Below are 115,343 nucleotides of genomic sequence, written 5' to 3'. Positions count from 1 at the left end.
CGGAGTCATGCTGCTTGTCGCCTGACCTGCCGCGCCAACCCCCACCAGCACCGCGCAGGATGCTGCGAGGATCCCGGCTCGCGTGCCGAAGCTGGTTTTCTTGGCGGGCTTTGTAGCTGCCTGCTGCTCTGCCCGGTGTTTAGCCTTGGCATGCAGGCGTGATTCTGCCGTGTTTTTGGACATGATTGATCGCCTCTCACACCTGCGGAGTTAGCTGTCGGGTTCGGATGAGGGCATCCGGCCGCACGGAAAGATCACGTGCGTGCTTAACCCCAAGGGCGTTCATTGCCCGGGACGGTGGGTCCCCCGCCTCTGCCGTTGCTCAATCGGAATCCGGGGAAGCGGCAGAGCTTGGCGTCAACCCGGGATATGCGGCCCGAACGGGAGCCGCACCCAATCGACGGTACAGGAAAAGTACGTCAATGTCACATTTAGGTAACGGATGTCACGATCTCCAGCGCGCCGGTTTGCTGCGGGCGCCCCGTCCAATCGTTATTTTGCGTACGCCGGGGGCTGTTGTTACCTGGCGAGGGCGTAGACAGTAGTGCCGCCGATGCTCTGCGGAGTGAAGTTCTCCGACACCCACTGCGCGATCTGCCCGGCGGCATCCGAACCGGAGGTGGACCGCATGGTTCCGCCGCTGATGAAGTAGTGGATCTTTCCCTGCCTCACGAGGTCCTGGAACTGCGCCAGGGTGGGGGAGGGGTCGGTGCCGTTGAAGCCGCCCACCGCCATTACCGGCAGTTCCGTTGCCAGTTGGTACCCGGCGGCATTGTTGGAGCCCACTACCGCTGCTGCCCACGTGTAATTGGATGCGCCGTCCTTGAGCGCGGCCACAAGATCCGCCGACGGGGTGGGTGCGCCGAGAAGTCCGCCCATGCCGCCCCCGGGGCCGCCGGCAAATCCGGCTCCGCCTTGGGCTGTCCCGCCAGTCCCCCCAGTCCCACCGGGGTTGGCCTGCTGCTGGAAGCCCTGTCCTGTAGAGCCCTGTCCTGTAGAACCTTGTCCTGCAGAGCCTTGTCCCATGAATCCCTGCCCGGGGAAGCCTTGCCCCGTGCCCCGTCCGGACGTGTTTCGGCCGGCTGCACTGAAGCCTCCCGGCCCGCGTCCGCCGGCGCCGAAGCCGGAGGCTGGCCCTGCGCTGACGATTGCCCCGCTGTGCGCCGTCGCCGCGGTGGTGAAGGAGTAGGCCAGGGGGCCGGCGAGCGACGCAACAACGGCGAGGGCCGCCGTCGTCCGCTGCACGGAACGCAAGCCCAGGAACCTGTTGAGCCCGATACCTGCTGCGGCCGCCAAACCTCCGGTGAGCACCAGCCAGCGCACCCATGGGCCGTAGGCGGACGTGGTTCCCAGCAGGTAGAAGGCCATCACGGCTGCCATGGCCACCGCAGCAGCCAGGAAGATGCACGCAGCTGCTTCCCGGCGGTGCTGCCACAGCAGAACGCCGCCCAGGCCAGCCAGTCCGGCGATGCCCGGCGCCAGTGCCACCGCGTAGTAGGGATGGATGATGCCGGCCATGAAGCTGAACACCAGGCCCGTCACCAGGACCCACGAGCCCCAGATGATGACGGAAGCGCGGACGGCATCTGTCCGCGGGGCCCGTCGTCCCACCCATAGCAGCCCCGCCGCAAGGATGAGTGCGGACGGCAGGAGCCACGCAACCTGCCCGCCAAACTCGCTGTTGAACATCCGGAACAGGCCCGGAACACCCCAGCCGTTACCGCCGCCCACGCTGCCCGTTTCGTCGCCCGTCAACCGGCCCAGCCCGTTGTAACCCAGGGTTAGTTCCAGGATGGAGTTGTTTTGCGACCCGCCAATGTAGGGCCGCCTGTCCGCCGGAGTCAGCTCCACAGCCAGCAGCCACCATCCGGCGGAAACCAGCATGGCTGCCGCCGCGGCAACCAGCCGGAGCAGCCGCCGCCACATCCCGGAGGGGCCCGCCACCGCGTAGGCCACGGCAAATCCCGGAACCACCAGGAGGACCTGCAGCTGTTTGGCCAGGAAACCAAAGCCAAGGAACACCCCGGCCAGCAGGAGCCAGCGCAGCCGGTCCTCCTGGACTGCGCGCAGGACCCCGTACGCGGCGGCAGTCATGAGCAGCACCAACAGGGCGTCCGGGTTGTTGAACCGGAACATCAGCGTGGCCACCGGGGTGAGGGCAAGGACCGCCGCCGCCAGCAGGCCTGCCCGGTGCGCGAGCCGAACCTCACCGGCAGCCGGCGCTGCGGCCCGCCGCACCGCGAGATACAGCAGCCAGGCAGTGCCAACCCCCATCAGCGCCTGGGGAACCAGGATGCTCCAGGAGCTCAGGCCAAAAATGCGGACTGACAGCCCCATGATCCACAGGGCGGCCGGCGGCTTGTCCACCGTGATGGCATTCGCGGCGTCGGAGGAACCAAAGAACCACGCTGCCCAGTCCCGCGATCCGGCCTGGGCAGCGGCGGAATAGAACGCGTTGGCCCAGCCGGACGCCCCGAGGTTCCACACGTACAGTACGGCCGTACCAGCCAGCACAGCTGCAAGTTCCAGCCGCCGCCGGAAGGCCGCGCGGTCAGGGAGGGCGAACCCCGCCCGGCGCGCCAGCGGATTCCCTCCCGGGCGGACTGCGGTGTTTACAGCGATGGTGTGCTGGCTGGCCATGGTGTCCTACTTGGTGAGCTGGTAGACGGTTGAGCTGCCCACGGTCTGGGCCTGGAAATTGGCCTGGACCCAGGCCGCCACCTCGGAATTGCCGCCCCGGCCACCCATGCGCCCTCCGCCCATGCCGCCGGCGCCACCCTCGATGAAGTAGCCGATCTGGCCCTTGGCCACCATGTCCTGGAACTCGGCCAAAGTGGGATACGGGTCGCCGCCGTTCCAGCCGCCCAAGGCAATGACGTTGGTGTCCGTGGCCAATTCCAGGCTTGCCGCCTGGCTGGCACCGGAGACGATGGCCGACCACTTTGTGCTGGTGGCCTTCAACAGCGCAGTCACAGCGGCATCGGGGGTTCCTTCACCGGGACCGCCCGCACCACCGGGGCCACCGGCACCGTCCCCGCCGCCATCGGGTGCGCCGCCGAAGCCATTCATGGTGTCGAGTCCGTCGGTTCCGGTGGCAGAGTCCGTGGCGGAGTTCCTGCCGTCGGTCCGGTCGCCCCGGAAACCTGCTGCCCGGTCACCGAAAGCGCCCGCCGAACCCGCGGGCCCCGACGTCGGAATGGAGCCTGAGTGCGCGGAAGCAGCCGTGGCCACGGTCCAGGCACCCGCCCCAAGCCCGCCGGCCAGCAGGGATACGACGACGACGGCGGCAGCCCCGGCGCGCCGGAACCGTCCGGCAGTGCCCAGTGCGTCGAGGCGGAGCAGGATTGCCGCGGCGGCAAGGACACCGAGGATGATGACCGCCACGCGCAGCCAGGGGAGCCAGGATGCGTCGCGGCCCAGGAGGACGGAGGACCAGATCGAGGTGCCCAGGACGGTCGCCGCCAGGACAATCCGGGCAGGCCAGTATGCGCGGCCGCGCCAGAGTTCCACTGCACCTATGCCCACCAGGGCCGCGATGGCCGGCGCCAGTGCAACGGAGTAGTAGGGGTGGACGATGCCGCTCATGAAGCTGAAGACCCCCGCGGTGACCAGGAGCCAGCCACCCCACAGGATCAGGGATGCGCGGCTTGGGGACGTGCGGACTTCACGCCGGGTAAACCACAGGCCCGCCACAAGCAGGACCATGGCTGCAGGCAACAGCCATGACACTTCGCCGCCGAAGCTCGTCCCGAACATCCGCAGCAGGCCGGCAGCCCCGCCGAAGCCGGAGTTGCCGCCGCCGAAGCCGCCAGCTGGCCCACCTGCTGCACCTGCAGCTCCTCCGGCTCCGCCGCCGGGCATGACTTCTCCCGAACCGGTGATTCTGGCCAGGCCGTTGTAGCCGAAGGTCAGTTCCAGGAAGCTGTTGGTGGTGGAGCCGGCCATGTACGGGCGCTCTGAAGCCGGAGTGAGCTGGAAGAGCGCCACGTAGCTACCGGCCACCACAATGATTCCGCCCAGGGCGCCCAGCAGGTGGGCAATGCGGTGCCGGATCGAGGTGGGCGCCGCCCACAGGTAGGCCAGTCCAAGCGCCGGGACGATCAGGAAACCCTGGAGCATCTTGGTGAGGAACGCCAGCCCGATCACGGCTCCAGCCGCCACCAGCCACTTCCAGCCGGCCCGCTCGATGGCGCGGGTGGTGAAGTACGCCGCCAGGACCAGGCACAGGGTGAGCATGGCGTCCGGGTTGTTGAACTTGAACATGAGCGCCGCCACCGGCGTCAACGCCAGGGCGCCGCCTGCCAGCAGGCCGGCCGCCGGTCCGGAGACCCGTTTGACGGCCAGGTAGAGGAACCCGACGGCGGCCACACCCATGAGTGCCTCCGGCACCAGCATGCTCAGCGGCGAGAAGCCGAAGATCCTGCCGGCGAGGGCGGGGATCCACAGTGCGGCGGGCGGCTTGTCGACCGTGATGGCGTTTCCGGCGTCGAGCGAGCCGAAGAGGAAAGCGGTCCAGTCCTTGGTGCCGGCCTGGATGGCCGCGGCGTAGAAGGAGTTGCCGTATCCGGTTGCTGCGAGGTTCCACAGGTACAGGACAGCCGTGGCTGCGAGGAGCCCCGCCGCGGAGGGCCGCACCCAGCGTGCCTGGTTGCCGAAGGCGTGGCGGGTCCAGCGCGGCATTGGCTTGCGCGATACCGGGTTCGCTGTTCCGGTTCGGCCTGCCGCGGGGCCGGTGGGCGGGTGCAGGGAGTCGGGGTGCTGGGCGTCGGGGTGTTGGGCGTCGGGGTGTTGAGGGCTGCCGGGGGAGCCTGCGCCCGCCGGCGAGATGGTGGAGGTCATGATGCTGCCGTTTCTGTTGACGTTGTGGCCGAAGCGTTCTCGGCGGTGGGTTCGGCGGTAGTGCCGGTACGGGTTTCGGCGCTGGTTCCGGAATTGGCATCGCTGGCGCCGGGAGACAGCGTGCCCGGTGCCTTGTCCCGGAAGACCCACAACCGGAACAACAGGAACCGGACAGCCGTGGCCCCAAGGTTCGCCGCCACTACGGTGAGCACTTCCGCCCACCGGTCGGGCGTCGTCGTACTGTGCACCAGGGCGAGCGCTGCGGAGGTGAGCAGCAGGCCAATGCCGAAAACTATCAAGCCCTCGAAGTGGTGCCGGACCGGATTGCCGCCTTGGATGCCGAATGTGAAGCGCCTGTTCGCGCCGGTGTTGGCCACCGCAGTGATCAGCAGCGCCAGGAAGTTTGCCAGCTGCGGGTCCATGAAGCCGCGGCAGAACAGGAAGATCAGCAGGTAGGCCAGGGTCGAGGCGGCCCCGATCACGGCGAACCGGACCAGCTGGCCGAACAGGCTGCTGCCGCGGGTCTGTTCGCCTTCCCGCGACGACGCCGGCAGCGGGCCCCGCGCCAGGGCGGCGCGCAGCTCCGGTACCGGGATGCGGCCGTAGACCAGGTCCCGGGTAAGCCGGGCCATGCCGCGGACGTCCGCCAGCGCGGTCCGGACCACGTCCACACTTGAATCCGGGTCGTCAATCCAGTCGACGGGAACTTCATGGACCCGCAGTCCGCAGCGCTCGGCAAGGACCAGGAGCTCGGTGTCGAAGAACCAGGAATTGTCCACGGTGTAGGGCAGGATCTGCTGGGCGACGTCGGCGCGGATGGCCTTGAAGCCGCACTGGGCGTCGCTGAACCGGGCACCCATGAAGGAGTGGAGCATCAGGTTGTAGCTGCGCGAGATGAACTCCCGTTTGGGGCCGCGGACCACGCGGGAGTTGCGGGTGAGGCGGGTGCCGATGGCCAGGTCCGAGTGCCCCGAGATCAGGGGTGCCAGCAGAGGGGGCAGGGCGGCAAGGTCGGTGGACAGGTCCACGTCCATGTACGCCAGGACGGGCGACGGCGACGCCAGCCATACCTTGCGCAGGGCATTTCCGCGGCCCTTCTCGTCGAGGTGGACCACCGCGAGTTCGGGGAACTCACGTGCCAGCCGTTCGGCGATCTTCAGGGTTCCGTCGGTGCTGGCGTTGTCCGCCACCGTGATCCGGAAGCTGTGCGGGAAAGAATCGCGCAGGTGGTTGTGGAGCCTGCGGAGGCATTCCTCAAGGTCGCGTTCCTCGTTGAAGACGGGAATGGTGACATCAAGGACGGGAACTGCGGTTCTGGTGTCGACGGGCGCGCGGCGTACGGCGCGCCCGCGGGAAGGGAGGCCAGTGGATGGAAGTCCGGCAGATGGAGGGCCCGGCGGCGCCACCGCGGCGTCCTGCAGGGTTCCTGAAGTGGAGTCGGTGAGCGTCATGAATCAAGAGTGGCGCCGCCGGATTTGTGGGCTTTAGGCACAACCTGTGACGTGCCTGTGTAAGTGTTGCTGCCCTGGTTTTAGGCCTTGGCCGGCCCCGCGGCAGGGAGGCGTACGGCGAACTCGGTCCTGCCGGGCCGCGAGACCAGTTCCACGCTGCCGCCATGGGCCGCCACGATGGATTCGACAATGGACAGGCCCAGCCCGGATGACCCTTCCCAGCCGGAGCGGGCGGTGTCGGCCCGGGTGAAGCGGCTGAAAATGCTGCCCTGGAATTCGGCGGGGATACCCGGGCCGTCATCGGTGACCGTGACCACCACACTCCCGTCTGCGGAGCGCATTACGCCGGTGGTCACGGTGGTGCCCGCCGGCGTGTGCTTCCGGGCGTTGGAGAGCAGGTTGGCCAGCACCTGGTGCAGCTGGGTGGTGTCCCCGCGGACCGTGACGGGTTCGTCGGGCAACTTCAGCTGCCAGGTGTGGTCCGGGGCCATGACCTTCTCGTCGCTGACCGTTTCGATGACCAGCTGGGTCAGGTCCACATCCGTGGTCTCGGTTGCCTTGCCCTCGTCCAGGCGGGCCAGCAGCAGCAGGTCCTCCACCAGCGCGGTCATCCGCTCCGACTGGCTCTGGACGCGGCCCAGCGACTTTTGCCCGTCCTCCGTAAGGTGCTCGGTCATCCGCATCAGCTCGGTGTACCCGCGGATGGCGGTCAGCGGAGTTCGGAGTTCGTGGGAGGCGTCGGCAACGAACTGGCGCACCTTCATCTCGCTGCGTTGCCGGGCTTCCAACGCGCTGGAGACGTTGTCCAGCATCAGGTTCAGGGCATGGCCCACACTGCCCACCTCCGTGGTGGGATGCGCTGCGGAGGGCGGCACGCGCACGGCGAGCGCCACCTCACCGGCATCCAGCGGCAGCTTGGAAACCTTGGTGGCGACGTCTGACAGCTGCTCAAGCGGCCGCATGGTCCTGCGGATGAGGGCCGTACCGGCAAGCCCGATCAGGACCAGGCCACCCAACGAGACCAGCACCATGGTCAGTACCAGCGAGGCCTCGGTGCTTTGCTTCGTCGCGAGCGGCAGGCCGGTGATCACCACGTCACCGTAAGGGGTTTGGGTGGCCATCAGCCGGTAGTCGCCGTTGGACAATTCGCGGTCCACCGGTACGCCGTCGTGGGGGAGTGCCTGCAGGGTGGCAACGTCACGTGAGGTCAGGGAGATACGGGTGGCGTCGGAGGACAGGAACCCTGCCTCCCTGCTGACCTGCCCGTTCACCACCCGGGCATTCAGCGTTCCCACGCTTTGACCGCGTGCATCGAGGGGATCGGGGCGGCCCGAGGGGTTGCCTTCGGGCGGCCGGCCGCGGGACGCCAGCTTCAGCTGCGCATCCAGTTGGTTGGTAAGGACCACGTCCATCGAGGCATAGCTGACCACGCCGATCGCGCCGGAGATCGCCACCAGGAGCGCCATGGAGAGCAGGATCAGGCGGGTGCGGAGGTGCCAGGTGGAGGGGTTGAACCAGGACCGGCCGGCGGGCCGGGGGACACCGGAAAGCGATGACATGCTTTTCCTTGGCTAGTCTGCGGGCTTGATGACATAGCCCGCCCCGCGCACGGTGTGGATCATCGGCGGATGGTTGGCTTCGATCTTCTTGCGCAGGTAGGAAATGTACAGTTCCACAATGTTTGCCTGGCCGCCGAAGTCGTAGTCCCACACGTGGTCCAGGATCTGGGCCTTGCTGACCACGCGCTTGGGATTCTCCATCAGGTAGCGGAGCAGCTCGAACTGGGTTGCCGTCAGCTGGATCTCCTCCCCGGCGCGGGTGACTTCCCGGGTGTCCACGTTGAGCACCAGGTCGCCCACCACCAGTTCGGCGGTGTCCATGGCGGCCACCCCGGAGCGCTGCACCAGGCGGTGCAGGCGCAGCAGCACTTCCTCCATGCTGAAGGGCTTGGTGACGTAGTCGTCCCCGCCGGCGGCCAGCCCAACGATGCGGTCTTGTACTGCGTCCTTCGCCGTCAGGAAGAGCGCAGGCACCTCCGGCGCAAAGGCGCGGATCCTGCCCAGCAGCTCCACGCCGTCGAACCCGGGGAGCATGACATCAAGCACCAGGACGTCAGGATGGAAGTCCTTGGCCAGCTTGACGGCGGTGGGTCCGTCCCCGGCCACGGCTACCGACCAGCCGGCCATGCGCAGCCCCATGCTCATGAGCTCGGACAGGCTGGGCTCGTCATCCACCACCAGGGCGCGGATGGGGGAGCCATCGGGGTGGGTGAGCTGCGGAAGGTTGTTGGTCATGGGGTGCGGGGATGCCATGGGACAACCCTCCGATCTGCCGGTTTGCCGATGCTTTGCCGTTGCTGTGTTCCAGCTGTGAACTCCAGCCTAGCCAGCCGGGGCGCACAGGACATGCAGCCCCGGTAAGGTCCGCGCCTGCCCTTCCGCCAGGTCACAGGCAGGCTTGGCCTCCGGCACAGGCGCCGCACAGCAAACCGGCAGAACCTGATCGAACAACAAGACAGCACCTCACCAGCATCAATCACTTCTTGGAGAAAGCCATGGATCAACAGGACAACCGGTCCGTCGCGGGGGCATCAGCACAGAAGGGGCAGCCGGCACCCGTGTGGGGCGGCGCCCCGGCCGACCACGCCAACGACGCTCCGGACCACGCCGCGTACCAGCCGATTTCGCAGCAGCCGGCACAGGGCTGGGGCGCGCCCGTTCCCGGACCGCCATCCGCAGGATGGGGCACGACGCCGGCAGCCGGCCAGGAGCCCCGCCCCGGCACAGGGTGGGGCGCGCCGCAGCCATACGCGCCAAACGGTTCGCCGCGGAGCGGGAAAGGAAGCTGGACTGCAAAGAAGGGTTTGCTGGTGGGCGGAGTGGCGGTGGCAGTTGCCGCAGCGGCCGGTGCCGGCGCCTATGCTGCCGGAAACGGTTCCACTGCTGCTTCAGCCAACAACGGCCTGGGCGCAGGTGGCAGCGGCCAGTTCGGCCCCGGCGGGCAGAGCGGTATGAACGGGCAGAGCGGTATGAACGGGCAAGGCGGCATGGCGGGCCCGGGTAGCCAAACCGGCACGGACGGCGGCGGGACAGGGCGCGACATGGACGGTGGCGGGACAGGGCGCGACATGGACGGTGGCGTGGGGCTGGACGGCGGTCCCGGTGGTCTGGGGATGGGCGGAGCAGGCCTCAATGCAGCCGTCCACTCTGAATACGTCGTCCTGCGGGACTCAAGTTACGTGACCATGGCAGGCCAAACCGGCACGGTGACGGAGATTTCGGAAACCTCCCTGACCGTCAAGAGCGAGGACGGTTTTTCCCGGACCTACGCTGTGGGCAGCGATGTCCAGGTGTCACAGGGTATGCGGCAGCGCGGTGGCTCCGCCGGCAGCACGCTCAGCCTGTCCAGCGTGACCACCGGAGCGACTGTCCGCGTTACGGCGCTGAAGAATTCGGACACCTACACCGCGCAGACCATCCAGCTTGCAGCAGCCGGCACTGCAACAACTCCCAACCCGGGAACCAGCAGCAACTGAGGGTCGGGACAACGAGCACCGCCGTCACTCCGCCCATCCTGCCTCCGGCCAGAGGATTTTCAGCAGAAAATACGCCGGAGGCAGGACATCGGCTGGACACGCAGTAGCCAGCGCTGGGCGATTCCACGTCAAACGGTTGAATTTCGGTGCTGTTCGGCGATGGCGCCTGCTCGCGAATTATATTTTGGAAAGACCCTCAAAAGAGCTTTTTGGCCGGATAAGAGTCGAAATATAAGCCCGCTGCCGAACTAGTGACATCGACCACAATTCCGCGATTTGTCTCACGATGCGGACCCTTCGGTCCATTGTTACTTGCAAGTTGGCATTGTTACGCTGCACACTTCCAATGTGAACAAGAACTCAACAGCACCTGCAGCCGCAGAATATTGGCCCAGCACATCCGCTGCTGCCGACATGCGCTGTTGTCGAATGCACGCCTGACCTTCCCACCCACCGAAGTTCTTAGGCATTCGCCCCCAAGCCCAGCGTCGGGCGCCCCTCCCCGCTCTGTGCAAACGGGGAAGTCAGCATTCGAGCCGCGAAGGCGGCCATTTCACATTGAGGTAAAGCATTCCATGTCAGTAGCATCCGGATACGTCCACATCTCTGTCCGTAACGCAGCCAAGGCAGGGCAGCCCTCGGGCCTCCGTCCCGGTTTCGGCCCGCGACAGGCGCTCGCTCCCTCCACCTCCGGAAGCAGCTTTCCCGGCCAGGGCTTCGCCCCCCAGGGATACAACCCCAACTCCTACGGCCAGCTCCGCGCCGTGCACCCTGCTGAGTCCGCTCCCGTTACGGCCCCTACCCCGGTTATTGCCGGAGCAAACGCCGTACGTCCGGTACCTAATGAGAACGTGGCCCGCGGATTCGTCCTCTACATGGGCATTGACGAGGAAACCGCAGCCGCAGCCGGCACCTCCATCGCCAAGCTCGCCCAGGAAATCCGCGCTTACGCCCAATCGCTGGTCTCCGGCGCCGAGAGCTACGCCGCCGTGGCCGTGGCCCCCGCCGGCACCCCCGGTTCCGCGCTTGACGTCGTCCGCTCCACCTTCGGCGACCCCACCGTCAACTCCCGCCAGCGCACCGAGGCCCCCCGTCCTGCCCAGCAGCAGGAACCGCGCCCGTCCGGCGTCCTCATCGACCTCGCCCGCCGCGAAGTCCACCTCGACGGCGAATCCCTCAACCTCACCTTCAAGGAATTCGAGCTCCTCAACTACCTCGTGGAAAACGGAACCCGCACCGTGGGCCGCGACGAACTCCTCGAAGGACTGTGGCGCAACGCCGAAGAAGTGCCCAACGAGCGCACCATCGACGTCCACATCCGCCGCCTTCGCTCCAAGCTGGGCCGCCTTGCCAACACCGTCCGCACGGTCCGCGGCCAAGGCTACCGGTTCTACGAGCACCCGGAAGTTGTTGTCTGGGCCGCTCCGGAGTACTCGATCTAAGTCTCTTGCGCACGAAGGCGACCTGTTCCCGTGGAACTGGTCGCCTTCGCTCTCGCGAGGCATCCTTCGGCGCCTGCGCTCGTGCCTCCCCACCGCCTCCCTCGCCTCGCAAGCTCGGCCAGGGAACCCTGGCGGCGTGGGCCCAACGCAACAACGGCGCCTTCGGGATATGCTCCCTTTGGCATCCCAAGCCTTTGCGGCTGCTTGGTCCTTGCGTCACTGTGGGCACGCTTTGGGAACTTTGTCTGTGACTGCGCCCTGGTTTCGCGGGCCTTGTCTGGTTGCCCGCTGATGAAAGCGTGCTCTGTGTGACGCCCGTGGTGCGTCCTGTTCACTCCCGTCCTTGGCTGCGCTGGCTGGGGCTAGGCTTGGGCCATGAGTTCGCACCATGTTCGACGCCTTGTGATCATGCGCCACGCCAAGGCCGACTGGCCCGGCGGGGTGGCCGACCATGAGCGGCCCCTCGAGGAGCGCGGGCACCGGGAAGCTCCGCTGGCCGGCCGGTGGCTGCTCAAGCACAACGTCGTCCCGGACTTCATCCTGTGCTCCAGCGCCCTGCGGACCCGGCAAACCTGTACGTGGGTCTGCTCGGAACTCGGCGACAAGGCTCCCACGCCCAAGCTTGAAGACGGCCTTTATGCGGCGTCGGCGCTTCGGATGCTCAGCGTGGTCAACCACGTGCCGGAAACCGTGACCACGCTGATGCTGATCGCGCACCTGCCGGGCGTCCAGGACCTGGCCATGCACCTCGCCTCACGGGACTCCGACCACGACGCCTACATGGACGCCGCCACCCGGTTTCCCACCAACGCGCTGACGGTCCTTGAAACGGAGAAGCCGTGGGCGGAACTGGACGGGCAGGACGCGCGGATCACCCGCTTCACGGTTCCCCGCGCACACTAGGATCCGCCCACTGGGAGCCGCACGTTAGGATCCGTTACGAGGTCTGGCCTGCTGGCCTCGGGCCCATTAGGCGCCGGGCACGCTGGCGGCGATTTCGCGCAGGAGTCCGGCTATGTGCCTGATGCCCGGGCTGGCCGTCATGGTCCTGCGGTGGACCAGTCCCACCTGGCGGACTTGGACCGGGTTGACCACAGGGACGGCAGCCACCCCGGGCGGCAGCGCCGGACGCCCGAGTCGGGGAACGAGGGCAACCGCGACTCCCTGTTCCACCAAGGCGACGTGCGTCGCGAAGTCGGGATCGTAAACCCGGATGTCCGGCACGCGTCCCAGGTCGGCGAAGATGCGGAGCAGAGCCTCATTGCAGATTGCCCCGCCCGGCGTGCTGATCCATTTCTCATCAACCAGTTCGGCCGGTTCAACCTCCGGCCGCTGCGCCAATGGGTGGCTGCGGTGAACCAGGACATCAGCCACGTCCTCACACAGCCATTCCAGCGTCAGGTGTTCCGGGATTACCAGCGGCACTGAGTTCCAGTTGTGCACCAGGCCAAGGTCGGCTTCCCCGTTTGCAACACGGGCCACGGCCTCGCGCGGATCCTCCGCCAGGACGGCAACGCTCAGCGCCGCGCCTGATTGCTCCAGCCGCGCCAGCAATGGTCCCACCAGCCCGCGGCAGGCGGTGGAAAAGGACACAATCTTCAGGCTGCCGCTGGGCTTTGCGGGGTCCGCCAACAGCGTGGACTGAAGCTCTTCCAGTTCAGCCAGGATGCGGCGGCCGTATGCTGCCAGTGCCAGTCCGCGCTCCGTGAGCAGGACCCCGCGGCCACGGCGCTCCAGCACGGCGAAGCCCGCCTCCTTCTCCAGCTTCTTGACCTGCTGGGACACGGCCGAGGGGCTGAACCCCATGGCTTCGGCGGCAGCGATGACGGAACCGTGCTGCTTAATTCCTGCCAGTGCCCGCAGTGATGCGATGTCGATCATGAAGCAAAGGTACATGATCCAGTGCATAAATGAGCGCTGGTGCTTCATCCGCTGCTCTGCGACAGTGGAGGCGTGAACCTGCGAGACTCCCTCCTTGCCGTCCTCGTGGCCCTGCTGTGGGGCCTGAACTTCGTTGCCATTGACCTCGGGCTGCACGCTGGCGGGCAGGACTTCCCGCCGCTGCTGTTCGTTGCCATGCGCTTCGTCCTGGTGGTCGTCCCGTGGATCTTCTTCGTCAGGAAGCCGGACGTCAGCTGGAAGGCCATCATCGGCGTCGGACTCTTCATGAGCGCCGGCCAGTTTGGCCTTCTCTACCTGGCCATGGCGCTGGGCATGCCCGCAGGGCTCGCGTCCCTGGTCCTGCAGGCGCAGGTGCTGCTGACCGTCCTCCTAGCTGCCGCCTTCCTGGGCGAACGTCCCAGCCGGCGGCAGTTGGCTGGAGTGGTGCTCGGCGTCGCCGGCCTCGCGCTCGTGGCGGTGGGGCGCAGCGCCGTGGCCCCGCTCCTGCCGCTGGTCATCGTCCTGGCCGCAGCCCTGTCATGGGCGGCTGGAAATGTCATCGTCCGCAAGGCCAAAGCAGCCTCGGGCCTCGGGCTGGTGGTCTGGTCCGGCGCCGTGGTTCCACTCCCGCTGGGCGCTCTGTCCGTCCTGTTGGACGGGCCGGACACCGTGTGGCAGTCGCTGTCCACCCTCCAGGCACCGACCATGCTCAGCGCGCTCTACACCGCAGTTTTCGCATCACTGGTGGGCTACGGAATCTGGAACCGGCTCCTTGCCAGCCACCCGTCGTCGGCCGTTGTCCCCTTCACCCTGCTGGTCCCGGTGGTGGGCATGAGCGCTGCCTGGCTGGTCCTCGCAGAGGTGCCGTCGCCCACGGAAATGGCGGGCGGACTGCTCCTGCTGGGTGGCGTGGCGACGGCGGTGCTGGGCAGTGCGGGCGTCCGGCCTCAACGGCGGGAGGCGGAGCCGCTGCCGGACCTGGGTGCGGGCCTGGCGGCAGGGGATGCCGACGACGGACGCTTGGCAGCTGCCGCGGGCCCACCGGCCGGGGTACGTGAAGCGGAGGGCCGCTGAGGGGTGGCTGCCTGGGTACCGCTGCGCGGAGCCGCGCTGCGCGGGGCGGCCTGTGGGCGCGGACGCTGAGCCGCTGACCTGCCCTGGCCGTGGGCGGTTCCCCTGGCCACGGCGCGTGCTGCAGGAGAAGCCACTCGCCCTGCGGGTGAAGGCCTGCGCGCGGCGGTCGTTCGCGCCTTGCCCGGCCATAAGGCTCCCAGGAAGAGGACTCCGAAGGTGGCCACAAGGGCGCCGGCAGCGCCGATGAAGTAGTTGTCGGGGTCGCGGGTGGGGAGCGGGGTGCCCAGGAAGGAGGATTGGCCGTCGAACGCCAGCTCCCAGGTGCTGAGGAATGCCAGGGAGAAGCCGAGGGCGAGGGCAGTCCCGGCACCTGCGGCCAGTAGGGCAAAGCGGCGCCGTCGCAGCAGGATCTCGGCCAGCGCGGCAAGGTAGGCCAGCGCCAGGACACCCAGGAATGCGACGAACACCGGCTCAGCAAGGGTCATCGCGGTGAGCACCAGCAGCCCGGCAGCGACCACGCCGCAGATCACCGCAAACTTTCCGCTCTTTCCCGTATGGCGCATGTGCTCCATCATTCCCGAGGAGCAGGCCCCTTCAGCACGTAGCCGCGCATGATGGCCATGATTGCTGCAACACTTTGGTCACGGGTGCGCTCGGGGTTGTACGTCTGCCGGTCCAGGCCCACCACAAAGCAGGCGCCGAAGATGGCGGTCTCCAGGCTGCCCCGGGACACCGAATCATCCACAGGGTAAGCCTCGGCCACCTTCTCCACGGCCTGGCCGATGACGTCCAGGAGCTCCGCACGCAGGACGGAAAAGGTGCCTTGCCACTCGCTGGGGATCCGCCAGTTTTCACTTACCCAGAGGCGGGCGAAGGACGGGTACTCCGCCATGAAATCCATGGCCTGCCCGATCATCGCCTCCATGGCCAGCAGTGGGTCGCTGCCTGCTCCTTCGGCGTCGGCGGCCTCGAGGAGCCTCGCCTTGAGGATGTCCACGCCGTGCCGCAGGAGCTGCGCGATCAGCTCGGACTTGCTGCCGAAGTTGTAGTACACGGTGCCCTTGGAAACCCCCGCGGATGCCGCGATCTCATCGACCGTGACGCTGGCCGCCCCACGCTCGCCGATCAGTTCCATGGAGGCATCGAAGAGCTTCTGGCGGGTGGCGTTGGTCCTGGCCGGGCGGAGGCTCTTGCCACCGGTCGTGGGTTCAGTGGTCATACTGCGATCTCCGGTTTCAGCGTCTTAAGCGTCCAGTATTTGTTCTTGCGTACCGCGAGCGTGGACAGGGCCGCGCCCAGCAGGGTGTAGCCCACCAGTCCCGCCAGGGTGGGGAGGATCATGGACAGGTCGCCGCCGTAGATCAGGTGCCGCATGCCGGTCACCACGTATCCCATGGGCAGGACCTGGTGCACCACGTGCAGCGGCTGCGGGGTGGTCTGCCACGGGAATGTGCCGCCGGACGACACCAGCTGCAGGACCAGGAGGATGAGCACCACCAGCTTGCCGGGGGAGCCCAGCAGAGCCACGATGCCCTGGATAAGGGCGCTGAACGCCATGGCGGCGGCCAGCATCAGCAGCCACATCAGGACCGGATGGGCTGGATTGAGCCCCAGTGCCACGTCCGCCACCAGGGTCAGCAGGGAAGCCTGCACCACGGAGACCAGGAAGAAGGGCAGCCAGCCGCCCAGCGCGATCTTCCACGACGGCGCGTTGGAGGCGAGTGCCCGCTGCGTGATGGGACGCATGGCCTGGACCAGCATGAAGATTCCGATCCACATGGCCAGCGTGAGGAAAAACGGTGCCAGGCCGGCGCCGTAAGACCCGGCCTTGGCCTGGGAGACGTTGCTGACCGCTACGGGATCGGCCATCACCTGGGACAGGTTGTTCTTCTGGGCGTCATCGGGGTTGGGGACCTGTCCGGCGCCCTTTCCGATCTCGTCAGCCAGCGTCCGTGAGCCGGTGGCTGCCTGCGCCGCACCATCGGAAACCTGGGCGGCGCCGGCGTCCACTTTGTGTGCTCCATCGGCAAGGCCAGCGGCACCGTCGACGGCGGACTGCTCGCCGGCTGCCAGCGCTGCGGCGCCGTTGTGCAGCTGGTCAGCCCCTGCCGAGGCCTGCCCGATGGCGTCCGTGAGTGCCGGCATGCCCGCCGCCAGCTGGGCGGCGCCCGTGCTGACCGCCTGGGAACCGTCGGCAAGCTGCTGGACCTGGGCCGCGTCTGCCTGGATTTTGCTCTTGGCCGTTGCCACCGGGCTGGAAGCCGCTGCCGCGTCGAAGTCTGCCAGGACTTTGTTGGCCTGGTCCTGGGTCAGGACGCCGGCGGTCACCAGCCTGCTGTTGGACTCCACCACGCGTGCGCGGAGGCCTTGGTCCGCGGCGTCCAGCTGGGCGGCCACGTCCTGGACCTTGGCGTTGAGCTGGGCGTTTCCGGCAGCGACCTGGGCAGCTCCGGAGGCCAGCCTTTGCGTGTCTGCGGGCAGGGTGGCTGTCTTGTCCTTGAGGACTGCCAGGCCGCTGCTCAGTTGCCCCGCGCCGTCGGTCAGCTGGCTGGCGCCGTCCCGCAGCTTCAATTGGCCGGCGTACAACTGGTCCGCGCCACTGCTCAACGCCGATGTCCCTTCGTGGAGGGTGACCGTTCCATCCCTGAGGGTGGCCACGCCGTCGGCCAGCTGGGAGGCGCCGTCCGCGGCCTGGACCATCTTGGAGTGGATGGTGCCGAAACCTGTCAGCAACTGGTTGGCGGTCTCCTCACCCACCTCCTTGGCCACAGTGGAGTGCACGGCAGTGGTCAGCTTGTCCACGATGGTGCTGAGGAGGTAATTGTTTGCATCGTTGGTGGTGACGTTCAGCATCGCCTGGCTGGCGGAGTCGAAGCTGCCCGGGGACACCAGGTTGGCGGAAAAGTCCTTCGGGATCCGAAGTGCAAAGGCGTACTGACCGCTCCTGACGCCCGCATCGGCCTCCGCGGAGTTGTCCACCGGAATCCAGTGGAACACGTTGCCTTCCACCAGGCTGTCCGCCACCTTGGCGCCGGCCTCCAGCCGGGTGCCGTCCGCAGCTGTGGCGCCGGAATCCTCCACCACCAGGGCTGCGTCCAGGTTGTTGAGGTGCCCGTAGGGATCCCAGTTGGCGTAGAGGTAGACCGCGCCGTAAAGCAGCGGGACCATGGCCAGGGCCAGGATGGTCAGCTTGGGCAGCAGTCCGCCGGTCATGCGCTTCAGTTCGGAGCGGGCCAGCCGCAGGACAGTCACTTGGCAACCTCGGTTTCGAGTGTGGTTTGGGTTGGTTCCGGGTCCTGCCCGGCTTCGGCGGAATGCTTGCCGGCATGGGTGCCGGGGGAGGCCGTGGCGTCGTCAGCGTGGGCTTCGTCGAGCGGGCTGGAGCCGTCGGCAGGACTGGCAGGGGCAGGCTGGGGCACGTCATTGCCGATTACGGCAACCGGGCCGTCCCACCAGGCGGGGACGGCGCTGACGGCCGCCACGACGGCGAGCGGCCGCCCGGCGTCGTACGCCAACTCCTGGAGGCGCGGCAGCCAGGTGAGCCCGTCTGCACTGTGGCGGTCCGGGGAGTCCACCACCAGCAGGTCGGTGCGCGGGTTTGCAAGGGCCAGCGCCGTCAGCAGCTCAAGCCGCCGCCGAGGTTCCAACTGCTCGGTCCACAGGTCCGCGATGTCCTCGAACCGGTTGACCTTCAGCCACGGCCCGCTGAGCAACGCCCCCCGGTAGCGGCGGGGTATCAGGGCAAGGTCCTCGGTTACCAGGTCGCGGACGCTGAGGTGTTCCTCGGGCTCGTTCACGCCGGGGGAGTCCACCAGGGCCGCTGCCAGCCGCAGCTGCTTGGTCCGCGGGCTGTTGTCCCAGCTGACGTCTCCGCCCGTGGCCTTCATCCGGCCGCTGAGCAGGAGGGACAGTGCGGTCCGCTGGTCCTGGCGCTCGCCGGTGACAAGCAGGAGCTCACCGCGGGCGACCGCCAGCGAGGTGGGCGGAAGCAGCGGGTCCCGGCGTCCTTTGGCATGGAGCTGGCGTGCTGAGAGCAAGGCTTGCCTTTCGCAGAAGAAGTCTGTATCAAGGCTAACCGAACTGACCGGTCAGTTCAAATAGGAATCAGAGGCCATACTTTTCCAGCAGGCGGAGCCACACCTCGCTGATGGTGGGGTAGGAAGGGACCGCATGCCAGAGCCGGTCCAGCGGCACCTCGCCCACCACTGCGATGGTGGCCGCGTGGAGCAGTTCGGCCACGTCCGGGCCCGCAAAGGTGGCGCCCAGCAGGACCTTGCGGTCCTCGTCAACCACCAACTGAGCCCAGCCTTCGTAGTTCTCCGAGTGCAGCGAGGACCCTGCCACCTGGATGGGCAGTTCCACCGAGGATGCGTTGTAGCCTTCCTTGCGGGCCGCCGGCAGGGTGCGTCCGACGCTGGCCAGCTCCGGGTCGGTGAAGACCACGCTGGGCACGGCATGTTGGTTGGCTGTCTGGGCGTACCGGCTCCAGTCGCCGGGCGAGCCCTTAAGTTCGCCTTTGGCGCGGGCTGCGATGGCAGCGCCGGTGGCGCGTGCCTCGTACTTGCCCTGGTGGGTGAAGAGGTTCTTGCCGGCCGCGTCCCCAACGGCGTAGAGCCAGGGCTCGTCCCCGGGTGTTTGCTGGACCAGGCCGGACATGTCCGCCGTCAGGGACAAGTGCCCCTGTTCGTCCGGCTCAAAGCCGACGTTTTCCAGGCCAAGGCCCTCCAGCGCAGGGTGCCTGCCGGTGGAAACCAGGACCTTCTCCGACGTGACTGTGGATCCGTCGCCCAAGCTGACGGTAATGGTGCCGTCATCGTTCCCGCTGATCCGTTCCGTGGCAGTATGCAGTCGAAGTTCCACGCCGTCGGCCCGCAGCCCCGCCGCCACCAGCTCCGAGGCCTCTGTTGGAAAGCTGCCCAGCAATCCGCTGCGCGCCACCAGCGTGACGCTGGAGCCCAGCCGCGCGAAGGCCTGGGCCAGCTCGGTCCCGGCGACGCCGCCGCCCAGTACTGTCAGCCGGTCGGGCACCTCGCTTGCCGAGGTCGCCTCACGTGTTCCCCATACCTGCACATCCTGCAGGCCTTCGATCGGCGGGGTGTTGGGGGCTGAGCCGGTGGCCAGCACCACGGCATGCCGCGCCCGCAGCAGGTGTTGCGTCCCGTCCAGGCCGGCCACTTCCACCGTCTTCGGTCCCGTGAGCCACCCGTGGCCGCGCACCAACTCGATGCCGGTGTCCTTTACCCATGAAACCTGGCTGTCATCCTGCCAGTTGGAGGTGAAGTAGTTCCTGCGTTCCAGGACGGCAGCGGCATCCATGGTCCGGGTCACCGCTTCCTTGGCGCCAGGGGTAGTCTGCGCTCCATGCAGTGCGGTGCCGGGGCGAAGCAGGGCCTTTGATGGCATGCACGCCCAGTAGGAGCATTCGCCGCCCACCAGTTCCGCTTCCACGAGCACGGCCGTGAGCCCGTCCTCTACGACGCGGCCAGCCGCGTTTTCCCCCACGGCGCCTGCGCCGATAACAACAACATCAAATTCGCGCTCAGCGGCCTCGGGCATCATGTGCAAAGCCTAGCGGGGGATGGCCAGGCTGACAGCACAAAAAAGGTCCGCACCGGCGAGCCGGTGCGGACCTTGTTGGTGCGCCCAAAGGGATTCGAACCCCTGACCTTCTGTTCCGTAGACAGACGCTCTATCCAGCTGAGCTATGGGCGCATTCCGTGTCCCGGGAGAAGAACCGCTCTCCCTGAACCTCGAATTACTTTACGCGAGCAGGGCCCTGATGCCAAATCGAAGCGCATGTAATCTCGGTAACTAGACCGGTATAGGTGACCTTCGTCACTTAATCGGCGTTTTCCCGGCAACAATTCCTTGATTTTCCGCGGAATTCACTTTCGGTGACCGCAGATGTCAGTCAAGCTCCCCAAAAACTCCACTGGTCCGGACCATAGCATTTAGCTCACACCGATGAACCCGAGGAAGGGAACTGCAATGGGCGATCTGGCGCAGAAGCCGCTGCTTGAGAAAGCACCCACCACACATGCCGGCTTGCTGGCATGGGTCGAAGAGGTTGCTGAGCTTACGCAGCCGGACCGCATTTACTGGGTTGACGGGTCCGAAGAGGAAAACACCCGTCTCACCGACGAGCTTGTTGCTGCTGGAACGCTGACCCGGCTCAACCAGGACCTGTTCCCGAACTCCTTCGCCGCGTTCTCGGATCCCGCTGACGTTGCCCGCGTCGAGGAACAGACCTTTATCTGCTCCGAAAACAAGCGCGACGCCGGCTTCACCAATAACTGGATGGACCCCCGCGAGATGAAGGACAAGCTGCGCGGGCTGTTCGCCGGTTCCATGCGGGGCCGCACCATGTACGTCATCCCCTTCGTCATGGGCCACCTCGACGCCGAGGACCCCAAGTTCGGCGTGGAGATCACGGACAGCGCCTATGTTGTCGCCTCCATGCGAATCATGGCCCGCATCGGCACGGACGTGCTGAACCGCATCACGGAAACCAACGCTTTCTTCGTGCCGGCGCTGCACTCCGTGGGCGCTCCGCTGGAGCCGGGCCAGGACGACGTGCCGTGGCCGTGCAACCCGGACAAGTGGATTGTCCACTTCCCGGAAGAGCGCTCCATCTGGTCCTTCGGTTCGGGCTACGGCGGCAACGCGCTGCTGGGCAAGAAGTGCTACGCCCTGCGGATCGCTTCCGTCATGGCACGCGACGAGGGCTGGCTGGCCGAGCACATGCTCATCCTCAAGCTGACTTCCCCGGAGCAGAAGACCTACTACGTTGCGGCAGCCTTCCCCTCGGCCTGCGGCAAGACCAACCTCGCCCTGCTGGATCCCACCATCAAGGGCTGGAAGGTGGAGACCCTGGGTGACGACATCACGTGGATGCGGTTCGGCAAGGAAGGCGAGCTGCGGGCCGTCAACCCCGAGGCCGGCCTCTTCGGTGTTGCGCCGGGCACCGGCTGGGGCACCAACCCCAACGCCATGCGCGCCATCGCCAAGGGCAACAGCATCTTCACCAACGTGGCACTGACCGACGACGGCGGTGTCTGGTGGGAGGGCATGACGGACGAGGTGCCTTCGCACCTGACCGACTGGCAGGGCAACTCCTGGACCCCGGACTCTGACAAGCCGGCAGCGCACCCCAACTCCCGCTTCTGCACCCCGATCGACCAGATCGACATGGTGGCCGAGGAGTACCACAACCCCGACGGCGTGGAACTCTCCGCCATCCTGTTCGGCGGACGCCGCAAGACCACCATCCCGCTGGTCACCGAGGCCCGCAGCTGGTCCAACGGCATCTTCATGGGCTCCACCCTGTCCTCCGAGACCACCGCCGCCGCCGCCGGGGCTGTCGGTGTGGTCCGGCGCGACCCCATGGCCATGCTGCCCTTCATTGGCTACGACGCAGGCGACTACCTCAACCATTGGGTCAACCTGTCCGCCAAGGCCAACCCGGAGCGGCTGCCCAGGATCTTCCTGGTCAACTGGTTCCGCCGCAACTCCGAGGGCGGCTTCGCGTGGCCCGGCTTCGGCGACAACGCCCGCGTCCTCAAGTGGGCCATCGAGCGCCTCGAGGGCAAGGCGGAGGCCATCGAGACCCCCATTGGGTTCGTGCCCACGGGTGACGCCATCGACCTCGACGGCCTGGACATGACCCCCGCGCAGGTGGAGGAGGCCGTGCACGTGGATCCCGCAGAATGGGCAACTGAATTGGCCTCCATCGAGGAATGGTTTGCCAACTTCGGCGAGTCCCTGCCTCAGGCGCTGCAGTCCGAGCTGGCCGGCCTGAAGGCCCGCCTCTCCTAGTCCCCACCGCCTGAAGCACGACGACGGCCCCGCACCTTTTGTGAAAGGTGCGGGGCCGTCGTCGTTCCCCACGGATTCCCATCGATTGCTCCGGAACGGCCCTTTTGGGCCGTCAAAAGGGCCGGTACGGAGCAATGGATTTCAGCTGGCGAGCCAGATGTCCGGGCCGAAGACCTCGTAGTGGATGCGGGTGGCCGGGATGCCCGCGTTAATGGCCTCATTGCGGATGTTCTTCATGAACGGCAGTGGGCCGCACAGGTACAGGGACGCGTTGGCGGGAAGGTCCACTTCGCGCAGGGACATGAAGCCTTCCCTGGCCCCGTCCACCGGCTTTTCAAGCCAGAGCTGCAGTTCGGCGCCGTCGAGGCGTTCCACGTCGTCCGTCATCTGGCTGCGCAGGGCCCAGCTGTCCAGGGTGCTTTCGGCGTGCAGCACCAGGACCTGGCGGTCGGAGCCGGACTCGGCGAGGGAGCGGAGGATGGAGGCGGTGGGGGTGCAGCCGATGCCCGCGGACGCGAGGACCACCGGACCGTCGCCCTCCTTGAGCGTGATCTCACCGTAGGGGTTGGAGATTTCGACGACGTCGCCCACCTGGACGGTGTTGTGCAGCACGGGGGAGACCTCTCCGCCGTCGTCCAGCTTGGTGGTGAAGGTGCGGCTGGTGCCGGCGTCGCCGGAGAGGGAGTACTGCCGGACCTGGCGCAGGCCGTCCGCAACGGCAACCTTGACGCTGATGTACTGGCCGGGAAGGGCGGGGGTCACAGGGGTGTCGTCCGCAGGCTCCAGGGTGAACGTCATGGATCCGGTTCCCGCGGGAGTCTTGGCGGCCACGCGCCAGGGAGTCCACATCTTGTCATTGGCCTGGGCAGCGTAGAGGCCCTTCTCAAGCTTGATCAGTGCATCCGCCATCAGCCAGTACACCTCAGTCCAGGCTTCGGCGATTTCCGTGGTGATGACTTCAGCCAGGTCCTCTGCGATGGCCGCGAACAGGTGCTCGTAGACCACCTGGTACTGCGGCTCGGTGATGCCCAGGGAGGCGTGCCGGTGGGCGATGCGCGAAAGGACGGTTTCGGGCAGGGTACCCGGGTTGTTCACCAGGTGGGTGGCGAAGGCGGCGATGCTCCCGGCAAGGGCCTGCTGCTGGTTGCCGGAGCGCTGGTTTGAGCGGCTGAACAAGCCGTCCATCAGTTCGGGGTGCGCGGCGAAGAGGCGGGCGTAGAAGTTGGGGGTGATGGATCCGATCCGGGAGCCGACCAGCGGCAGGGTGGCCTCAATGACGGGGCGGGACTTGTCCGAGAGCATCTGTACTCCTGAGGTTATGGCCGGGGCCTTCGTCCGGCCGGAGGAAAACTCGTATTTGAAATACGAGTATTTCTGCCTCATTTCTACACCTCGTAGAAGTTTGAAATCAAACCGGGAGCGGACCCCCGGATTTTCGGGGCTAAAGCCCGGGGCGGAGGCCGATCATCTGGAAAACCGGCGCCATCTGCCGGGCCTGGGGAAGTTCCCCGATGACCACCGAATCAAGCTCGGCGTAGAATGCCTCGCGCGCGCGGGCCAGGGCGCCGCGCAGGCGGCACTCGTTGATGAGGGGGCAGTTTCCGGCGGGAGACACGCAGTCTGCGGGATCGGTGCGGCTATCGAGTTGCCGGAGGATTTGGCCTACGGTGGCGGTCCGCCCCGCATGGCTGAGCCGTGAACCTCCGGAGCGGCCGCGGACCACCTCGATCAGGCCCATGCTCCGCAGCTTGGCCATGGCCTTGCTGACGTGGTTGTACGGCGTACCCACCGAGTCTGCGATGCTCTGGGTGGTCAGCAGCGTGCCGTCGGGAACGGCTGCGAGCACCATGAGCGCGCGCAGGCTGACATCAGCAAAGGCATTGATCTTCATGGCTGCAGGTCCGGTCTAGTCCACCCAGATGGTGGGCTCGCTGGCGTCCGCGCCCAGCTCGCCAAATTCCCAGGACTGGGTGGTGGCGTTGGCCGAGTAGGGCAGCACGGCTGCGAAGAGGGAGCCGTCACGGTGTTCGGCGGCGACGTGGATGGCGTCTGAATCCTCCTCCACCAGGAGGATGTCGCAGACCACGGCCGCGGCACGGAAGTCGTCACGGTTCTGGCGCAGGAGTGCCTGCAGGTCGCGGATCATGGCGTCGGCGTCGAAGTCCCCGTCCGTGCCTTCCCCGGCATCCGCCGGGGAGACGGCAACCAGCCGCACCTCGCCGTCGTTCTGGACTGTCAGCGCGAAGGGCAGGAAGCCGCCATTGCGCTGGAGCTGCTCCTGGGCCGCGCTGACGCCCGTGCCCAGGAGATTCTCCAGGTCAGTTGCCGTGGCTTCGGAGACGGAATCGCGCCAGCTGTCCTGACCGCCGTTGCCGTCCGCTGCCTGCCCCGTGTAGTCGGTCATCCGGTCCTAGGCCCGCACCAGGGACAGGACGCGGTCGCGAACGCGTTCCATGGTGGCCCGGTCCGTGGCCTCGGCGTTGAGCCGCAGGAACGGTTCGGTGTTGGACGGGCGGAGGTTGAACCAGTAGCTGCCGTCATTGGCTGTGAACGTACTGCCGTCCAGGGTGTCGATGGTGAGGTCCTCGTCCGCGAAGGCCTGGCGGACCCGCTCCACGGCTGCGGGCTTGTCCTCCACCTCGGAGTTGATTTCGCCGGAGCTGACGTAGGGCTCATATTCGCGTGCCAGCTCGGAGAGCGGGCCGTCCTGCTCGCCCAGGGCAGCGAGGACGTGCATGGCGGCCAGCATGCCGGTGTCCGCGTTCCAGAAGTCGCGGAAGTAGAAGTGCGCGGAGTGCTCGCCGCCGAATACCGCGCCTTCTTTGGCCATGACTGCCTTGATGAAGGAGTGGCCCACGCGCGTGCGGACGGCGCGGCCGCCGTCGTGCTCCACCAACTCGGAGACGGCACGGGAGGTGAGCAGGTTGTGGATGATCGTGGGGGTTTCCTCGCCCTGGGCCTTGGCGCGGGCAATTTCGCGGCGGGCCACCATCCCGGTAATGGCCGACGGCGACACGGGCTCGCCCTTTTCATCGATGACAAAGCAGCGGTCGGCGTCGCCGTCGAACGCCAGGCCAATGTCCGCGCCGTGCTCGATGACGGCGGCCTGCAGGTCACGGAGGTTTTCCGGCTCCAGCGGGTTGGCCGGGTGGTTGGGGAAGGAACCGTCCAGTTCGAAGTAGAGCGGAACGATGTCGAACGGCAGCTTGGGCAGCAATGCGTCGCCCAGGACCGCCGGCGTGGTCAGCCCGGCCATGCCGTTGCCGGCGTCCACCACAACCTTCAGGGGACGGGATGCGGAGAGGTCCACGAGCTTGCGGAGGTACTCGGAGTAGTCCTTGAGTACGTCGCGGACGCTGATAAGGCCCTTGGTGCCGGCAGCCGGAATGGATCCGGAGTTCAGGTACTGCTCGGCGAGGGCCTGGATGTCCTTGAGGCCGGTTTCGGAGGAGATGGGCACGGCGCCTGCCTTGGCCATCTTGATGCCGTTGTACTCGGCAGGGTTGTGACTGGCGGTGAAGGTTGCCCCGGCGCGGTTGAGGAAACCGCAGGCGAAGTACAGTTCGTCCGTGGAGATCAGGTCCAGCAGCTCCACGTTGGCACCCCGCGTTGCCGCTCCATTGGCGAACGCCTTGGTGAACTCTGGGGATGAGGGGCGCATGTCGCCGCCCACCACGATGGTCTGGCCCTCAAGCTGCAGGACATCCACGAACGCGGCCCCCACGGCTTCGACGATTTCGGCGGTGATCGACTCGCCTACGATCCCGCGGACGTCGTAGGCCTTGAAGGAGGCCGAGAGATCAAATGTCGTTGTCTGTTCGCTAGTCACGGGCTTTATCTTACGTGTGCGGCGCATGTGGCCAAGGGGACTTTGGGAGAACTTGCGTAACAGCCTTGCTTTGCAGCGGGTGGCCGGCCCGTTTCCACATAGCAGTGCGACGCTGTGCGGGGTGTCGGAGGGTGCTGGGATACTGAGTCAATGGCCAATAACCAGTACGCTTCCCCAGTTTCCGCTACCGCAGTTGCAGAAAAGGCAGGTCCGGGCGCGCCGGCGACCGCCACGCATGCCGAGGCGCTTGAGGTCCTTCGCGGGCTGGTGGGCAACCCGGGCGCCGTCTTCCACGACGGCCAGTTTGAAGCCATCGAGGCATTGGTCGACGGCGGGCGGCGGGCTTTGGTGGTCCAGCGGACCGGCTGGGGCAAATCGGCCGTGTACTTCGTGGCCTCCCTCCTGCTGCGGCGCCGCGGAGCCGGACCTACCCTGATCGTCTCGCCGCTGCTTGCCCTGATGCGGGACCAGGTGGCCGCTGCCGCCCGTGCCGGGGTCCGCGCCGTCGCCATCAACTCCGCCAACCAGTTGGAGTGGGAAGCCGTCCGCGAGCAGTTGGCTGCAGATGAGGTTGATGTCCTCCTGGTCTCTCCGGAACGGCTTACCAACCCGGCATTCCGGGAGACCCAGCTGCCCGAACTCCTCCGCCGTACCGGGCTGCTGGTCATCGACGAAGCCCACTGCATTTCCGACTGGGGCCACGACTTCCGGCCCGATTACCGCCGCATCGCGGACCTCATCACCCGGTTGCCGGATTCGGTACCCGTCCTGGCCACCACCGCCACGGCCAACTCGCGGGTGGTGCACGATATTGAAGAACAGCTCGGCGCCGGGGTCCTGACCATCCGCGGCTCCCTGGGCCGGGACTCGCTGCGGCTGGGAGTCCTGTCGCTGCCTGACTCCAAGGCGCGCCTGGGCTGGCTGCTGACCCACCTGGCCGATCTTCCAGGCAGCGGCATCATTTACTCCCTGACCGTTTCCGCGGCGGAGGACACAGCCCGGCTGCTGTCCGAAGCGGGACATAACGTGCTTGCCTATACCGGGCGGACCGACCCTGCCGACCGGGAGCGGGCAGAGCAGCTGTTGAAGGACAACCAGGTCAAGGCGCTGGTGGCCACGTCCGCCCTGGGCATGGGCTTCGACAAGCCCGACCTTGGCTTCGTGGTCCACCTCGGGGCTCCCTCATCGCCGGTGGCCTACTACCAGCAGGTGGGACGTGCCGGCCGTGGTGCTGCCAACGCCGATGTCCTGTTGCTGCCGGGCTCCGAGGACCGTGAGATCTGGCAGTACTTCGCCACCGCCTCCATGCCCTCGGAGGAAAAGGCAGCAGCCGTGCTGACGGCATTGGCCGAAGCCGGCACAGCCCTGTCAACGGTGGCGCTGGAAGCCCGTGTTGACCTCCGCCGCACGCCGCTGGAGCTGCTGCTGAAAGTGCTGTCAGTGGACGGCGCGGTGGAACGGGTTGGCGGAGGCTGGCGGTCCACGGGCCAGCCGTGGGTTTACGACGCGGAGCGGTACGGCCGCATTGCCGAGGCCCGCGTGGACGAGCAGGACTCCATGGTGATCTACCAGGACACCGCAGGCTGCCGGATGGAGTACATCACCTCCGTCCTGGACGACGAGACAGCCCGTCCGTGCGGCCGCTGCGATAACTGCGCCGGCCGGTGGTTCCCGGCAGACGTTGCCGCGGACGCTACAGCAGCGGCAAGCCAGACCTTGAGCAGGGCAGGCGGCGTCCTGGAGCCGCGGCTTCAGTGGCCCAGCGGCATGGACCGTTTGGGAGTCCCGGTGAAAGGCAAACTCAAGCCGGGCGAAGGCTTGTCGGAGGGACGGGTCCTGGCCAGGCTTACGGATCTTGGGTGGGGCGGTGCCCTGCGGGAGCTGTTTGCCGCCGGGGCGGAGGACCGGCCGGTGGACCCCGGCATGCTCCAGGCCTGCGTGCAGGTCCTGCGCGAATGGGGGGCTGGCGACAGCCGGAACCCGGGCTGGAGCGGAGCAGGCCGGCCTGCCGCCATCGTTGCCGTCCCGTCCCGGAGCAAGCCGCAACTGGTGGGCTCACTGGCGCGGGGAATCTCCGATATCGGGCGCATTCCCTACCTTGGCGAGCTGCAGTTGGCGCACGGCGGCCCTACCGGCGGCCGCGGCGGCAACAGCGCCTACAGACTGGCCGGGGTTTGGGACCGGCTGGTGGTGGGCCCCGAACTTGGGGCGGCCCTGCAGTCGGTCCAGGGCCAGAGCGTGATGCTGATTGATGACCTCGCCGACAGCCGGTGGACCCTTACCGTCGCGGGGCGCGCCCTTCGGCAGGCCGGGGCGGGAGCGGTGCTTCCCCTGGTTCTGGCGCAGGCAGGCTGACCGCGGGCTGGGTGCTGCCGGCTTGGGCGGGTTTGACCATGGCGTCGGTTCCGGCGGCGGCTGGCTGCGCGGCCCCGTCTGCTGCGGCACCGTGTTTGGGAGACTGATCCCGCTGGCTCACTGCCGCCCCGGCGTGCCGGGGGAGCAGCAGGCTGTCCGCCGTGCTGGCGAGCATCAGGACCGCCATCGCCAGGAACGCGCCGCGGAAGGGCTCGGCTGGATCCTGGGGGACCAGGGCCGGGCCGCTGAAGGTCCGGATGAGCAGGGCTGCGAGGGCGATGCCCGATCCGGTGCCCAGTTGCACGATCGTGGCCGAAACCGTATTGGCGGACGTGAGTTGCGCCGGCGGGATGTCCGCGTACTGGACCGACGCGTAAGCGGAGAACCCGATGGAACGGAAGGCGCCGCTGCCCACCAGCAGTACGAACATCAGTACCTCAGGGGTCTCCGGCGTCAGGAAGGCGCAGAGGGCGAAGGTGATGGCTGATGCCACGGAGGCGAACACCAGCATTGCCTTAAACCCGAACTTCCGGATCAGCGGGGTGGTGGCCGGTTTGATCCCGATGTTGCCGATGAACACCGCTGCCACCATGGCACCGGCCTGCAGTGGTGACCAGCCGAACCCCGTCTGGAACATCAGCGGCAGCAGGAAGGGGACCGAGCTGATGGTCACCCGGTAAACGAACCCGCCGGTGGCCATGGCCCGGAACGTCCGGGCATGGAAGACCTGGAGATTGAACAGGGGGTGGGGGGCCCGGCGCATCCAGAGCACGGCGGCGGTGAGTGCTGCGGCTCCGGCCAGCGCGCTGATTCCGGCCCAGGGCAGCTCCGGATGGCTGCTGGCCAGCTCCAGGCCGGCCACCAGCGCGCCCACCCCGACGGTGGTCAGTGCCATGCCGGTCCAGTCCAGCCGTCGGCCAGGGTCCCCGGGTGTGACCGGAACCAGGCGCAGGGCAGCGGCAAACGCTGCTGCCCCGAGGGGGATGTTTACCAGGAAGATCCAGTGCCACGACAGGTAAGTGGTGAGCGCGCCGCCCACCAGTGGTGCAAGGACCGGTGCGAGGAGCCCCGGCCACACCAGGAACGCGGTGGCCCGCAGCAGCTCGGACTTCGGTGTGCCGCGCAGGACCACCAGGGTTCCCACCGGGACCATCATGGCCCCGCCGGCTCCCTGGGCGATGCGGCTCAGGGTCAACGTAACCAGGTCCTGGCTCAGGGCGCAGGCCAGCGAAGCGAGGGTGAAAACGGCGATGGCTGCACAGAAAATCCGCCTGGCGCCGAACCGTTCAGCCAGCCAGCCGCTGATGGGAATTCCAACGGCCACGGTCAGGAGGTAGGCCGTCATGGTGATGTTGACGTCGGCAGCGGGAATGGCGAAGTCGGTCGCGATGCTGGGAATGGCCGTGGTGAGGACCGTGCCGTCCAGGAATTCCATGAAGAAGGTCGCCGCCACCAGGAGTGCCAGGCGCGGGTTCCATCCTGAATGGGTGCCGTCCGGCTGGTGTGGATTGCTGCGTGCCGCCATGGGCTAATCCTGCCACCGCGGCACGAGCTGGCGCCCTGCACGTCCGTGTGTTGGACAGCGCGTTCCCGCAATTCGCCGGAAAACGCAAAAGGCCCCGGTCCGAGGACCGGGGCCAAACGCGGAGACGGGGGGATTTGAACCCCCGGTCGAGTTTAACCCCGACCCTTCATTAGCAGTGAAGTCCATTCGGCCGCTCTGGCACGTCTCCAATTGCTATTGCTAGCCCACCAAGGATACGCAGATCCAGCCATGCAGCGCAAAACGGTTCCCGTCAGTACCCAAACCAATCGCTAAAGCCCCGCCGGCCTAGGGCAAACGCTGCTCCGGGCGGACCATGCGGATCTCGGGCAGGTTCTCCCAGTCAGCCAGGACGTCCTCGGCGCCGTCGGGTTCAAAGCCGAAACGCCGGTAGAAGCCGATGGCCCGGCTGTTGCCGGCGGCCACCCACAGGCTCGCCGCGCGGGTGCCGATGGCCGCCTCCAGCAAACGGCCGCCCAGCCCAAGACCCTGGTGCGAGGCCAGCAGGTAGAGGCCCCACAGTTCCAGGTCTCCGGACGACGGCGGCGCGTGGCCTTCCGGCGAACCGGGAGCGGGCAACCGGCGGGAGCCGGAAAATCCAACCACCGTCCCGCCGTCGCACGCCACCCATGCCTCGGCAGGCTCGGGGCGGTCCAACAGGTGGCGCCACAGCCGCAGCCGGCCCGCCGGATCCACTGCAGCCAGGAAGGCCTCGGACAGTATGCCCCGGTACGTCTCCTGCCAGCAAAGGACATGCACCTGGGCAAGCCGCTCAACGTCACCGGCGCCGGCCCGCCGAACGGTCAGACCGGAATCCAAAGCGTTCAGCCTGCCAACGCCTTCCACAGGAAATGCTGGCTGCGGGCCTGCAGCGCGGCGGCCTGCCGGTTGTCGGATGCGCCGGCATGGCCGCCTTCCAGCGCCTCGTGGAACCACACATTCGGAATGCCCATGGCCAGCATCCGGGCTGCCATCTTGCGCGCCTGGACGGGACCCACGCGGTCGTCCGAGGTGGCCGTCCAGATAAAGGTTTCCGGGTACTCGACGGCATCCTTGAGCAGGTGGTAGGGCGAGAACGTCCTGATGTACTCCCACTGTTCGGGAACATCCGGATCCCCGTACTCGGCAATCCATGAATGCCCGGCAGAGAGCTTGGTGTAGCGGCGCATGTCCAGCAGGGGCACCCCGCAGGAGACGGCCCTGAACAGCTCCGGGTAGCGGGTGAGCATGTTTCCCACCAGGAGGCCGCCGTTGGAGCCGCCCACGCAGCCCAGCCGCCGCGGCGAGGTGACGCCGCGCGAGATGAGGTCGCGGGCCACGGCTGCGAAGTCCTCGTACGCCCGGTGCCGGTTTTCCTTCAACGCGGCCCGGTGCCATGCCGGCCCGTACTCGCCGCCGCCGCGGATGTTCGCCACCACATAGACGCCGCCGCGCGAATGCGGGGCCTTCCCGTCGCTTCCGTCCGAGAGGGTGGTCCGCCGCTCCAGCCACGCCCTGCCCACCGTGCCGCTGTAAGCGGGTGTCCGTGAAACCTCAAACCCGCCGTAGCCGGACAGCTGCGTGGGGTTCTGCCCGTCCAAAGGCAGCCCCCGCGGAGCCACCTGGAAGTACGGGACCCGGGTGCCGTCGTCGGACACGGCGAAGTGCTGCTCCACCTCATAGTCACCGTCGGCAAAGAACGACGGCGAGGTCTTGACTGTTGCGTGACGGCTCACCACGCCAGGCGTCCCCACCCCGGATTGATCAGCGCCATCTTCCGAAGCGCTTCGCTCCAGCGTGCCGCGCATCAGCGTGGTGGGGGTGGTGAAACCGGTGGCGATAAGCCAGAAATCGTCGCCGGCCCCGCCGTCGGCCGGCGCCTCGTCCTCGTCGTCCACGGCGTAAGCGTTGACGTCGTGCAGCGGCGGGCAGGCGTCCAGGGGAGTGGCGGCCCAGCCGTCGGTGCCGCCGGCCCGGGACGGGTCCAGTACCCGGATCTCGGAGGAAACGTCCTTGAGCAGGTTGAGCAGCAGGAAGTTCCGGGTCCAGCTCCAGGACTGCAGTGAGGTGTGCGGATCCGGGGTGAACAGGACGGTCAGCTTCCGCCTGCCGGCGAGGTAGTCCTCGAAGTTGGCGGCAACCAGCGACCCTGAGGGATAGGTGGCGCCTTCCAGTACCCAGTCCTGCTGAGGGCGGAAGAGCAGCCATTCCCGGTGCGCGCTGACGTTGACGTCGGTGGGCACGTCAACGGGAACCCAGGATTCGTCCCGCAGCACAAAGTTGGTGCGGTTGAAGAAGTCGATGTAGTCCACAGCGAAGGTCCGCTCAAAGCCGGGCGTGGAGTCATGCGCGGCTACGGCCATCATGTGGTCTTCGGGTACCTCAAAGAGGCGCGGCGCTGTGGCCAGGGATTCGCCGCGCTTGAGCGTCACTGCCGTGCGGGCGTAGGAGGAGGCGGTCTTGGGCAGCCCGTCCGCGGTGGAGGCTACCAGCAGCGTGTCCGCGTCCAGCCAGGACACGTTGCCCTTGGCTGTCGGCAGGTCGAACCCGCCCTGGCCCTGATCCACAAAGCCGCGTGCCTCGACGTCGAACTCGCGGTAGCGGTTGGCGTCGCCGCCGTCGGGGGAGAGGGCCAGCAGCGCCAGCCGGTATGGTTCGCCGGCCGCGGGGCGCAGGAAGGTTGCGCCGTGGAACACCCACTCCACGCCTTCGGTGCGGGACAGCTCATCCACGTCCAGGAGGACATCCCATTCCGGGGCATCGGTGCAGTAGCTGTCCCAGGTGGTGCGCCGCCAGAGGCCTTTGGGGTTCCGGCCGTCCTTCCAGAAGTTGTAGTACCAGTCGCCGCGCTTGCCCACCATGGCGATCCGGTCCGTCGAGTCCAGGATTTCCAGGATGCCGGCTTCCAACTCGGCATAGCCGCTGTCCTCCAACAGGTCCTCGGTGCGGGAGTTCTGTTCCCTGACCCAGGCCAGCTGCTCCTCGCCGTAGATGTCCTCCAGCCACACGTTTTCGTCGACGGGTTCCGGTGCGGTCTCCCGGGGTGCGGTGCCGGAAGTGTCCCCGCCGGGACCGGGAAAGGGCGCTTGATCAGCTGCTGTGGTGGTCATGCGCCCCATCCAAACAACATCGCCCATGGCTGGCAAGTCACACGGTGGGAGCAGGCCCCGTATTCAGCCCGTACGCTGGATCCGTGGAATTCTCGCAGAGCAACCGGGCCGTCATCATCGGCGGCGGCCCCCGTGGCACCAGCGTGCTGGAGCGGCTGCTCGCCCACGCAGCGGCGGCCGGCGGGCCGGTGCGGCTGCACGTCGACGTGGTGGACCCCTTCCCGGCCGGTCCCGGGCATGTCTGGCAGCCGGGCCAGTCCCGGCTGTTCCTCATGAACACCCAGTCCTTTTACCCCACCCTGATTCCGCAGGATCCGTCCCTGCCCGCGCCGGTTGCCGGCACCACCTTCGACCAGTGGCGGGCCAAGCAGCAGCGGGATCCGCTGCCGGACCTCACGGCCGATGAACTGGCGGAACTGGCGGTGCTGGAGTCCACTGACTTCCCCAGCCGCGCCCTCTACGGACGCTACCTGCGCAGCACCCTGACGGAATTGTTGGACAAGGCACCCCGCGGCGTCACGGTCGAATTCCACGAAACGTCCGCACAGTCGGTGCGTCCCGTGGGGGACGGAAGGTACGACGTCGGCCTGGCCGCCGGGGAGACCATCCGCGCCAACTCGGTGGTGCTGGCGCTGGGTCACATCCCGTCACGCCTCAATCCGGAACAGCGTGAACTGCAGGTATCAGCCGCGCAGCTGGGGCTTCAGTACTTCCCTCCTGCCGTGCCCGCCGACGTGGACTGGTCCCGGATCCCCGCCGGTGAACCCGTCCTGGTCCGCGGGATGGGGCTGAACTTCTTCGACACCATGGGGCAGCTCACCGAGGGCCGCGGCGGGAAGTTCGTCCCCACCGGCAGCGGCCTGGAGTACGAACCGTCCGGCCAGGAACCGCTGATCATCGCCGCGTCCCGGCGCGGGACGCCGTACCGGGCCAAGGCGGCCCTGCCCGGCTACTACGCCCCGTCCATCACACTGCGCTACCTCACGGAGGCAGCGATTGGGCGGCTGGCCAAGACCGGCATCCGTCCGTCCTTTGACCACGACCTCTGGCCGCTGCTGCACCGGGACGCCCTGTGGGCCTACTACTCAACACTGGTGCGCTCGCAGCCCGGGGCGGTGCCCGATGCGCCGGCGTTCCTGTCCGCGCTGGAGGAGGCGCTGCAACCGCACGCGCACAGCGCTGCCAACTGGGAGGACAGCGTTGAAAGCGTCCTGGCCATCCACGTCGGCCCCCGGCACCGCCTGGACCTGCCGGGACTTACGGCTCCGCTGGCAGGCCGCTCGTTCGCGTCCCACGGTGAGCACGACGCAGCAGTGGTGGAGTTCCTGCTCGACGACGCACGCCGCTCAGCCCTGGGTGAGGACGACCCCGTCAAGATGGCCATCGGTGCGCTGCACCACGGGCGGGCGGTCCTGAAGACAGCAGTGGCCGACGGCGGCATCACCGATGAGTCATGGGTCGCCGGGCTGCGTGGCTGGTTCGAGTCCTTTGTGGAGGGCCTGGCCAGCGGGCCCCCGGCGCTGCGGTCCGAACAGCTCGCCGCGCTGGCGCGGGCCGGGGTGGTCAGCTTTGTTGGGCCGGACCCCAAATTCGGCGTGGACCGGAAAGCGGCGGTCTTCACCGCGGCTTCGCCCTGGGTTGCCGGTCCGCCTGCCACCGCGCGGACCATGGTGGAGGCCCTGGCACCGGGTAACCGGGTCTCGGCCAACGACTCCCCGGTGCTGGAACAGCTGCTGTCCGACGGGCTGGTCCGGCCCAAGCTCATGATGACCGCAGAGGGCGCCCCCATCGAATCCACCGGTCTGGACGTGGAGCCCCACCCGTACCGCCCGGTGGCCGCCAACGGATCCGTAACGGAAAACTTGTATGTTCTGGGGCTGCAGTTGTCCTCCGCCCAGTGGGGCACGGCGATCGCCGCCGAGGCCGTCCAGGCGGGCACCCCCGCATACCTCAGCGGCCAGCGCACCCTCCGCGACGCCGACGAGATCGCGGCCGCCATCCTCAACCCGGCTTAAACGCCGATGCGCTATCACTTTTGGTCCCCAAACCACCGGAATAGGAACCAAAAGTGATAGCGCATCCGGGGGTTTAGCCGCGCAGGCAGGCCCGGTATTCGGCCATGGCCTGGCCGTAGTTCGCCTGGCCCCTGACGTCGGCCGGGCGGGTGGGCTTGACCGGCGGGACGCAGACCGGCTTTGCCGGGATGTCCGCGCCAACCAGTACGGCAACCTTCACCACGGTGCCGGATTCGACGGCGGTGAGCACCAGGGTTGCGGTGCCCTCCGCAGCGCCGGCGGGGACGGCCAGGTTCACGGAGGCCGCACCGGAAGCCACCGGAACCGTGCCGAGCGGGATGATCGTGCCGGCGGCGTCAGTGAAGGACGCCTGCAGGGCCGTGTTCACCGGGCTGCCCAGGGACGTCAGGTCCAGCTTGGACACTGCCAGGGTGATGGGCCCTCCGGGCTTGACCCCGGCGGCCGTGGTGTTGGTGACGGCCACGGAACGGCGGGCGAAGTCCGGGGACACCGGGCTGCTCTTCTGCAGGTAGCCAATCCAGGCATCCCGGTCCACCAGCCCGGAATCCCGGGTATTGGTGCCCTCGGTGAAGACCCGGAAGTTGTCGCCTCCGGTTGCCAGGAAGCTGAACGTGCCCACCCGGTAGGACTTGGCCGGGTCCAGCAGTTCGCCGTTCACCCGCACCGAGGTGATCCGGTCACCCGCTGCACGGGCGGCGTCGTAGGTGTAGTTCACGTTCTTTGACAGGCCCAGCTGCAGGTAGGCGCGGCTGGGAACCGTGCCGTCCGGGTTGGTCTGCCACTGCTGCTCCAGGAGCGTCTTGAACTGCGCACCGGTGAGGGACGTGGTCCACAGGTTGTTCACGAACGGGAGCACCGCGTTGGCCTCGGCGTAGGTGATGGTGCCGTCCGGTGCGTAGTACAGCTCGTTGCGCAGGCCGCCGGCATTCACGACGCCGATCTCCGCACCGCCGAGGTCGGAAGACTTCAGCGAATCAAGCAGCGAGTCGGCCACCAGGTTGCCCAGGGTGGATTCGCTGCCGCGGTCATCGCGCTTGGCGGTGCCGGTGGCATCGGTGGTGAAGGCGGTGGTGGTGTCCTTGGTGACCGAGCCGACGGGCTGGTTGCCCACCGCGGCCGCGTCTGCCAGGGCCTTCTTGACGATGGCGTCGACGGCGGCCACGCGCGGGAAGGCGGCAACCAGGTCAGCGGCCGCTTCAGTGCTGCGCTTGATGTTGGCGGCCTTGTAGCCGGTGACCTCCTTGGTGGCGGTGTCTACGGTCAGCTGGATCTGGCCAACGTTTTCGCCATAGTTGCCGGTCTGCACGATGGGCCGGGTCTTGCCCGCCACACCGGGAACAGGTGCGTCCCAGGCATACTCCTTGTGGGTATGCCCGGTGAAGATGGCGTCCACCTCGGGGGACGTTTCGGTGACCAGCTTGGCGAAAGGCCCGCCGGCTGCCACTTCCTGTTCCAAGGTGGCGCCTTCCACCACACCGGAGTCGGCGCCGTCGTGGTCCTCAACGATGATCACGTCCGCAAGCTTGTCCGCCGTGATCTTCGCGGCTACCCGGTTGATGGCCTCGACGGGGTCGCCGAAGTCGAGGTCGGCGATGCCGGCCGGCGTCACCAGGGACGGAACTTCCTGGGTAACGGTGCCGATCACGGCCACCTTGATCCCGTTCATGTCCAGCACGGTGTACTCCGGCAGGACCGATTCGGTGGTGCCCTTTCTGTAGACGTTGGCGCCCAGGTAGGGGAACTTGGCGTTGGTGCCGCCGGCAATGACGCGGTCGCGCAGGTCCGCCCAGCCGCCGTCGAACTCGTGGTTGCCCACGGCTGATGCCTTCAGCTCCAGCGCGTTCAGCACGTCGATGGTGGGCTGGTCCTTGGCTACGGCCGAGGCGAAAAGCGACGCACCGATGTTGTCGCCGGCGGACAGGAACGCCGTGGCGCCCGGGGCGGCCGCGGCGCGGAGCTTCTCGATGGTGCCGGCCACCTGCACGGTGTTGGTGTCGATCCGGCCGTGGAAATCGTTGATGTTCAGGAAGTTCAGGTCAACGCTGGCAGGTGTAGCCGGGAGGTTCAGGCCCACCACCACGGGGTCGTGGTCGCTGGCGCGGAACTGGTCCGGAGCGTAGTAGTTGGTGATGTTGTTGTTGTGGCGGCTGTACTCCAGGGCCACGGATTCAACGGAGTTGATGTTCCAGATGTCCGCGCCCGATACCACCGCATTGGCGGCGGGCGAGGCCAGGATGTGGTCCAGGGAGCCCACCAGGCCCCCGAAGAGGTAGGAGTGCTTGGCCGAGCCGTCGGCGTTCTTCGCCTTATCATCCTGGTTGACGTAGCCTGCCCCGGTCAGGACGTTGATGGGATCTTCCTTGCCGTACGAGTTGAAATCGCCGATCAGGAAGACCTTGTCCGTGCCCTTGGTGGCCTGCAGCGAGTTGGCAAAGTCCAGCAGGGACTTGGCCTGGGCTGTGCGGGCGAGGTTGGAGGCGCCCTGGCCCTTGTCCGTATCGTCCGGCGTTGCTGCCGAGCCATTGGACTTGAAGTGGTTGGCGATGGCGATGAACTCGCTGCTGCCGCCGCCGCCCACCGGCTTGAACACCTGGGCCAGGGGTTTGCGGGCGCTGGCGAAGGCAACGGTGTCGTTGTGGATGATCGATTCGCCGACAGGTTCCGCCGCGGCCTTCTTGTAGATAAAGGCGGTGCGGATCATGTCCTCGTCGGCCAGCGGCGGAGCGTTGGCGGGTGTACGGACGTAGTCCCAGATTCCGGGCGTGGGGATGTTCAGGGCCTCCACGAGCTTGGCCAGGGCGTCGTCCCGGTCCTTGCCAAACTTCGCGGAGTTCTCCACCTCCATGAGGGTGACCACGTCGGCGCCGGACTTGCTGATGGCGGCAACGATCTTGTCCTGCTGGCGCTTGAAGTTCTCGGCGTTGGCAGCGCCGCGGGCGTCGCAGCCGCCGCGGACGGTGATCGGGTTGCCGTCCCGGTCCTCGTAGAAGGTGCACCCGGACAGGGCGTCGCCCGTGGTGGGGAAGTAGTTCAGCACGTTGAAGGAGGCGAGCTTCAGGTTGCCGCCCACGGCTGCGGGAGCGTCGGTGCGGGTGGCGCCGAAGCTGGCCGGCTGGACGGTGGCCTTGTTGGCCTCGGTCAGGTGGGTGAGGGGCTGCAGTTTCCAGGAGTTGTTGGCGTAGCCGAGCACCACGTTGGTGGTGAAGGTGGCGGGCGAGCCCACCCGGACGGGATCCGTGGTGGTGAGGTAGGGCAGGACCTCGGCCTTGGTGGTGGCCTCCTTGAGGAAGTTGGTGCCGGCGCCGTCGTCGAGCTTGATGCCGCGTGCCGCGTTCTCCGCCACGAGGGCGTTGTACTCAGGCGAGCCGTACGGTGCCACTGCGGTGGGCTGCTCAAGCGGGGTGGTCCCGCCTGCCAGGCCGATCTCGCCGTACTGGTTCAGGCTGTAGTTATCGCTCACCGTCATGGGGCCCTGGGGCGCCAGCAGCATGCCTTCCAGCGACTCGCGGAAGGTTTCCGTGGCGGGAAGGGTGAAGATGGTGGCTTTGACCTCGGGTGCGGCGTCGGTGAGCTTGGTGAGGCCCGCGGCCGCCGTGACGTTGAGCTGGGTCATCCCGTAGTACTCGGCCACGGTGCCCGTCACCTGGACGTAGTCACCTGCCTGCACCGAACTGACGGTTGCGGGGGAGTAGACAAAGATGCCGTCCGATGCGGCATGGTTCGTGGCCGTGAGGTCGCCGCCGGTGCCCGGGGTCTGGATGTAGTAACCGTTAAGCCCGCCGGTGGGGAAAGCCGCAGTGACCTTGCCCTTGGTGGTGACGGTGGCGCCGGTCAAGGGGCTCTCCGTCCCGGTGCCCTGGATTTCGGCGATGGTCCTGGCGACCGGTTCGGGGGCCGGCGTCGGATCCGGAGCGGGAGCAGCGCCGCCGGTGGACGTCGGCGTGATGGCGGCGCTGAGGCTGAAGTCTGCGGCATTGCTGTTGCTGTCCACGCCGGCGGTCCTGTTAAGGCTCTTCACGTCGGTGTTTGACGCGGGCGCCGCAGCTGCCTGGGCCTCAAAGGTGTTAGACGTTCCGTAGCCCAGGAGATCGGCTACGCCTGCGGTTTCCACCACGGATCCGGTGGGAAGTCCGACGGCGGTGGGTTGTTTGGCGAGCACGATGGTGCCGGAGGTTCCGGCGAAGTTGAGGGCGCCGGCCACGAGGTCGGGCCTGGGCAGGTCGGCGCCGTTGGCGCCGTTGCTGCCGCCCTGAACGAGGTAGTAGCCCTTGGCCGGGATGGCTCCCGACAGGGCGGCCACCCCGTTTGGCGCCGCCGTACCGCTGCCGGAGCGGTATTGCACGGACCAGCCGTCAAGGGACACCGGAGCGTCGGAGGTGTTGTAAAGCTCCACAAATTTGTTCTTGTAGGCGGCGCCGCTGCTGCCGCCGCTGAGGTAGGCCTCGTTGATCACAACGGGGGAGGTGCCGGCCGCGGCTGAGACCTCCGCGGCCGTGTTATCCGCAATCGCGGGAGCAGCTGCCAGCGGGGCTGCGATAAGCCCTGCCGACAACGCTGTGCCCAGCGTCAACTTCCATGTTTTTTGATGCATCCGCTCTTACTTTCATTGAGGTGTCCCGGGTGGGTGGCCCGGGAGGGTGCGTCCGGCTGTACCGGTCGGACCAGGTGCGCAGTCCTGCTCCTGGTCTGAGTGGGTGTCCGGCTCATGACAACAGCAGTGAATGAACGCATGGTGGCTAAGGCGTGCATTCGGCGGGACGTTTCCCAGCGGAACGGACCTACTTCCGGAACGGGCTTCCCCAACCCGTACCGGAATTGCTGTTGGCGGAGTGACAAGGTCGGCAAGCACGCAGGTGTGCCGGCCATCACAAACGATACCGGCGGGTAGCTTTCCGGAGGGGCTTTGGCAGGGGGTTAGTCCAAAGAATTTACGTCCCGGCAACACCGGGGGCGGTCACCGCAGTCGCGCTCCGTGGCACCAAGCAATGGGATTAAAAGCAAAAACCCCTGGCCGCCGTTGCCGGCTGCCAGGGGTTTCCTTGCGGAAGGTAAGAGATTCGAACTCTTGGTACGGGGTTACCGCACACTGGTTTTCAAGACCAGCTCCTTCGGCCGCTCGGACAACCTTCCTCAGCTAGTAGTGTTTCATAGGCACTTGCCTGCAACAAAACAGGCCGGGAAAGGTGCCCGGTGCACACTGGTTGCACCAGGATTTTGAGTCAGGAACGGGAGAGGTCCATGAAAGCCGTCTACATTTCGGAGCCGGGCGGCCCGGAGGTGCTGGAAGTCCGGGACGTGGATGCCCCGGTGCCCGGCCAGGGTGAAGTGCTGATTGATGTGGTGGCGGCCGGCCTCAACCGGGCGGATGTGCAGCAGCGCCGGGGGTTCTACCCGCCGCCGCCCGGCGCCTCTGAAGTTCCCGGGCTGGAGGTTTCCGGCAGGATCGCAGGCTTCGGCCCCGGTGTCAGCAAGCCTTTCTCCTTGGGGGACAAGGTGGTGGCCCTGCTCGCCGGCGGTGGCTACGCACAGCAGGTGGCCGTTCCGGCCGAGCAGGTGCTGCGCGTGCCTGAGGGGGTGGACCTGGTCACCGCGGCAGCCCTCCCTGAGGTGGCCGCCACGGTCTACTCCAACCTGATCATGACGGCGCAGCTGCAGCCGGGCGAAACGGTCCTCATCCACGGCGCCACCGGCGGCATCGGGACCATGGCAATCCAGCTGGCCAAGGCGTTCGGTGCCAAGGTGGCCACGACGGCCGGCACCGAGGAAAAGGTCAGCACTGCCAAAGCGTTCCTCGGGGCGGACATTGCCATCAATTACAAAGAGGAAGATTTCCCGGAGAGCTTGAGGCGGCAAAACGACGGCAAGGGCGCGGACGTCATCCTGGATGTAGTGGGGGCCAAGTACCTCCAGCAGAATGTGGATGCCCTGGCGGACTACGGCCGCTTGGTGGTGATCGGCCTGCAGGGCGGGGCCAAGGGTGAACTGGACCTCGGACTGCTGCTGAAGAAGCGGGCTGCCGTAGTGGCTACCGCCCTGCGGCCCAGGCCGGTGGCGGAAAAGGGCGCCATCATGACCGCCGTCCGTGATGCGGTGTGGCCGCTGGTGGTGGACGGCAGGATCCGTCCGCTCGTTGCCAAAACCTTCCCCTTGGACCAGGTCGGTGCGGCCCACCGCTATTTCGACAGCGGTGACCATGTGGGCAAGGTACTGCTGGTCATGTAGCAAGCCCCATTGCATACCCGGTATTGCATCCGGCAGGTTTGGGCGTTACGCTGACCATACGCGGTATGCACGGGTCTTGGGGGCCTGTGCATACCGACAGTGACTAGCCCGGGGGAGCAAAATGTCCATTCGCCACAGCCTCCTCGCCCTGCTGCAGGACCAGCCGCGTTACGGCTACCAGCTGCGGGTCGAGTTCGAGAACCGTACCGGAGCCACGTGGCCCCTGAACATCGGGCAGGTGTACACCACGCTGGACCGGCTGGAACGCGACGCCCTGGTGGCCAAAGAAGGCGACGACGGTGAAGGGCACGTGGTGTACAGCATTACGCCCGCCGGACAAGCAGAGGTCCGCAACTGGTTCGCAGCCCCGGTGGAGCGCAACAACCCGCCGCGCAATGAGCTGGCCATCAAACTCGCGCTCGCCGTCACGCTGCCCGGTGTGGACGTGCAGGCCATCATCCAGGCGCAGCGGGTGGCGTCCATCCGGGCACTGCAGGACTACACCAAGGCACGCCGTGACACCGCGGCCAACCAGCGGGCCGCGGACACTGCCTGGCTCCTGGTCCTGGATTCGCTGATCTTCCAGACCGAGGCAGAGGTCCGCTGGCTGGACCTCTGCGAGGCCAGGATGGTCCAGCAGGCGCAGTCAGCCGCCACGGGTGCGGCGAGGAAAACTTCCAACGGGGCCGCGGAAGAAGCCCCGCTCAACGCGGACAGCCGCCGGTGAGCCTGCAGGGGGCGCAGCAGGTTCTGGAGCTCGCCAAGGTTGGCAGGACATTCGGGGAAGGCGCGACGGCGGTCGCTGCACTCCGCGACGTCGACCTCACCATCAGCGCGGGGGAGTTCGTCGCGGTCATGGGCCCGTCGGGCTCCGGCAAATCATCCCTGCTGGCCCTTGCCGGGGGCCTGGACCGGCCGTCCTCGGGCGCTGTCTTCGTCGAATCCACGCCCTTGGCCGGGCTGGGCCTGAACGACCTTGCCCGCCTGCGCCGCAGGGCCGTTGGATACGTTTTCCAGGACTTCAACCTGGTTCCCACGCTTACGGCCGCGGAAAACGTGGCACTGCCTCTCGAGCTGGATGGAACTTCCGCCAGGAAGGCCCACCGGCAGGCCGCGGATGCGCTCCGGCAGGTGGGAATTCCGGAACTCGCCGACCGCTTCATGGACCAGATGTCCGGTGGCCAGCAGCAGCGCGTGGCCATTGCCCGCGCCATCGTGGGCAAGCGCCGGCTGATCCTGGCCGACGAACCCACCGGCGCGCTCGATTCCACGACGGGCCAGGGCGTCATGGAAGTACTCCGTGCCCGGGCCGATGCCGGTGCCGCCGTCATGCTCGTCACGCACGAGGCCAGGCACGCGGCCTGGGCGGACCGGGTGGTCTTCCTCCGCGACGGTCGCATCATCGACCAGGCGGCCGCCATGCACGATCCCACCATGCTCCTGACGCAGGCCGGGCTCTGATGCCGTTGGACCTGACTCCGGTGCCGCACTGGCGCCGGAGCAGCCACCGGATTGCCCTCCGGCTGGCCCGCCGCGACATCGCCCGCCACAAGGGGCGCTCGCTCCTGATCGTCCTGCTGATCATGCTGCCGGTGGCCGGCATGACCGGCGCAGCCACCCTCTACCAGAGCTCCCAGCGCACGCCCGCGGAAATTGTCCGGTACGAATTGGGCAACACGCAGGCCAGGTTCAGCGCCTTGCCGGTCCCCAGCGCGGACTCGCTGCAGGACCCACTCAATGACGGTGTCATCGCCTCCAGCTCCGGCCGCTACGACCCGGACTTCCAGCGGACTGATCCCCTCGATGCCCTCCCCGCAGGCTATGAGGTCCTGCGGCAACGCCAGCTGCAGCTGACCACGGGGGTGGGCGAGGCCCTTGTTTCCCTGCAGGGCCGAGAGGTTGACGCGCTCAATCCGGCTTTTGAGGGCAAGTACAGCCTGCTGGCCGGCCGCGCACCGCACGACGGGACGGAGGTGCTGGTTTCGCCGGGGCTGATGGCGCGGTTCCACCTCGCCTTCGGCCAGGAATTCACGACGTCGGCAGGAACCTTTGTCCCGGTGGGTACCATCCGTGACGCTTCCGCCGCGGACAGCAACAGCATCCTGTACCTGCAGTCCAGCCAGGTGGCTGCCGGTATCCAGCAGGGGCCGCTGAACCGCCAATCCGTGTCCTACTACCTGGTGGGCCCCGAGCCGGTTACCTGGCAGCAGATCAGGGAGGCCAACAGCAAAGGGGTGGGGGTGCTGTCCCGGAGCGTGGTGCTGGACCCGCCGTCCGCCGGCCAGCGCACTGTTCCGGGTTCCCTGCTGCACGACAACACCCCTGTGCTGGTGACCGTCTACGCTACGTTCGGCCTGGTCGGGGCGCTCGCACTCCTAGAGGTGGGCCTGCTGGCCGGCGCCGCCTTCGCTGTTGGAGCAAAACGCCAGATGCGTGAACTGGCGCTGCTGGCGTCCGCGGGAGCGGAAAGTTCCACCATTGGGGCCGTCGTCACGGCGGGCGGACTGTGGCTCGGCAGCCTTGCCGTTTCCGCGGGAGCCGCACTGGGGCTGGGAGCCGCTGCCGCCGTCGTGCATCTTGTCCGTTCGACTGGTTCTGCCCGGCTGGCCGGCCTGCACCCGGACTTCCTGTTGACCGCCGGCGCCATGGCCATGGGCCTGGCCGCCTGCGTCCTGGCCGCAATGGTCCCCGCCCGCCAGGTGTCCCGGCACGCGGTGCTGGGCGCGCTCAAATCCGGGCGGACGACGGCACCTAAAGGTACGCGGCCCACCCTGGCGGGCGCCGTGGCCCTGGCCCTTGCCGCTGGGCTGCTGGCAGCCGGCTGGCTTATTGGGGCATCCACGAATGACCCCGACCGGCAGGCAGAGCAACTGCCGTTGGTGGTCTCGATGCTGAGTGCGGGTGCGGTCTTCGCCGTTACCGGCCTGGTGCTGGTGACCGGCTGGCTGATTCTCCGCCTTACATCCCGGACACAGTGGCTGTCCCTCTCCCTCCGGATGGCCGCGCGGGACTCGGCGAGGAACCGCGGCCGGAGCGTGCCCGCGGTAGCAGCGGTGCTGGCAGCAGCAACGCTCGCAAGCGCCGCCCTGGTGCTGTCAGCCAGCCAGCAGGCGGGACAGCGGGAGGCGCATTATTGGAGCGGGTTGGAAAACCAAGCGTATCTGCCGCTGGCAGTGGACCCACCCCCGGCGGCCGACGGAACCAGGCAGGCGCCCCGGCAGGTGGACGCATCCGTGCTTTCCTCCGCGCTGGCGGAGGCCCTGGGCACTGTCGAATCAACCCAGCTCGTCACGGCTCCTGAAGGCCTGCTCAACTGTCCGGAAGGTCCCGCCGACGCAGGGTTCCCGGCACGGACGGACACCTCCAATTGCCTGGTTTTTTCGCTGGCCAAACCGCAGGCCAACGAGTGTCCCACGACGCCGCAGGGAAGGCTCGTAGACCGGGCGGACTGGCGGTGCCGCGGATCCATGGTCGATGAACAGCCGTCCGACCGGGCCATCCTGGTGGGCGGCGGGGAGGAGATCCGGGCAGCGCTGGGCCGGGACGCGTCCCCGGAGGCGCTCGCGGTGCTTAAGGCCGGCGGGATGGTGGTGACCAACCAGGTCTTCGTCCATGACGGAAAGGCCGTGCTCCAGGCCAAGGATGTGCGGACCCAGGGGCCGGCGCCCTCTGGACCCGGCACTGTCCCTTCAGTGGTCAGCAGCACCACCCTGGCCGCAGCGGTGCTCGAACCGGCCGTCGACGTTCCTTACTACGGCGTTGTCTCACCCGAGACAGCCCGGCGCCTTGACCTGCGCCCGGCACCGACCGGACTGTTGGTGCAGTTGGCGAAGTACCCGTCGGAATCTGAGGCGGATGCAGCCTCCGCTGCAGCCGCTGCCGTCTATGGGCAGCCCGGCATGCCCTTCCAAGCGGAACCAGGTATCTCGCAGGGCGGACAGTGGATGACCTGGTCCATCGTGGCTGCCGCGGCGCTGATCACGTTCAGTGCGGCGGGTATCACCACCGGCCTGTCCCTGGCCGACGCCCGCACGGACCATGCCACCCTTGCCGGGGTTGGCGCGTCACCCCGGCTGCGCCGCGCGTTGGCCGGATCGCAGGCCTTGTTCACCAGCGGCGTGGGCGCTTTGCTGGGGGCGCTCGCCGGGGTGGTGCCCGCGCTCCTTCTGGTCATGTCCACGGATATGCGGACCGCAGTGGAGGTTCCCTGGCTTCACCTGCTGGCCCTGGTGGTTGCCGTGCCTTTGGTGGGCGCAACGCTTGCCTGGGCCTGCACCCGCTCCGGCCTGCCGCTGTCCCGGCGCGGCCTGGCCTAGCAGGACGGCTGCCGTCCCCCTCGTTCGTCGCCGGGGCGGTGCCGTTCGCCGCATGGCCGGGCGCCGCGCCGCCGTCGGCCGCTTTGTGGATGGCCCGCGTTGGTAGGGTGCCCATGGCAGAAGTGTGAGAACTCTCAAGGAGGAGACATGGCCGGAGTGCCTGACCAGCGGAAGAACGGATCACGGGCGGAGGGCGGCGGGCTGGCCACAGACCCGGATCTTCCCCCGCCCGCCGTGGACGAGGCCCGGCTCGAGGCCGAGGACCGGAAATGGACCCCGGCCAAGATCGCACTCTGGGCCGCCATTGCCCTGCTGGGCGGCGTTGCGTGGTTCATGCTGGCGATCGTCCGCGGTGAAACCGTCAATGCCATCTGGTTCGTCTTCGCCTCCGTGTGCACGTACCTCATCGGCTACCGCTTCTACTCCAAGGTGATCGAGCGGTACATCACCAAGCCGGACGACCGCCGCGCCACCCCGGCCGAGTACAAGGCTGACGGCAAGGACTACGTCCGCACGGACCGCAACGTGCTGTTCGGCCACCACTTTGCCGCCATCGCCGGCGCCGGCCCGCTGGTGGGCCCGGTCATCGCAGCCCAAATGGGTTACCTTCCCGGCACCATCTGGATCATCGTCGGCGTCGTCCTCGCCGGCGCCGTCCAGGACTACCTGGTGATGTTCTTCTCCATGCGCCGCGGCGGCCGCTCCCTGGGCCAGATGGCCCGCGAGGAGCTCGGCGTCATCGGCGGCACGGCCGCACTCATTGCCACCCTGCTCATCATGGTGATTATCGTGGCCATCCTGGCACTCGTCGTCGTCAATGCCCTGGGTGAAAGCCCGTGGGGCGTGTTCTCCGTGGGCATGACCATCCCCATCGCCCTGTTCATGGGTGTCTACCTCCGCTACCTGCGCCCCGGCAAGGTCATGGAGGTCTCGATCATCGGCTTCGTCCTGCTGATGGCCGCCATTATTGGCGGCGGCCTGGTGGCCCAGACCGAGTGGGGCGCCGCCGTGTTCCACCTGGACAAGGTGACCATCGCCTGGGGCCTGATCATCTACGGTTTCATCGCCGCGATCCTGCCGGTCTGGCTGCTGCTCGCCCCGCGCGACTACCTCTCCACCTTCATGAAGATCGGCGTGATCGTGATGCTGGCGCTGGCCATCATCGTGGTCCGGCCCGAAGTCACTGTCCCGGCCTTCAGCGAGTTTGCCGGCCGGGAAAACGGGCCCGTGTTCTCCGGCGCGTTGTTCCCCTTCCTGTTTGTCACCATCGCCTGCGGCGCCCTGTCCGGGTTCCATGCCCTGATCTCCTCCGGCACCACCCCCAAGCTGGTGGAAAAGGAACGGCAGACCCGGTACATCGGCTACGGCGGCATGCTGATGGAATCCTTCGTGGCCATCATGGCCCTGGTAGCCGCCATCTCGATCGACCGCGGCCTCTACTTCGCCATGAACGCCCCCACTGCCCTCACCGGCGGAACCGTTGAAACCGCGGCCACCTGGGTCAACAGCCTGGGCCTGGCCGGGGTCAACATCAGCCCGGACCTGTTGGCTGAGACGGCACGGAACGTGGGCGAGCAAAGCATCGTGTCCCGCACCGGCGGCGCCCCCACGCTGGCCGTGGGCCTGGCGCACATCATGCACCAGTTCGTCGGCGGCACGGCGCTGATGGGCTTCTGGTACCACTTCGCCATCATGTTCGAGGCACTCTTCATCCTCACCGCTGTGGACGCCGGCACCCGTGTTGCCCGGTTCATGCTGCAGGATTCCATCGGCAACTTCGTCCCCAAGTTCAAGGAAGCCTCCTGGCGTCCCGGGGCCTGGCTCTGCACCGCCATCATGGTCCTTGCCTGGGGCGCCGTGCTGCTGATGGGCGTTACCGACCCGCTGGGCGGCATCAACACCCTGTTCCCGCTGTTCGGCATCGCCAACCAGTTGCTGGCCGCCATCGCGCTGGCCGTGTGCCTGGCCATCGTCGCCAAGCGCGGTACCTTCAAGTACCTCTGGATCGTGGCCCTGCCGCTGGCCTTCGCCGCGGTGGTGACCATCACCGCCAGCTACCAGAAGATCTTCTCGCCCGTCCCGGCGGTGGGGTACTTCGCCAACAACGCAGCGTTCAGCAAGGCCTTGGCGGACGGCAAGACCGAGTTCGGCACCGCCAAGTCCGTGGCCGCGATGGAGGCCGTGGTCCGCAACACCGCCATCCAGGGCTGGTTGTCCGTGATCTTCGTGGTGCTCAGCATCATCGTGATTGCGACGGCGGTACTCGCCACGGTCAAGGCCTTCCGCGACAGGGCGGCCGGGATAGCCACCATGGACAACGAGGACCCGTTCGTTCCGTCGCGCGTCTTCGCCCCCGCGGGGCTGGTGCCCACCACCGCGGAACGTGAACTGGCCGCCGAGTGGGAGAAAGTGCCCGCCGACGCCCGGCTGGAACGGGCCGGGCACTGATGAGCAGCGGCATCGCCCTGGTGGCCAGCGGGTTCCGCGGCTTCGCCCGCTACCTGGGCGGCGTCATGGGCGCCGACGCCTACGCCAAGTACCTGGAGCACCACAGGGCGGCCGGGCACCAGGAGGCGCCCCTGACCGAACGGGAGTTCTGGCGGGACCGCGCGGACCGCCAGGACAGCAACCCCCAGGGCAGGTGCTGCTGATTGTGCCCGCAGCGGACAAGCCCGCCAGGAGGCTTCCTGGCGGGCCCCGGGCGGATAGGCCGTGAGAGTATGAACGCATGAGCGATCCCAAAGACACTCAGGCAGCTGAGGACCTCCCGGTAGAAGGCACCCCCGTTGACGACGCAGAGGAATCCATGCAGGATCCGTCCGCCGGGGACGGCAAACCCCGGGGCAGTAACCTGCAGGACCTGGTGGACGAGCCGGCCAAGGTGATGCGGATCGGCACCATGATCCGCCAGCTCCTCGAAGAGGTGAAGTCCGCTCCGCTGGATGACGCGGCACGCGGCCGGCTCGCGGCAATCCACGAACGCTCCATTAAGGAGCTCGAGGACGGCCTGGCGCCGGAGCTCGTGGCGGAACTGGACAGGATCAGCCTGCCCTTCTCCGACGAAGCCACACCCTCGGACGCGGAGCTCCGGATCGCCCAGGCCCAGCTGGTCGGCTGGCTCGAGGGCCTCTTCCACGGTATCCAGACCGCCATCGCGGCCCAGCATGCCGCCCAGCAGCAGGCCGCCGCGCAAATGCAGCTGCGCCAGTTGCCGCCCGGCACCATGATTGCGCCCGGCGTCGTGATTGGTGAGAACGGTGAGCCGCAGCGGGCACCGGCCGGCGCCCGCCCCGGGGCCCCGTCGCGGCCAAGCCCCCGTGATGAACCGGACCACGGTCCGGGGCAGTACCTCTAAGGTTCCGCTTGGGCTTTTTCAGCGCCGCCCGGCAAGGGCGCAAGGATGATGCGGAACTGGGCAAGGGGTTGTGGCGACGCGCCCACGACCGCTTCCACAGGGGACTGGACCGCTTCCACCAGGTGCTTGAGGGCGTGGAGGATGACCAGCTGTACGCCGAGCTGGTGGAGATTGCGAACGAACTCGCCGCCCTGTTGCAGCGGGTGCGTGCGGTGTGCATGGAGGCGCAGCGGCGTTCGCCCAGTGAAGGCCTGGACATACCTGTTGCCCTCGCCAATGTGCACCGGTCGCTGTCCAAGGCCGGAAACTCGCTGGCCACCACGGCCGAAGCTGCAGCGATGCTTCGGCTCGCCGTCGGTCCCGTGCCCGTAGGAGCAGCGTCCGTGCGGCGCCGTGCCGAGGCCGTCTTCCAGCAGGTTGACGACGCCGAGAGGCAGCTTCGCGGGGAATAGCCAGCGGACGGCGTTGGGCGGCGGCCTGAAATATTCCCAAATCTCTTGGAAATTTTGGTGTTACGCGACTGGCTGACAAGGCGCGGATCGAGCCCGTTCCGGGGCTCTGTTTTGGCAGGATGAAAGCATGACTCTTTCACCTACCTTGACTTTCAACGACGGAAACACGATTCCCCAGCTCGGCTACGGTGTGTGGCAGGTTGAGGACGACGTGGCTGAAAAGGTTGTCCGCCAGGCTTTCGAGGCCGGCTTCCGCCACATCGATACGGCCAAGATCTACGGCAACGAGGCCGGCGTGGGCCGCGCCATCGCCAGCTCAGGCCTCTCCCCGGAACAGATCTTCATCACCACCAAGCTGTGGAACGCGGACCAGGGCTACGAGTCAACCCTCGCCGCCTTCGAGGAATCCATGGACCGGCTTGGCCTGGAGACGCTGGACCTCTACCTGATCCACTGGATGCAGCCCAAGCAGGACAAGTACGTTGACACCTGGAAGGCGCTGATCGAGCTTCAGAAGCGCGGACGGGTCAAGTCCATCGGCGTCTCCAACTTCACCGTGGAGGGCCTGCAGCGCATCATCGACGAAACGGGCGTGGTTCCGGCCATCCACCAGATCGAACTGCACCCTTACTTCAACCAGGGTGAGCTGCGCGAGTTCGGAGCCTCCAAGGGCATCCTGACCCAGGCATGGTCCCCGCTGGGCCAGGGCGGCGAGCTGCTGAACGACCCCACCATCGCGTCCATCGCCGACAAGCACCAGGCCACACCCGCCCAGGTGGTCATTGCCTGGCACCTGGCGATCGGCAACGTGGTCATCCCCAAGTCCGTGACCGAGTCGCGCATCAAGGAGAACTTCGCCGCGCTTGAGGTGTCCCTGGACGCCGAGGACGTTGAGGCCATCAACAAGCTGGACCGCACCGCCAGCGGCGAAGGCCGCATCGGAGCCGATCCCGCGGTCTCCGACTTCGCCTAACCAGCGACGCGGGGAGCCGGCCCAACAAGGCCTGCGGACTCCCGTCAAACAACGTCAGCCCGCGCTGCCGGCAATCGCCTGGCAGCGCGGGCTGATGGTTTTAAACCAGGGCCAGTGAGCCAGCTCTACCTGGCAGCGCCTTGGGTGGGACGCCCTAGGCAGCGACCTGGATGTGCTCCACCACGACGGCGTCCACGACGGCCCAGTTGTCCTCGCCGTGGCAGTGCCGGCAGGCGAAGCGCTCAGCCTCTTCGAGCGTCTCGAAGACCTCGGACCGGGCCCGGCCACAATCGGCGTCGAAGTACGTTACGTGAAATTCCTGTACAGCTTGGTTTTCCATAAATCCAGTGTGCAACCGGGGTCTGACATTCTTAGGAACCAGCCTCCGCGTGTTGTGGATGGGGACCGGTCCCGGCCCGCACCTTCAGCGTGAGGGCCGCCAGTGCCAGCATTCCCAGCCCGGCCCAGACGAGCGTTCCGCTCCAGATTTCGGGGGAGAAGCTAAGGGAACCGTCCCGGAGCGCCGCGCCGGCGAAATAGGGCGCCCAAAAAACGACTGGGGAGAGACCTGCCGCAGTCATCAGCCTGCCGGGCCGGTCCGGCGCCGGCCGCACCACCACCCACACCACTCCCACCAGGACCGCACCGGCAAGGGCCACCGGCACCAGCCAGGCGTCCCGCAGCGCCACCATGACCTGGAGGGCTGCCGAAGGGACAAATGTCATTGCCGCGGGGACCATGGGGTGCAGGCGCCACCGCAGTGACAGCAGCAGGACGGGAGCAAAGAGCACCACCGTCGAGACCAGGAAGGTCGCCAGCGAGATCATGATGCCGGCCGACGTTGGGCCCGTCACCGTAGGTTGCGTTCCCGCTGCGTTGGTGTAGGTCTGGACGAGCCCGTGGCGGGCGAAGACGGCGAATTCCTGGAGGATGAACGCCGCCACCATCCCGGCGAGCATGGCGCTGGCGAATGCCGGCACCAGTCGGGGCCAGGGCCGCCCGGGTGACTGCCATGCGGCCGAGAACGGGGCGCCGAGGATAAGGAATCCGCCCGTGGCAAGTCCAAGATGGGACGGGCTGAACAGTGCGCTGATGTTTTGCTCGATGCCAAGCACCGAATGCCAGGCGAAGTCTCCCATCCCGGAGGCCAGGAAGATGGCGACTCCGGCCGCCGCAGCCCCGTAGCCCGCAGGGACCGCTTCAACCCACCGCGTGCCGGGTGCGTGCCGGCGCCACGTCAGGGAGGCGATCCAGACGGCGCAGGCCGCGAAACCCGAGTACAGGACGGCGTGCCATGGCGTGAAGAACGTCTCGAGGTTGCGGAGATTGTTGTGGGCCCAGCCATCAACATAGGTTCCAATGAGGAGCCAGACACCGGCCGCGAGGGTGATGGCGTCCTCGAGGGCCGTGGTGGGGCGGTGAACTGCTGCCGGCGGAATCGCAAAGGCATGGGCTGCTGCGGCATCCATAGCTCCAGAGTAGGTCTCCTGAACGGCCTGCGGGAGGGGGACCGATAGGTGCTTTGTGCGGGTCTCAGTTACTGCGCAGCCGAAGCACGCGTTCCTGTGCCAGCACGGCGGTGCGGCTGGCTTTGTCTGCCGCCCGGGCCGCCTGCTTCGCTTCCGCGGATGTCGCCGCAAGCTTCTTGCGCGATCGCTCCAGGCTATCCTCGGCGGCTTTGAGCCTGCTCCGCAGCTCAACCGTCTCCTGCTGGAGTTCCGCGATTTCCGTCCTCGCCTGCTCCTCCTGGTCCTGCAGTTCGCCGGCAAGCCGTACGGCCTCCTCTTCGGCGGACTGGGCTTCGGCAAGGGCCGCCTTTGCCTTTTCCAGCGCCGGTGGCGAGGCTGGCCGGGGCGTCTGCCGCACTGCCTCAAGCCGCGGCCTGGTGGGTTTTGGCTGGGAGGCGGGTTCCGGCGTCGTCCGTTTCTTCGCTGCTGTTGCTGCCTGTGCCTTCGGTGCAGAGGAGGGAGTGCCGGCGGGGCGGTTGGACGGCGCCGCAGGAAGCAGCCCGGGGAGGGCCACCGCCCCATCCAGGTCGACGTCATTGACGCCGTCGGCGGACAGGACCTTCAGCAGCCGGCCACTGCCGACGGCGTTGGCCGCACCCGCGTCTGCTGTCAGGGCCCGAAGGGTCTCCTCGACGTCCGAGGCCATCGCGTCACTGATGGAACGGCCCTGCTCCCGGGCAACGGACCGCGCAGTGTCGACGGCGTCAGCCAGCATAGTGCGCCGCTCCCGGCCCAGTTCCCGGAGGGCGGGGGCGTCCAGCGACTCCTGCGCGGCCCGCATGCGCGCCCCGAGGTCGCCGAGCGCGTCCAGGACGTCCGGCCGGTGCCGCGCCAGCATGTTCAGGGCCCAAGCAGCTACGGACGGCTTGGGCAGGCCGCGGACCGCTGCAGCCAGTCCCTTGTCCTGGCGCGCAACCTCCTTGGCGGCGGCGGCCCGGGACGCGACGAAGTCGTCCAACGGCCCGGCATAGAGCCGATCCGCGATGTCCGCCAGGGCTTCGTCTTCCATGCCGCAATCTTAGGTGCCGGGAGGGTGAGGGTCTTGAAGGTTCCCCCGCCCTTTCCGGGGCAAGACGTCCGCCATCATGCAGCGGCCGGGGCACCCTGTTACTCGCCCGCCGGGAGGGGTATGTTGCACGAATGGACGATTCATATCAGGTCATCGTGGTTGGCGGCGGTTTTGCCGGAAAGACGGCGGCTGAGGAGTTAGGCCGCAAGGGCGTCCGGGTGTTGCTGCTCGATGCCAACAATTACCAGCAGTTCCAGCCGCTCCTTTACCAGGTGGCTGCATCCCAGATTGGCGTCTCGGCGGTCACCCGGCCGCTCCGGTCCGAGTTCCGCAGGATCAACAATGTCCGCGTCCTGACGGCGGAGGTGACCGCCATCGACGCGGCCAGCCGCACCGTCACTACCGCAGACGGTGCCAGTTACCGGTCCCGGGTCCTGGTCATTGCCACTGGCGCGGTGCCGAACTTCTTCAATACGCCGGGCGCTGATGAGCATGCCTACCCGCTGTATTCGGTGGCGGACGCAACGCGGCTCAGCGCCGCGATAACAGCGGTGATGGACGAGGCCGACCGGGAACCATCGGTTGACGCAGACGTGATCGTGGTGGGTGGTGGCCCAACCGGGGTGGAGACAGCAGGTGCATTGGCGGAAAACGTCAAGTACCTTGTGCCGAAGTACTTCTCGCCGGGACTGGCTGCCCGGTGTCACGTGCACTTGGTGGACATGGTCCCCAACGTGCTGGCTGCTTTTTCCGAAAAGTCCCAGGCGTACGCGCGGGACCGGCTGACGAAACTGGGCGTTCAGTTGCACATGGGGACGGCGGTGGGTGAAGTCAGGCCTGACGGGGTGACCCTCAAGGACGGGACGGTTATTCCGGCCCGGATCGTTGTGTGGGCCGGCGGCCTGCAGGCGGGGCGGATCATCACTGAGTCCGGCCTGAAGCAGGGCAGGGGCGGCCGGGTGGACGTACAGCCCGACCTGACAGCCCCCGACCTCGAAGGTGTCTACGTCCTGGGCGACTCCGCGAACATTGTTGACGCTGACGGAAACAAGCTGCCGCAGCTTGGATCCGTGGCACAGCAATCGGGCAAGTGGGCGGCCCGCAACATCTACGCAGACCTTACCGGCGGTGTCCGGGAGCCCTTCCGCTATTGGGACAAGGGCTACATGGCCATGGTGGGACGCGGCGCAGCCGTAGCGGAACTGGGCCGGCGGCGCCTGCAGCTGCAGGGCCCGCTGGCGTTCGTTTCGTGGCTGGCAGTTCACCTTGCCCTGCTGCCCGGCTTCCAGCAGAAAGTCCGGGCCTTGTTCTCCTGGGCCAATGGCTATGTGACCCACAGCCCGGCACAGGTGGTGGTGGGCAGGCCGGACTAGCCGAAACTTACCAGGCGGCCGGCGGTGGTCCACCCTGTTGCCTCATAGGGGGCGGCAGCGTCCGGCTCGACCACCATGTGCAGGTACTCGGCGCCGTGGAGGAAGGCCTCCTCTGCCATGGCGGCGAACAGCCCGCGCTCAAACGTCTGCTTTTCCGGGCCTTCCGGGACTTCCGTGATGGCCACCGCGGCGAAGTCATCCCGCACCTGGACACGGCCCCGGGCCACCGGGCGGTCAAAGACGGTGATTTCGACGGCGTCATAGGTTTCCATGGGTGCCAGGGCCACCTGGGAGTTATCAGGGAGTTCCACTCCCGTGTTCAGTTCGGCCGTGGGGGCCATGAGCAGGACCCTCTCGGACACCCGGGTGAGACCGCCCGGGGCCAGGTCCCGGGTAGTTCCGGGGTCAGCGCAAAGCAGGGTCAGGCCCGCACCCTTACCCGCTGCCTTGGCGGCAAGCTCCTCAGCATCCCCGCCTGCCCATACCGTCACGTACTCCTGTCCTTGGGGCGCCTCTCCTGTGCCTCCCTCGACAACGAAGCCGGCGTCCATCGCTTCTGCGGAGCGTCCCTGGAGGTCCGCCCAGGCAGGGATCCATCCGATGGCAGGAGTGTTGTGCTGTTCCGGCATGAGCAATTCCTAACGTTTGGCTGCGGCCGGACCCCGGTCCAGCCGCCGGTTGCTGGGCAGGGCTTCCCTGTCAACGTATCGGATCGGCACGCACCCCGCCACCAGCCCAGGGGGCGCTCACGGCAGGTGGGTGAAGGACATCCCGGCTGCCAGCAGCTTGTCCAGCGCCTGCTTTACGCCTTCCGCCGTTCCGCCATTGGGATGGTTGCCGTGGCAGATGACCACGTCGCCTGCCCGGGCCCTTCCCACCTCTTTGGCGACGACGGCGGCTGGGAACGTTGCGCCGCCGTCGCCATTGATGCTGAAGCCAGCGGCTTTCACTCCCAACGCGCCGAGGATGTCCACGGCGACGTCGTCCATGTAGGCGGTGCCCGGGCGGAAGTATCTGGGACGCTTGCCCGTGATGGCGGCCACGACGCCGTCGTTCGGCATGACCTCGTCATAGACCTCGCCGGCGTTCTTTGTGCCTGGGATTCCGTAGGCGGTGTTGCCGGTGGTGGACAGCGGCTTGTGCGAGGTCCCGTGGTTGGCAACTTCAAAAAGCGGATCAGTTGCCAGTTGCCGGGCCATGGCGGGATTGGCCGTGATCCACCTCGAATTCAGGAAGAGCGTGGCCGGAACGTGGCGCTGGCGCAGGGTGTCCAGGAGCGCCTGATCGTAGGCGCTGCCGCCGGAGCCGCCGCAAAAGTCGAAGGTGAGGGCGATACCCTGCGCGCCGGGCGGCAGCCGCGTCAGGACGCCCGGAGCCTCCAAACCCCAGTAGCGGGCTTGGTGCTTGCTGTAGGTGTCGACGATCTGCGCGCGTGAAGGTAAGGGCGGCGCCGATGGCATGGCAGGCGCAGGTGCAGGTTCGTCACCGTCGGGCCCTGTGTTCATCACCGGGGAGGAAACGCCAGCTGAATCGCCGTCTTCCGGCGGCGTTCCTTGCGGTGCGGACTCATGGTTCGGATGCGGCTGCAGGTCCGGCACGGCGGCTGAAAGTGTCAGCATGGCTGCTAACAGGACTGCCCTCCGGCCGGGGCCTTTGCCGTCCTGGCCCAGGTGCCGGGGCGCGTTCGGTTCCAACCTTAGGCCTCCCGCCGCGACCAGGCAGGGACGGCCCCACGGCTGCCTACTGCGCGGCAGCCAGGGGTGGCACGCAGCGTACGGCTGCAGCCTGCCGAGTAGGCGTAGGCGTTGGCGCAAGCCGTTGCGCGCGGAATGGCAGCCTGAAAGCGGGGAGTCACTCCGGGAGGATACCTTGGCCGCCTTGCCGTTTCCTGAACCTTGACGGGTAGCCGGAGCGGCGGGCTTAACAAACCGCCGTGCAAGGGCAATCCGTCACCGCTATCCGACGTGGATACCGGGACGGCGCCGGGGCTCCGGTTCGTTGCGCCGGATGATTTCGCGCACCACCGGCGGAGTATCGCCCTGGCCAAGGAGCAGGTAGCGCATCAGGTGTGCCAGCGGGTTGCCTTCGGACCATTCGAAGTATGCATGTGGGATCACACCTGTGGCATCCCGCAGTGCCAGCAGGATGGCTGCGATGGCATTGGGCGCGGCCGGGCTCTGTACACGGAGCACCCTGTGATGGCCCACCTCGACGCCCCTGACCGCCAGGACCTTGCTGAATCCAGAGGGGTCGGTGACGTCAATCTCCAGGAAGATGACGTCGGCCGTCCAGGGTGTTGGGTTGCTGTCCTCCTGGTCTGCCGTCTTCTGGTCATATTCGGCGACGTCGCGCGCCTGCGGTTTGTTCGCTATCAGGGTCAGGCGTCCGTCGTAGTCCAGGGACGCCTTGATGAACCGGCGCGCAACCGCATCGAATTCGATCCTGTCGACGCGGAGTTCGGTGGTCCTGCTGACCCTTGACACCAGTGACACGGTGATGATCCCGAGGATGAAGAAGGCCGAGATGGTGATGCCGTCCGGCTTTTCGAGCACATTCGCGGCCAGTGCATAGAGCATCACCAGTGTCAGCACGGTGAAGCCGGTCGCGGCTCCGCGGTGTTTCCTGTGGAGGGCCGAGATTGTCACGGCGACGGCGCCGGAAACCATCATGACCAGAATTCCCGTTGCATAGGCGCCGGCTTGGGCATTGACATCTGCCTTGAACCCGATGGTGATGAGGATGCTGACCGTGGTGTAAACCAGCACCACCGGCCGGACCGCCCGCGTCCATTCCGGAGCCATGCCGTAGGACGGAAGGTAGCGCGGCACGATGTTGATCAGCCCAGCCATCGCCGACGCCCCGGCGAACCAGAGGATAAGGATGCTGCTGATGTCATACACGGACCCAAAGCCGCTGCCCAGGCGTTCGTGGGCCAGGTAGGCAAGGGCGCGGCCATTGGCTGCCCCGCCCGGTTGGAAAGCCTCGTGGGGGATAAGGACAGTTGTCACGAAGCTGCTGCCGATCAGGTAAACGCTCATGATCAGCGCCGCAGTGGTGAGCAGTTTCCGCGTGTTTCGGATGCGCCCCTGCAGTTTGTCTTCGCCCGTGGCACCCGCGGATGCGATCAATGGCATCATGCTGACGCCTGTTTCGAATCCCGATAGCCCCAGGACCAGCAAGGGAAAGGCCAGGAGCGCGGGACCTGCTATGCCGCCAAGGCCCGTCCCTTGAGCCGCCAGTGTCCCGTTCCAGGAACTCAACAGCCTGGGATCAGCGATGACATCGACCATGCCTGACCCGATAACGATGGCGTTCAGCAGGAGGAAGACCCCCACAAGCGGTATGGCGACGGCGACAGCCTCCGAGAAACCGAGCAGGAACACTCCGCCAAGGATCACCAGCAGCAGCACGGTTATGGGTACAGCCTGGCCCTTGAGGACCGGTGGAAGGAAGGGATTTTCGAGCAGGTGGACGGTGGCGTCCGCTGCGGAAAGCGTGATGGTGATAATCCAGGACGTCGCCACGAACCCGAGCAGGACCAGGACAAAGATCTTGCCGCGCCAGAACGGCAGGAGCTTTTCCAGCATGGCCACGGAACCCTGGCCGTGGGGACTTTCAGCTGCCACCCTGCGATACATGGGCAGCATGCCCAAAAGAGTCAGGGCGACGATGAGCAGCGTCGCCAGCGGAGACAGTGCGCCGGCAGCAAGGGCCGCGATTCCCGGCAGATAGGACAGGGTGGAAAAGTAGTCGACGCCGGTCAGGCACATGACCTTCCACCAGCTTTGTTGTCCGTGTTCCTGTTCCGGTGCCTCGAGGCCTTCAGGTTGGTGAACGCGGTTCTCAAGCAGCCAACGGACCAAGGGGTTGCGTGGCGCTGCCTCCTGCGAAGGGCGGGGAACACTTTCCGGTATGGAGTGCTGGATAGAGGACGTCACGGGAGTCTCCCCTCTGCTGGTCCCGCCACAGGCCGCAGCCCCGGGCTGGGGAAGCCGATGCCCGTAATCCGGGAGCGTAGCACCGGCGCCGTACAGGGGGCGGATTGGCGGAAGTATCTTGACGCTTTCTTAACGCCTGGCCTTTACCTGGCCACCCCGCCGCCGGTTGTCCACGGGATCCGTCCGGAGATTGAGACTTAAGGCCCTGTGCCCTCCCGCGGTGCCGCCGTTAACTAATGGGTTGGGGCGGGCGGAGTGCCCGCCGCAGAGCTTGGGCTCTGCTCGTTAGACAGGGAGAACAGCAGCCGGCCATGAATCTCAAAGACCGTTGGGGCCGCCTCGACCCGGCCACCAGGAAGTGGTTGACCGACAACCCGGGATGCCAGACGCTGCCCAGGACGATTGCCGCGGTAATTTCCAAGGAAACGGGGGAGAACCCCGAAACGGGGCAGCACGGTGAAGCAGCCATATCCCGCGAGGACCAGGCGTTTATCCGGTCCAAAGCGGACACTTCACCAGGAGCCTACGGAGACCGTTAACCAGCGAAAAACCCCGGAAACCCCTGAATCCAGGGGCTGTCCGGGGTTTATCCCGAGCTTCCTATCAGAATCGAACTGATGACCTTTTCATTACGAGTGAAACGCTCTACCGACTGAGCTAAGGAAGCACCGCACGAAATCCCCGGCGGAACCGGGCGCCTCATGCAAGAGTCAACTGTAATGGAGTCTGCGCGCCCCGGTCAAAATGGGCCGTGCAGCGGCTGCCGGGTGGTCAGCAGACCGTATTGTCGGCCGGAAGCTTGCCGCCCACCAGGTAGTTGTCCACCGAATCCTCGAGGCAGCTGTTGGCCCGTCCGTAGGCGGTGTGTCCTTCTCCCTTCCACGTCAGCAGCGAGGCGTTGCCCAGCTGCTTGCGCAGCGAGGCTGCCCAGTCAACGGGGGTGGCGGGGTCACCGGTGGTGCCGATGACCACGATAGGGGAGTCCCCGGTGTATTCCACCGGTGCCGGGGTGCGGAGGTTCTTGTAGGGCCAGTCCGCGCAGGTGGTGCCGCCGTAGGCAAAGAAGTAGCCGAGGGTGGGGGAGTCCTGTTCCAGCCGCTTCTCTTCGGCGCGCATGCCAGCGGCATCCGAAACCATGGGGTAGTCAAGGCAGTTGATCGCGTTGAAGGCGAACGTTGAATTGGAGGTGTATTTTCCGTCGGAACCACGGTCGGCGCCCAGGTCGGCCAGCCGGAGCATGAGGCTCACGTCTCCGGACATCGCCGCCTCCAGCGCCTGCGTGAGGGCCGGCCAGCTTTGGTCGTTGTAGAGCGGGGTGATCAGGCCGCTGACGAACATGGTGGCGTTGACCAGGCGACCGTCCTTGGCAGTGCGGGGAGTCTGCTGCACCGCGTTGATCAGGTCCCGGATCTGCTGTACTCCGGAGTCGACATCGCCGCTCAGGGGGCACTTGCCCTGCTTCTGGCAACTGGCGACGTAGCTGTGGAGCGCTTTTTCAAACGCGCGGGCCTGGCCGCTGGTCAGGTCCTCGTTGCTGATGGACGGGTCCAAAGCCCCATCAAGGACCATGCGGCCCACGTTGTCCGGGAAGAGCGAAGCGTAGGTGGAGCCCAGGAACGTGCCGTAGGAGTAGCCGAGGTAGTTCAGCTTGGTGTCGTTCACCACGGCCCGGAGTACGTCCAGGTCCTTGGCGGCGCTGACGGTATCGATGTGGCCCAGGACCGGGCCGGTCTGCGCCGCGCACTGGTCAGCGATCGCCTTGTTGTCAGCTAGCGCCGCGGCCAGGCCGGAGTCGGTTTCGAGGGCATAGATCTTGGCCCTGGCAGCGTCGCGTTCAGCGTCGGTCATGCAGGTTACGGGAGCGGAGCGCTTGACGCCGCGCGGATCAAAGCCGACGAGGTCGTAGGCGTTGCGTACGCCAGCCGAAAAGTGGGTTGCGGCTGCGTCCTTGATGAAGTCGTAGCCGGAGGCACCCGGGCCGCCGGGGTTGACCAGGAGGCTGCCGGTTTTCTTGCCCGTGCTTGAAGCCCGAATGGCAGCAAGTTGGATGGTGTCTCCGCCGGGATTGGCGTAGTCCATGGGGACGGTCACCTTGGCGCACTGGAATTCCCCTTCGCAGGGCTGCCACACGACTTCCTGGGAGTAGAACTTCTCCAGTCCCGCGGGGGCCGAAGCCACGATTGAGGGGTCGGCCTTGGCCGTGGCCGCCTCCGGGGGGTTCTTGTCGCCGCCGTTGAGCAGACTGCACGAGGCCAGGACCATGGCCAGGGCCATTGCTCCCGCGGCGCGGACGGCTACCGCCAGGGACCTGTGGCGTGCGGACAGGGGGCGGGCAGTCATCGGGTCTCCTTGGAGGGCTGGATCAGGCTGGCCGCCATGGACTCGATGGTCAGCAGCGGGGCAACGTTGGTGGTGGTGATGCGTTCGCGGGCTTTGTTGATGGCGTCCATGCGGGCCAGGGTGGTTTCAGGAGTGCTGCGGGCGGCGAACTCTTCCAGCTCACTCCTCAGCTCAACGTTAACCAGTTCCACGGCGTTCCCCAGCTGGATGATCAGCACGTCCCGGTAGAAGGACAGTAAATCGGTAAGCGTACGGTCCAGGGAATCCGTAATGGATCTCTTGGCCCGCCGTTTCTGGTCGTCCTCGAGCTGCTTCAGCTGGCTGCGCATGGCCGGGGGCAGCGTGCCCGATTCGGGCGCTCCCAGCGTTGCGAGGAGGGCGGCCTTCTCCGCTGCGTCCCGTTCCTCGTTGGAGCTGTTGGCCTCGGCGGTGGCGATCTTCACCAGCTTGTCCGCCATCATGACCGCGGCTGTAACGCCGCGGAGGCCAAGTGGAAAGCGGACCGTTTCCAGCCGGCGTTCCCTTGCCGCTGGATCCCTTGCCAGCCGGCGGGCAATGCCCACATGGCTTTGCGCTGCCCGTGCTGCCTGCTCCGCAAGGGCAGGGTCCACGCCGTCACGCCGCACCAGCAGGGCTGCAACATCCGAGGCCGGCGGCAGCCGCAAAGCGACACTCCGGCAGCGGGAGCGGATGGTGACCAGGACATCGGCAGGGGACGGCGCGCAAAGCATCCAGATAGTCCGCGGCGTGGGTTCCTCGATGGCTTTGAGCAGCACGTTGGTGGTCCGCTCGGCCATGCGGTCGGCATCCTCAACGACGATGATCCGCCAGCGCCCCGACGACGGCCGGTTGCCTGCCGCGGCCACCAGTTCCCGGGCCTCATCAATGGTGATGGTGACTTTTTCGGTGCGCACGAACGTGACATCTGAATGGGTTTCGCCCAGGATCGTGTGGCATGCCTGGCACTGCCCGCAGCCACGGAGGCTGACGTCTTCCTGGTCGCAGTTCAGTGCGGCGGCGAAGGCCTTGGCGGCGTTGGAGCGGCCGGAGCCCGGCGGCCCGGTGAACAGCCAGGCGTGCGTCAGGCTTTCGCCGCTTGCGGCCTGGCGCAATTGTTCGACGACGGCGGGCTGGCCCTGGAGGTCATCCCAGACGGTCACGCCCCACCGCCGTCGCCCGCTGCTTTGGGTGCCGCTGCTTCAGCCAGTTGCGGCGCGAGAGCATGCGCTGCCGCTGGGGCCGGCGCATCAAGCAAGGTTTCCACCCGGGCGAGAATCTGCGCCGCCAGGTCATCGACCGGCAGATGGGCAGGGAGGACCAGATACGACCCAGGGCGGCCCGCGGCGAGGTCCAGGAAGGCGCTCCGGATCCGGGTGTGGAACTCGTCAGCCTCGGATTCGAGGCGGTCTTCGGCTGCTTGGCCCGCAGTGCGGCGCCGGCGGCCAAGCTGGGGATCCACATCCAAAAGAACGGTGAGGTGTGGCTGCAGGCCGGAGGTGGCCCACTCGTTCAGGGACTGGACGGCGTCCTGGCCGAGGTTGCGGCCGGCCCCCTGGTAGGCCACCGAAGAGTCGATGTACCGGTCGGTCAGCACAATCTCGCCGCGGCCGAGCGCCGGGCGGATCACCTGGGTGGCGTGGGCGGCGCGGGAAGCGGCGAAAATGAGGGCTTCCGTGTGGGCATCAATTTCGCCATTGCCGTGGTCCAGTACCAGGGAGCGCAATTTCTCCCCGATGCGGGTGCCACCGGGCTCACGGGTCCGCAGCACGGTGTACCCCCGGGATTCCAGCGCGGCCGCAAGACGGGCCGCCTGGGTGGACTTGCCGGCGCCATCGCCACCTTCGAACGCGATGAATAATCCGGCCTTCTGTTTGTTCACTTCTTAAGCCTACCGAGGCAAGCGGACATTTCCGGCCTCGAGCCAGTGCCTGTGCAGGACAGGTGGAGAGGACGCCGTCCACAATTCGTCACTGCTTGGCCGCGGATCAATCAGGAACAGTACGCTTTTCACCATGAGTCTTTCCGAGCACCAGACCGCGTCCCTGTCACCCGAGACCGTGGTGGTGGCGGCCGGGCGGCCGCCGCGGGAAAGGGACCAGCCGGTCAATCCTCCCATTACCCTTTCCTCCACGTATTTCGGCACCGGCCCCCTGGGTGATGGCGACCGGGGGTACGGCCGCTATTCCAACCCCACTTGGGACCCCTTCGAGGAGGCGCTGGGACAGCTTGAAGGATCCGCACTGCCCGGCCTGCTGTACGCATCGGGACTCGCGGCGGTCAGTTCCGCGCTGTCGCTGATTCCCGCGGGGGGTGTGCTGGTCATGCCCAACCACAGCTACTCCGGCTCGCTGGTGATGGCCTCCGAGCTGGCCGAAAAGGGCTTCATCGAGCTCCGGACTGTCGATATTGCCGATACCGATGCAGTGAAGGACGCGCTGGCACCCAAGGGACCGTCCGCGAAGGCAGCGGCCATGCTGTGGCTCGAAAGCCCCACCAACCCGATGCTCGGAATCGCCGACATGTCCGCCGTCGCGGAGGCTGCCCATGCCGGCGGCGCGATCGTCGTTACGGATAACACCTTCTCCACCCCCTTGGTGCAGCAGCCCCTGTTGCTGGGGTCCGACGTCGTCCTCCACTCGGTGACCAAGTACCTGGCCGGGCATTCGGACGTCGTCCTCGGCGCGCTGGTCACCTCCAACCCGGAGATCCGTGCCACGCTCCTCCACCACCGCATCATCCACGGTGCCATCGCCGGTCCCTTCGAAGCGTGGCTGGCACTGCGCGGCCTGCGGACCCTTGCGCTGCGTGTGGAGCGGTCCCAGGAGTCAGCCCTGGTCCTGGCGGAGCGCCTTGCCGCGCACCCGGCCATCGAATCCATCCGGTTCCCCGGCCTCAGTACGGATCCGGGGCACGTCCGTGCCAAGGAGCAGATGAAGGGGTTCGGCTCCATCATTTGCATCCAGGTGGCGCCTTCCGCAGGCCTCAGCGGCGCCGATGCTGCGGACAAACTGGTGCAGGCCCTGGAACTCTGGCTGCCTGCCACGTCCCTGGGCGGGGTGGAATCCCTCATCGAGCGCCGGCGCCGGCATTCGGCCGAACCCACCAGCGTGCCGGAGAACCTGGTGCGCCTGAGCGTAGGGGTGGAAAACGTTGAGGACCTCTGGGCTGACCTAAAGCAGGCGCTGGACACGCTGGACGGCTAGGCTGGGCTTGTGGACGGTCGAATAATCATTGCGTACGTAGAGCAGGCAGTGTTCTTCCTCCTTGGCCTGGTGGCCCTGGGGCTGGAACTGTGGGCGTTTGTGGACTGCCTCCGCCACCGGCCCAACGCCTTCGAAGCCACCGGCAAGCGGACCAAGACCTTCTGGCTCGCCCTCACTGGCGGTGCAACCGCCGTGGGCCTCATCTCGCTGCTCGGCGCGGGTGGAGGCATCTTCAGCACCCTCGGCCTGTTCGGGCTCGCCGCTGTCGTGGCAGCCTCCGTCTACCTGGCCGATGTCCGGCCCGCGGTGAAGGACGCCGGCCGGGGCGGCAGCCGCAACATGGGTCCCTACGGCCCCTGGTGATCCAGGGGCGCCACGGCCTCCCAGTCCACCGTCAGCTCACCGAGCCGCCATCTGGCCGGTCCGTCCTGAACTGGCCATCCCGCGCCGCGCAGGCTTCGGCACATGCCCACCCAGCGCTGTCGGTTGCCAAATGACCCCAGCGGAGCGCTCTCAAGCCACGCCCGGTCCATTGCCTGCATGAAAGTGTGAACCGGTTCGCCGGGGACGTTTCGGTGGATCAATGCCTTGGGCAGCCGCTCGGCGACGTCGGAGGGCAGGTCGAAGCTCCCGAACCGGACGGAAATGCTGAGGGAAAGCGGGCGGTGCCGGTCCAGCGCCACCCACGTCACCCACCGCCCGATCTCGTCACACGTGCCGTCGATGAACAGGCCGTCCGGAGCCAGCCGGTCCTGCACCAGCCGCCAAATGCCCGCAACGTCAGCCTCCTCGTACTGCCGCAGCACGTTGAAGGCCCGGACCAGGACAGGGCGCCCGGGAACAGGCAGCTCAAAGCCGCCCACGTGGAACGTCAGTCCGGGACGCTCCAGCGGAAGGGCTGCCCGGACGCGCTCCGGCTCAATTTCGATCCCGCAGACGCGCACGTCGGGCCGGACAACGGCGAGCCTTTCATAAAGTTCGACGGCGGTGGCCGGCGTTGCGCCATAGCCCAGGTCCACGACGAGCGGCTCGGTTGCCCTCCTCAGCCGCCACGCCTGCGGTCCCGCCAGCCAGCGGTCCACACGGCGCATCCGGTTGGGGTTGGTGGTGCCGCGGGTCACGTTGCCCACCGGCCGCCCCTGCCTAATGGCGGAGGACCTGCCGGAAAGTTGCGGGGCATTGACCCGTTCAGCCTTTTGAACCACCGCACAACCCTATCTTCGCCGGCGGCCGTGTGCGGCGCCTTTTGCGGCCGCCTTGTAACGCTGGGCGGGCGGCAACACTGCTCGGCTAGGATGAAAATCATGACTTACAAGCTGATTCTGCTGCGCCACGGCCACAGCGAATGGAACGCCAAGAACCTGTTCACCGGCTGGGTGGACGTTGACCTGAACGACCAGGGCCGCGCGGAAGCAGCGCGCGGAGGTGAGCTGCTGGTAGAGAACAACATCCTCCCGGACGTGCTCTACACCTCCCTGTTGAAGAGGGCCATCAACACGGCCAACATCGCCCTGGACAAGGCGGATCGCGGCTGGATCCCGGTCAAGCGCGACTGGCGCCTGAACGAACGCCACTACGGTGCGCTGCAGGGCAAGGACAAGGCCCAGACCCTGGCCGAGTTCGGCGAGGAGCAGTTCATGGAATGGCGCCGCTCTTACGACACCCCGCCGCCGCCCCTGCCCGATGACTCCGAGTTCTCGCAGGCCCACGATCCCCGTTACGCGGACTTGGGCGACGCCCTCCCGCGCACCGAGTGCCTGAAGGACGTCCTGGTGCGGCTCCTGCCCTACTGGGAATCGGACATTAAGGAAGACCTCAAGGCCGGCAAGACGGTGTTGGTCACCGCTCACGGCAACTCGCTCCGCGCGCTGGTCAAGCACCTGGACGGCATCAGCGACGAGGCAATCGCCGGACTGAACATCCCCACCGGCATCCCGCTGGTGTACGACCTCGACGAGAACTTCCAGCCGATCAAGCCCGGCGGCACCTACCTCGATCCCGAGGCCGCCGAGCAAGCCATCCTTGCCGTCGCCAATCAGGGCAAGAATTAGGGCGTTAACGCATACGACGGCGGGCTGGTCACCTCAGGTGACCAGCCCGCCGTCGTTGTTCTACTTGGCTTAGCTGTGCTCGGTGGCGTTGGGCTGCCACGCGCCCGTGACCAGGTAGGTCACCTTTTGGGCGACGGAAACGCCGTGATCCGCGAACCGCTCGAAGTAGCGGCTGGCAAGGGCCACATCCACGGTGGTGGCAGGCGACCCGGACCAGTCGGGGGCCGCGATGGCCTTGAACACGCTCAAGTGCAGATCATTGATGGCCGTATTGGCCTTGAGGATGTCCCGGGCCACCTCAAGGTCGCGGCTCTCCAGCAGGACCGTCAGCTTGTCCGCGATTTCCTGGTCCAGTTGGGCCATCCGGTTGAACGTGTCCGTCATGGACTCCGGAATCACCGTGGAGGGGTAGCGGAGGCGGGCCAGCTGGGCGATGTGGCGGGCCAAGTCGCCCATCCGCTCCAGGGAGGCGCTCATCCGAAGGGAACCCACGATCATGCGCAGGTCGCTGGCGACGGGGCCCTGCAGCGCCAGAATGTCGATTGCCCGCTCATCCAGGCTGTTCTGCAGGAAGTCGATGCGCGCATCCGCTGCGATGACGTCCTGGGCGAGGTCCACGTCCGCTACCTGGAAGGAGGTAGTGGCCTTGGCCATCGCTTCGCTGACCAGCCGGGAAATCTCCACCAGCTGGTCACCGACCTGGGTGAGCTCTTCCTGAAAAACCTTACGCACGTGGGCGTCCTTTCCTTGGAATTCCCCGCCGGCCGCTCCAGGGCAGCAGGAATCGTGTCGCCGTTGGGCGCTCTAACCACCAACTCTGGCATCGCCCGGTAAACGATTATGCCCACACAGATGAACGTTAGTTGAACCGTTCGCCGGATGGCCCGGAAGGCGGCGGACGGCTCCAGGCAAGAGCATAAAGTGGAGCTGTGGATCCTATGCTCATTGGTCTGGTTGCCGGCCTTATCGGCCTGGCGCTTGGCACGTTCGGCGTGCTTGCCTACCGGGTCAGCGAGAAGCAGCGCGAGCTGTTGGACGTCGAACCCGAGGAGCTTGCGCTTCCGGCTGGTGCAGCGGAGGTGCTCGCCGTCGTGGGACGTGCCTTTGTGGTGCTGGACGATGTGGACGGCGTGGTCCGTGCCAGCCCCGCAGCCTACGCATACGGACTGGTCCGCGGGCACACCGTGGTCCACAAGGAACTCCTGGACATGACCGCCGGGGTACGGCGGGACGGCGTCATCCTCGAAAAGCAATTGGAGCTTCCGCGGGGGCCGCTGGGGCAGGGAACCATCATCGTCCAGGTCCGGGCAGCCATGCTGGGTGAGGAATACATTCTCCTCCTCGCCGATGACCGTACCGAGATCACCCGCACCGAAGAGATCCGCAACGACTTTGTGGCCAACGTATCGCACGAGCTGAAAACCCCGGTGGGCGCCATCTCCCTGCTGGCCGAGGCGCTCGAATCGTCGGCCGATGACGAAGAAGCCGTCCGCCGCTTTGCCAAGCGCATGCACAAGGAATCGGCCAGGCTGGCAGCCCTGGTCCAGGACATCATCGAACTTTCCCGCCTGCAGGGCGCCAGCGTGACGCAGCAGGGCGGACCCGTGGACATCAACGCCGTCATCGCCGAGGCCGTGGACCGGTCGCAGCTTCCCGCCGAGAGCAAGAACATCAGCATCGTGGTGGGTGGGCGCACCGACGGCAAGGTGTTCGGCGACCAGGACCTTTTGGTGACGGCGCTGCGCAATCTCATCGACAACGCCATCCGCTATTCACCGCCCAACACCCGCGTGGGGATCGGCGTGCGTTCCAGGGAAGGCCTGGTTTCGGTTTCCGTAACCGACCAGGGGGAGGGGCTCAGCCCCGAGGAGCAGGAGCGCGTCTTCGAGCGTTTCTACCGGGTGGACGCGGCCCGGTCGCGCCAGACCGGGGGTACCGGCCTGGGCCTCAGCATCGTCAAGCACGTGGCTTCCAACCATGGCGGTGAAGTAACGCTGTGGTCCCAGCCCGGGCAGGGATCCACCTTCACCCTCCGGCTGCCCGAAATGGAAGGGCAGGAGGGCGACGCCGGGCCTTCAGTTCCGGAGGCACCGGCAGTGGCGCCGGCGCAGGCCCGGGAGACGTCCGGGCAACCAGCCCTTACCCAAGTACCCCGCGCCACCGGCGCAACAGAACCGGGCGCTACAGAACAAGGAGCCAGAGCTTGAGCAGGATTTTGATTGTGGAGGATGAGGAATCGTTCAGCGATCCCTTGTCCTATTTGCTGGGTAAAGAAGGGTTCGAGGTGGAGGTGGTGGACAACGGTCTTGACGCCATCACCGAATTCGACCGCAACGGCGCCGACCTGGTGCTGCTCGACCTGCAGCTTCCGGGCCTCTCCGGCACTGAGGTGTGCCGCCAGCTCCGCCAGCGTTCAAGCGTTCCTGTGATCATGCTGACCGCCAAGGACTCCGAGATCGACAAGGTAGTGGGCCTTGAACTCGGCGCGGACGATTACGTGACCAAGCCCTATTCGTCCCGGGAACTGGTGGCCCGCGTCCGGGCCGTGCTGCGGCGCCAGGGTGAGCCGGAGGAGCTGGTTTCGTCGACTGTCCAGGCCGGACCCGTCCGGATGGATATCGAGCGGCACGTGGTGAGCGTTGACGGTGAGCAGGTGCTGCTTCCGCTGAAGGAATTCGAGCTGCTGGAGATGCTCCTGCGCAACTCGGGCAGGGTGCTGACCAGGGGCCAGCTGATCGACCGTGTGTGGGGCTCCGACTATGTGGGGGACACCAAGACCCTGGATGTTCACGTGAAGCGCCTCCGCAGCAAGATCGAGCCCGATCCCTCTGCCCCGCGCTACCTGGTGACTGTCCGCGGCCTCGGTTACAAGTTCGAACCCTAAGCGCGCCGGATGGCGGCATAACAAAAGGGAGGAGCCGTGGGGCTTCTCCCTTTTGTTATGCCTGCCGGCCTCCTGCGGCCGGAGACCGCTTAGCGGCTGGTGGCGGTTGCGGTAGCGCTCGGAGTGGCGCTGGCGGACGAGCCCGCCCCTGCCGACGAGCTCTCGCTTGCGGGGGAGCCGGCGCTGGCTGACGAACTCGGGCTTGCTGAAGAGGAAGACGTCGCCGAGGAGCTCGGGGTGGGGACGTAGTTCTTGTACTCCTGGAGGGTGGCGTCCAGGACAGGAACCTTAATGGTGTTGCTGACGTTGGTGCCGTTCTCGCTGACCTTGACGTCCACCAGGGAGCCGGGCTTCCCGCCGGTGGTGCTCAGGATGGCGGCATCAGAGTTCTCGTTGAGCAGCGTGTAGGAGTTGGCCTTCACCGGAACCTCGGTCTGCGAGCCCTTGGCGCCGTTGACGGTGAGCTTCACGTCCTTGGAGGAGGAGTTGTAGACGGCGCCGATCAGGCGGCCGGGCTCATTTTCGCCGGCGGAGACGATGAGGATGTTCCGCAGCTGCAGCGGACCGAGGTCCGCGCGGATGCCGTCCGAGGCGGAGTACTGATGGCTGGTCTGCTGGGGCGTGATGTAACCGCAGCCCGCGGTCAGCAGGCTGGCGCCAAGGGCAGCAGCCGTCAGTGCCAGTTTGCCGCGCTGGGCCCGGTTCATCGCAGTGGAACGCACGTCACGTACTCCTCAAGAAATTTGAAGTCTTTTTCAGCCATAGCCTATCCGCAAAGAGGGTCAAACGAGGATTCGGCCGTGTCACAACCCCTGTGCGAGCGCTCACGCGATGCACTAATCTGCCCATTCGTCAAGAGGGTGGACGAGGTTGATTGGGCCGTTTTTCCGCGTATTTTCGCGGTTCGAGGCTCTTTCCCGGGCCGGTCATATGCCTGAATCGTGATAAACTGGTCAGCGGGAAAGGGGAAATGTCCACATGGTATTTGAGGTCGGCGAGACAGTAGTTTACCCTCACCACGGTGCTGCGAAGATTGAAGAAATCAAGATGCGCACCATCAAGGGCGAAGAGAAGATGTATCTCAAGCTCAAGGTGGCCCAGGGTGATCTGACCATTGAAGTTCCAGCAGAGAACGTTGACCTTGTTGGGGTCCGGGACGTAGTGGGCAAGGAAGGCCTGGAGCACGTGTTCGATGTGCTCCGCGCCGAGTTCACCGAGGAACCCACCAACTGGTCACGCAGGTACAAGGCAAACCTGGAGAAGCTTGCTTCCGGTGACGTCATCAAGGTGGCAGAGGTTGTTCGCGACTTGTGGCGCCGGGATCACGACCGGGGCCTTTCCGCAGGCGAGAAGCGAATGCTGGCCAAGGCCCGCCAAATTCTGATTTCAGAATTGGCGCTGGCTGAGAAGACCGACGAGGAGAAGGCTGCAAGCGTTCTCGACGAGGTCCTGGCTTCCTAAGAATTTAGCCCCGGCTGCACGCAAGTGCCGCCGGGGCTTCTTTTTTACCCACGCGGGTGTCGCGCTTGCGCACGTGCCGGCGTCGTAGGCTAGTCCGCATGAGTGAATCACCTCCGCGCCTGGTCACAGCTGTCATCCTGGTGGCCGCAGGTTCAGGGCAACGCCTTGGATACGGCATGCCCAAGGCGGCCGTGCCGCTGGGCGGCGAGCCAATCCTGATGCATGCCCTGCGGGGCATCGTTGCGTCCGGGGTTGCCACGCAGGTGTGCGTCGCCCTGCCCGCAGGAGAGCAGGGCCTGCGCCAATTGTGCGACGACTTCCGCGGCGAACTTGCCGACGGCGGACCCCTCCTGACGCTTGTCGACGGCGGATCCACCAGGGCGCACTCCGTCCGGGCCGGCATCGCTGCGCTGATGGAGGGCATTGAGGCGGTCCTGGTCCACGATGCTGCGCGCGCACTTACACCCGAGTCGGTTTTCCACCGCGTCTCCGATGCGCTTGCCGCCGGTGCCGATGCCGTGATTCCCGCGCTTCCGGTCGTGGACACCGTCAAAACGGTGACTGCCACCACGGGGGAGGACGCGGCCCTCGCGCCCGAGGTTGTCACGGGGACTGCCCGCCGCGAGGAACTGCGCGCGGTACAGACGCCCCAGGGGTTCAGGATCGGCACGCTGTTGCAGGCGCACCAGGCGGCGCAGGCCCTGGATGAGGAACAGTCAGCGGCTGTCACCGATGACGCCATGCTGGTTGAAATGCTGGGCACTCCCGTCCACGTGGTCCGCGGCTCGACGCAGTCCCTCAAAATCACCACGCCACTGGACCTGATCTTCTCCGAAGGCCTCCTGGAAGGTCCGCTCGGAGCCCGGTGGGTGGAAGGATGAGCCAGGACATGGCCTTCCCCCGGACGGGCGTGGGAATCGACGTCCACGCGTACGCCCCCGAAGACGCCCCCCGTCCGCTCTGGCTGGGCGGGCTCCTTTGGCCCGGCGAACGTGGCCTTGCCGGGCACTCTGATGGGGACGCCGTGGCGCATGCCGCCGCGGACGCGCTGTTCTCCGCCGCCGGCATCGGCGACCTTGGCACGCACTTCGGCACCGACCGTCCGGAGTTCGTCGGTGCCTCCGGCGCCACCCTCCTCGCAGAGGCGGCCCGGATCGTCCGGGAGGCCGGTTTCGAGATCGGCAACGTCGCGGTACAGTTCGTGGCCAACCGGCCCAAGTTCGGGCCCCGGCGGGAGGAATCCCAAAAGGTCCTCAGTGACGCGGCCGGCGCTCACGTGGGGGTCACGGCAACCACCAGCGACGGCCTGGGCTTCACCGGACGCGGCGAGGGCATTTCGGCAGTGGCCACCGCCCTGGTGTACCCGCGGCGGTCCTAAGCCATCGGCTAGTCTTGAGCGGTGACCTTGCGCTTCTATGACACCGCCTCCGCCGAAATCCGGAACTTCGTCCCCCTCGTCGAGGGCAAGGTCAGCCTCTATTACTGCGGAGCCACGGTCCAGGGCATGCCGCACGTGGGCCATATCCGTTCCGCCATCGCCTTCGACCAGCTGACGCGCTGGCTGCAGTACCGGGGGCTGCGCGTCACCGTCGTCCGCAACGTGACGGACATCGACGACAAGATCCTGGCCAAGTCGGAGGCTTCCTTCGCACCGGACTTCAGCCCGGAAGCGGGGGAGGTGGCCCGCGAAGAGTGGTGGGCGCTGGCGTACCGCTACGAGCGCGAATTCCTGAAGGCCTACGACACCCTCGGCGTTTCGCGCCCCACCTACGAACCGCGGGCCACGGGGCATATCCCCGAGATGCATGCGCTGATCCAGCAGTTGATCGACCGCGGCCACGCCTACCCGGCACTGGATGATTCCGGCGATGTCTACTTCGACGTCCGCTCCTGGGACAAGTACGGCGCACTGACCCGGCAGAACATCGATGACATGCAGGCAGCGCCCGACGCCGATCCCCGCGGCAAGAAGGACCCCCGCGACTTTGCGCTGTGGAAGGGTTCCAAGGAAGGGGAGCCTGCCACCGCCAGCTGGGCCTCGCCCTGGGGCGCCGGCCGGCCCGGCTGGCACCTTGAGTGCTCTGCCATGGTCACCAAGTACCTCGGCACCGCCTTCGACATCCACGGCGGTGGCCTGGACCTGCGCTTCCCGCACCACGAAAACGAAATGGCGCAGTCGCAGGCGGCCGGCCACCCGTTCGCCAACTTCTGGATGCACAACGGCATGGTGACGTACCAGGGCGAAAAGATGTCCAAGTCCATCGGCAACACCATCAGTCCGGCCGAAATGCTGGAACTGGCCCCGCCCCGCGTGGTGCGCTACTACCTGGGCCAGGCGCACTACCGCTCGGTGCTGGATTACCGGCCCACGTCGCTGCAGGAGGCCGCGGCCGCCGTCGAACGCATTGACGGGTTCCTGGCCAAAGCGGCGGCCCGGTTCGGTGGCGACGCCGGCATCGCCGACGGCAACCACGGCGCCTCGGCCGGAATCGACGCATTCTGTGAGGCCATGGACGACGACCTCAACGTCCCCCGCGCTTTGGCGGCCCTGCACGACACCGTCCGGGCCGGCAACACTGCCCTGGCCGAGGGTGACGACGCCGCCGCCCGGGACGCCCTGCAAGCGGTAGCCCTTATGACCGACGTCCTGGGCCTTAACGCCGTCGCGGGGTCCGCGGCCGTGAGCACTCGGGAGGCTGACGCGCTGGAAGTCCTCGTGGAAGCGCAGCTGTCGGCGCGTGCCGCTGCCCGGGCCGAAAAAGACTGGGCAGCCTCCGACGCCATCCGGGACACCCTGAACCAGGCCGGGGTTGTGGTGGAAGACGGCCCGGACGGCGCCACCTGGAGCCTCAAGCGCGACTAAGGCCCACCACCAAGCCCGGCTGAACCTCTCCGAACAACCAGCAGCCCCCGATTTTTTTCGGGTCAGTAGACTGGTATGCAGACTCAGTCAGCACAATCAAGGGTGGAACATCATGGCCAACAATGGTCGCCGATCGGTGAAAGCGAAGAAGGGCCCAACCGTCGGAACCGGTGGCCATGGCCGCAAGGCCCTCGAAGGCAAGGGGCCCACGCCCAAAGCCGAGGACCGCGTCTACCACAAGGCCCACAAGGCAAGGCAGCTCGCCGAACGCTCCGCCGCGAAGCGCGGCACCGGTGCCCGCAGCGCCGGCGCCGGCAAATCCGGACCCAAGGGGCGTGCCACCGAGGAAGTAGTCACCGGACGCAACTCGGTGGTTGAAGCGCTGCGTGCGGGCATCCCGGCCAAGGCACTGCACGTGGCCATCCGCATCGAGATGGACGACCGCGTCAAGGAATCCCTGAAGCTCGCCGCCGAACGCGGTATCCCGCTGATGGAGACCGGCAAGCCCGAGCTGGACCGGATGACGGATGACGCCGTCCACCAGGGCCTGGTGCTGCAGATCCCGCCCTACGAGTATCAGGACGCCTACGAACTGGCCGAAGAGACCGTGGAGAAGTGGAAGAAGGGGCACATCGCCAACGCCCCGCTCTTCGTCGCCCTGGACGGCATCACCGATCCCCGCAACCTGGGCGCCATCATCCGCTCCGTCTCCGCCTTCAGCGGTCACGGCGTCATCGTGCCCGAGCGCCGCTCCGTGGGCGTCACCGCCTCGGCCTGGAAGACCAGCGCCGGTGCGGCTGTCCGCGTGCCCGTGGCCCGCGCCTCCAACCTGAACAACGCCCTGAAGCAGTTCAAGAACATGGGCATCTTCGTGCTGGGGCTCGACGGCGACGGCGACGTTTCGCTGCCTGACCTCACCTTGGCCACCGAGCCGGTGTGCATCGTGGTGGGCTCTGAAGGAAAGGGCCTGAGCCGCCTTGTCCGGGAAAACTGCGACCAGATCGTCTCCATCCCCATCGATTCGGCCATGGAGTCACTCAACGCCTCGATGGCCGTGGGCATCTCGCTGTATGAGGTCTCCCGCCAGCGCGCCGCGGGATAATTAGCCGGGACCCACGTCCCCCGGCAGCTTTCCCGGCGCCGCAGAGGCGTCAGGGCTGGTCAAGTGGCAATGGCCGCTACTATTTAGGTGATGGTCATGCCGCTTTTCGACACCACGCCCGCCATGGACGCCTCCACGGCTGTTCCGCTTGGCGTGACGGTTCCACGCGCTGATTCCGGCGGTACCCGCCACCATGCGGGCGGGCGCGCCAATGTTGCCTGCTTCGCGCCGGACGTCCCCAGCCTGGACATCGCCTACTGCCCTCCGGGCGGGGAGTGGCGGGTCCAGACCCTGCCCAACATCAGCAGGGGCGTCCACCACGGCATCGTGGAGGACTTGCCCTACGGGTCGCGCTACGGCTTTCGTCCGTCGTCGGACAACCAGCCGTTGCCGCCTGCCGTTCCCATGGGCAACAACGGCGGCAACGGGTCAGCCAGGCAGCCATTGCTGTTGGACCCCTACAGCAGGGGAGTTGACCAGCGCGACGGCGTCCTCACCAGCGTCCGCACCGCCGCCGACTTTGACTGGGGAACGGACGAACGCCTGCGTCTTCCCTGGCGCAACACCATCGTCTACGAAGCCCATGTCCGCGGCCAGAGCATGCTCCATCCGGACGTGCCGAAAGAACTGAGGGGCACCTACGCCGGCCTGGCGCATCCTGCTGTCGTCGAGCATCTCACCAGCCTGGGCATCACGTCTGTCCAGCTGCTGCCTGTCCACTTCCACATCGACGAACCGCACCTGCAGGACCTGGGGCTCAGCAACTACTGGGGTTACAACACCGCTGCCTTCTTTGCTCCGCACCCCGGGTACGCCACCCAGGCTGCGCAGGAAGCCGGTGCACAAGCGGTCCAGGACGAATTCAAGGCCATGGTCAAGGCCCTGCACGCCGCCGGGCTGGAGGTCATCCTCGACGTCGTCTACAACCACACGGCAGAGGGCGGAGTTGAGGGGCCGGTCCTGAACTTCAAGGCACTGGGGAAGGACACCTACTACCGGGTGGACGACCACGGCAAATTCGTCGACACCACGGGCTGCGGCAACGCGCTCAACTTTGCGGACCCGCGCGTGGTCCAGTTGGTGACCGATTCCCTGCGGTATTGGGTGGATGAGTTCCACATCGACGGCTTCCGCTTCGACCTGGCCGTCACACTGTGCCGTAATGCCGCAAACGAGTTTGATCCCAAGCACCCCTTCCTCACCGGCGTCGCCGCCGATCCCGTCCTGTCCGAGGTCAAGCTGATCGCCGAACCCTGGGACATTGGCTACGGCGGCTGGCAGACCGGCCAATTCCCGCCCGGGTGGGTGGACTGGAACGACCACTTCCGGGATGCAGTGCGGACCTTCTGGCTGGCAGACCGGGCAGCTATAGACGCAGGCGGCCATGGCGGAACCATGGCCAAGCTGGCGGACGCCCTGTCCGGTTCCGCAAGCCTCTTCCAGGCGTCCGGCCGCTCGCGCCTGGCGTCGGTCAACTTCGTCACCGCCCATGATGGCTTCACCGTGAACGACCTCGTGTCCTACGACCGCAAGCACAACGAGGACAACGGCGAGGAAAACAGGGACGGGCACGGCGACAACCGCAGCTACAACCACGGCGTGGAAGGCCCCACGGAGAACGGCGTAATCCTGGCAAAACGTGCCCAGTCCAGGCGCAACCTCATGGCATCGCTGATGGTGTCTCTGGGAGTGCCCATGATCACCGCCGGAGACGAGCTGGCAAGGACGCAGCAGGGCAACAACAACGCCTACTGCCAGGACAACCACATCACCTGGCTGGATTGGACGCTGTCGCCGGAGGCACACGAAATGCTGCGCAGCACCAAGCGGTACATCCGGTTGCGCAAGGAGTTTCTGGCCGCCCAGCCCCACGACTTCCCGGTCCGGGACGAGCAGTCCTACCTTTACTGGTTCGACCACGAGGGCCAGCCCATGTCCGCCGACCGCTGGAACGATCCGCACTGCCGGGTCATGCAGCTCCTGTTGGGGGATGACAACGGCGAGCTGGCCGGCCTGGTGGTGGTCAACGGCAGCGCCTCCGACGTGGAGGTCACGCTCCCCGACGCAGGGAGGCGGACCCCCAGCCTGTTCGAGCTTCGGCTGACCACCTCACCGCGCCACAAGGAGCGGCAGGGAATCCAGGTGCCTTCGGGGGAAACCGACCTCGCCGAGGCCAACTCCATCAGCATTTACCGCACGTAGACACCTCCAAAGATCAACCCACCGGCCGGCAGGTACCCCCGAATGCGCAACCGCTCCATCGTTCCCTTGCTCATCACCACCCTGGTGGTGCTGGCCATGGTGGCATTCGGCGGGGCGGGGTTGCTGGGCCAACAAACGGAAAGTGCGACGCCGGGAACGGCCTCCAGCCAAGGGTCCACTCCGGGCGGCACGGCTGCGTCAGGGGCGGCCAAGCAGTCTGTGCCCCACCGGGCGGCCAACCCGTCCAACCTGCCGGAAATCCGGGAGTCGGCGCTCCCCGTCGAAGGCCGGAGGGTGCTGGCGCTGATCCGCGCGCGCGGCCCATACCAGTACAGCCAGGATGACCAGGTATTCGGAAACTTCGAACGGGTCCTGCCGGTCAAGGACCGGGGCTACTACCGCGAATACACCGTTCCAACGCCCGGTGAAGGGGACCGGGGTGCCCGGCGCATCGTGGCGGGGAATGGCGGCGAGAAGTATTACACCGGGGACCACTACGCAACGTTCAAGTACATAGCGGAAGGCAGCTAGCACAACCATGAAAATCTTCTCCGGCGACACCTGGACCCTGGAAGAACTGCAGGAACAGGTGGCTGACGCCGGCCGCCGCAGCGTGGTGGTCCCGCCCGCGGACAGCAAGCGCGCCGTCCTGGAAACCTTCGGTGAGGTCCTGGACTTTCCCGAACACTATGGCGTGAACCTCGACGCCCTGAACGACTCGCTCCACGACTTCGCGGACAGCATCACCGACAACGGCAACCCGCCCGTCACGGTCCTGTGGCAGGTGGCCGCCCCGTTCCGCAGCGACCGGTCGTTCGGCATCATCTGCGAAATCCTGCAGGACGCCGAACGCTACGCGGGCAAGGACCTGGCCGTCACCGCCGTACTCCTCTGAAGCAGCTCCTACTTTAAGGGCGGCGCACCCCGGCTAGCCCTGCGGGCGCTCCTCATGCGAAACATAGGTGTCCAGCAATGCCGAGGCCCTGCCGCCGTCGTCCTCTGCTGCCAGGCCCTTCCGCATGCTGTCCGCCTTCTGCCGCCCTGCCGGGAAGGGCGGCAGCAGCGGGATCTCGGGGTCGGTCAGCACCTCGATCACCACAGGGCAGTCTGCGGCGAAGGCCTGCTCCCACGCCTCTGCAAGCAGCTCCGGGTCTTCAACACGGATGCCTTTGAGCCCCAGCAGGTCGGCGTAGCCGGCGAAGGGAAAATCGGGCAGTTCCTGGCTCGCGGCAAACCGCGGCTCAGCCTCCGACTCACGCTGCTCCCACGTGACCTCGGTCAGCTCCCGGTTATTGAACACGCACACCACGAACCGGGGGTCCTGCCACTGACGCCAGCGGTGCGCCACCGTGACCAACTCCGCCACGCCCAGCATCTGCATGGCGCCGTCCCCGGCCAGGGCCAGCAGGGGACGGTCAGGGTGGGCCAGCTTGGCGGCGATCCCGTACGGGATGGAGCAGCCCATGCTGGCAAGCGTCCCGGAAAGGTGCGCAGGGACGCCCTGGGGCAGCACCAGTTGGCGGGCGTACCAGTAGACGCAGCTTCCGACGTCGACACTCACCAGGGCGTCTCCGGGCAGCCTGCCGTTGAGCTCGCGCACCACGCGTTCCGGGTTGACGGGGCTGGCGGGGACGGCGGCACGGTCTGCCGCCAGGATGCGCCAGCGGCTGACTTCTGCCTCCACCTCCGAGCGCCACTGGGTCCGCGGACGGTGCTCCAGGCGTTGGTTGAGGGCCTCAAGGGCTGAGGCGGCGTCGCCTGCCAGGCCCACCTCGACGGGGTAGCGGTTGCCGATCTTCTTCTCGTCGATGTCGATCTGGACGGTACGGGCAGCGCCGGGCGGCGGATAGAACTCGGTCCAGGGGTCGTTGGAGCCCACGATCAGGAGGGCGTCGCAGGTGCCCAGCAGGTGCGCGCTGGCCGTGGTGCCAAGATGTCCCATGGTCCCCACCGCGATGGGCAGGCTCTCATCCACGTAGGGCTTGCCCAGCAGGCTGGTGGCGATTCCCGCGCCAAGCTTCTCCGCAATCGCCACTACTTCGTCGCGGGCGTGCCTGGCTCCCTGCCCTACCAGGAGCGCTACCCGTTCCGCCGAATTGAGCAGGGCGGCAGCGGCGGCGAGGTCCTCTTCACGGGGAGTCTTGGCCGCGGCGCTCCAGGACGGCGCGGTGACCACGATGCCGTGCTGCTGCCCAAGCTCCGGGGCCGGCGCAGACTGCACGTCGTGGGGGATGATCACCACGCAGGGGGAGGAGGTGGCCTTCGCCGTCCGGAAGGCCCGGTCCAGCACCATGGGCACCTGCTCCGCCGCGCTGACCTGTTGCACGAACTGGGAAGCGACGTCCTTGAACAGCGCCATGAGGTCGATTTCCTGCATGTAGGCGGAACCCAGCACGGTGCGGCTCTGCTGTCCCACGATGGCCACCACCGGCACGCCGTCCAGCTTGGCGTCGTACAGCCCGTTGAGCAGGTGGACGGCGCCGGGGCCCTGGGTGGAGGTGACCACCCCTACGCCGCCGGTGTATTTGGCATGGCCCACGGCCATGAATGCGGCCGACTCCTCATGCCGCGCCTGAACAAACTCAACCTGTCCCTCGGTGCGGCGCAGGGCGCCCATGAACCCGTTGATTCCGTCCCCGCTGTAGCCGAAGACCCGGTCCACGCCCCATGTGGTGAGGCGCTCCACGATTACGTCGGCCACCGTGCGTTCGGTCATTGGTCCTCCTGGTTGGGTTCCTGGCCTGCCTGCCAGGAACCGTACCCATCAGACCCGGGGGCTAAGCGTTGACGATCAGTCCCAGCTCGGCCTTGGACGCCAGGGCCTCATGCCGCGGCAGGACCCGGACGGTGTAGCCGAAGGGCCCGGAGCGGTCGATCACCAGGGAACCGCTGAAAAGGTGGCGCCCGTTGCCCAGGTCCTCCTTCACCTGCAGCTCCATCATGGTGATGTCCGCCAGGGCGTCGTTCTCTTCCGCCCGCCCGTAGGCCACCTCCACGCAGACATCGTCCGGGGTGAGCGCGTTCAGGGCCACGTAGGCGTTGACCTGCAGGGTGTCGCCGATCTGCGGATCCTCGGACACGCCCACGGAATCCACATGCTCCACATGCACCTGCGGCCACGCGCCGCGAACCTTCGCCGACCAGGACGCCAGTGCCCGCGCCTGGGCGTAGGAGTTGGCGGTGGCGCTGCGGCCCGCATCCGCGGCGGGACGGTACAGGGTGTTCACGTAGTCCCGGAGCATGCGCTCAGCCGAGACCTGCGGCCCTAGGTGGGACAGGGTGTGCTTGATCATGGACACCCAGTGGGTGGGCACCGTTTCGCTCCTGGTGGTCGACGGCCCCGCAGCGCCGGCGCCCTCGGAGACCGTGCTCCCGTAGAAGCGCGGAGCCACCTGCGTTTCCAGCAACTCGTACAGCGCCGCGGCCTCGATGTCGTCACGTTCCTCCGGCGAGGCGTCGTTGTTGGCGGTGGGGATGGCCCAGCCGTTCTCGCCGTCGTACATCTCGTCCCACCAGCCATCCAGGACGGACAGGTTCAGGGACCCGTTCAGTGCTGCCTTCATGCCGGACGTACCGCAGGCTTCCAAAGGCCGCAGCGGGTTGTTCAGCCAGACGTCGCATCCGGGAAACAGGGTCCTGGCCATGGCGATGTCGTAGTTGGGCAGGAATGCGATCCGGTGCCTGATTTCGGGATCATCCGAGAAACGCACCAGGTCCTGGATCATCTTCTTGCCGGCGTCATCGGCGGGGTGGGACTTGCCGGCGATGACCAGCTGGATGGGGTGTTCCTTGTGCAGGAGCAGTGCCTTGAGCCGGGCAGGTTCGCGCAGCATCAGGGTGAGGCGCTTGTAGGTGGGCACGCGGCGGGCAAACCCGATGGTGAGCACGTCCGGGTCCAGGACGTTGTCCGTCCAGCCCAGCTCAGCGTCGGCGGCGCCGCGCTTCTTCCACGCGGCACGCAGCCTGCGCCGGACGTCCTCCACCAGGGCCGCCCGCAGTTCCCGGCGCAGGGCCCAGACGTCGGCGTCGCTGACGTTGTAGGCGAGGTCCCACTTGCCCAGGGCTTCCGCCTCGCTGCCAAACTGGTCGCGGGCCAGCTTGGAGATGCGGCTGTCCACCCACGTGGGCACGTGGACCCCGTTGGTCACGGAGGTGATGGGCACCTCCGAGTGGTCGAAGCCCGGCCACAGTGCGGAGAACATGCCGCGGGACACTTCGCCGTGCAGCTTGGCCACGCCGTTGGCGCGCTGGGCCAGGCGCAGGCCCATGACGGCCATGTTGAAGACGGAGGGGTTTCCGTCCGCGTAGTTTTCCCGGCCGAGTTCCAGGATCCGGTCCACCGGCACCGCGGGGGCCAGCCCGGCCTGGAAGAAGTGGCTGATCTGGTTGATTTCGAACCGGTCGATGCCGGCCGGAACCGGCGTGTGGGTGGTGAACACCGTTGAGGCGCGTCCGGCGGCCAGTGCTTCGTCGAACGTCAGTGCCTGCTCGCCGGACATCAGTTCCTGGATGCGCTCGATGCCCAGGAACCCGGCGTGACCCTCGTTGGTGTGGAACACTTCCGGGGCCGCGCAGCCGGTCAGTTTCTGGAAGGCGCGCAGGGCCTTGACCCCGCCCATGCCGAGCAGCAGCTCCTGCTGGAGCCGGTGGTCGCCGCCGCCGCCGTACAGCCGGTCGGTGATGCTGCGGGCGGCGTCGTCATTGCCGGGAACGTTGGAGTCCAGGAGGAGCAGGGGAACGCGTCCGACGTCGGCCCGCCAGATGTGTGCCAGCAGGCGCCGGCCGTTGGGCAGGGGCAGGGAGATCTCCAGTGCCTTGCCGTTGCCGTCCGGGGACGGCTCGCGGAGCAGGGTGAGCGGCAGCCCGTCAGGGTCCAGGACGGGATAGGTCTCCTGCTGCCAGGCGTCGCGGGAGAGGGACTGCTTGAAGTAGCCGGCCTGGTAGAGCAGGCCCACGCCGATCAGGGGGACGCCCAGGTCCGAGGCCGCCTTGAGGTGGTCACCGGCAAGGATGCCCAGGCCGCCCGAATACTGGGGAAGGACCTCGGTGATGCCGAACTCGGGGGAGAAGTAGGCAATGGCGGCCGGAGCATCGGGCCCCAGTCCCTGGTACCAGCGCGGCTCCTCAAGGTACCGGTCAAGGTCCTTTTCGGCGGCGCGCACCCGCTCCACCACGGACTGGTCCGCGGCGAGCTGCTGGAACTCCTCGCGGCTCACCATGCCCAGGAAACCTATGGGGTCCTGCCCGCTTTCCTCCCACAGACGCGGGTTCAGCGCGGCGAAGAGTTCCCGGGTGGGGCGGTGCCAGGACCACCGCAAATTGCTGGCCAGCCTGGCCAGCGGCCGAATGGGCTCGGGGAGGACTGTACGGACCGTAAACCTGCGGATTGCCTTCACCTGCGTCACACTAACCGACAACATGCGCGGCCGGAACCAGCTTTCGGTTTCTTTTGGGTAAATGACAGGGGCGTGAAGAAATTGGGCCGCGGCACGGCGTATTTAGTGAGCAGGCTTAGCAATCCTGCGCATTTCTCGCTAACGTCAAGCCTGTGACGACTAACTCAGGAACCAGTGCAGCATCCACCAAAATGCCCCAGCGCCGAATCACCGAGGGCCTGCGGTTCGGACGTTTTCCCATCACCGCCGTGCAGCCTGTCGTCGAGGACGGCAAGTTCCCGGCCAAGGCCCTGCCCGGCGAAGCGATCGTGGTGGGCGCCACCGCCTTCCGCGAAGGCCATGACATGCTCGGCGTCAGCGCAGTGCTCCTGGACCCGTCCGGCGCAGAGCGCCAGCGCGTCCGGCTTGCGCCGCCCCGCGGGGAACGCGGCATGGGCACGGACCGCTGGGAAGGCATCCTCACGCCGTCGGAAACCGGAAACTGGTCCTTCGTCATCGAAGCCTGGCACGACCGCTACGGCACCTGGCACCACAACGCGGAGGTGAAGATCGACGCCGGCATCGACGTCGAACTCATGCTTGCGGAGGGTGCCAAGCTGCTTGGTGAAGCCGCCGCGGAGGACTTCCGGGACGACGTGGACCGGGCAGCCCTGCAGCGTGCCGCGGACGCACTCGCGGACCAGTCCCGCAGCACCGAGGAGCGCCTCGGGGCAGGATTCAGCGCGGAGATCGCGGACATCGTGGCCCGCCAGCCCATCCGCGAACTGGTGACCGTGTCCCGAAAATACCCCCTGCTGGTGGAGCGGGACCGTGCCGGGCGCGGCGCCTGGTACGAGTTCTTCCCCCGGTCCGAAGGCGCCGTCAAGGACCACAACACCGGCGCGTGGACCTCGGGGAACTTCCGGACCGCGGCAAAGCGGCTTGACGCCGTGGCGGCCATGGGCTTCGACGTCCTGTACATGCCGCCCATCCACCCCATCGGCCTGCAGCACCGCAAGGGCCCCAACAACACCCTTGTGGCCGGCCCCAACGATCCCGGCTCACCCTGGGCCATTGGAGCCAAGGAGGGCGGCCACGACGCCATCCATCCCGACCTTGGCACCTTCGAGGATTTCGATGCCTTCGTGGCGCGGGCCAACGAGCTGGGCCTGGAAGTAGCCCTGGATCTCGCGCTGCAGGCAGCACCGGACCACCCGTGGGTACAGTCCCATCCTGAATGGTTCACCACCCGGGTGGACGGCAGCATTGCCTACGCGGAAAACCCGCCAAAGAAGTACCAGGACATATATCCGCTCAATTTCGATAATGACCCGGAAGGCCTTTCCCAGGAAATTCTGCGGATTGTGCTCCTTTGGGTCAGCCACGGGGTAAAGATTTTCCGGGTGGATAACCCGCATACCAAACCCGTGTGGTTCTGGGAATGGCTTATTGCGGAAGTGAATAAAGCCGAGCCCGGCGTGGTGTTCCTCGCCGAAGCCTTCACCCGGCCCGCCATGATGCACGCACTGGGCAGGGCAGGGTTCCAGCAGTCCTACACCTACTTCACCTGGCGGAACACCAAGAAGGAAATCCAGGAGTACTTCGACGAGGTCAGCCACGAGTCCCCGGCGTTCTTCCGCCCGAACTTTTTCGTCAACACCCCGGATATCCTCACCGAATTCCTGCAGTACGGGGGACCGGCGGCATTCCGCATCCGGGCGGTGCTTGCCTCCACCGGAAGCCCGCTCTGGGGCGTCTACGCCGGCTATGAGCTGTTCGAGCACGTGGCCCGGCCCGGCGCGGAGGAGTACATCGACAACGAAAAGTTCGAATACAAGGCCCGCGACTGGGATGCGGCCGCGGAATCAGGGCGCTCGCTGGCCCCGTACATCACCCGGCTCAACCACATCCGGCGGGACCATTCGGCGCTGCTGGACCTGCAGAACCTGACGGTCCACCAGAGCACGGACGACTCCACCGTGGTCTTCTCCAAGCACAAGACGCTTCCCGACGGGTCCAAGGACACCATCATCGTGGTGGTCAATGTGGATCCGCACGTCACCAAGGAATGCAGCGTGGCGCTGGACCTGGCAGCCCTGGAACTGGACCCGCAGGACCTCACGCCGGGCGGCGGCTTCTATGTGGATGACCTGATCTCCGGCCAAAGCTGGGAATGGGGCGAGTACAACTACGTGCGCCTGGATCCGCACGTGGAGCCCGCCCACATCCTGAGCGTGAGGAGAATGCATCAGTGAATTTCAATCCGCAAAGTTCCGGCCACTTCACCCCAAAGAGCACGTTCGAGCTAAATGCACCCGGCCTTCAGCATGACCCGTTGTGGTACCGCAAGGCAGTGTTCTACGAAGTACTTGTGAGGGCCTTTGCGGATGCCAACGGCGATGGGTCCGGGGACTTCTCCGGACTCATCGACCGGCTGGACTACCTGCAGTGGCTGGGCGTCGACTGCCTCTGGCTGCCCCCGTTCTTCCAGTCGCCGCTGCGGGATGGCGGCTATGACATTTCCGATTACAACTCCGTCCTGGACGAGTTCGGCACCATCAGCGATTTCAAGCGGCTGGTGGCAGAAGCCCACGCCCGCGGCGTCCGGGTCATCATCGATCTCCCGTTGAACCACACCTCGGACCAGCACCCCTGGTTCCAGGAATCCCGCAAGGACCCGGACGGCCCGTTCGGAGACTTCTACGTCTGGAGCGACACCGACGAGAAGTACCAGGATGCCCGCATAATCTTCGTTGACACGGAGGAATCGAACTGGACGTTCGATCCCATCCGGCGGCAGTTCTTCTGGCATCGGTTCTTCAGCCACCAGCCGGACCTGAACTTCGAAAACCCCGCGGTGATCGACGCGGTCTTTGACGTGGTCCGGTTCTGGCTGGACCAGGGGATCGACGGTTTCCGGGCCGATGCCATCCCCTACCTCTACGAGGAAGAGGGCACCAACTGCGAGAACCTGCCGGCAACGCATGAGTTCCTCCGCCAGCTCCGGACCATGGTGGATGAAAACTATCCCGGCCGCGTGATCATCGCCGAAGCAAACCAGCCGCCCAACGAGGTGGTGGAGTATTTCGGCACCGTGGAGGAACCCGAATGCCATATGGCCTTCCACTTCCCCATCATGCCCCGCCTGTACTACGCCCTGCGGGACCAGAAAGCCGCCCCCATCATCGAAACTATGCGCGAAACCCCGGATATCCCCGAGGGCGCACAGTGGGGCACCTTCCTCCGCAACCACGATGAACTGACCCTGGAAATGGTCACCGCCGACGAACGGGCGGCGATGCTCGGGTGGTACGCGCCGGACCCGCGCATGCGGGCCAACATCGGTATCCGGCGCCGGCTCGCCCCTTTGCTGGACAACTCCCGGGCCGAGATCGAGCTGATCAACGCGCTCCTGCTCTCGCTTCCAGGCAGCCCGTTCCTGTACTACGGGGACGAAATCGGCATGGGAGACAACATCTGGCTTGAGGACCGCGACGCCGTCCGCACGCCCATGCAGTGGAACCCGGACCGGAACGCCGGCTTCTCGCACGCGGATCCCGGCAAGCTCTACCTGCCGCCCATCCAGTCCCTGGTGTACAACTACGCCATGGCCAACGTGGAAGCGGAGGCGGCGCATTCAGGGTCCCTGCTGCGCTGGACCCGGCAAATCCTCAGCGTCCGCAAGAACCACCCCGCCTTCGGGCTGGGCGGATTCAAGCACGTGGAAGCAGACCATGACGCCGTCCTGGCGTACCTGCGGGAGCTGCCGGCCGGCAACCCTGCCGGTGCCGACGCCGAGACCATACTTTGCGCCTTCAACCTTTCCCAGCACCCGGTGGCTGCCACGCTGCGCATCCCCGAATATGCCGGGCGGGGGCTCCGCGATGTCTTCGGCGGCCAGATCTTCCCTGGCATCGGCGACGACGGCACCCTCACCCTGACCATCGGAAGCCACGATTTCTTCTGGCTCCGGTTGCGCTCGGCGGGGTCCAACCCGTCGTCGCCCTACACCCAGGCCATGCCCATCCTGTCGATAGAGAACTGAGATGAATCAGCCAATCCTCACTCCCGCCCTCACCGCGCTGCTCAAGGAATGGCTGCCGCAGCAGCGGTGGTTTCCGGTCAAGACCCCCGATTTCGACGTCTCCCAGGCGGGCAGCCTGGGGCTGACGGACCCCAGCGGACATGCGGCGCTGGCAGTGTTCCTCCTCAACATCACCACGGAGGGCCCCGACGGCGGCCCGCGCACCGCGGTGGTCCAGGTTCCCTTGAGCTTCCGGCCGGCACCGGCCGGTGGGATGGAGCGGGCCCTGGTGGGCAACGCCGCGGGAATGGATCCCACCCGCCCCTGGGTCTACGACGCCGTCCACGACCCCGACTTCGTGGGCGCGTGGCTGGAGCTCATCCGGCAGCAGGAAAAGGCCGCCAGTGGCACCGCCAAGGGGTTCCGGGTTGACGGTCCGTACCGATTGCCCACGGCCAAGGGCGTGGTGAAGGTGCTCTCCGGTGAGCAGTCCAACAGTTCCGTCATGGTGGACGACGGCGAATCGGCCGCCATGGTGAAATTCTTCCGGGTGCTTTCGGACGGCACCAACCCCGAGATTGAAGTGGGTGCTGCCCTGACCAAGGCCGGCACCTCCGAGGTCCCCGCCACCCTCGGCTGGGTCAGGGGGGAGTGGCTCGGACAGGGCGCGAAGGGGAACCAGGGCAAGACCGCCGGCGGCGGCAGCGGTACGAGGTATGTCCAAGGTGAGCTTGCCGTGGCCCACGAGTTCCTCGCCGGCGGCCGGGACGCCTGGCGGCTGGCGGTGGACGCTGCGCGCTCGGGCAGGGACTTCACGTCGGAAGCGCGGGCCCTTGGCGCGGCAACGGCGACGGTGCACAAGCGCCTGGCAGAGGCCCTGGGGCAATCAGCCAAGCCTGAACCGGGCAAGGGGGCAGGACCTGCTGTTGCCCAGCGTGTCCGCACCGCCTGGGCTGAAGCCCGTGCCGCCGTCGGGCCTTACGACGATGCCCTGGAGACCCTGCTGGCCGACCTGGACAAGACTCCAGCCGGGCCGCTTCAGCGCATCCACGGGGACCTGCACCTGGGCCAGATCCTCCTGGTGACCGGTCAATCCGGCGACGAGTCCCGCTGGGCCATCCTGGACTTCGAGGGTGAGCCGCTGCGACCCATCGCCGAACGGAACGTCCCGGACGTCCCCCTGCGCGACGTCGTGGGAATGCTTCGGTCCTTCGACTACGCAGCCGGAGCAGCCCAGCGCGAACAGGAAGGCGCGCAAGTCCCGGAAAACTGGGTGGACGACTGCGCCGACGCTTTCCTGCAAGGGTATGCCGGGGTCATTCCCGGCACGGTGGACCGGACCTCGCCGCTGTTTGTGGCATTGTGGCTGGACAAGGCGCTGTACGAAGTTGTTTATGAAATGCGGAACAGGCCCGACTGGGTGGCGATTCCAGTAAACGCCTCCAGACGGCTCCTGGGCAGCAATGGTGCCGGCGGGTCCGCCGGTGCAGCATCGGAAGGTAACGAAATGACAGGCTCAGCACGAACTGACCGCCCGGGGGTGCCCCTGCACGTGGATGAAGGCACCTTGGGCAGGATCGCGAACGGTGAACACCACGCCCCCCACTCCGTCCTGGGCGCGCATCTGGACGACTACGGGCATGTCACCATCCGCACCGTGAAGCACCTCGCCGAAGCAATCACCGTGGTCACCCAGGCCGGTGAAGTCCCCATGCAGCACGAGGCCCACGGCGTGTGGGTTGCCGTCCTGGAACCGGTGGAGCAGGGACACGTTCCGGATTACCGGCTCTCGGTCACCTACCCGGGCAAGGAGCCGGTGACGGTTGATGAGCCGTACCGCTACCTGCCCACCGTGGGTGAAGTGGACCTGCACCTCATCGGCGAAGGCCGGCACGAGAAGCTGTGGACGGTGCTGGGCGCCCACGTCCAGCACTACAAGTCCTCGCTCGGGGACGTCGACGGTGTTTCCTTTGCTGTGTGGGCCCCCAATGCACAGGCCGTCCGCGTCAAGGGCGACTTCAACGCGTGGGATGGCCGCGAGAACTCCATGCGCTCGCTGGGATCCTCCGGTGTCTGGGAAGTCTTCATTCCCGGCGTTGCGGCAGGGGCCTGCTACAAGTACGAGATCCTGACCCGGGGCGGCTACTGGGTTGAAAAGGCCGATCCGCTGGCGTTCGGCACCGAAGTTCCCCCGTTGACCGCGTCCCGGGTGGTGGAGCCCTCCTACGCCTTCAAGGACGACGAGTGGATGGAAGCGCGCAGCAAGCGCGACCCGCACAATTCGGCCATGAGCGTCTACGAGGTGCACCTCGGATCATGGCGGCTGGGCCTTGGCTACCGCGAACTCGCCAAGGAACTGGTGGAGTACGTGAAGTGGCTCGGATTCACCCACGTTGAATTCATGCCTGTGGCCGAGCACCCTTTCGGCGGTTCATGGGGTTACCAGGTCACGTCCTACTACGCCCCCACGTCCAGGTTCGGCCACCCGGATGAGTTCCGCTACCTGGTGGACGCCCTCCACCAGGCCGGCATCGGCGTGCTGCTGGACTGGGTGCCGGCGCACTTCCCCAAGGATTCCTGGGCCCTGGCCCGGTTCGACGGGGAGCCGCTGTACGAGCACTCCGATCCCGCCCTCGGCGAACACCCCGACTGGGGCACCCTCATTTTCGATTTCGGCCGCACGGAGGTCCGGAACTTCCTGGTGGCAAACGCCCTTTACTGGCTGGAGGAGTTCCACATTGACGGCCTGCGTGTGGACGCGGTTGCCTCCATGCTCTACCTGGATTACTCGCGCCAGGAAGGCCAGTGGCGGCCCAACCGCTTTGGCGGCAGGGAGAACCTGGAAGCCATCTCCTTCCTGCAGGAAGTCAACGCCACCGTTTACAAGACCCACCCTGGTGCTGTGATGATCGCGGAAGAATCCACGGCCTTCCCGGGCGTCACTGCGCCCACCAGCCACGGCGGCCTGGGCTTTGGCCTGAAGTGGAACATGGGCTGGATGCACGATTCGCTCAAGTACATCTCCGAGGACCCCTACAACCGCAGGTGGCACCACGGCACCGTGACGTTCTCCCTGGTGTATGCCTTCACGGAGAACTTCCTGCTGCCGATCAGCCACGACGAGGTTGTCCACGGCAAGGGTTCCATGCTCCGCAAGATGCCCGGCGACCGGTGGCAGCAGTTGGCCAACCTCCGCGCCTTCTTTGCCTACCAGTGGGCGCATCCCGGCAAGCAGCTCATCTTCATGGGTACTGAGTTTGGCCAGGAAGCCGAATGGTCGGAGCAGCACGGCCTGGATTGGTGGCTCGCGGATATCCCTGCACACAGGGGACTGCAGTTGCTGACGAAGGACCTGAACGAGCTGTACGCGTCCACGCCGGCCCTGTACACGCAGGACAACGTTCCCGCCGGATTCCAGTGGATCAATGGTGGCGACGCCGATCGGAACGTCCTGTCGTTCATCAGGTGGGACACCGACGGCAACCCGATCGTCTGCGCCATCAACTTCTCCGGCGCACCGCATGTTGGCTATACCCTGGGCGTCCCGTCGGCCGATGCCTGGACGGAGGTCCTGAACACGGACCACACCACGTACGGGGGCTCCGGCGTGCTGAACGAAGGTGAACTGAAGGCGACGGATCACGGACAGGATGGCCAGCCAGCCACGTTGACCGTCACCTTGCCGCCGCTGGGCGCGTCCTACTTCAAGCCGGGTGCAGCATCGGCTGACTGATCGGGTCCGGCTTTCAGCAAGCCGGAACTGAGTAAGCGAAAGGCCCGGAATCCGCGTGATTCCGGGCCTTTCGGCAGCTTTGGGGAGGCTCGTTCAGAGTGGAGTGGCAATCCCGAAAGACTGGTGGTACAGTTTATTTCCGCGCTGCTCCACGGAGTCAGACGGAAAACACGATCCCCTCAAGCTTATGCTGAGGATGGTCGCGGACTCTGGTTTGACACGCAGGATGTCAGCGGGTAAGTTTGAAAAGTTGCTCCGGAGCGATCCTGAACGTTGGTTTGGGTGGTGCCGGGTGTGTCTGTTGTTTGAGAACTCAATAGTGTGCCAAGTTTGTTGATACCGATTATGTATGTAATTGGTTGATTGTGCTGTGCCGCCACCCCGTGGTGTGCATGGTGTTTTTAGCTGGTTTCAAATTTTGTGCAGCCTTTGTCGCCGTTATTTCCGGTGGTTTTGGTTGTGTCTGTTTGTTTTCAACGGAGAGTTTGATCCTGGCTCAGGATGAACGCTGGCGGCGTGCTTAACACATGCAAGTCGAACGATGAAGCCCACTTGTGGGTGGATTAGTGGCGAACGGGTGAGTAACACGTGAGTAACCTGCCCTTGACTCTGGGATAAGCCTGGGAAACTGGGTCTAATACCGGATATGACCTTCCATCGCATGGTGGTTGGTGGAAAGCTTTTGTGGTTTTGGATGGACTCGCGGCCTATCAGCTTGTTGGTGGGGTAATGGCCTACCAAGGCGACGACGGGTAGCCGGCCTGAGAGGGTGACCGGCCACACTGGGACTGAGACACGGCCCAGACTCCTACGGGAGGCAGCAGTGGGGAATATTGCACAATGGGCGCAAGCCTGATGCAGCGACGCCGCGTGAGGGATGACGGCCTTCGGGTTGTAAACCTCTTTCAGTAGGGAAGAAGCGAGAGTGACGGTACCTGCAGAAGAAGCGCCGGCTAACTACGTGCCAGCAGCCGCGGTAATACGTAGGGCGCAAGCGTTATCCGGAATTATTGGGCGTAAAGAGCTCGTAGGCGGTTTGTCGCGTCTGCCGTGAAAGTCCGGGGCTCAACTCCGGATCTGCGGTGGGTACGGGCAGACTAGAGTGATGTAGGGGAGACTGGAATTCCTGGTGTAGCGGTGAAATGCGCAGATATCAGGAGGAACACCGATGGCGAAGGCAGGTCTCTGGGCATTAACTGACGCTGAGGAGCGAAAGCATGGGGAGCGAACAGGATTAGATACCCTGGTAGTCCATGCCGTAAACGTTGGGCACTAGGTGTGGGGGACATTCCACGTTTTCCGCGCCGTAGCTAACGCATTAAGTGCCCCGCCTGGGGAGTACGGCCGCAAGGCTAAAACTCAAAGGAATTGACGGGGGCCCGCACAAGCGGCGGAGCATGCGGATTAATTCGATGCAACGCGAAGAACCTTACCAAGGCTTGACATGAACCAGACCGCCGCAGAAATGTGGTTTCCCCTTTGGGGTTGGTTTACAGGTGGTGCATGGTTGTCGTCAGCTCGTGTCGTGAGATGTTGGGTTAAGTCCCGCAACGAGCGCAACCCTCGTTCCATGTTGCCAGCGGGTAGTGCCGGGGACTCATGGGAGACTGCCGGGGTCAACTCGGAGGAAGGTGGGGACGACGTCAAATCATCATGCCCCTTATGTCTTGGGCTTCACGCATGCTACAATGGCCGGTACAAAGGGTTGCGATACTGTGAGGTGGAGCTAATCCCAAAAAGCCGGTCTCAGTTCGGATTGGGGTCTGCAACTCGACCCCATGAAGTCGGAGTCGCTAGTAATCGCAGATCAGCAACGCTGCGGTGAATACGTTCCCGGGCCTTGTACACACCGCCCGTCAAGTCACGAAAGTTGGTAACACCCGAAGCCGGTGGCCTAACCCCTTGTGGGAGGGAGCTGTCGAAGGTGGGACTGGCGATTGGGACTAAGTCGTAACAAGGTAGCCGTACCGGAAGGTGCGGCTGGATCACCTCCTTTCTAAGGAGCACCTACAACAACCGCCCGCTCAACGCATGTTGGTGGTGTGGTGTTGTCAGGAGTAAAGGCCCGTTGCACGGACGAATGTTTCGTGGCGGGTGCTCAAGGGTGGAATATCAACAAATAGGTGCCTGGTGGCACGGACCATTTGCTAGTACGGACTCTTCGGGGTTCAGGAACGTTGTGTGGTGTGTTGTCCTGGGTAGTGTTTGGCACACTGTTGGGTCCTGAGGCAACAGGACCATGTGGTGGCTCTCCGTTTGTGGGGGTTGCCGGGTGGGTTTGTTTGTTTCTGGTTTCCCTGCCATGACGGTTCACGCGCTTTGTGTGTGTGTGGGGTGTGTGGTGTGGGGTTGTTGTTTGAGAACTACATAGTGGACGCGAGCATCTTGTATAAGAAGCAATTTCCAAGATATTTGAACCTGGATCTGGTTCGTGTGCCTTTTGGGTGTGCGGGACAGTTTCTGTGGTTCTCTCGAGTGAGCTTGTTTTTGATCTTTGTGGTCAAGTTTTTAAGAGCACACGGTGGATGCCTTGGCATTAGGAGCCGAAGAAGGACGTAGGAATCTGCGATAAGCCTGGGGGAGTCGATAACCGGACTGTGATCCCAGGGTGTCCGAATGGGGAAACCCCGCCAAGCGCGCGAGTGACTTGGTGACCCGTACCTGAACACATAGGGTGCGTGGGGGGAACGCGGGGAAGTGAAACATCTCAGTACCCGCAGGAAGAGAAAACAATAGTGATTCCGTTAGTAGTGGCGAGCGAACGCGGATCAGGCTAAACCGTTCCATGTGTGATAGCCGGCGGGCGTTGCATGGTCGGGGTTGTGGGACTTTCCATACCAGTTCTGCCGGGCTGGTGGGGTGTGATGTGCGCGCATAGGTGAACGGTTTTGAAAGGCCGGCCAGAGAGGGTGTTAGTCCCGTAACCGTAATGTGTTTGTACCGCCCGTGAGAGTATCCCAAGTAGTACGGGGCCCGAGAAATCCCGTGCGAATCTGTCAGGACCACCTGATAAGCCTAAATACTCCCTAATGACCGATAGCGGACCAGTACCGTGAGGGAAAGGTGAAAAGTACCCCGGGAGGGGAGTGAAACAGTACCTGAAACCGTGTGCTTACAATCCGTCGGAGCAGCCTTGTAGTTGTGACGGCGTGCCTTTTGAAGAATGAGCCTGCGAGTTAGTGTTACGTCGCGAGGTTAACCCGTGTGGGGCAGCCGTAGCGAAAGCGAGTCTGAATAGGGCGTGTGAGTGGCGTGATCTAGACCCGAAGCGAAGTGATCTACCCATGGCCAGGTTGAAGCGACGGTAAGACGTCGTGGAGGACCGAACCCACTTCAGTTGAAAATGGAGGGGATGAGCTGTGGGTAGGGGTGAAAGGCCAATCAAACTTCGTGATAGCTGGTTCTCCCCGAAATGCATTTAGGTGCAGCGTTGCGTGTTTCTTGCTGGAGGTAGAGCTACTGGATGGCTAATGGGCCCTACAAGGTTACTGACGTCAGCCAAACTCCGAATGCCGGTAAGTGAGAGCGCAGCAGTGAGACTGTGGGGGATAAGCTTCATAGTCGAGAGGGAAACAGCCCAGACCACCAACTAAGGCCCCTAAGCGTGTGCTAAGTGGGAAAGGATGTGGAGTTGCCCAGACAACCAGGAGGTTGGCTTAGAAGCAGCCACCCTTAAAAGAGTGCGTAATAGCTCACTGGTCAAGTGATTCCGCGCCGACAATGTAGCGGGGCTCAAGTACACCGCCGAAGTTGTGGCATTCACACATGTTCTAAGCCGTCATGGTTCAGGAGTGTGGATGGGTAGGGGAGCGTCGTGTGGGCGGTGAAGCTGCGGTGTAAACCAGTGGTGGAGCCTACACGAGTGAGAATGCAGGCATGAGTAGCGAAAGACGGGTGAGAAACCCGTCCGCCGAATGATCAAGGGTTCCAGGGTCAAGCTAATCTGCCCTGGGTAAGTCGGGACCTAAGGCGAGGCCGACAGGCGTAGTCGATGGACAACGGGTTGATATTCCCGTACCGGCGAAAAACCGCCCATGCTGAGCGGGGGATACTAACTGCCCGAAACCTGCCCGACACCCCTTGTGGGTGAAGGGTTTTGGTGGAGCGCAGGACCTGATCCCGGGAGGCAAGCGTATTAACAGGTGTGACGCAGGAAGGTAGCCGAGCCGGGCGATGGTTGTCCCGGTCTAAGGATGTAGGGCGAATGGTAGGCAAATCCGCTGTTCATAGTGCCTGAGATCTGATGGGACCCCCGTTTGGGGGGATTTGGTGATCCTATGCTGCCGAGAAAAGCATCGACGCGAGGTTTTAGCCGCCCGTACCCCAAACCGACACAGGTGATCAGGTAGAGAATACCAAGGCGATCGAGAGAATTATGGTTAAGGAACTCGGCAAAATGCCCCCGTAACTTCGGGAGAAGGGGGGCCCCAACCTTGAACACCACTTGCTGGTGGGAGGGGATCGGGGCCGCAGAGACCAGGGGGAAGCGACTGTTTACTAAAAACACAGGTCCGTGCGAAGTCGCAAGACGATGTATACGGACTGACTCCTGCCCGGTGCTGGAAGGTTAAGAGGACCGGTTAGCCGCAAGGCGAAGCTGAGAATTTAAGCCCCAGTAAACGGCGGTGGTAACTATAACCATCCTAAGGTAGCGAAATTCCTTGTCGGGTAAGTTCCGACCTGCACGAATGGAGTAACGACTTCCCCGCTGTCTCAACCATAAACTCGGCGAAATTGCAGTACGAGTAAAGATGCTCGTTACGCGCAGCAGGACGGAAAGACCCCGAGACCTTTACTATAGTTTGGTATTGGTGTTCGGAGTGGCTTGTGTAGGATAGGTGGGAGACGTTGAAGCCCGGACGCCAGTTCGGGTGGAGTCATCGTTGAAATACCACTCTGGTCACTTTGGACATCTAACTTCGGCCCGTAATCCGGGTCAGGGACAGTGCCTGATGGGTAGTTTAACTGGGGCGGTTGCCTCCTAAAAAGTAACGGAGGCGCCCAAAGGTTCCCTCAGCCTGGTTGGCAATCAGGTGTCGAGTGTAAGTGCACAAGGGAGCTTGACTGTGAGAGAGACATCTCGAGCAGGGACGAAAGTCGGGACTAGTGATCCGGCGGTACATTGTGGAATGGCCGTCGCTCAACGGATAAAAGGTACCTCGGGGATAACAGGCTGATCTTGCCCAAGAGTCCATATCGACGGCATGGTTTGGCACCTCGATGTCGGCTCGTCGCATCCTGGGGCTGGAGTAGGTCCCAAGGGTTGGGCTGTTCGCCCATTAAAGCGGTACGCGAGCTGGGTTTAGAACGTCGTGAGACAGTTCGGTCCCTATCCGCTGCGCGCGCAGGAAATTTGAGAAGGGCTGTCCTTAGTACGAGAGGACCGGGACGGACGAACCTCTGGTGTGTCAGTTGTACTGCCAAGTGCACCGCTGATTAGCTACGTTCGGATGGGATAACCGCTGAAAGCATCTAAGCGGGAAGCTCGCTTCAAGATGAGATTTCCATACACATTTATGTGTGAGAGGCCCCCAGCCAGACCACTGGGTTGATAGGCCGGATGTGGAAGCGAGGACTAACGACTCGTGAAGCTGACCGGTACTAATAGGCCAACAACTTACACCACACAGAAAAACATTCTGCTTGCGTCCACTATGTGGTTCCCAACCAACAACCCCGAACACGGGCTTGTCTGGCAGGAACCAACCAACTGAATAACAACACCACAATGTTGTAACCACTGGTTTTCCCACCCCCGGCACTTTTTGAGGGGGAGCGGGTGAAAGGGTTACGGCGGTCATAGCGTGGGGGAAACGCCCGGTCCCATTCCGAACCCGGAAGCTAAGACCCACAGCGCCGATGGTACTGCACCCGGGAGGGTGTGGGAGAGTAGGTCACCGCCGGAACATCATTACAGTAGGGCCCTGACAATGAACGTCAGGGCCCTACAACTTTAACCACCGCACACCCATCCACCCCCAACCCCGGTGATCCAATCAGTCATGGACAGGGTGGCAGGGTCCCGCCGGGTAGGATGGTCCCTCATGAGCAGCATCTTCAGCCACGCGCAGGACCCTTTCGAAGAAGCCGGGCAGCCGGCAGTTGATCCCCTGGAACCTGTGGTGAACACCGTGGTTGTTCCGGGCCCAGTCGCCCGCGCTTTCGCCGGCTTCACCGACCACACCCACCTGTGGTGGCCCCTGGATCAGCACGGGGTGTACGGCGCCGCGTCCTACGTGGAGTTCGAAGAGAACCTGATCCTCGAAACGGCTGACGATGGCCGCACCACCATCTGGGGAACCCTGGATGACTGGCAGCCGCCCCTGTCCTTCCACGCCACTTGGCACCCCGGCACCACGGCGCTTTGGTCTACCGAGCTCCTGGTAGTGTTCCGGGCGGTGGATGCGGGTACCGAGGTCCGCGTCTTCCACGAAGGCTGGGAGGGCGCTGAGGACCCTGCTGCAGCACGACAGGAATATGCGGAGGCTTGGCCGCTTATCCTTGAGAAGTTTGCCCGGTTCATGGGCAGCGCAGCCTAAACTTCCTGCCTAAGCGCGCCGTGTGACCTCGACTGGCGGGACAGCCGTGCTGTTCCGGATCACGAACTCCGTGGGGAACTCCTGGTCCTGCGCTGCGGCCGCTGCCGTGCCGCCGTCGGAATCCCCGCCTGGCTTGTCCAGCAAAGCCAAGGCAGTGGTGGCCGCCAAGCGGCCCTGCCCCCGCGGATCCTGGTCGATTGTGGTGAGTCCGAAAGTCTCGGCAAGCTCGTGGCCGTCGATGCCCACGACAGAGAGGTCCTGCGGTACCTGCAGTCCAAAGTCGCGGGCCGCAAGCATGATGCCCACGGCCATCTCGTCAGAGGCCGCGAAGACTGCTGTAGGGCGTTCGGAACTGGTGCCCAGCAGCCGCCGGCCCGCCGCATAGGCGCCCTGGATGGTGAAGTCGGCCGTAGCGTTCCACTCCGGCTTCACTGTCAGCCCGGCTGAAGCCATGGCGGAGGCGAAACCCCGCTGGCGCAGCCGGGGGAGCTTGAAGTCGCGGTTCAGCTCTCCGTATCCCGTAATGTGCGCGATGCGGGTATGCCCCAGCCCAATCAGGTGGCGGGTGGCCAGGGCAGCCAGCCCCTCGTCGTCGATCCTGATCGTCGAGGCGCCCCGCAGCGCGCCGCCAATTCCCACGATGGGGCGGTGCACCGCCAGCAGCTGACCAATCTCGTCTTCGCTGAGCACCAGTGCCACGGCGATAACGGCGTCCAGGCGTTTCCGCAGCAGGAAGTCGTTCAGGATGCTGCTGCGCCGCTCCGGCTGCTCGCCCACGTTGTACAGGGTGAGGTCGTACCCCGCATCCAGCAGGGTCTCCGAGACGCCTTCCAGGACCGAAGAGAAGTACCAGCGTTGCACGTTGGGCACCACCAGCCCAATGTTGTGGTTGCGCCCGGACGCGAGGCTGGACGCATGGTAGGACGGGACGAACCCCAGTTCCTTGGCCGCGTCCTGCGCGAGGCGGCGGCTCCTGGCCGAGACGTTGGATTTTCCGCTCAGTGCCCTGGACACGGTGGCCACCGACAGGCCGGCCCGGCTGGCAACTTCCTTGATACCCGCCATAGTCGTCAGTCTGCTGCGATGAGGTCCGGCCCCAGCTCTATCCATGCCGTCTCACCGGAGGCAAGGGCATGGGTGGTCTCTGCGGGGAGGCTGCGGATCAGCACGTGGCCCGCCGGCATGTCCAACGGCTCATGGTTCAGGTTCATGAGGACCAGCGTAGTGCCGTTCAGGTAGGCCAGGGACGAACCCGTGCACCAGTCTTCCGCCCAGGACAATGATCCCCTGCCCAGGTTCAGCTTCCGGCGCCATGCCAGGGCGTCACGGTACAGGGAGAGGTGCGACGACGGCGATTCCGCCTGCAGATCACGCGCCAGCGCTTCAAACGAGGCAGGAATGGGCAGCCACGGATCTTCCCCCGCGCCAAAGCCCAAGTGCTGGTCCCCTGCCCGCCAGGGCAGCGGCACCCGGCAGCCGTCCCGGCCAAGCCGCTGGCCTCCGGTCCGGCCGAATGTCGGATCCTGGCGGAGGTGGCCCGGAATGTCGATGCCGTCCGGCAACCCGAGCTCTTCCCCCTGGTAGAGGTATGCGGCACCGGGCAGGCCCAGCATGAACAGTGAGGCGGCGGCCGCGCGGCGGCGGCCAAGGGCTTCGTCCGGCTGCGGGTCTGCCAAACCAATACCGTCTCCGTCCCGTGGACCCTGGCCGTTGTAGCCGAAGCGGGTGGCATGGCGGACCACGTCGTGGTTGGAAAGCACCCAGGTACTCGGGGCCCCAACACCGTCAAGGACCGTCAGGGAGTCCGTGATGACAGAACGCAGCCGGTACACATCCAGGCCCGCGTGCAGGTAAGGGAAGTTGAAGGCCTGATGCATCTCGTCGGGCCGCACCCAGTGCGCCAGCCGCTGCAGGTCGACGCTTGCCTCGGCGCAGAGAATCCGGTCCGGTCCGTATTCGTCCAGGAGGAACCGCCACTTCCGGTAGATGTCGTGGACGCCGGGTTGCCCGAACATCGGTGCCTCGTGCCCGGGGTACCCCTCGCTGCTGCCGCCGTCAGCACGTCCACCCCATCCCGGGAGGCCCGGCGCTTTGACCAGGGCATGGGCCACGTCCACCCGGAACCCGGAGACCCCGCGGTCCAGCCAAAAGCGGAGCACCCGCTCGAACTCTGCGTGGACGGCGGGGTTGTCCCAGTTGAAGTCCGGCTGGGAGGAATCAAAGAGGTGCAAGTACCACTGGCCGGGCTGGCCGTCAGGCGTCGGCACGCGCGTCCAGGCGGGCCCGCCAAAGTGGGACTGCCAATTGTTCGGCGGTTCCTGTCCGTCAGGTCCGGTCCCGTCGCGGAAGATGAACATGTCGCGTTCGGGGCTTCCGGCCGGTGCTGCAAGGGCTGCCTGGAAGGCCGGGTGCTGGTTTGAGCAGTGGTTGGGCACCAGATCCACGATCACCCGCAGTCCCAGCCTGTGTGACTCAGCCATCATGACGTCGAAATCGCCGAGCGTGCCGAAGATGGGGTCCACGTCGCAGTAGTCGCTGACGTCGTACCCGGCATCGCGTTGCGGGGAGCGGAAGAAGGGGGACAGCCAGACGGCGTCCACCCCCAGGTCGGCGAGATGCGGCAGTTCCTCGGTGATTCCTGCCAGGTCGCCCACGCCGTCGCCATTCAGGTCCCGAAAGGACCGGGGGTACACCTGGTAGATCACGGCAGACCGCCACCAGCCCGGGGCGGGATCGGCGGCATGGATGAGGGTGAGTGGGCCAGCGGAGGCGGAAGTGTCGTGGATCACAGTTTCGACGGACATGGAAGTCAGCATAACCGTGGACGGCGATTTAATGAAAACGCTTCCATTACTATTTCATAGGCCAGCGAAGTGTTCTTTTCCGTCCGCCGAGTGAAAGGACTGGAAGCGGTTGCGGCACAGGATGTGCCGGGGTGCGGCGAAAATCACGCCCTAGACTGGAAAAATATGTCCAACGCCGGATGGAGGCTTTGTGGGAAGCATCGTTGACGAACTGGAAGCCGTCCTGGCTCAGGACCAGCTGGACGCGAGCGAGGTGTCGCGCCGCCGGTACGCGATCGATCAGGCGCCCGTCATCGACTTCCAGCTTCCGCTGGCCGTGGTGTTCCCTGAATCGGTGGCCGACGTCCAATCCGTGGTGAAGGTGTGCGCCGGCAGCGGAGTACCCATCGTTCCGCGGGGCGCCGGGACAGGCGTATCCGGCGGTGCCCACGCCACGAATAACTGCATCATCCTGTCGATGGAGCGGATGGACCGGATCCTCGCGCTGAACCCCGACGACGAAACAGCCGTGGTGGAGCCCGGCGTAGTCAATGCTGTCCTCAACGAAGCAGCCGCAGAGCACGGCCTCATGTACGCTCCGGATCCGGCAAGTTTCCGAAGCTCCACCATCGGCGGCAACGTGGCCACCAACGCAGGCGGCCTTCGCTGCGCTAAATACGGGGTCACCAGGGATTCGGTCCTGGCCCTGGACGTGGTTTTGGCTGACGGATCGCTCATCCATACCGGGCACCAGACCTTCAAAGGCGTGGCGGGCTACGACCTCACGGGCCTCTTCGTGGGGTCCGAGGGGACGCTGGGCATCGTCGTCGGAATTACCGTGCGGCTTAAGTACCTGCCCCGGGAAGTCCACACCGTGGCCGCGTTCTACCCGGATTTCCGGGTGGCTGCTGCGGGAGTCCTGGCCGTGGGCAGGGCACGCGTCCAGCCCGCCATCATGGAACTGCTCGACGGCGGGACGCTGGCCCAGCTCGACGACATTCACGGCTCCGACCTCAGTACCCGCGGAAAGTCCCTGCTGCTGATCCAGACGGACGGCTTCGGCGCGGCCGCCGAAGCCGACGTGGTGCGGCAGGTCCTGCGGGACGGGGGTGCCGCGGTGACCACCGAGGCCAGTGCCGAGGCGGAACGGCTGGTGGAGCTGCGGCGGCACAGCCGTGGCACCGAGGTGGACGACGAGTACCGCGTTGGCGAAGACGTGGCTGTTCCGAGGTCGCGCCTGGTGGATTACGTTGCCGCGCTCGAGGCCATGGCCGCCGCCCAGCAGGTGCACCTCAAAGTGGTGGCCCATGCAGGCGACGGCAACCTGCACCCAACGTTCTGGATCGACCGGCAGGGCCCGGACCTGGATGCCGGGGCCATGGAGCGGCTCCAGGCGGCCCTGGACGAGTCCATCACGGCGGCCCTGGCCATGGGTGGCACCATCACGGGGGAGCACGGGGTAGGGCAGTACAAGCTGCGGTGGCTGGGCCAGGAACAGCCGGAACCGGTCCGGGAACTCCAGCGCAGGATCAAGGACCTGTTCGATCCCGCCGGAATCCTCAACCCCGGCAAGGCTATTTAGGACTCAATCGTCCGAGTCCGGGTATTCGTCCTCGGATTCGTCGGCGCCGTAGCGGGACTCCTCGTTCTCCACCTCAAGGATCTTCAGCAGCTCCGTGTCCGGGTTGAGCATGATCGCTGCCTCGTCCCGCCGGTGCCGCAGGATCGAGTCGATGTAGGACTGCACGGCCTCTGCCAGCGGGATGTGGCGTTCCTGCTTCTCCGACATGTACCAGCGGTGTTCCAGGACCTCGTGCACCACCTCGGCGTGCTCGAGCTTGCCGGAAAGGTCCCGGGGGATGGAGCGCACGATTGGCTCGAAGATCTGGCTGACCCAAAGGTGGGCGCTGTATTCCTCGTCCATTTCCGGGTTGTTGTCCGCGCGGAACGAGTCCATGTCGTTGAGCAGCCGCCGCGCCTGGTTCTCCTGGGCGTCCAGGCCGGTAAGCCGCAGCAGGCGCCGCTGGTGGTGCCCAGCGTCCACCACCTTGGGCTGCAGCTGGATGGTGGAGCCGTTCTGGGTGGTCTTGATGGCGTACTCCTCGACGTCGAAGCCGAGTTCGTTCAGCCGCCGGATCCGGGCGCCCACGCGCCAGCGCTCGCCGAGTTCGAAGGATTCCTTCTCCGTCAGCTCAGCCCACAGCCGCCGGTAGCTGTCCATGATCAGCTCGCTGGTGGCCACTGGGTCCACCTTCTCCTCGATGAGGCCGCCGTCCAGCAGGTCCATCAGCTCGCCGGCGATGTTCACGCGGGCAATCTCCAGGTCGTACTCGCGCTGGCCGGTGGAGAGGTCCGGGTAGAGCTCGCCCGTTTCGGCGTCCACCAGGTACGCGGCGAAGGCGCCGGCATCGCGGCGGAACAGGGTGTTGGACAGCGAGACGTCGCCCCAGTAGAAGCCGATCAGGTGCAGCCGCACGAGCAACAGGGCCTGCGCATCGATGAGGCGCGTCAACGTGTCCTTGCGCAGCATCTGGGAAAAGAGCGCGCGGTAGGGCATGGAGAACTTCAGGTGCCGGGTCACGAGCACCGGGTTGAGCGGGCGTCCGTCGGGGGTGGTGCGCCCGGTGATCACCGCAACCGGCTCCACGCACGGCACATCGAAGCGGGCCAGTTTGCGGAGCATGTGGTACTCGTGGCGGGCCACATGTTCGGAGGTTTCCTTGATGGCGATCACGGAGCCGCCCAGGTGGGCGAACCGGACGATGTGCCGGGAAATACCGCGGGGCAGCGCCGCCAGGTACTGTGCCGGCCACTCCTCCAAGGCAATATGCCATGGCAGGTCCAGCAGCTCAGGATCAGCCGCCGCTGCCGTGATGTTCAGCGACGAGGCTACCGAGGCCGCCTTGTTGTCATCGGCACTGGCAGCCACGAACCGGGGCAGCTTCCCGATCTGCGCGTAGTCGGTGGGTTCGTCGTGCCACTGGGCGCTGTATTCCTCGGTCATGGCTCAATTCTTCCGTACTCGGGGCAGGGCGGCTAAATCCCGTGCAGGCAAGGTTAAAGGCCGACGGCGGCCCGCCAGTAAGGAGGGCCGCCGTCGGTAATGCGGGTGGTTGCGTCCGGCGTTTCGGCCGGCCCAACCAGCAATGGCGTCAGTCGCCGAGGCGCAGGCCGGTCTTGGTGTCGAACAGGTGCACGTGGCCCGACTGCGGACGGACGTAGATGACCTCGCCCTTCATCGGGGGACGGCGGCCGTCGACGCGGGCCACGATGTCGTGGTCCTTGCCGTCAAGGTTGGTGTGGCCGTAGACGTAGGCGTCGGCGCCGAGTTCTTCGACGACGTCCACTTCCACCTTCAGGCCTTCACCGTGTGGAGCGGTTTCCAGGTCTTCGGGACGGCTGCCCAAGGTGACCGTGGAGCCGTGGGCCTCTTCGAGGACGTCACGCGGCACGGGGTAGACGGTGCCGCCGAACTGCACGCCGCCGTCGACAACGGGGAGTTCCAACAGGTTCATGGCGGGGGAGCCAATGAAGCCGGCAACGAAGACGTTCTTGGGGCGGTCGTAGAGGTTGCGCGGGGTGTCAACCTGCTGCAGCAGGCCGTCCTTCAGCACGGCGACGCGGTCGCCCATGGTCATGGCCTCTACCTGGTCGTGCGTCACGTAAACGGTGGTGACGCCCAGGCGGCGGGTCAGGGACGCGATCTGGGTGCGGGTCTGCACGCGGAGCTTGGCGTCCAGGTTGGACAGCGGCTCGTCCATGAGGAAGACCTGCGGGTTACGGACGATTGCGCGGCCCATGGCAACACGCTGGCGCTGCCCGCCGGAGAGTGCCTTCGGCTTGCGGTCCAGGTACTGCTCGAGGTCCAGGAGCTTGGCGGCTTCGCGGACGCGCTCGGCACGCTCTTCCTTGGAGACGCCGGCGATCTTGAGGGCGAAGCCCATGTTGTCGGCCACAGTCATGTGCGGGTACAGCGCGTAGTTCTGGAAAACCATCGCGATGTCGCGGTCCTTCGGGGGGACATCGGTGACATCGCGGTCGCCGATCAGGATGCGGCCTGCGTTGACGTCCTCAAGGCCTGCCAGCATGCGCAGGGAGGTGGACTTGCCGCAACCGGAGGGTCCAACGAGGACCAGGAATTCGCCATCGGCGATGTCGATGTTGAGCTTATCGACGGCGGGCTTTTCGGTGCCCGGGTACAGACGCGTAGCGTTGTCAAAAGTAACTGTAGCCACAGTTATCAATCCCTTCACCGGCAGGTACGTGCCGGACGATCCGTTGTGAATGGTTCATTTTTATTCAGTTTTGTTCCTGCAAAATGCTCCGCGGCTTCCGCGGAGCATTGAATGACGCCGCACGCTGGTTGTGCGCCACATCACACAAAGAGTATGCCAGAGGTTGCTCTTTTTAGTGCAAATGTTACGAACGTCACATCTTCGACCGGCTGTGTCTAGCCGGAGGCCGCCTGCGGGTCTTCTTCCGCCACGGCAAGGCTTCGCTCCTGCAGCAGTGCCTCCAGCAGTTCCGCGACGTGGACGGGTGCCTCCACCCGGTACTGGGCCTGGGTGAAATCGAGGCCGACCTTGACCCCAACATCGCCCGGTTCGAGCCTGCCAAAGGCGTCCTCGTCCGTGACGTCATCGCCCGCAAACAGCGCGGCAGTGGCCCCCGTTGCCTGCCGCAGGAAGGCAACACCTTCGCCTTTGGAGGCGTGCACCACCGAGGTCTCCAGGACGCGCTTGCCTTCTTTCAGGAAGACGCCCTTGCGCTCCTGCAGAACCGACTTGGCGGCTGACACTGCGTCCTCCGCCACGTCGTCCCGTGCCTGGCGGGTGTGCAGGACGACGCCGGCAGGCTTGTACTCCAGGGAGGTGCCGGGAGCCTGCGAAACGATGTCAGCCAATTCTGCCCGCACGTCTTCCAGGAGCGCTTTTTGGTCATCCTCCAACACCAGTTCGGTGGAGCCGGGGCCCAGCCAGGCCTCGGCCCCATGGCTGCCGATCAGCAGCGTGTCCACCGGAGGGGAGGCAACCTCCCGCAGGCTGGCGAGGGCGCGGCCGGAGATGAGTGCCGTCGTCGTGCGTGGAAGCACGGCGAGGCCCGCGAAGGCCGCGGCTGAACGCGGAAGCGGCCGCGCATCCTGGGCACGGTCCACGATCGGCGCCATGGTGCCGTCAAAATCCATGGCCACCAGCAAGTGCTCTGTCCGTGCGATCCGGCGCAGGGCTTCCCGTAGCTCAGGCGAGAGCGCCAGCGAAGCCCTGGTGCCGCGGCCGTCAGGAGTCATCGCGGACCACCTTTTCGTTCAGCGCGCGCAGGAAGTCGGCGGACCAGTGGTCAACGTCGTGGTCCAGGATCTGGCGGCGCATGGACCGCATGCGCCGGGAGGCTTCGCGGGGGCTGAGCTCGATGGCGGTCATGATGGTGTTCTTGAGCCCCGCGATATCGTGCGGGTTGATCAGCAGGGCCTGCTTGAGCTGGTCCGCTGCGCCGGCGAATTCGCTCAGCACCAGGGCGCCGTCGTTGTTGTTGCGGGCGGTGACGTATTCCTTGGCGACGAGATTCATCCCGTCCCGCAGGGCGGTGACCAGCATGACGTCGGCCGCCAGGTACAGCGCCACCATCTCTTCGACGGGGTAGCTGTGGTGCAGGTAGCGGACGGCTGTGTTTTCGAGGGTGTCATAGGTGCCGTTGATGTGGCCCACCGTGCCCTCAACCTCCTCGCGGAGGAGGCGGTACTGTTCCACACGCTCGCGGCTGGGGGAGGCCACCTGGATCAGGGTTGCATCGCCAACGGTGAGGCGGCCGTCCGCCAGGAGTTCTTCGAAGGCCTTCAGCCGGTGGCGGATGCCCTTGGTGTAATCCAGCCGGTCCACGCCGAGCAGGATGGTCTTGGGGTTGCCCATATCCTGCCGGATCTGCCGGGCGCGTTCGATGATGTCGGGCCTGGCAGCCAGTTCGCTGATCTGCTTGACGTCGATGGAGATGGGGAAGGCCTGCGCACGGGCAATATGCGTCAGCTGGCCGTTGTGGTCCTTGACGTGCACCTGTTGCTGCTTGACGCTGGCGCCCAGGAAGCGGCGGGCGGAGCGCATGAAGTTACCCGCATCGCTGACGCGCTGGAAGCCCACCAGGTCGGCGCCGAGCAGGCCGTCAATGATGGCCTGGCGCCACGGGAGCTGGGCAAAGATTTCCGGCGGCGGAAACGGGATGTGGTTGAAGAACCCGATGCGCAGGTCGGGCCGGGCTTCGCGGAGCATCCGCGGAACCAGTTGCAGCTGGTAGTCCTGGACCCAGACGGTGGCACCTTGGTCGGCATGGCGGACGACGGCGTCGGCGAACCTGCGGTTGACCTTGCGGTAGGCGTCCCACCAGGTGCGGTGGAACTCCGGAGGGGCAATGACGTCGTGGTACAGCGGCCATAGTGTGGCGTTGGAGAAGCCCTCGTAGTACAGCTCCACGTCGTCGGTGCTGAGCTGTACCGGGACAAGGTCCATGCCGCCGTGGCTGAACGGCTTCACCGTCTCGTCCGGTGCCCCGTGCCAGCCGACCCATGCTCCGTCGGTCTTGGTCATCATCGGGGCGAGCGCGGTCACCAGGCCGCCGGGGGACCGGCGCCAGCCGGAGCCGTCGTCGCTGTCGTCGCCCGGCGCCACTCGGTCCACAGGCAGCCTGTTGGAGACCACCATGAAGTCGTACTTTGTATGGCCGGCGTGGCTGGAACCGGATTCGCCGGCCGTAGCTGTGCCGGCGGGTTTTTCCTGGACTGGTGTTTGCATTGCGGCCCCCTGGGGTTGCTTGTGCCTCTAAGCCACCCTAGCCGGACGGAATCATCGGGGCTATTCGTCCGTTGGTCAAGCCGAAGGAATAGTTGAACCCGCAAGCTGTCAGCTTTCTCCCCTAAAATGTTGGGGTGCCACGAAGTGGTCCCCTACGTCGACCGACCCAAGGAACTCATGAGCCCCGCAAACGAAGTACGTAAGTCCAAGGCTGAGCGCACGGCGGAGGCGCGCGAAAAAGCGCGCCTGATCCGGGAAGCGCAGGCAAAGAAGGACAAGCGCAACAAGCTGCTGATCGGCTGGGGCATCGTGGCGGCAGTGGTGGTCATCCTGGTGGTGGTGGGCCTGGTGGTTGCGGGCAACATCCAGCGCAACGCCCCGATCGCGGACAAGGGACCCACTCCTGCCAATGCCAACGCCCACGGCGGCGTTACGCTGCTGGCCAACAACCAGGTTGCCAAGACCGAGCCGGCCACCGTTGACGCCGCGTCCCTGGGCGATGCCCCGAAGACTCCGCCCGCCGAAGTGGTGGCTCCCGGTGCCGAGGCGGAGGCCGGCAAGCCGGTCAAGGTGGTCCTCTACGTCGACTTCATTTGCCCCGTCTGCAAGAACTTCGAAACGCAGTACAACGACCAGCTCACATCGCTGCGCAACGACGGCAAGATCACCGTTGAGTACCGCCCCCTCGGGTTCCTGGACAGCCGGTCCACCACCAATTACTCGTCCCGTGCTGCCAACGCGGCAGCGTGTGTGGCCAACACGGCCCCGGAGAAGTACGCCGACTACTTCAACGCCCTGTACGCCCAGCAGCCCGCCGAAGGCAGTGCAGGCTTGTCCGACAACGACCTGAAGAAGATGGCGTCCGACATGGGTGTGGACATCAACTCCTGCGTGGATGACAAGACCTACCGCCCGTTCGTGAAGTTCACGACGAAGGAGGCCTCCGCCATCGGTGTCACCGGTACGCCCACCGTCTTCGTGGACGGCAAGCAGTGGGGCAAGGGAGACAGCGCCCAGACGCCGTTCCCCGACTTCCTGCAGGCAGCCATCGCCGCCAAGGGCTAGGAATTAACAGCGCTGGCAGGGGCCCGTTCCGGAACGTTTCCGGGGCGGGCCCCTGCCTCATGTACAGCCCGTGCAGGGGCGTTTTTACGCCCGGCGGGAGTTGGGCTAACCTTATCTAGCGCCTTCGGGCGCATGCCCCCAGGGGCGCGCCTCCTTAGCTCAGTTGGCCAGAGCACCGCTCTTGTAAAGCGGGGGTCGTCGGTTCGAATCCGACAGGGGGCTCCATGCAACCTCCGGGTCTAAGCTGGATCCATCCAAATGATCAGCGTGCTGACTAAAGGAGGATGGGTGCCATGCCCAAGACCGGCAAGAACGACCATGCCCGCAAGGAAGAGCTCCCCTCGACCCTGCAGCGTTCTGACCAAAAAGCCCAGGACACATTCGCCAAGACCTACGATTCCGCCCTTGAGTCCTATGACCAGGACGAACAACGCGCTGCCCGTGCAGCCTACGCCTCGCTGAAGCACAGCTACGAAAAGGTGGGCGACCACTGGGAGCCCAAGGAAAAACGCGGCCCATCTGATAAGCGCGCGGAACAGGGCATCCGCTCGTCGGAGCCCACCGCCGGCGGCGTGGATGCGAACGCCTCGAAGGACCATCTCTACAAGCTGGCCAAGGAACTGGACGTCAAGGGCCGCTCGAAGATGGACAAGGACCAGCTGGTGGAGGCACTCCAGAAGGCCAATAACGCAGCCACCCGCAAAGCCCGCAGCAAATAGCCTTCGCTCTTGCCGTCCCGCCGTCCAAGGTGTCGAATCAAAGGACACGTCCGGTCCGGTCGGCAATGATGCCAGGAGGTTCCAATGTCGGTGAAGAGCACCAAGGAGTCAGCGCGGGCGGCAGGCGGCAGGAACGGGCCTGAATCACGGCGGGCCGACCAAGCCGGCGGCATCGCGGCGCAGGACCCGGACCGCATCCGGAACGTTGCCCTGGTTGGGCACTCCGGCGCCGGGAAAACCATGTTGATCGAGGCCCTGCTGGCGGCCAACGGCATGATCACCCGCAAAGGCTCCATAGCGGACGGGTCGACTGTCAGCGACTCCGATCCCGCCGCCGTGCACCAGCAGCGGTCGGTCACGCTGTCCCTGGTGCCGCTGATGGTGGATGACGTCAAGGTGAACCTCCTGGACACTCCGGGCTACCCGGACTTCATCGGTGAGCTGCGGGCAGGCCTCAGGGCGTCGGATGGCGCCCTCTTTGTGGTCTCCGCCGTAGACGGAATCGATGCAACCACCACCGCGCTCTGGGGCGAGTGCGGGCACATGGGGCTCCCACGCGCCGTCGTCGTCACCCGGGTGGACCACCCGCGCGCAAATTACGACGGCGCCCTGGCCGCCTGCCAGAGGGCGTTCGGCGACGGCGTGCTCCCGCTTTATGTCCCGGTGCGGACAGAAGGCGGGATCACCGGGCTGCTGGGCCTGCTGTCGCAGGAGGTGGCGGATTACTCCTCCGAAGATTCAGCACCTGAAGTCCGTGCGGCGACGGCCGGCGAACGTACGGATGCCGGCACTGCCAGGGGTGCGCTCATCGAGGGCATCATCGCCGAAAGCGAAGATGAGACCCTGATGGACCGCTACCTGGAAGGCGAGGACATGGACACGGCGGTGCTGGCCGCCGACCTGGAAACCGCCGTGGCGCGCGGCTCGTTCTTTCCCGTGCTCCCCACCTCTGCCGTTACCGGGCTTGGCACGGCGGAACTGCTGGACCTGCTGGTCCGGGCCTTCCCGCCTCCGGTGGAACGCAGGCTGCCGGACGCCGCCGATCTGTCCGGCAATCCGGCCGGAAGCCTGTCCTGCGACCCCTCGGGTCCGCTCGCTGCCGAAGTGGTGCGCACCTCCAACGATCCCTTCCTGGGCCGCATCTGCCTGGTGCGGGTCTTCTCGGGGTCGCTGCGGGAGGACTCACCCGTCCATGTAGGGGGCCATGGTTTGGCTGACCGCGGCCACCAGGACCACGACACCGATGAACGCGTCACCCACATCTACTCGCCGCTGGGAGCCACCCTGCGGCCGGTTCCCTACTGCGTGGCCGGGGACATGTGCGCGTTGGCGAAACTCGGCAGCGCCGAAACCGGGGACACCATTTCCAGCCGGGAAAACCCGCTGCTGCTGGCCACGTGGGAGATGCCGGAGCCTCTGCTGCCGGTTGCCGTGGAGGCCGACTCCCGCAGCGACGAGGACGCCTTGGCCCGCAGCCTGGGCAGGATCGCGGCGGGAGACCCAACACTCCGTGTGGACCGGAACACGGAAACGCACCAGTTGGTGTTGTGGTGCATGGGCGAAGCGCACGCCGAGGTAGTCCTGGACCGGCTGCGCGAACAGGGTGTGAAGCTGCATACCGTGGACGTGGTGACTCCGTTGCGGGAAACCTTCGCGGCCGCGGCCTCGGGGCATGGCCGCCATGTCAAGCAATCCGGCGGGCACGGCCAGTACGCCGTGTGCGACATCGAGGTGGAACCGCTGGAGCGCGGTGGCGGGTTCGAGTTCGTGGACAAGACAGTGGGCGGAGTCATCCCGGGCACATTCATCCCGTCCATCGAGAAGGGGGTGCGGGCGCAAATGGAGAAGGGGGTCGCTGCGGGCTTCCCCGTGGTGGACGTGCGCGTGACCCTCACGGGCGGCAAGGCCCACAGCGTCGATTCCTCCGATGCGGCGTTCCAGGCGGCGGGGGCCCTGGCGCTCCGGGAGGCAGCTGCAGCGGGGAAGGTCCAGCTGCTGGAGCCGGTGTCCTCCGTGTCCATCATGGTTGCCGACGAACACGTGGGCTCCGTGATGAGCGACCTGTCAGGACGGCGGGGGCGCCTCACCGGCACCACCTCTTCCGGGGAGGGGCTCACGGAGATCAGCGCGGAGGTCCCGGACCAGGAACTCCTGCGTTATGCCGTGGAACTGCGGGCCCTGACCGCCGGTACCGGACGGTTCCGCCGGCAGTACCTGCGGCACGATCCCGTGCCCCCGAATTTCAGCCCGTCCTGATCCGGTCCGGGCAGGAAGAATCCCGCGGAGCGCCGTCAGGTGAATGCTGCAGCTCGTAAAATCCAGACCGTCTACCTGACGCTGACGTTGGGGAACACCCTTGCGGCGTCCTTCATTTGGGGGATCAACACGCTGTTCCTGCTCGACGCCGGGCTGAGCAACCTGGAGGCCTTCGCCGCGAACGCGTTCTTCACGGCCGGGATGGTCCTGTTCGAGGTGCCCACGGGCGTGGTGGCGGACAGCTGGGGCCGCCGGACGTCCTTCCTGCTGGGCACCGTGACGCTGGCCGGGTCCACCTACCTCTATTACCTGTTGTGGCAGTTGTCCGCGCCGTTCTGGTGGTGGGCCGCGGTGTCCGCCCTCCTGGGCCTTGGGTTCACGTTCTTTTCCGGGGCGGTGGAAGCCTGGCTGGTGGACGCGCTGCACTTTTCCGGCTACGAGGGCGGCCTGGAAACGGTCCTGGGCCGGGGCCAGATCGTTTCCGGCATCGCGATGCTGGCAGGATCAGTAGCTGGCGGGGTCATTGCCCAGGCCACCAACCTGGGTGTGCCGTTCCTGCTGCGCGTCGCCGTCCTGGTGGCAATGTTCGTGGTGGCTTTCCTGCTGATGCACGACGTCGGTTTCACGCCGGAGCGCTCGGCGCACCCCCTTCAGGCCACCCGCGCAGTCCTGAAGGCGTCTGTGGACGGCGGCCTGAGGAACCCGCCGGTGCGGTTCATGATGCTGGCCGCCCCGTTCACCGAAGGCGTGGGGTTCTACGTTTTTTATGCCCTCCAGCCCTACCTGCTGCAGCTTTTCGGCGATCCCAAGGCCTACGCCATCGCCGGCCTGGCAGCGGCCATCGTGGCGGGTGCGGATGTGGTGGGCGGATGGCTGGCGCCCCAGGTCCGGCGACTGGTCCGCCGCCGCACCACCGTGCTGATCGTCTCCACGATCACCAGTTCGGTGGTCCTTGTGGTGTTGCTGGCCACCAGTGTCTTTTGGCTTGCACTTGTGCTCCTGGCTCTGTGGGCCGTGGTCGCTTCCGCAGGCACCCCGGTGCGCCAGGCCTACCTCAACGACATGATCGCCTCGAAGCAGCGGGCAACGGTTCTCAGCTTCGCCTCGCTCATGGGCTCCAGCGGGGGAGTGGTGGTGCAGCCGGTACTCGGCCGGGCCGCCGACGTTTACGGCTACCCTGCATCGCTGGCATTGGGCGGCGCGGTTCAGCTGCTGGCGGCACCCTTCATGCTCCTGAGCCGGCGCCGGCGCTCGCCGGCAGATCTTGCCACGGGCCTGGCCGCAGCACCCTAAACAGGCGCAGCATGTGCTGGAGCCGGACGCAGCGAAGGCTCCCGCTGCCGGGACTTGGTCCGGGCAACAGGAGCCTTCGGGTGCGCAGGTGGCGGTTCGTCCTACTTGACGCCTGCTTCCACCGCTTCACTGGCCGGAGCCGGCTTTTCCTGTGCGGGCGAAGGGGAGGTCTTCAGCCTGAAGCGCTTTCCAATTTCGCCGCCGCCACCGCTGCGGTTCTTGTTGAAGATGTCGAAGCCAACGGCGACAAGGAGCACCAGGCCCTTGATGAGCTGTTGGTAGTCAGTACCCAGGCCCAGGATGGACATGCCGTTGTTGAGCACACCCATAATGAGTCCGCCGATCATGGCTCCGGCGACGGTTCCGATACCACCGGTGACCGCGGCGCCGCCGATGAAGGCGGCGGCGATGGAATCCAGTTCGAAGCCGGTTCCACCGGCCGGTTGAGCCGAGTTGAGCCGGGCGGTGAAGACGAGGCCCGCCAGCGCGGCCAGCACGCCCATGTTCACGAAGAGCCGGAACGTCACGGCCTTGGTCTTGATGCCGGACAGTTCAGCCGCGTGCAGGTTGCCGCCAATAGCGTACGTGTGCCGCCCGAAGACACTGTTGTTCATGAGGGCCGTGTAGGCGATCACCAAGGCGGCCAGGACCACCAGGACAATCGGGGTACCGCGATAGGACGCCAGCAGGAACGTGATGATGAGCATGAGCAGCGCTGTGAAGGCGGTCTTGATGACGAACCAGACCAGTGGCTCGCTTTCGAGGTCGAACTTCCGGCGGATCCGGCGTTCCTTGAGCGCCTGGATCAGCAGCGCAGCCGTGGCCCCGACGCCCAGGATGACGGTGAGCCACTCCAGCACGGAGGTGCCGCCAGTGAGGTCGGGAAGGAAGCCGCCGCCGAGGGCACGCAGTTCGGCCGGGAAGGGGGTGATCTGCTGGTTCTTCAGGGTGATAAGGGTCAGCCCACGGAAGATCAGCATGCCCGCCAGCGTGACGATGAAGGCCGGAATCCCCACGTAGGCGATCCAGTAGCCCTGCCAGGCACCCACCAGGGCGCCGACCAGTAGGCAGGCGGGGATGGCGGCCCACCACGGCCAGCCCCAGTGCACGATCATGACGCCGGCAACGGCGCCGATGAACCCGGCCACGGAGCCGACAGAAAGGTCGATGTGCCCGGCAATGATCACCATGACCATGCCGATGGCCAGGATCAGGATGTAGCTGTTCTGGACCACCAGGTTGGTGACGTTCTGTGGTTCCAGCAGGATCCCCCCGGTCAGTCCCTGGAACAGGAGGACAATCAGGATCAGGGCAACGAAGATGCCCACCTGGCGCAGTTGGCTTGTAAGGAATCCGAGCGATTCTCTGAGGGCGGACATGTCGCTATTCCTTCTCTTTGGTCATGTAGTGCATCAGGGTTTCCTGGGTGGCCTCGGCAATGGGAACTTCACCTGTGATGTGGCCGGCGGCCAGCGTGTAGATGCGGTCGCAGATGCCCAGCAGTTCAGGCAGTTCCGAGGAGATTACGATGACGGCTTTTCCTTCGGCCGCAAGTTTCGCAATGATCGTGTAGATCTCGTATTTGGCGCCGACGTCGATCCCCCGGGTGGGTTCGTCGAGGATGAGCACGTCCGGATCGGAGAACATCCACTTGCTCAGCACCACCTTCTGCTGGTTGCCACCGGAGAGTTTTCCGGTAATGGCCGCCACCGACGGAGCCTTGATGTTCATACTCTTCCGGTAGCCGTTGGCCACCACGGTTTCCTGGTTCTTGTCCACGAATCCGCGTTTGGCGAGCTTGCGCAGCGCCGCCAGGGAGACGTTCCGCTTGATGTCCTCGATGAGGTTCAGGCCGTAGTGCTTGCGGTCTTCGGTGGCATACGCAATGCCGTTCCTGATGGCGTCGGACACCGTGGCAGTGTTGATTTCCTCGCCGTACTTGTAGACCTTCCCTGACGTGGCGGTTCCGTACGTGCGCCCGAAGACGCTCATGGCAAGCTCGGTGCGCCCGGCGCCCATCAGCCCGGCCAATCCCACCACCTCGCCCTTCCGGACATGCAGGTTGGCGTTGTTGACCACCATGCGCGTGTGGTCCTGGGGATGGCGCACGGACCAGTCTTCGATCCGCAGGACTTCCTCTCCGATGTGCGGCTCGCGGTCGGGGTACAGGCTCTCCAGGTCCCGGCCGACCATGCCGCGGATGATCCGCTCCTGCGTGATCTGGCCTTCGTCAAGACGCAGGGTCTCAATGGTTTTGCCGTCGCGGATGATGGTGACGGCGTCAGCGACCTTGCGGATCTCATTGAGCTTGTGGCTGATGATGATGCTGGTGACGCCCTGGCCCTTGAGGTGGAGGATCAGGTCCAGCAGATGGCCGGAATCCTCGTCGTTGAGGGCGGCCGTAGGCTCGTCCAGGATGAGCAGCTTCACTTCCTTGGACAGCGCCTTGGCGATTTCCACCAGTTGCTGTTTGCCCACGCTGATGTGCTGTACAGGGGTGACAGGGTTCTCGTCCAGGCCGACGCGGGCGAGCAGCCTGGCTGCCTCCAGGTTGGTCTTGCGCCAGTCCACCCACCCGTTGGTGGCTTGTTCGTTGCCAAGGTAGATGTTCTCGGCAATCGACAGGTACGGGCTGAGGGCCAGTTCCTGGTGGATGATGACGATTCCGCGTTTTTCGCTGTCCGAGATGCTGGAGAAGTTGCAGGGTTCGTTTTCGAAGAGGATGTCACCGTCAAAGGTGTTATGTGCATAGACGCCGGACAACACTTTCATGAGTGTCGATTTGCCGGCTCCGTTTTCCCCGCAGATGGCGTGGACCTCGCCACGGTTCACATCCAGGGTGACGTCCTGCAGCGCTTTGACGCCCGGGAACGTCTTGGTAATTCCTCGCATTTGAAGAATGGGTGAGTTCATCGTCAATTCCCACTGACTGTTCGGAGCTTGCCTTCCTGCTGCTGCAGGAGGGCGCGGGTGGGGCTGTGGCCCGGGACGGAAGCCCGGGCCACAGCCCCGGACGCTGACTACTTGACGTCGGCGTCGGTGTAGTAACCCGAGTCGATCAGTTCCTTCTTGTAGTTGTCCTTGGTGATGATCACGGACTTCAGCAGGAACGCCGGGACAACCTTGACCTTGTTGTTGTAGGTCTTGGTGTCGTTGGTTTCCGGCTCCTGGCCCTTGAGGACAGCGTCAACCATCTTGACGGCCTGCGCGCCGAGCTGCCGGGTGTCCTTGAAGATGGTGGAGTACTGCTCGCCGGCGACGATGGACTTGACGGAGCCCTTTTCGGCGTCCTGGCCCGTGACTACGGGCAGGCTGCCCTTGGCGTAGCCGCCGGTGCTGGTGAGGGCGGAGATGATGCCAATCGACAGGCCGTCGTACGGGGAGAGGACGCCGTTCAGCTTGGTGCCCGAGCTGTAGGCGGAGGTAATGATGTCCTCCATGCGCTTTTGTGCCACAGGTGCCTGCCAGCGGAGGATCGCGGCCTGCTCAAACTTGGTCTGGCCGCTGGGGACCTTCAGCGTGCCGGCATCCATGTACGGCTTCAGGGTGTCCATGGCGCCGCTCCAGAAGAAGTTGGCGTTGTTGTCATCGGGGCTGCCGGCGAAAAGCTCGATATTGAAGGGGCCCTTGCCGTCAACCTTCTTGCCGCTGGCGTCCAGGAGGCCCAGGCCGGTCAGCAGTGAGGTGGCCTGCTGCACACCCACCGTGTAGTTGTCGAACGTGGTGTAGTAATCCACGTTCGGGGTGCCGTTGATCAGGCGGTCGTAAGCGATGACCTTGACGTTCTGGTCCTTGGCCTTGGCCAGGACATCGGTCAGGGTGGTGCCGTCAATGGCGGCGATGATCAGGGCCTTGGCGCCCTTGGTCAGCATGTTTTCGATCTGCGACACCTGGGTGGGGATGTCGTCATTGGCGAACTGGAGGTCCGTCTTGTAGCCAAGGTCCTTCAGCGACTTCTCCACGTTGGCGCCATCGGCAATCCACCGTTCGGAGGTCTGCGTGGGCATCGAAATCCCGACCAGTGAGTCGCTGGGCTTGGCGGCACTGCCGGATTCGGTGGCGGCTCCGCCCCGGGAACCACAGCCGGTGGCGCCCACCGTCAGGGCGAGGACAAGGGCCACCGCGCCCATGAGTTTTTTGATTCTCACCATTTTCTCCTTCCGCAGCAGCATTGCCGCGAAGTGTTGTTGGACCAGGCAGCTCCGACGCTCCCTGGTCCTGGCCACATTGTTGATGTGTCGGTTCAATATAGACTGCTTTGTGAACGCTAACAAGACTGCAGCGGGGATTTTCGCAACTTTTTCGAGTCCGTTGACATCTTCTTTGTTAGCGTTCACACTTGCTGCAGCACTTAGCTCGACCCCGACCCCTACAAACCCGGTAAAGAGGCCCCCGCCTCTCGGACGGAGGCAAACCCATGCCAGAGACGTTGTCCACATCCAGCTCCGATCCCCGCGCTGACCAGTACGTCATCGGGGTGGACTACGGGACCCTGTCCGGCCGTGCCGTGGTGGTGCGGGTCCGCGACGGCAGGGAACTCGGCAGCGCCGTCCACGAGTACCCGCACGCGGTGGTCACCGATTCCCTGCCCGAAGATACAGCGGGCGCGGAATCCGATGGACATCCCGCAAGGCTT

At 65.9% G+C, this 115,343-nt stretch carries 83 protein-coding genes, 5 tRNA genes, 3 rRNA genes and 1 riboswitch (2 of these 92 only partly in view); of the genes, 45 read left to right on the top strand and 46 right to left on the bottom strand.

Features of this window, described 5'->3' with window-relative positions; all coding sequences use genetic code 11:
* From FBY30_RS20615 to FBY30_RS02960, 6 genes are all read right to left on the bottom strand, one after another.
* Positions 1 to 183, bottom strand: the beginning of a protein-coding gene (locus tag FBY30_RS20615; RefSeq protein ID WP_160141445.1) for a hypothetical protein. 564 nt of this gene lie to the left of the window's left edge; the window shows 183 of its 747 coding nt (coding positions 1–183); the start codon lies at positions 181 to 183; its stop codon lies off the left edge, out of view.
* 5 nt (positions 184 to 188) lie between these two features.
* Positions 189 to 349, bottom strand: a riboswitch (cyclic di-AMP (ydaO/yuaA leader).
* A gap of 170 nt (positions 350 to 519) precedes the next feature.
* Positions 520 to 2,640: a glycosyltransferase family 39 protein gene (locus FBY30_RS02980; protein WP_142131174.1), complete on the bottom strand. Its 2,121-nt coding sequence runs from the start codon at positions 2,638 to 2,640 to the stop codon at positions 520 to 522.
* Between the two features lie 6 nt (positions 2,641 to 2,646).
* Positions 2,647 to 4,839 (bottom strand): glycosyltransferase family 39 protein, encoded by a 2,193-nt coding sequence (locus FBY30_RS02975; protein ID WP_142131173.1) that lies wholly within the window; start codon positions 4,837 to 4,839, stop codon positions 2,647 to 2,649.
* Complete coding sequence (locus FBY30_RS02970) at positions 4,836 to 6,290, bottom strand: bifunctional glycosyltransferase family 2/GtrA family protein (RefSeq protein WP_142131172.1); 1,455 nt, start codon at positions 6,288 to 6,290, stop codon at positions 4,836 to 4,838. Before FBY30_RS02970 ends, FBY30_RS02975 begins: the two co-directional genes overlap by 4 nt.
* 80 nt (positions 6,291 to 6,370) lie before the next feature.
* Entirely contained in the window at positions 6,371 to 7,849 is a 1,479-nt protein-coding gene (locus FBY30_RS02965; RefSeq protein WP_142131171.1) for a sensor histidine kinase, read from the bottom strand.
* A 12-nt stretch (positions 7,850 to 7,861) separates the two neighbouring features.
* Positions 7,862 to 8,602, bottom strand: coding sequence for a response regulator transcription factor (locus FBY30_RS02960; protein WP_142131170.1), 741 nt, complete (start codon positions 8,600 to 8,602; stop codon positions 7,862 to 7,864).
* Positions 8,603 to 8,844: 242 nt separating this feature from the next.
* On the opposite strand from FBY30_RS02960, the gene FBY30_RS02955 reads away from it, so the two are divergent.
* The 3 genes from FBY30_RS02955 to FBY30_RS02945 all read left to right on the top strand — a co-directional run bounded on the left by FBY30_RS02955 (position 8,845) and on the right by FBY30_RS02945 (position 12,170).
* Entirely contained in the window at positions 8,845 to 9,825 is a 981-nt protein-coding gene (locus tag FBY30_RS02955) for a hypothetical protein (RefSeq protein ID WP_142131169.1), read from the top strand.
* A gap of 575 nt (positions 9,826 to 10,400) precedes the next feature.
* The gene (locus tag FBY30_RS02950) at positions 10,401 to 11,267 is read left to right on the top strand and encodes a winged helix-turn-helix domain-containing protein (protein WP_142131168.1); all 867 of its coding nucleotides are present in this window, start codon (positions 10,401 to 10,403) and stop codon (positions 11,265 to 11,267) included.
* Positions 11,268 to 11,642: 375 nt separating this feature from the next.
* Positions 11,643 to 12,170: a SixA phosphatase family protein gene (locus tag FBY30_RS02945; protein WP_142131167.1), complete on the top strand. Its 528-nt coding sequence runs from the start codon at positions 11,643 to 11,645 to the stop codon at positions 12,168 to 12,170.
* 66 nt (positions 12,171 to 12,236) lie between these two features.
* On the opposite strand, the gene FBY30_RS02940 is transcribed toward FBY30_RS02945, so the two are convergent.
* The gene (locus tag FBY30_RS02940) at positions 12,237 to 13,148 is read right to left on the bottom strand and encodes a LysR family transcriptional regulator (protein WP_142131166.1); all 912 of its coding nucleotides are present in this window, start codon (positions 13,146 to 13,148) and stop codon (positions 12,237 to 12,239) included.
* Between the two features lie 72 nt (positions 13,149 to 13,220).
* Between FBY30_RS02940 and FBY30_RS02935 the strand changes: the two genes are divergently transcribed.
* Complete coding sequence (locus tag FBY30_RS02935; protein WP_142131165.1) at positions 13,221 to 14,222, top strand: EamA family transporter; 1,002 nt, start codon at positions 13,221 to 13,223, stop codon at positions 14,220 to 14,222.
* 571 nt (positions 14,223 to 14,793) lie between these two features.
* Here the strand turns inward: FBY30_RS02935 and FBY30_RS02925 are convergent.
* The 5 genes from FBY30_RS02925 to FBY30_RS02905 form a co-directional block, all read right to left on the bottom strand.
* Positions 14,794 to 15,441, bottom strand: a complete 648-nt coding sequence (locus FBY30_RS02925; protein WP_142131164.1) for a TetR/AcrR family transcriptional regulator — start codon at positions 15,439 to 15,441, stop codon at positions 14,794 to 14,796.
* Positions 15,438 to 17,474: a YhgE/Pip family protein gene (locus tag FBY30_RS02920; RefSeq protein ID WP_142131163.1), complete on the bottom strand. Its 2,037-nt coding sequence runs from the start codon at positions 17,472 to 17,474 to the stop codon at positions 15,438 to 15,440. The genes FBY30_RS02925 and FBY30_RS02920 overlap by 4 nt, the downstream gene beginning before the upstream one ends.
* Entirely contained in the window at positions 17,471 to 18,259 is a 789-nt protein-coding gene (locus FBY30_RS02915) for an ABC transporter ATP-binding protein (protein WP_142131162.1), read from the bottom strand. The genes FBY30_RS02920 and FBY30_RS02915 overlap by 4 nt, the downstream gene beginning before the upstream one ends.
* Positions 18,260 to 18,326: 67 nt before the next feature.
* Positions 18,327 to 19,781 carry a dihydrolipoyl dehydrogenase family protein gene (locus tag FBY30_RS02910; RefSeq protein ID WP_142131161.1) on the bottom strand — a complete coding sequence of 485 codons (1,455 nt, stop codon included), beginning with the start codon at positions 19,779 to 19,781 and terminating at the stop codon, positions 18,327 to 18,329.
* A gap of 76 nt (positions 19,782 to 19,857) precedes the next feature.
* Positions 19,858 to 19,934 (bottom strand) — tRNA-Arg (locus tag FBY30_RS02905).
* Between the two features lie 276 nt (positions 19,935 to 20,210).
* Here FBY30_RS02905 and FBY30_RS02900 point away from each other — a divergent pair.
* The gene (locus FBY30_RS02900; RefSeq protein ID WP_142131160.1) at positions 20,211 to 22,037 is read left to right on the top strand and encodes a phosphoenolpyruvate carboxykinase (GTP); all 1,827 of its coding nucleotides are present in this window, start codon (positions 20,211 to 20,213) and stop codon (positions 22,035 to 22,037) included.
* A 141-nt stretch (positions 22,038 to 22,178) separates the two neighbouring features.
* Here FBY30_RS02900 and FBY30_RS02895 read toward each other — a convergent pair whose 3' ends face one another.
* The 4 genes from FBY30_RS02895 to FBY30_RS02880 form a co-directional block, all read right to left on the bottom strand.
* Positions 22,179 to 23,339, bottom strand: coding sequence for a globin domain-containing protein (locus FBY30_RS02895; protein ID WP_142131159.1), 1,161 nt, complete (start codon positions 23,337 to 23,339; stop codon positions 22,179 to 22,181).
* A gap of 139 nt (positions 23,340 to 23,478) precedes the next feature.
* The gene (locus tag FBY30_RS02890; protein ID WP_142131158.1) at positions 23,479 to 23,928 is read right to left on the bottom strand and encodes an RrF2 family transcriptional regulator; all 450 of its coding nucleotides are present in this window, start codon (positions 23,926 to 23,928) and stop codon (positions 23,479 to 23,481) included.
* Positions 23,929 to 23,943: 15 nt separating this feature from the next.
* A complete protein-coding gene (locus tag FBY30_RS02885; RefSeq protein WP_142131157.1) occupies positions 23,944 to 24,441 on the bottom strand; it encodes a hypothetical protein in 498 nt (165 codons plus the stop codon).
* A 6-nt stretch (positions 24,442 to 24,447) separates the two neighbouring features.
* A complete protein-coding gene (locus tag FBY30_RS02880; protein WP_142131156.1) occupies positions 24,448 to 25,866 on the bottom strand; it encodes a phosphomannomutase/phosphoglucomutase in 1,419 nt (472 codons plus the stop codon).
* Positions 25,867 to 26,016: 150 nt separating this feature from the next.
* Between FBY30_RS02880 and FBY30_RS02875 the strand changes: the two genes are divergently transcribed.
* Positions 26,017 to 28,221, top strand: coding sequence for a RecQ family ATP-dependent DNA helicase (locus FBY30_RS02875; RefSeq protein WP_142131155.1), 2,205 nt, complete (start codon positions 26,017 to 26,019; stop codon positions 28,219 to 28,221).
* Here the strand turns inward: FBY30_RS02875 and FBY30_RS02870 are convergent.
* The 4 genes from FBY30_RS02870 to FBY30_RS02855 all read right to left on the bottom strand — a co-directional run bounded on the left by FBY30_RS02870 (position 28,145) and on the right by FBY30_RS02855 (position 32,853).
* Positions 28,145 to 29,746, bottom strand: a complete 1,602-nt coding sequence (locus tag FBY30_RS02870; RefSeq protein WP_235009311.1) for an MFS transporter — start codon at positions 29,744 to 29,746, stop codon at positions 28,145 to 28,147. The two genes, FBY30_RS02875 and FBY30_RS02870, sit on opposite strands and share 77 nt — an antisense overlap.
* Positions 29,747 to 29,865: 119 nt before the next feature.
* Positions 29,866 to 29,954 (bottom strand) — tRNA-Ser (locus FBY30_RS02865).
* Positions 29,955 to 30,052: 98 nt separating this feature from the next.
* Entirely contained in the window at positions 30,053 to 30,583 is a 531-nt protein-coding gene (locus FBY30_RS02860; protein WP_142131154.1) for a GNAT family N-acetyltransferase, read from the bottom strand.
* 5 nt (positions 30,584 to 30,588) lie between these two features.
* The gene (locus tag FBY30_RS02855) at positions 30,589 to 32,853 is read right to left on the bottom strand and encodes a prolyl oligopeptidase family serine peptidase (RefSeq protein ID WP_142131153.1); all 2,265 of its coding nucleotides are present in this window, start codon (positions 32,851 to 32,853) and stop codon (positions 30,589 to 30,591) included.
* An 83-nt stretch (positions 32,854 to 32,936) separates the two neighbouring features.
* On the opposite strand from FBY30_RS02855, the gene FBY30_RS02850 reads away from it, so the two are divergent.
* Positions 32,937 to 34,868 carry an FAD/NAD(P)-binding protein gene (locus tag FBY30_RS02850; RefSeq protein ID WP_142131152.1) on the top strand — a complete coding sequence of 644 codons (1,932 nt, stop codon included), beginning with the start codon at positions 32,937 to 32,939 and terminating at the stop codon, positions 34,866 to 34,868.
* Positions 34,869 to 34,941: 73 nt separating this feature from the next.
* On the opposite strand, the gene FBY30_RS02845 is transcribed toward FBY30_RS02850, so the two are convergent.
* Together FBY30_RS02845 and FBY30_RS02840 are read right to left on the bottom strand one after the other, a co-directional pair.
* A complete protein-coding gene (locus FBY30_RS02845; RefSeq protein WP_142131151.1) occupies positions 34,942 to 39,480 on the bottom strand; it encodes an ExeM/NucH family extracellular endonuclease in 4,539 nt (1,512 codons plus the stop codon).
* Positions 39,481 to 39,931: 451 nt separating this feature from the next.
* Positions 39,932 to 40,019: transfer RNA gene (locus FBY30_RS02840), tRNA-Ser, on the bottom strand.
* 108 nt (positions 40,020 to 40,127) lie between these two features.
* On the opposite strand from FBY30_RS02840, the gene FBY30_RS02835 reads away from it, so the two are divergent.
* The 9 genes from FBY30_RS02835 (at position 40,128) to FBY30_RS02795 (ending at position 50,207) form a co-directional block, all read left to right on the top strand.
* Positions 40,128 to 41,111, top strand: a complete 984-nt coding sequence (locus FBY30_RS02835) for an NAD(P)H-quinone oxidoreductase (protein ID WP_142131150.1) — start codon at positions 40,128 to 40,130, stop codon at positions 41,109 to 41,111.
* A gap of 121 nt (positions 41,112 to 41,232) precedes the next feature.
* Entirely contained in the window at positions 41,233 to 41,838 is a 606-nt protein-coding gene (locus tag FBY30_RS02830) for a PadR family transcriptional regulator (RefSeq protein WP_142131149.1), read from the top strand.
* Positions 41,835 to 42,572, top strand: a complete 738-nt coding sequence (locus FBY30_RS02825; protein ID WP_142131148.1) for an ABC transporter ATP-binding protein — start codon at positions 41,835 to 41,837, stop codon at positions 42,570 to 42,572. Before FBY30_RS02830 ends, FBY30_RS02825 begins: the two co-directional genes overlap by 4 nt.
* Positions 42,572 to 45,427 carry an FtsX-like permease family protein gene (locus tag FBY30_RS02820; RefSeq protein WP_142131147.1) on the top strand — a complete coding sequence of 952 codons (2,856 nt, stop codon included), beginning with the start codon at positions 42,572 to 42,574 and terminating at the stop codon, positions 45,425 to 45,427. Before FBY30_RS02825 ends, FBY30_RS02820 begins: the two co-directional genes overlap by 1 nt.
* A 147-nt stretch (positions 45,428 to 45,574) precedes the next feature.
* Positions 45,575 to 47,875 (top strand): carbon starvation CstA family protein, encoded by a 2,301-nt coding sequence (locus FBY30_RS02815; protein WP_200830624.1) that lies wholly within the window; start codon positions 45,575 to 45,577, stop codon positions 47,873 to 47,875.
* Positions 47,875 to 48,078 (top strand): YbdD/YjiX family protein, encoded by a 204-nt coding sequence (locus FBY30_RS02810; RefSeq protein ID WP_142131146.1) that lies wholly within the window; start codon positions 47,875 to 47,877, stop codon positions 48,076 to 48,078. Before FBY30_RS02815 ends, FBY30_RS02810 begins: the two co-directional genes overlap by 1 nt.
* Before the next feature lie 77 nt (positions 48,079 to 48,155).
* Positions 48,156 to 48,782, top strand: coding sequence for a bacterial proteasome activator family protein (locus tag FBY30_RS02805; protein ID WP_142131145.1), 627 nt, complete (start codon positions 48,156 to 48,158; stop codon positions 48,780 to 48,782).
* A gap of 8 nt (positions 48,783 to 48,790) precedes the next feature.
* Complete coding sequence (locus FBY30_RS02800; protein WP_142131144.1) at positions 48,791 to 49,234, top strand: hypothetical protein; 444 nt, start codon at positions 48,791 to 48,793, stop codon at positions 49,232 to 49,234.
* A gap of 127 nt (positions 49,235 to 49,361) precedes the next feature.
* Positions 49,362 to 50,207, top strand: coding sequence for an aldo/keto reductase (locus FBY30_RS02795; RefSeq protein WP_142131143.1), 846 nt, complete (start codon positions 49,362 to 49,364; stop codon positions 50,205 to 50,207).
* A gap of 154 nt (positions 50,208 to 50,361) precedes the next feature.
* Here the strand turns inward: FBY30_RS02795 and FBY30_RS02790 are convergent, their stop codons facing one another.
* From FBY30_RS02790 to FBY30_RS02780, 3 genes are all read right to left on the bottom strand, one after another.
* A complete protein-coding gene (locus FBY30_RS02790; protein ID WP_142131142.1) occupies positions 50,362 to 50,547 on the bottom strand; it encodes a hypothetical protein in 186 nt (61 codons plus the stop codon).
* Positions 50,548 to 50,578: 31 nt separating this feature from the next.
* Positions 50,579 to 51,676, bottom strand: coding sequence for a hypothetical protein (locus FBY30_RS02785; RefSeq protein WP_142131141.1), 1,098 nt, complete (start codon positions 51,674 to 51,676; stop codon positions 50,579 to 50,581).
* Positions 51,677 to 51,740: 64 nt separating this feature from the next.
* Complete coding sequence (locus FBY30_RS02780) at positions 51,741 to 52,724, bottom strand: hypothetical protein (RefSeq protein WP_142131140.1); 984 nt, start codon at positions 52,722 to 52,724, stop codon at positions 51,741 to 51,743.
* 131 nt (positions 52,725 to 52,855) lie between these two features.
* Here FBY30_RS02780 and FBY30_RS02775 point away from each other — a divergent pair, with 131 nt between their 5' ends.
* Entirely contained in the window at positions 52,856 to 54,097 is a 1,242-nt protein-coding gene (locus tag FBY30_RS02775; RefSeq protein WP_142131139.1) for an NAD(P)/FAD-dependent oxidoreductase, read from the top strand.
* Here the strand turns inward: FBY30_RS02775 and FBY30_RS02770 are convergent.
* The 3 genes from FBY30_RS02770 to FBY30_RS02760 all read right to left on the bottom strand — a co-directional run bounded on the left by FBY30_RS02770 (position 54,094) and on the right by FBY30_RS02760 (position 58,035).
* Complete coding sequence (locus FBY30_RS02770; RefSeq protein ID WP_142131138.1) at positions 54,094 to 54,726, bottom strand: hypothetical protein; 633 nt, start codon at positions 54,724 to 54,726, stop codon at positions 54,094 to 54,096. The two genes, FBY30_RS02775 and FBY30_RS02770, sit on opposite strands and share 4 nt — an antisense overlap.
* 117 nt (positions 54,727 to 54,843) lie before the next feature.
* On the bottom strand, positions 54,844 to 55,716 hold the full coding sequence (locus FBY30_RS02765) for a polysaccharide deacetylase family protein (protein WP_235009310.1): 873 nt from the start codon (positions 55,714 to 55,716) through the stop codon (positions 54,844 to 54,846).
* 336 nt (positions 55,717 to 56,052) lie between these two features.
* Positions 56,053 to 58,035 (bottom strand): APC family permease, encoded by a 1,983-nt coding sequence (locus tag FBY30_RS02760; protein ID WP_142131137.1) that lies wholly within the window; start codon positions 58,033 to 58,035, stop codon positions 56,053 to 56,055.
* A 311-nt stretch (positions 58,036 to 58,346) separates the two neighbouring features.
* On the opposite strand from FBY30_RS02760, the gene FBY30_RS02755 reads away from it, so the two are divergent.
* Positions 58,347 to 58,574: a hypothetical protein gene (locus FBY30_RS02755; RefSeq protein WP_142131136.1), complete on the top strand. Its 228-nt coding sequence runs from the start codon at positions 58,347 to 58,349 to the stop codon at positions 58,572 to 58,574.
* 55 nt (positions 58,575 to 58,629) lie between these two features.
* On the opposite strand, the gene FBY30_RS02750 is transcribed toward FBY30_RS02755, so the two are convergent.
* The 4 genes from FBY30_RS02750 to tmk form a co-directional block, all read right to left on the bottom strand.
* Positions 58,630 to 58,702 (bottom strand) — tRNA-Thr (locus FBY30_RS02750).
* Positions 58,703 to 58,806: 104 nt separating this feature from the next.
* Positions 58,807 to 60,375, bottom strand: a complete 1,569-nt coding sequence (locus FBY30_RS02745) for an alpha/beta hydrolase (protein WP_142131135.1) — start codon at positions 60,373 to 60,375, stop codon at positions 58,807 to 58,809.
* Positions 60,372 to 61,535 (bottom strand): DNA polymerase III subunit delta', encoded by a 1,164-nt coding sequence (locus FBY30_RS02740; protein WP_142131134.1) that lies wholly within the window; start codon positions 61,533 to 61,535, stop codon positions 60,372 to 60,374. Before FBY30_RS02740 ends, FBY30_RS02745 begins: the two co-directional genes overlap by 4 nt.
* The gene (gene tmk, locus FBY30_RS02735) at positions 61,532 to 62,254 is read right to left on the bottom strand and encodes a dTMP kinase (protein ID WP_142131133.1); all 723 of its coding nucleotides are present in this window, start codon (positions 62,252 to 62,254) and stop codon (positions 61,532 to 61,534) included. Before tmk ends, FBY30_RS02740 begins: the two co-directional genes overlap by 4 nt.
* Before the next feature lie 133 nt (positions 62,255 to 62,387).
* Between tmk and FBY30_RS02730 the strand changes: the two genes are divergently transcribed.
* Together FBY30_RS02730 and FBY30_RS02725 are read left to right on the top strand one after the other, a co-directional pair.
* On the top strand, positions 62,388 to 63,578 hold the full coding sequence (locus tag FBY30_RS02730; protein ID WP_142131132.1) for a trans-sulfuration enzyme family protein: 1,191 nt from the start codon (positions 62,388 to 62,390) through the stop codon (positions 63,576 to 63,578).
* A gap of 9 nt (positions 63,579 to 63,587) precedes the next feature.
* A complete protein-coding gene (locus tag FBY30_RS02725) occupies positions 63,588 to 63,941 on the top strand; it encodes a DUF2516 family protein (protein WP_142131131.1) in 354 nt (117 codons plus the stop codon).
* Here the strand turns inward: FBY30_RS02725 and FBY30_RS02720 are convergent.
* A complete protein-coding gene (locus tag FBY30_RS02720; protein ID WP_142131130.1) occupies positions 63,926 to 64,783 on the bottom strand; it encodes a class I SAM-dependent methyltransferase in 858 nt (285 codons plus the stop codon). The genes FBY30_RS02725 and FBY30_RS02720 overlap by 16 nt on opposite strands.
* Positions 64,784 to 64,882: 99 nt before the next feature.
* On the opposite strand from FBY30_RS02720, the gene FBY30_RS02715 reads away from it, so the two are divergent.
* Positions 64,883 to 65,629, top strand: coding sequence for a phosphoglyceromutase (locus tag FBY30_RS02715; protein ID WP_142131129.1), 747 nt, complete (start codon positions 64,883 to 64,885; stop codon positions 65,627 to 65,629).
* 69 nt (positions 65,630 to 65,698) lie between these two features.
* On the opposite strand, the gene phoU is transcribed toward FBY30_RS02715, so the two are convergent.
* Positions 65,699 to 66,361: a phosphate signaling complex protein PhoU gene (phoU, locus tag FBY30_RS02710; RefSeq protein WP_142131128.1), complete on the bottom strand. Its 663-nt coding sequence runs from the start codon at positions 66,359 to 66,361 to the stop codon at positions 65,699 to 65,701.
* A gap of 206 nt (positions 66,362 to 66,567) precedes the next feature.
* Here phoU and FBY30_RS02705 point away from each other — a divergent pair, with 206 nt between their 5' ends.
* Together FBY30_RS02705 and FBY30_RS02700 are read left to right on the top strand one after the other, a co-directional pair.
* Positions 66,568 to 67,836, top strand: coding sequence for a sensor histidine kinase (locus FBY30_RS02705; RefSeq protein WP_200830743.1), 1,269 nt, complete (start codon positions 66,568 to 66,570; stop codon positions 67,834 to 67,836).
* Positions 67,833 to 68,513 (top strand): response regulator transcription factor, encoded by a 681-nt coding sequence (locus tag FBY30_RS02700; protein ID WP_142131127.1) that lies wholly within the window; start codon positions 67,833 to 67,835, stop codon positions 68,511 to 68,513. The genes FBY30_RS02705 and FBY30_RS02700 overlap by 4 nt, the downstream gene beginning before the upstream one ends.
* A gap of 89 nt (positions 68,514 to 68,602) precedes the next feature.
* Here the strand turns inward: FBY30_RS02700 and FBY30_RS02695 are convergent, their stop codons facing one another.
* Positions 68,603 to 69,220 (bottom strand): hypothetical protein, encoded by a 618-nt coding sequence (locus FBY30_RS02695; RefSeq protein WP_142134840.1) that lies wholly within the window; start codon positions 69,218 to 69,220, stop codon positions 68,603 to 68,605.
* A 271-nt stretch (positions 69,221 to 69,491) separates the two neighbouring features.
* On the opposite strand from FBY30_RS02695, the gene FBY30_RS02690 reads away from it, so the two are divergent.
* From FBY30_RS02690 to FBY30_RS02655, 8 genes are all read left to right on the top strand, one after another.
* Complete coding sequence (locus FBY30_RS02690; protein WP_011690592.1) at positions 69,492 to 69,974, top strand: CarD family transcriptional regulator; 483 nt, start codon at positions 69,492 to 69,494, stop codon at positions 69,972 to 69,974.
* 98 nt (positions 69,975 to 70,072) lie between these two features.
* A complete protein-coding gene (gene ispD / locus FBY30_RS02685; RefSeq protein WP_142131126.1) occupies positions 70,073 to 70,855 on the top strand; it encodes a 2-C-methyl-D-erythritol 4-phosphate cytidylyltransferase in 783 nt (260 codons plus the stop codon).
* A gap of 8 nt (positions 70,856 to 70,863) precedes the next feature.
* Positions 70,864 to 71,352, top strand: coding sequence for a 2-C-methyl-D-erythritol 2,4-cyclodiphosphate synthase (gene ispF, locus FBY30_RS02680; protein ID WP_200830623.1), 489 nt, complete (start codon positions 70,864 to 70,866; stop codon positions 71,350 to 71,352).
* Between the two features lie 21 nt (positions 71,353 to 71,373).
* A complete protein-coding gene (gene cysS, locus FBY30_RS02675) occupies positions 71,374 to 72,837 on the top strand; it encodes a cysteine--tRNA ligase (protein WP_142131124.1) in 1,464 nt (487 codons plus the stop codon).
* Between the two features lie 112 nt (positions 72,838 to 72,949).
* Positions 72,950 to 73,939, top strand: a complete 990-nt coding sequence (gene rlmB, locus FBY30_RS02670; protein ID WP_142131123.1) for a 23S rRNA (guanosine(2251)-2'-O)-methyltransferase RlmB — start codon at positions 72,950 to 72,952, stop codon at positions 73,937 to 73,939.
* Positions 73,940 to 74,029: 90 nt separating this feature from the next.
* The gene (gene glgX / locus FBY30_RS02665) at positions 74,030 to 76,141 is read left to right on the top strand and encodes a glycogen debranching protein GlgX (RefSeq protein ID WP_142131122.1); all 2,112 of its coding nucleotides are present in this window, start codon (positions 74,030 to 74,032) and stop codon (positions 76,139 to 76,141) included.
* A gap of 42 nt (positions 76,142 to 76,183) precedes the next feature.
* The gene (locus FBY30_RS02660; protein WP_142131121.1) at positions 76,184 to 76,672 is read left to right on the top strand and encodes a ribonuclease domain-containing protein; all 489 of its coding nucleotides are present in this window, start codon (positions 76,184 to 76,186) and stop codon (positions 76,670 to 76,672) included.
* A 7-nt stretch (positions 76,673 to 76,679) separates the two neighbouring features.
* Positions 76,680 to 77,036 carry a barstar family protein gene (locus FBY30_RS02655; RefSeq protein WP_142030245.1) on the top strand — a complete coding sequence of 119 codons (357 nt, stop codon included), beginning with the start codon at positions 76,680 to 76,682 and terminating at the stop codon, positions 77,034 to 77,036.
* A gap of 33 nt (positions 77,037 to 77,069) precedes the next feature.
* Here FBY30_RS02655 and FBY30_RS02650 read toward each other — a convergent pair whose 3' ends face one another.
* Together FBY30_RS02650 and glgP are read right to left on the bottom strand one after the other, a co-directional pair.
* On the bottom strand, positions 77,070 to 78,857 hold the full coding sequence (locus FBY30_RS02650; RefSeq protein WP_142131120.1) for a thiamine pyrophosphate-requiring protein: 1,788 nt from the start codon (positions 78,855 to 78,857) through the stop codon (positions 77,070 to 77,072).
* 61 nt (positions 78,858 to 78,918) lie between these two features.
* Positions 78,919 to 81,537, bottom strand: a complete 2,619-nt coding sequence (gene glgP / locus FBY30_RS02645; RefSeq protein WP_200830622.1) for an alpha-glucan family phosphorylase — start codon at positions 81,535 to 81,537, stop codon at positions 78,919 to 78,921.
* Positions 81,538 to 81,728: 191 nt separating this feature from the next.
* Between glgP and FBY30_RS02640 the strand changes: the two genes are divergently transcribed.
* The 7 genes from FBY30_RS02640 (at position 81,729) to FBY30_RS02610 (ending at position 95,812) form a co-directional block, all read left to right on the top strand.
* Positions 81,729 to 83,771, top strand: coding sequence for an alpha-1,4-glucan--maltose-1-phosphate maltosyltransferase (locus FBY30_RS02640; protein ID WP_142134838.1), 2,043 nt, complete (start codon positions 81,729 to 81,731; stop codon positions 83,769 to 83,771).
* Positions 83,768 to 85,561: a maltose alpha-D-glucosyltransferase gene (gene treS / locus FBY30_RS02635; RefSeq protein WP_142131118.1), complete on the top strand. Its 1,794-nt coding sequence runs from the start codon at positions 83,768 to 83,770 to the stop codon at positions 85,559 to 85,561. The genes FBY30_RS02640 and treS overlap by 4 nt, the downstream gene beginning before the upstream one ends.
* A gap of 1 nt (position 85,562) precedes the next feature.
* Positions 85,563 to 89,273, top strand: a complete 3,711-nt coding sequence (locus FBY30_RS02630; protein WP_142131117.1) for a 1,4-alpha-glucan branching enzyme — start codon at positions 85,563 to 85,565, stop codon at positions 89,271 to 89,273.
* Positions 89,274 to 89,746: 473 nt separating this feature from the next.
* Positions 89,747 to 91,269: ribosomal RNA gene (locus FBY30_RS02625) — 16S ribosomal RNA — on the top strand.
* Between the two features lie 502 nt (positions 91,270 to 91,771).
* Positions 91,772 to 94,899, top strand: a 23S ribosomal RNA gene (locus FBY30_RS02620).
* A gap of 163 nt (positions 94,900 to 95,062) precedes the next feature.
* Positions 95,063 to 95,179, top strand: a 5S ribosomal RNA gene (rrf, locus tag FBY30_RS02615).
* Together the 16S, 23S and 5S rRNA genes form the textbook arrangement of a ribosomal RNA operon.
* 138 nt (positions 95,180 to 95,317) lie before the next feature.
* Entirely contained in the window at positions 95,318 to 95,812 is a 495-nt protein-coding gene (locus tag FBY30_RS02610; RefSeq protein WP_142131116.1) for a hypothetical protein, read from the top strand.
* 9 nt (positions 95,813 to 95,821) lie between these two features.
* Here the strand turns inward: FBY30_RS02610 and FBY30_RS02605 are convergent, their stop codons facing one another.
* Both FBY30_RS02605 and FBY30_RS02600 read right to left on the bottom strand, forming a co-directional pair.
* The gene (locus tag FBY30_RS02605; protein ID WP_142131115.1) at positions 95,822 to 96,877 is read right to left on the bottom strand and encodes a LacI family DNA-binding transcriptional regulator; all 1,056 of its coding nucleotides are present in this window, start codon (positions 96,875 to 96,877) and stop codon (positions 95,822 to 95,824) included.
* A 5-nt stretch (positions 96,878 to 96,882) separates the two neighbouring features.
* Positions 96,883 to 98,628, bottom strand: a complete 1,746-nt coding sequence (locus tag FBY30_RS02600; protein ID WP_142131114.1) for a glycoside hydrolase family 13 protein — start codon at positions 98,626 to 98,628, stop codon at positions 96,883 to 96,885.
* A gap of 178 nt (positions 98,629 to 98,806) precedes the next feature.
* On the opposite strand from FBY30_RS02600, the gene FBY30_RS02595 reads away from it, so the two are divergent.
* Positions 98,807 to 100,177 carry an FAD-binding oxidoreductase gene (locus FBY30_RS02595; RefSeq protein ID WP_142131113.1) on the top strand — a complete coding sequence of 457 codons (1,371 nt, stop codon included), beginning with the start codon at positions 98,807 to 98,809 and terminating at the stop codon, positions 100,175 to 100,177.
* A 3-nt stretch (positions 100,178 to 100,180) separates the two neighbouring features.
* Here the strand turns inward: FBY30_RS02595 and FBY30_RS02590 are convergent, their stop codons facing one another.
* The 4 genes from FBY30_RS02590 to FBY30_RS02575 form a co-directional block, all read right to left on the bottom strand.
* Entirely contained in the window at positions 100,181 to 101,599 is a 1,419-nt protein-coding gene (locus FBY30_RS02590; RefSeq protein WP_142131112.1) for a DUF4032 domain-containing protein, read from the bottom strand.
* 148 nt (positions 101,600 to 101,747) lie between these two features.
* On the bottom strand, positions 101,748 to 102,830 hold the full coding sequence (locus FBY30_RS02585) for an ABC transporter ATP-binding protein (protein WP_142131111.1): 1,083 nt from the start codon (positions 102,828 to 102,830) through the stop codon (positions 101,748 to 101,750).
* Between the two features lie 215 nt (positions 102,831 to 103,045).
* Positions 103,046 to 103,882, bottom strand: coding sequence for a trehalose-phosphatase (gene otsB / locus FBY30_RS02580; RefSeq protein WP_142131110.1), 837 nt, complete (start codon positions 103,880 to 103,882; stop codon positions 103,046 to 103,048).
* The gene (locus FBY30_RS02575) at positions 103,872 to 105,374 is read right to left on the bottom strand and encodes an alpha,alpha-trehalose-phosphate synthase (UDP-forming) (RefSeq protein ID WP_142131109.1); all 1,503 of its coding nucleotides are present in this window, start codon (positions 105,372 to 105,374) and stop codon (positions 103,872 to 103,874) included. The genes otsB and FBY30_RS02575 overlap by 11 nt, the downstream gene beginning before the upstream one ends.
* A gap of 177 nt (positions 105,375 to 105,551) precedes the next feature.
* Here FBY30_RS02575 and FBY30_RS02570 point away from each other — a divergent pair, with 177 nt between their 5' ends.
* The 5 genes from FBY30_RS02570 to FBY30_RS02550 all read left to right on the top strand — a co-directional run bounded on the left by FBY30_RS02570 (position 105,552) and on the right by FBY30_RS02550 (position 110,707).
* Positions 105,552 to 106,439, top strand: a complete 888-nt coding sequence (locus tag FBY30_RS02570; RefSeq protein WP_142131108.1) for a DsbA family protein — start codon at positions 105,552 to 105,554, stop codon at positions 106,437 to 106,439.
* A gap of 148 nt (positions 106,440 to 106,587) precedes the next feature.
* Positions 106,588 to 106,664, top strand: a tRNA-Thr gene (locus FBY30_RS02565).
* A 68-nt stretch (positions 106,665 to 106,732) separates the two neighbouring features.
* Positions 106,733 to 107,158, top strand: coding sequence for a ChaB family protein (locus FBY30_RS02560; protein WP_142131107.1), 426 nt, complete (start codon positions 106,733 to 106,735; stop codon positions 107,156 to 107,158).
* An 84-nt stretch (positions 107,159 to 107,242) separates the two neighbouring features.
* A complete protein-coding gene (locus FBY30_RS02555) occupies positions 107,243 to 109,414 on the top strand; it encodes an elongation factor G-like protein EF-G2 (protein ID WP_142131106.1) in 2,172 nt (723 codons plus the stop codon).
* A gap of 39 nt (positions 109,415 to 109,453) precedes the next feature.
* Positions 109,454 to 110,707: an MFS transporter gene (locus FBY30_RS02550; RefSeq protein WP_142131105.1), complete on the top strand. Its 1,254-nt coding sequence runs from the start codon at positions 109,454 to 109,456 to the stop codon at positions 110,705 to 110,707.
* A 101-nt stretch (positions 110,708 to 110,808) separates the two neighbouring features.
* On the opposite strand, the gene mmsB is transcribed toward FBY30_RS02550, so the two are convergent.
* The 3 genes from mmsB to chvE form a co-directional block, all read right to left on the bottom strand.
* On the bottom strand, positions 110,809 to 112,086 hold the full coding sequence (mmsB, locus tag FBY30_RS02545; RefSeq protein WP_142131104.1) for a multiple monosaccharide ABC transporter permease: 1,278 nt from the start codon (positions 112,084 to 112,086) through the stop codon (positions 110,809 to 110,811).
* A 4-nt stretch (positions 112,087 to 112,090) separates the two neighbouring features.
* Entirely contained in the window at positions 112,091 to 113,620 is a 1,530-nt protein-coding gene (mmsA, locus tag FBY30_RS02540; protein WP_142131103.1) for a multiple monosaccharide ABC transporter ATP-binding protein, read from the bottom strand.
* A 107-nt stretch (positions 113,621 to 113,727) separates the two neighbouring features.
* Complete coding sequence (gene chvE / locus FBY30_RS02535) at positions 113,728 to 114,858, bottom strand: multiple monosaccharide ABC transporter substrate-binding protein (RefSeq protein ID WP_350310804.1); 1,131 nt, start codon at positions 114,856 to 114,858, stop codon at positions 113,728 to 113,730.
* A 266-nt stretch (positions 114,859 to 115,124) separates the two neighbouring features.
* On the opposite strand from chvE, the gene araB reads away from it, so the two are divergent.
* On the top strand, positions 115,125 to 115,343 hold the 5' portion of the coding sequence (araB, locus tag FBY30_RS02530) for a ribulokinase (protein ID WP_200830621.1). The gene runs 1,554 nt beyond the window's last position; the window shows 219 of its 1,773 coding nt (coding positions 1–219); it begins with the start codon at positions 115,125 to 115,127; the stop codon falls past the right edge of the window.

Origin of the sequence: Arthrobacter sp. SLBN-83 (genome assembly GCF_006715285.1) — a bacterium.
Classification (GTDB): domain Bacteria; phylum Actinomycetota; class Actinomycetes; order Actinomycetales; family Micrococcaceae; genus Arthrobacter.
Note: the sequence above shows the minus strand (reverse complement) of the source record. Positions and strands in the feature narration are given on the sequence as shown.

Coding starts and splice junctions, on each gene's coding strand:
- FBY30_RS02980 (WP_142131174.1), bottom strand. CDS start 2,640: ATGGCCAGCCAGCACACCATCGCTGTAAACACCGCAGTCCGCCCGGGA.
- FBY30_RS02975 (WP_142131173.1), bottom strand. CDS start 4,839: ATGACCTCCACCATCTCGCCGGCGGGCGCAGGCTCCCCCGGCAGCCCT.
- FBY30_RS02970 (WP_142131172.1), bottom strand. CDS start 6,290: ATGACGCTCACCGACTCCACTTCAGGAACCCTGCAGGACGCCGCGGTG.
- FBY30_RS02965 (WP_142131171.1), bottom strand. CDS start 7,849: ATGTCATCGCTTTCCGGTGTCCCCCGGCCCGCCGGCCGGTCCTGGTTC.
- FBY30_RS02960 (WP_142131170.1), bottom strand. CDS start 8,602: ATGGCATCCCCGCACCCCATGACCAACAACCTTCCGCAGCTCACCCAC.
- FBY30_RS02955 (WP_142131169.1), top strand. CDS start 8,845: ATGGATCAACAGGACAACCGGTCCGTCGCGGGGGCATCAGCACAGAAG.
- FBY30_RS02950 (WP_142131168.1), top strand. CDS start 10,401: ATGTCAGTAGCATCCGGATACGTCCACATCTCTGTCCGTAACGCAGCC.
- FBY30_RS02945 (WP_142131167.1), top strand. CDS start 11,643: ATGAGTTCGCACCATGTTCGACGCCTTGTGATCATGCGCCACGCCAAG.
- FBY30_RS02940 (WP_142131166.1), bottom strand. CDS start 13,148: ATGATCGACATCGCATCACTGCGGGCACTGGCAGGAATTAAGCAGCAC.
- FBY30_RS02925 (WP_142131164.1), bottom strand. CDS start 15,441: ATGACCACTGAACCCACGACCGGTGGCAAGAGCCTCCGCCCGGCCAGG.
- FBY30_RS02910 (WP_142131161.1), bottom strand. CDS start 19,781: ATGATGCCCGAGGCCGCTGAGCGCGAATTTGATGTTGTTGTTATCGGC.
- FBY30_RS02900 (WP_142131160.1), top strand. CDS start 20,211: ATGGGCGATCTGGCGCAGAAGCCGCTGCTTGAGAAAGCACCCACCACA.
- FBY30_RS02895 (WP_142131159.1), bottom strand. CDS start 23,339: ATGCTCTCGGACAAGTCCCGCCCCGTCATTGAGGCCACCCTGCCGCTG.
- FBY30_RS02890 (WP_142131158.1), bottom strand. CDS start 23,928: ATGAAGATCAATGCCTTTGCTGATGTCAGCCTGCGCGCGCTCATGGTG.
- FBY30_RS02885 (WP_142131157.1), bottom strand. CDS start 24,441: ATGACCGACTACACGGGGCAGGCAGCGGACGGCAACGGCGGTCAGGAC.
- FBY30_RS02875 (WP_142131155.1), top strand. CDS start 26,017: ATGGCCAATAACCAGTACGCTTCCCCAGTTTCCGCTACCGCAGTTGCA.
- FBY30_RS02870 (WP_235009311.1), bottom strand. CDS start 29,746: ATGGCGGCACGCAGCAATCCACACCAGCCGGACGGCACCCATTCAGGA.
- FBY30_RS02855 (WP_142131153.1), bottom strand. CDS start 32,853: ATGACCACCACAGCAGCTGATCAAGCGCCCTTTCCCGGTCCCGGCGGG.
- FBY30_RS02845 (WP_142131151.1), bottom strand. CDS start 39,480: ATGCATCAAAAAACATGGAAGTTGACGCTGGGCACAGCGTTGTCGGCA.
- FBY30_RS02835 (WP_142131150.1), top strand. CDS start 40,128: ATGAAAGCCGTCTACATTTCGGAGCCGGGCGGCCCGGAGGTGCTGGAA.
- FBY30_RS02830 (WP_142131149.1), top strand. CDS start 41,233: ATGTCCATTCGCCACAGCCTCCTCGCCCTGCTGCAGGACCAGCCGCGT.
- FBY30_RS02820 (WP_142131147.1), top strand. CDS start 42,572: ATGCCGTTGGACCTGACTCCGGTGCCGCACTGGCGCCGGAGCAGCCAC.
- FBY30_RS02815 (WP_200830624.1), top strand. CDS start 45,575: ATGGCCGGAGTGCCTGACCAGCGGAAGAACGGATCACGGGCGGAGGGC.
- FBY30_RS02810 (WP_142131146.1), top strand. CDS start 47,875: ATGAGCAGCGGCATCGCCCTGGTGGCCAGCGGGTTCCGCGGCTTCGCC.
- FBY30_RS02805 (WP_142131145.1), top strand. CDS start 48,156: ATGAGCGATCCCAAAGACACTCAGGCAGCTGAGGACCTCCCGGTAGAA.
- FBY30_RS02795 (WP_142131143.1), top strand. CDS start 49,362: ATGACTCTTTCACCTACCTTGACTTTCAACGACGGAAACACGATTCCC.
- FBY30_RS02790 (WP_142131142.1), bottom strand. CDS start 50,547: ATGGAAAACCAAGCTGTACAGGAATTTCACGTAACGTACTTCGACGCC.
- FBY30_RS02785 (WP_142131141.1), bottom strand. CDS start 51,676: ATGGATGCCGCAGCAGCCCATGCCTTTGCGATTCCGCCGGCAGCAGTT.
- FBY30_RS02780 (WP_142131140.1), bottom strand. CDS start 52,724: ATGGAAGACGAAGCCCTGGCGGACATCGCGGATCGGCTCTATGCCGGG.
- FBY30_RS02775 (WP_142131139.1), top strand. CDS start 52,856: ATGGACGATTCATATCAGGTCATCGTGGTTGGCGGCGGTTTTGCCGGA.
- FBY30_RS02770 (WP_142131138.1), bottom strand. CDS start 54,726: ATGCCGGAACAGCACAACACTCCTGCCATCGGATGGATCCCTGCCTGG.
- FBY30_RS02765 (WP_235009310.1), bottom strand. CDS start 55,716: ATGCTGACACTTTCAGCCGCCGTGCCGGACCTGCAGCCGCATCCGAAC.
- FBY30_RS02755 (WP_142131136.1), top strand. CDS start 58,347: ATGAATCTCAAAGACCGTTGGGGCCGCCTCGACCCGGCCACCAGGAAG.
- FBY30_RS02745 (WP_142131135.1), bottom strand. CDS start 60,375: ATGACTGCCCGCCCCCTGTCCGCACGCCACAGGTCCCTGGCGGTAGCC.
- FBY30_RS02730 (WP_142131132.1), top strand. CDS start 62,388: ATGAGTCTTTCCGAGCACCAGACCGCGTCCCTGTCACCCGAGACCGTG.
- FBY30_RS02715 (WP_142131129.1), top strand. CDS start 64,883: ATGACTTACAAGCTGATTCTGCTGCGCCACGGCCACAGCGAATGGAAC.
- FBY30_RS02705 (WP_200830743.1), top strand. CDS start 66,568: ATGCTCATTGGTCTGGTTGCCGGCCTTATCGGCCTGGCGCTTGGCACG.
- FBY30_RS02695 (WP_142134840.1), bottom strand. CDS start 69,220: ATGAACCGGGCCCAGCGCGGCAAACTGGCACTGACGGCTGCTGCCCTT.
- FBY30_RS02690 (WP_011690592.1), top strand. CDS start 69,492: ATGGTATTTGAGGTCGGCGAGACAGTAGTTTACCCTCACCACGGTGCT.
- ispD (WP_142131126.1), top strand. CDS start 70,073: ATGAGTGAATCACCTCCGCGCCTGGTCACAGCTGTCATCCTGGTGGCC.
- ispF (WP_200830623.1), top strand. CDS start 70,864: ATGGCCTTCCCCCGGACGGGCGTGGGAATCGACGTCCACGCGTACGCC.
- rlmB (WP_142131123.1), top strand. CDS start 72,950: ATGGCCAACAATGGTCGCCGATCGGTGAAAGCGAAGAAGGGCCCAACC.
- glgX (WP_142131122.1), top strand. CDS start 74,030: ATGGTCATGCCGCTTTTCGACACCACGCCCGCCATGGACGCCTCCACG.
- FBY30_RS02660 (WP_142131121.1), top strand. CDS start 76,184: ATGCGCAACCGCTCCATCGTTCCCTTGCTCATCACCACCCTGGTGGTG.
- FBY30_RS02655 (WP_142030245.1), top strand. CDS start 76,680: ATGAAAATCTTCTCCGGCGACACCTGGACCCTGGAAGAACTGCAGGAA.
- FBY30_RS02650 (WP_142131120.1), bottom strand. CDS start 78,857: ATGACCGAACGCACGGTGGCCGACGTAATCGTGGAGCGCCTCACCACA.
- FBY30_RS02640 (WP_142134838.1), top strand. CDS start 81,729: ATGCCCCAGCGCCGAATCACCGAGGGCCTGCGGTTCGGACGTTTTCCC.
- FBY30_RS02630 (WP_142131117.1), top strand. CDS start 85,563: ATGAATCAGCCAATCCTCACTCCCGCCCTCACCGCGCTGCTCAAGGAA.
- FBY30_RS02610 (WP_142131116.1), top strand. CDS start 95,318: ATGAGCAGCATCTTCAGCCACGCGCAGGACCCTTTCGAAGAAGCCGGG.
- FBY30_RS02605 (WP_142131115.1), bottom strand. CDS start 96,877: ATGGCGGGTATCAAGGAAGTTGCCAGCCGGGCCGGCCTGTCGGTGGCC.
- FBY30_RS02600 (WP_142131114.1), bottom strand. CDS start 98,628: ATGCTGACTTCCATGTCCGTCGAAACTGTGATCCACGACACTTCCGCC.
- FBY30_RS02590 (WP_142131112.1), bottom strand. CDS start 101,599: ATGACCGAGGAATACAGCGCCCAGTGGCACGACGAACCCACCGACTAC.
- otsB (WP_142131110.1), bottom strand. CDS start 103,882: ATGACTCCTGACGGCCGCGGCACCAGGGCTTCGCTGGCGCTCTCGCCT.
- FBY30_RS02575 (WP_142131109.1), bottom strand. CDS start 105,374: ATGCAAACACCAGTCCAGGAAAAACCCGCCGGCACAGCTACGGCCGGC.
- FBY30_RS02570 (WP_142131108.1), top strand. CDS start 105,552: ATGAGCCCCGCAAACGAAGTACGTAAGTCCAAGGCTGAGCGCACGGCG.
- FBY30_RS02560 (WP_142131107.1), top strand. CDS start 106,733: ATGCCCAAGACCGGCAAGAACGACCATGCCCGCAAGGAAGAGCTCCCC.
- FBY30_RS02555 (WP_142131106.1), top strand. CDS start 107,243: ATGTCGGTGAAGAGCACCAAGGAGTCAGCGCGGGCGGCAGGCGGCAGG.
- mmsB (WP_142131104.1), bottom strand. CDS start 112,086: ATGTCCGCCCTCAGAGAATCGCTCGGATTCCTTACAAGCCAACTGCGC.
- mmsA (WP_142131103.1), bottom strand. CDS start 113,620: ATGAACTCACCCATTCTTCAAATGCGAGGAATTACCAAGACGTTCCCG.
- chvE (WP_350310804.1), bottom strand. CDS start 114,858: ATGGTGAGAATCAAAAAACTCATGGGCGCGGTGGCCCTTGTCCTCGCC.